Origin of the sequence: Lactobacillus delbrueckii subsp. bulgaricus, from assembly GCF_046938665.1 — a bacterium.
In the GTDB taxonomy this organism is placed as follows: domain Bacteria; phylum Bacillota; class Bacilli; order Lactobacillales; family Lactobacillaceae; genus Lactobacillus; species Lactobacillus delbrueckii_C.
The window spans coordinates 56,629-167,193 of sequence record NZ_JBKZCD010000003.1 but is presented as its reverse complement, the minus strand read 5'-3'; the positions used below and the strand labels follow the sequence as shown (position 1 = coordinate 167,193).

At 50.7% G+C, this 110,565-nt stretch carries 122 protein-coding genes, 5 tRNA genes and 1 riboswitch (2 of these 128 cut by a window edge); of the genes, 108 read left to right on the top strand and 19 right to left on the bottom strand.

From position 1 onward, the window contains the following. Positions 1-725: the 3' portion of a nucleoside phosphorylase gene (locus tag ACLUXO_RS03520; RefSeq protein WP_412136331.1), read on the top strand. It extends 40 nt beyond the left edge of the window; the window shows 725 of its 765 coding nt (coding positions 41-765); its start codon lies off the left edge, out of view; its stop codon occupies positions 723-725. 79 nt (positions 726-804) lie between these two features. On the opposite strand, the gene ACLUXO_RS03515 is transcribed toward ACLUXO_RS03520, so the two are convergent. From ACLUXO_RS03515 to ACLUXO_RS03505, 3 genes are all read right to left on the bottom strand, one after another. Continuing rightward, on the bottom strand, positions 805-2,070 hold the full coding sequence (locus ACLUXO_RS03515) for a carboxylate--amine ligase (RefSeq protein ID WP_412136330.1): 1,266 nt from the start codon (positions 2,068-2,070) through the stop codon (positions 805-807). Between the two features lie 93 nt (positions 2,071-2,163). Next, positions 2,164-3,123: an ATP-binding protein gene (locus ACLUXO_RS03510; RefSeq protein ID WP_412136329.1), complete on the bottom strand. Its 960-nt coding sequence runs from the start codon at positions 3,121-3,123 to the stop codon at positions 2,164-2,166. Positions 3,124-3,273: 150 nt separating this feature from the next. Next, complete coding sequence (locus tag ACLUXO_RS03505) at positions 3,274-4,668, bottom strand: amino acid permease (protein WP_412136328.1); 1,395 nt, start codon at positions 4,666-4,668, stop codon at positions 3,274-3,276. Between the two features lie 78 nt (positions 4,669-4,746). Between ACLUXO_RS03505 and mmuM the strand changes: the two genes are divergently transcribed. The 7 genes from mmuM to mscL all read left to right on the top strand — a co-directional run bounded on the left by mmuM (position 4,747) and on the right by mscL (position 9,731). Then, positions 4,747-5,679 (top strand): homocysteine S-methyltransferase, encoded by a 933-nt coding sequence (gene mmuM / locus ACLUXO_RS03500; RefSeq protein WP_412136327.1) that lies wholly within the window; start codon positions 4,747-4,749, stop codon positions 5,677-5,679. 55 nt (positions 5,680-5,734) lie between these two features. Further along, entirely contained in the window at positions 5,735-6,196 is a 462-nt protein-coding gene (locus ACLUXO_RS03495; protein ID WP_412136326.1) for a YbaK/EbsC family protein, read from the top strand. Between the two features lie 242 nt (positions 6,197-6,438). Further along, a complete protein-coding gene (locus ACLUXO_RS03490; RefSeq protein ID WP_412136325.1) occupies positions 6,439-6,702 on the top strand; it encodes a chorismate mutase in 264 nt (87 codons plus the stop codon). Between the two features lie 61 nt (positions 6,703-6,763). After that, positions 6,764-7,216, top strand: a complete 453-nt coding sequence (locus ACLUXO_RS03485; protein WP_050889483.1) for a MarR family winged helix-turn-helix transcriptional regulator — start codon at positions 6,764-6,766, stop codon at positions 7,214-7,216. Further along, on the top strand, positions 7,206-8,213 hold the full coding sequence (locus ACLUXO_RS03480) for an asparaginase (protein ID WP_270447205.1): 1,008 nt from the start codon (positions 7,206-7,208) through the stop codon (positions 8,211-8,213). The genes ACLUXO_RS03485 and ACLUXO_RS03480 overlap by 11 nt, the downstream gene beginning before the upstream one ends. 129 nt (positions 8,214-8,342) lie before the next feature. Then, the gene (locus ACLUXO_RS03475; RefSeq protein ID WP_412136324.1) at positions 8,343-9,170 is read left to right on the top strand and encodes a Cof-type HAD-IIB family hydrolase; all 828 of its coding nucleotides are present in this window, start codon (positions 8,343-8,345) and stop codon (positions 9,168-9,170) included. Between the two features lie 84 nt (positions 9,171-9,254). Continuing rightward, positions 9,255-9,731, top strand: coding sequence for a large conductance mechanosensitive channel protein MscL (gene mscL / locus ACLUXO_RS03470; RefSeq protein WP_270447207.1), 477 nt, complete (start codon positions 9,255-9,257; stop codon positions 9,729-9,731). A gap of 75 nt (positions 9,732-9,806) precedes the next feature. On the opposite strand, the gene ACLUXO_RS03465 is transcribed toward mscL, so the two are convergent. Together ACLUXO_RS03465 and ACLUXO_RS03460 are read right to left on the bottom strand one after the other, a co-directional pair. Next, entirely contained in the window at positions 9,807-11,243 is a 1,437-nt protein-coding gene (locus ACLUXO_RS03465) for a nicotinate phosphoribosyltransferase (protein ID WP_412136323.1), read from the bottom strand. A gap of 68 nt (positions 11,244-11,311) precedes the next feature. Beyond that, positions 11,312-11,866, bottom strand: a complete 555-nt coding sequence (locus ACLUXO_RS03460) for a cysteine hydrolase family protein (protein WP_412136322.1) — start codon at positions 11,864-11,866, stop codon at positions 11,312-11,314. A gap of 250 nt (positions 11,867-12,116) precedes the next feature. On the opposite strand from ACLUXO_RS03460, the gene ACLUXO_RS03455 reads away from it, so the two are divergent. Further along, entirely contained in the window at positions 12,117-12,974 is an 858-nt protein-coding gene (locus ACLUXO_RS03455) for a hypothetical protein (RefSeq protein ID WP_412136321.1), read from the top strand. Here the strand turns inward: ACLUXO_RS03455 and ACLUXO_RS03450 are convergent. Continuing rightward, on the bottom strand, positions 12,967-13,233 hold the full coding sequence (locus ACLUXO_RS03450) for a DUF1294 domain-containing protein (protein ID WP_412136320.1): 267 nt from the start codon (positions 13,231-13,233) through the stop codon (positions 12,967-12,969). The genes ACLUXO_RS03455 and ACLUXO_RS03450 overlap by 8 nt on opposite strands. Before the next feature lie 96 nt (positions 13,234-13,329). Continuing rightward, the gene (locus tag ACLUXO_RS03445; protein ID WP_412136319.1) at positions 13,330-14,100 is read right to left on the bottom strand and encodes an NUDIX hydrolase; all 771 of its coding nucleotides are present in this window, start codon (positions 14,098-14,100) and stop codon (positions 13,330-13,332) included. 181 nt (positions 14,101-14,281) lie between these two features. Between ACLUXO_RS03445 and ACLUXO_RS03440 the strand changes: the two genes are divergently transcribed. The 11 genes from ACLUXO_RS03440 to ACLUXO_RS03390 all read left to right on the top strand — a co-directional run bounded on the left by ACLUXO_RS03440 (position 14,282) and on the right by ACLUXO_RS03390 (position 21,843). Next, positions 14,282-14,455: a ComC/BlpC family leader-containing pheromone/bacteriocin gene (locus ACLUXO_RS03440; protein ID WP_171031053.1), complete on the top strand. Its 174-nt coding sequence runs from the start codon at positions 14,282-14,284 to the stop codon at positions 14,453-14,455. Next, positions 14,442-15,773 (top strand): GHKL domain-containing protein, encoded by a 1,332-nt coding sequence (locus ACLUXO_RS03435; protein ID WP_412136318.1) that lies wholly within the window; start codon positions 14,442-14,444, stop codon positions 15,771-15,773. The genes ACLUXO_RS03440 and ACLUXO_RS03435 overlap by 14 nt, the downstream gene beginning before the upstream one ends. Then, positions 15,766-16,566, top strand: coding sequence for a LytR/AlgR family response regulator transcription factor (locus ACLUXO_RS03430; RefSeq protein ID WP_412136317.1), 801 nt, complete (start codon positions 15,766-15,768; stop codon positions 16,564-16,566). The genes ACLUXO_RS03435 and ACLUXO_RS03430 overlap by 8 nt, the downstream gene beginning before the upstream one ends. Positions 16,567-16,572: 6 nt before the next feature. After that, positions 16,573-18,747 (top strand): peptide cleavage/export ABC transporter, encoded by a 2,175-nt coding sequence (locus tag ACLUXO_RS03425; protein WP_412136381.1) that lies wholly within the window; start codon positions 16,573-16,575, stop codon positions 18,745-18,747. Positions 18,748-18,835: 88 nt separating this feature from the next. Then, positions 18,836-19,045 carry a leucocin A/sakacin P family class II bacteriocin gene (locus ACLUXO_RS03420; protein WP_412136316.1) on the top strand — a complete coding sequence of 70 codons (210 nt, stop codon included), beginning with the start codon at positions 18,836-18,838 and terminating at the stop codon, positions 19,043-19,045. A 56-nt stretch (positions 19,046-19,101) separates the two neighbouring features. Next, entirely contained in the window at positions 19,102-19,593 is a 492-nt protein-coding gene (locus ACLUXO_RS03415; protein WP_412136315.1) for a thioredoxin domain-containing protein, read from the top strand. An 84-nt stretch (positions 19,594-19,677) separates the two neighbouring features. After that, on the top strand, positions 19,678-19,965 hold the full coding sequence (locus tag ACLUXO_RS03410; RefSeq protein ID WP_412136314.1) for a bacteriocin immunity protein: 288 nt from the start codon (positions 19,678-19,680) through the stop codon (positions 19,963-19,965). Positions 19,966-19,972: 7 nt separating this feature from the next. Beyond that, complete coding sequence (locus tag ACLUXO_RS03405) at positions 19,973-20,320, top strand: hypothetical protein (protein ID WP_412136313.1); 348 nt, start codon at positions 19,973-19,975, stop codon at positions 20,318-20,320. 12 nt (positions 20,321-20,332) lie between these two features. Beyond that, the gene (locus ACLUXO_RS03400) at positions 20,333-20,707 is read left to right on the top strand and encodes a hypothetical protein (RefSeq protein WP_412136312.1); all 375 of its coding nucleotides are present in this window, start codon (positions 20,333-20,335) and stop codon (positions 20,705-20,707) included. A gap of 20 nt (positions 20,708-20,727) precedes the next feature. Then, the gene (locus tag ACLUXO_RS03395) at positions 20,728-20,979 is read left to right on the top strand and encodes a hypothetical protein (RefSeq protein ID WP_412136311.1); all 252 of its coding nucleotides are present in this window, start codon (positions 20,728-20,730) and stop codon (positions 20,977-20,979) included. Between the two features lie 195 nt (positions 20,980-21,174). Beyond that, on the top strand, positions 21,175-21,843 hold the full coding sequence (locus ACLUXO_RS03390) for a CPBP family intramembrane glutamic endopeptidase (RefSeq protein ID WP_412136310.1): 669 nt from the start codon (positions 21,175-21,177) through the stop codon (positions 21,841-21,843). A 71-nt stretch (positions 21,844-21,914) separates the two neighbouring features. On the opposite strand, the gene ACLUXO_RS03385 is transcribed toward ACLUXO_RS03390, so the two are convergent. After that, positions 21,915-21,985: transfer RNA gene (locus ACLUXO_RS03385), tRNA-Gly, on the bottom strand. Positions 21,986-22,170: 185 nt separating this feature from the next. Between ACLUXO_RS03385 and trpS the strand changes: the two genes are divergently transcribed. From trpS to ACLUXO_RS03320, 13 genes are all read left to right on the top strand, one after another. Further along, positions 22,171-23,196: a tryptophan--tRNA ligase gene (trpS, locus tag ACLUXO_RS03380; protein WP_002878734.1), complete on the top strand. Its 1,026-nt coding sequence runs from the start codon at positions 22,171-22,173 to the stop codon at positions 23,194-23,196. Between the two features lies 1 nt (position 23,197). Next, on the top strand, positions 23,198-23,680 hold the full coding sequence (locus ACLUXO_RS03375) for a deoxycytidylate deaminase (RefSeq protein ID WP_412136309.1): 483 nt from the start codon (positions 23,198-23,200) through the stop codon (positions 23,678-23,680). Then, on the top strand, positions 23,661-24,275 hold the full coding sequence (locus ACLUXO_RS03370) for a methanol dehydrogenase (RefSeq protein ID WP_412136380.1): 615 nt from the start codon (positions 23,661-23,663) through the stop codon (positions 24,273-24,275). Before ACLUXO_RS03375 ends, ACLUXO_RS03370 begins: the two co-directional genes overlap by 20 nt. Before the next feature lie 104 nt (positions 24,276-24,379). After that, a riboswitch (M-box (ykoK) riboswitch) is annotated at positions 24,380-24,543 on the top strand. Positions 24,544-24,631: 88 nt separating this feature from the next. Then, on the top strand, positions 24,632-27,322 hold the full coding sequence (gene mgtA / locus ACLUXO_RS03365; RefSeq protein WP_412136308.1) for a magnesium-translocating P-type ATPase: 2,691 nt from the start codon (positions 24,632-24,634) through the stop codon (positions 27,320-27,322). Positions 27,323-27,458: 136 nt separating this feature from the next. Then, a complete protein-coding gene (metG, locus tag ACLUXO_RS03360) occupies positions 27,459-29,441 on the top strand; it encodes a methionine--tRNA ligase (RefSeq protein WP_011678008.1) in 1,983 nt (660 codons plus the stop codon). Then, entirely contained in the window at positions 29,441-30,220 is a 780-nt protein-coding gene (locus tag ACLUXO_RS03355; protein ID WP_412136307.1) for a TatD family hydrolase, read from the top strand. The genes metG and ACLUXO_RS03355 overlap by 1 nt, the downstream gene beginning before the upstream one ends. Continuing rightward, positions 30,204-30,776: a ribonuclease M5 gene (gene rnmV / locus ACLUXO_RS03350; protein WP_013439080.1), complete on the top strand. Its 573-nt coding sequence runs from the start codon at positions 30,204-30,206 to the stop codon at positions 30,774-30,776. The genes ACLUXO_RS03355 and rnmV overlap by 17 nt, the downstream gene beginning before the upstream one ends. Next, positions 30,751-31,641 carry a 16S rRNA (adenine(1518)-N(6)/adenine(1519)-N(6))-dimethyltransferase RsmA gene (gene rsmA / locus ACLUXO_RS03345; protein ID WP_412136306.1) on the top strand — a complete coding sequence of 297 codons (891 nt, stop codon included), beginning with the start codon at positions 30,751-30,753 and terminating at the stop codon, positions 31,639-31,641. The genes rnmV and rsmA overlap by 26 nt, the downstream gene beginning before the upstream one ends. A 59-nt stretch (positions 31,642-31,700) precedes the next feature. Further along, complete coding sequence (locus ACLUXO_RS03340) at positions 31,701-31,952, top strand: Veg family protein (RefSeq protein ID WP_270447227.1); 252 nt, start codon at positions 31,701-31,703, stop codon at positions 31,950-31,952. Between the two features lie 106 nt (positions 31,953-32,058). Beyond that, a complete protein-coding gene (purR, locus tag ACLUXO_RS03335; RefSeq protein WP_003612830.1) occupies positions 32,059-32,889 on the top strand; it encodes a pur operon repressor in 831 nt (276 codons plus the stop codon). Between the two features lie 60 nt (positions 32,890-32,949). Continuing rightward, positions 32,950-34,335, top strand: coding sequence for a bifunctional UDP-N-acetylglucosamine diphosphorylase/glucosamine-1-phosphate N-acetyltransferase GlmU (glmU, locus tag ACLUXO_RS03330; RefSeq protein ID WP_412136305.1), 1,386 nt, complete (start codon positions 32,950-32,952; stop codon positions 34,333-34,335). 169 nt (positions 34,336-34,504) lie between these two features. Beyond that, positions 34,505-35,233 (top strand): hypothetical protein, encoded by a 729-nt coding sequence (locus ACLUXO_RS03325; protein WP_412136304.1) that lies wholly within the window; start codon positions 34,505-34,507, stop codon positions 35,231-35,233. Between the two features lie 229 nt (positions 35,234-35,462). Further along, positions 35,463-36,443, top strand: coding sequence for a ribose-phosphate diphosphokinase (locus ACLUXO_RS03320; protein ID WP_270447231.1), 981 nt, complete (start codon positions 35,463-35,465; stop codon positions 36,441-36,443). Positions 36,444-36,499: 56 nt separating this feature from the next. Here the strand turns inward: ACLUXO_RS03320 and ACLUXO_RS03315 are convergent, their stop codons facing one another. Next, positions 36,500-37,813 carry an HD domain-containing protein gene (locus ACLUXO_RS03315; protein ID WP_412136303.1) on the bottom strand — a complete coding sequence of 438 codons (1,314 nt, stop codon included), beginning with the start codon at positions 37,811-37,813 and terminating at the stop codon, positions 36,500-36,502. Between the two features lie 138 nt (positions 37,814-37,951). On the opposite strand from ACLUXO_RS03315, the gene ACLUXO_RS03310 reads away from it, so the two are divergent. From ACLUXO_RS03310 to alr, 9 genes are all read left to right on the top strand, one after another. After that, positions 37,952-38,350 carry a YwiB family protein gene (locus ACLUXO_RS03310; RefSeq protein ID WP_002878700.1) on the top strand — a complete coding sequence of 133 codons (399 nt, stop codon included), beginning with the start codon at positions 37,952-37,954 and terminating at the stop codon, positions 38,348-38,350. A gap of 45 nt (positions 38,351-38,395) precedes the next feature. Next, positions 38,396-38,983, top strand: a complete 588-nt coding sequence (gene rpoE / locus ACLUXO_RS03305; protein WP_412136302.1) for a DNA-directed RNA polymerase subunit delta — start codon at positions 38,396-38,398, stop codon at positions 38,981-38,983. Between the two features lie 116 nt (positions 38,984-39,099). Further along, complete coding sequence (locus ACLUXO_RS03300; protein ID WP_412136301.1) at positions 39,100-40,719, top strand: CTP synthase; 1,620 nt, start codon at positions 39,100-39,102, stop codon at positions 40,717-40,719. 120 nt (positions 40,720-40,839) lie between these two features. Continuing rightward, complete coding sequence (locus ACLUXO_RS03295; protein ID WP_412136300.1) at positions 40,840-42,111, top strand: UDP-N-acetylglucosamine 1-carboxyvinyltransferase; 1,272 nt, start codon at positions 40,840-40,842, stop codon at positions 42,109-42,111. A 99-nt stretch (positions 42,112-42,210) separates the two neighbouring features. Then, a complete protein-coding gene (locus tag ACLUXO_RS03290; RefSeq protein ID WP_003612793.1) occupies positions 42,211-42,462 on the top strand; it encodes a type B 50S ribosomal protein L31 in 252 nt (83 codons plus the stop codon). 113 nt (positions 42,463-42,575) lie between these two features. Further along, positions 42,576-43,943: a UDP-N-acetylmuramoyl-tripeptide--D-alanyl-D-alanine ligase gene (locus tag ACLUXO_RS03285; RefSeq protein ID WP_412136299.1), complete on the top strand. Its 1,368-nt coding sequence runs from the start codon at positions 42,576-42,578 to the stop codon at positions 43,941-43,943. Positions 43,944-43,952: 9 nt separating this feature from the next. Continuing rightward, positions 43,953-45,398, top strand: coding sequence for a DEAD/DEAH box helicase (locus tag ACLUXO_RS03280; protein ID WP_412136298.1), 1,446 nt, complete (start codon positions 43,953-43,955; stop codon positions 45,396-45,398). Between the two features lie 84 nt (positions 45,399-45,482). Then, positions 45,483-45,896, top strand: a complete 414-nt coding sequence (gene acpS / locus ACLUXO_RS03275) for a holo-ACP synthase (protein WP_296225072.1) — start codon at positions 45,483-45,485, stop codon at positions 45,894-45,896. Next, entirely contained in the window at positions 45,893-47,023 is a 1,131-nt protein-coding gene (alr, locus tag ACLUXO_RS03270) for an alanine racemase (RefSeq protein WP_412136297.1), read from the top strand. The genes acpS and alr overlap by 4 nt, the downstream gene beginning before the upstream one ends. A gap of 53 nt (positions 47,024-47,076) precedes the next feature. Here alr and cbpA read toward each other — a convergent pair whose 3' ends face one another. Further along, entirely contained in the window at positions 47,077-47,775 is a 699-nt protein-coding gene (gene cbpA / locus ACLUXO_RS03265) for a cyclic di-AMP binding protein CbpA (RefSeq protein WP_003612788.1), read from the bottom strand. Between the two features lie 169 nt (positions 47,776-47,944). Here cbpA and pth point away from each other — a divergent pair, with 169 nt between their 5' ends. From pth to ACLUXO_RS03195, 14 genes are all read left to right on the top strand, one after another. Continuing rightward, the gene (gene pth / locus ACLUXO_RS03260) at positions 47,945-48,502 is read left to right on the top strand and encodes an aminoacyl-tRNA hydrolase (protein WP_412136296.1); all 558 of its coding nucleotides are present in this window, start codon (positions 47,945-47,947) and stop codon (positions 48,500-48,502) included. 16 nt (positions 48,503-48,518) lie between these two features. Beyond that, on the top strand, positions 48,519-51,995 hold the full coding sequence (gene mfd, locus ACLUXO_RS03255) for a transcription-repair coupling factor (protein ID WP_412136295.1): 3,477 nt from the start codon (positions 48,519-48,521) through the stop codon (positions 51,993-51,995). Positions 51,996-52,071: 76 nt separating this feature from the next. Next, positions 52,072-52,314: an RNA-binding S4 domain-containing protein gene (locus ACLUXO_RS03250; protein WP_002878680.1), complete on the top strand. Its 243-nt coding sequence runs from the start codon at positions 52,072-52,074 to the stop codon at positions 52,312-52,314. Positions 52,315-52,380: 66 nt separating this feature from the next. Continuing rightward, entirely contained in the window at positions 52,381-52,761 is a 381-nt protein-coding gene (locus ACLUXO_RS03245) for an FtsB family cell division protein (RefSeq protein WP_412136294.1), read from the top strand. Further along, the gene (locus ACLUXO_RS03240; protein WP_412136293.1) at positions 52,761-53,114 is read left to right on the top strand and encodes a S1 RNA-binding domain-containing protein; all 354 of its coding nucleotides are present in this window, start codon (positions 52,761-52,763) and stop codon (positions 53,112-53,114) included. The genes ACLUXO_RS03245 and ACLUXO_RS03240 overlap by 1 nt, the downstream gene beginning before the upstream one ends. A gap of 46 nt (positions 53,115-53,160) precedes the next feature. Then, positions 53,161-54,456: a tRNA lysidine(34) synthetase TilS gene (gene tilS / locus ACLUXO_RS03235; protein ID WP_412136292.1), complete on the top strand. Its 1,296-nt coding sequence runs from the start codon at positions 53,161-53,163 to the stop codon at positions 54,454-54,456. A gap of 70 nt (positions 54,457-54,526) precedes the next feature. Further along, entirely contained in the window at positions 54,527-56,752 is a 2,226-nt protein-coding gene (ftsH, locus tag ACLUXO_RS03230; RefSeq protein ID WP_412136291.1) for an ATP-dependent zinc metalloprotease FtsH, read from the top strand. A gap of 44 nt (positions 56,753-56,796) precedes the next feature. Beyond that, on the top strand, positions 56,797-57,678 hold the full coding sequence (gene hslO / locus ACLUXO_RS03225) for an Hsp33 family molecular chaperone HslO (RefSeq protein WP_412136290.1): 882 nt from the start codon (positions 56,797-56,799) through the stop codon (positions 57,676-57,678). Between the two features lie 482 nt (positions 57,679-58,160). Further along, the gene (locus ACLUXO_RS03220) at positions 58,161-59,786 is read left to right on the top strand and encodes a peptide ABC transporter substrate-binding protein (RefSeq protein ID WP_412136289.1); all 1,626 of its coding nucleotides are present in this window, start codon (positions 58,161-58,163) and stop codon (positions 59,784-59,786) included. A 9-nt stretch (positions 59,787-59,795) separates the two neighbouring features. Next, positions 59,796-61,082, top strand: coding sequence for a peptidase T (pepT, locus tag ACLUXO_RS03215; protein WP_412136288.1), 1,287 nt, complete (start codon positions 59,796-59,798; stop codon positions 61,080-61,082). 119 nt (positions 61,083-61,201) lie between these two features. Beyond that, on the top strand, positions 61,202-62,230 hold the full coding sequence (dusB, locus tag ACLUXO_RS03210; RefSeq protein ID WP_412136287.1) for a tRNA dihydrouridine synthase DusB: 1,029 nt from the start codon (positions 61,202-61,204) through the stop codon (positions 62,228-62,230). Between the two features lie 16 nt (positions 62,231-62,246). Next, positions 62,247-63,770: a lysine--tRNA ligase gene (lysS, locus tag ACLUXO_RS03205; protein WP_412136286.1), complete on the top strand. Its 1,524-nt coding sequence runs from the start codon at positions 62,247-62,249 to the stop codon at positions 63,768-63,770. A 151-nt stretch (positions 63,771-63,921) separates the two neighbouring features. Further along, entirely contained in the window at positions 63,922-64,326 is a 405-nt protein-coding gene (locus ACLUXO_RS03200) for a hypothetical protein (RefSeq protein ID WP_412136285.1), read from the top strand. Positions 64,327-65,034: 708 nt separating this feature from the next. Beyond that, a complete protein-coding gene (locus tag ACLUXO_RS03195) occupies positions 65,035-66,327 on the top strand; it encodes an O-acetylhomoserine aminocarboxypropyltransferase/cysteine synthase family protein (protein ID WP_412136284.1) in 1,293 nt (430 codons plus the stop codon). 74 nt (positions 66,328-66,401) lie between these two features. Here the strand turns inward: ACLUXO_RS03195 and ACLUXO_RS03190 are convergent, their stop codons facing one another. Continuing rightward, positions 66,402-67,028, bottom strand: coding sequence for a DUF5052 family protein (locus ACLUXO_RS03190; RefSeq protein ID WP_003616936.1), 627 nt, complete (start codon positions 67,026-67,028; stop codon positions 66,402-66,404). A 117-nt stretch (positions 67,029-67,145) separates the two neighbouring features. On the opposite strand from ACLUXO_RS03190, the gene ACLUXO_RS03185 reads away from it, so the two are divergent. The 8 genes from ACLUXO_RS03185 to rpoC all read left to right on the top strand — a co-directional run bounded on the left by ACLUXO_RS03185 (position 67,146) and on the right by rpoC (position 78,630). Beyond that, positions 67,146-67,217 (top strand) — tRNA-Gly (locus ACLUXO_RS03185). A gap of 4 nt (positions 67,218-67,221) precedes the next feature. Further along, positions 67,222-67,295: transfer RNA gene (locus ACLUXO_RS03180), tRNA-Pro, on the top strand. A 108-nt stretch (positions 67,296-67,403) separates the two neighbouring features. Next, a tRNA-Gly gene (locus ACLUXO_RS03175) sits at positions 67,404-67,475 on the top strand. 158 nt (positions 67,476-67,633) lie between these two features. Further along, entirely contained in the window at positions 67,634-68,095 is a 462-nt protein-coding gene (locus ACLUXO_RS03170; RefSeq protein ID WP_270447267.1) for a GAF domain-containing protein, read from the top strand. A gap of 23 nt (positions 68,096-68,118) precedes the next feature. Then, the gene (locus ACLUXO_RS03165; protein WP_412136283.1) at positions 68,119-70,578 is read left to right on the top strand and encodes an ATP-dependent Clp protease ATP-binding subunit; all 2,460 of its coding nucleotides are present in this window, start codon (positions 68,119-68,121) and stop codon (positions 70,576-70,578) included. 150 nt (positions 70,579-70,728) lie between these two features. Continuing rightward, positions 70,729-71,073, top strand: coding sequence for a bacteriocin immunity protein (locus ACLUXO_RS03160; RefSeq protein WP_412136282.1), 345 nt, complete (start codon positions 70,729-70,731; stop codon positions 71,071-71,073). Positions 71,074-71,283: 210 nt separating this feature from the next. Beyond that, positions 71,284-74,949 (top strand): DNA-directed RNA polymerase subunit beta, encoded by a 3,666-nt coding sequence (gene rpoB / locus ACLUXO_RS03155; protein WP_412136281.1) that lies wholly within the window; start codon positions 71,284-71,286, stop codon positions 74,947-74,949. 15 nt (positions 74,950-74,964) lie between these two features. Further along, positions 74,965-78,630, top strand: a complete 3,666-nt coding sequence (gene rpoC, locus ACLUXO_RS03150) for a DNA-directed RNA polymerase subunit beta' (RefSeq protein ID WP_412136280.1) — start codon at positions 74,965-74,967, stop codon at positions 78,628-78,630. Between the two features lie 67 nt (positions 78,631-78,697). Here the strand turns inward: rpoC and ACLUXO_RS03145 are convergent, their stop codons facing one another. Then, positions 78,698-79,258 (bottom strand): hypothetical protein, encoded by a 561-nt coding sequence (locus tag ACLUXO_RS03145; protein WP_412136279.1) that lies wholly within the window; start codon positions 79,256-79,258, stop codon positions 78,698-78,700. 85 nt (positions 79,259-79,343) lie between these two features. Then, the gene (locus ACLUXO_RS03140; RefSeq protein WP_412136278.1) at positions 79,344-80,153 is read right to left on the bottom strand and encodes a Cof-type HAD-IIB family hydrolase; all 810 of its coding nucleotides are present in this window, start codon (positions 80,151-80,153) and stop codon (positions 79,344-79,346) included. A 261-nt stretch (positions 80,154-80,414) separates the two neighbouring features. Between ACLUXO_RS03140 and rpsL the strand changes: the two genes are divergently transcribed. From rpsL to rpsI, 38 genes are all read left to right on the top strand, one after another. Beyond that, positions 80,415-80,822 (top strand): 30S ribosomal protein S12, encoded by a 408-nt coding sequence (gene rpsL, locus ACLUXO_RS03135; protein ID WP_003613306.1) that lies wholly within the window; start codon positions 80,415-80,417, stop codon positions 80,820-80,822. A 15-nt stretch (positions 80,823-80,837) separates the two neighbouring features. Next, a complete protein-coding gene (gene rpsG, locus ACLUXO_RS03130) occupies positions 80,838-81,308 on the top strand; it encodes a 30S ribosomal protein S7 (protein ID WP_002878218.1) in 471 nt (156 codons plus the stop codon). 33 nt (positions 81,309-81,341) lie between these two features. Beyond that, on the top strand, positions 81,342-83,426 hold the full coding sequence (fusA, locus tag ACLUXO_RS03125; protein WP_412136277.1) for an elongation factor G: 2,085 nt from the start codon (positions 81,342-81,344) through the stop codon (positions 83,424-83,426). A 388-nt stretch (positions 83,427-83,814) separates the two neighbouring features. After that, positions 83,815-84,123, top strand: coding sequence for a 30S ribosomal protein S10 (gene rpsJ / locus ACLUXO_RS03120; RefSeq protein ID WP_008460094.1), 309 nt, complete (start codon positions 83,815-83,817; stop codon positions 84,121-84,123). A gap of 25 nt (positions 84,124-84,148) precedes the next feature. Further along, positions 84,149-84,778, top strand: coding sequence for a 50S ribosomal protein L3 (gene rplC, locus ACLUXO_RS03115; protein ID WP_002878214.1), 630 nt, complete (start codon positions 84,149-84,151; stop codon positions 84,776-84,778). Positions 84,779-84,792: 14 nt separating this feature from the next. Continuing rightward, complete coding sequence (rplD, locus tag ACLUXO_RS03110; RefSeq protein WP_002878213.1) at positions 84,793-85,410, top strand: 50S ribosomal protein L4; 618 nt, start codon at positions 84,793-84,795, stop codon at positions 85,408-85,410. Continuing rightward, on the top strand, positions 85,410-85,706 hold the full coding sequence (rplW, locus tag ACLUXO_RS03105) for a 50S ribosomal protein L23 (RefSeq protein ID WP_002878211.1): 297 nt from the start codon (positions 85,410-85,412) through the stop codon (positions 85,704-85,706). Before rplD ends, rplW begins: the two co-directional genes overlap by 1 nt. A 25-nt stretch (positions 85,707-85,731) precedes the next feature. Next, a complete protein-coding gene (gene rplB / locus ACLUXO_RS03100; protein ID WP_270447281.1) occupies positions 85,732-86,568 on the top strand; it encodes a 50S ribosomal protein L2 in 837 nt (278 codons plus the stop codon). Positions 86,569-86,585: 17 nt separating this feature from the next. Next, positions 86,586-86,861 (top strand): 30S ribosomal protein S19, encoded by a 276-nt coding sequence (rpsS, locus tag ACLUXO_RS03095; protein WP_003620834.1) that lies wholly within the window; start codon positions 86,586-86,588, stop codon positions 86,859-86,861. 21 nt (positions 86,862-86,882) lie between these two features. Then, positions 86,883-87,236 (top strand): 50S ribosomal protein L22, encoded by a 354-nt coding sequence (gene rplV / locus ACLUXO_RS03090; RefSeq protein WP_002878207.1) that lies wholly within the window; start codon positions 86,883-86,885, stop codon positions 87,234-87,236. A gap of 13 nt (positions 87,237-87,249) precedes the next feature. Next, on the top strand, positions 87,250-87,921 hold the full coding sequence (gene rpsC / locus ACLUXO_RS03085; protein WP_260264692.1) for a 30S ribosomal protein S3: 672 nt from the start codon (positions 87,250-87,252) through the stop codon (positions 87,919-87,921). After that, positions 87,921-88,364: a 50S ribosomal protein L16 gene (gene rplP / locus ACLUXO_RS03080; protein ID WP_002878205.1), complete on the top strand. Its 444-nt coding sequence runs from the start codon at positions 87,921-87,923 to the stop codon at positions 88,362-88,364. The genes rpsC and rplP overlap by 1 nt, the downstream gene beginning before the upstream one ends. Then, positions 88,354-88,551, top strand: coding sequence for a 50S ribosomal protein L29 (rpmC, locus tag ACLUXO_RS03075; protein ID WP_002878201.1), 198 nt, complete (start codon positions 88,354-88,356; stop codon positions 88,549-88,551). The genes rplP and rpmC overlap by 11 nt, the downstream gene beginning before the upstream one ends. Before the next feature lie 18 nt (positions 88,552-88,569). Further along, positions 88,570-88,836 carry a 30S ribosomal protein S17 gene (gene rpsQ, locus ACLUXO_RS03070; RefSeq protein WP_002878196.1) on the top strand — a complete coding sequence of 89 codons (267 nt, stop codon included), beginning with the start codon at positions 88,570-88,572 and terminating at the stop codon, positions 88,834-88,836. Between the two features lie 30 nt (positions 88,837-88,866). After that, the gene (rplN, locus tag ACLUXO_RS03065) at positions 88,867-89,235 is read left to right on the top strand and encodes a 50S ribosomal protein L14 (protein ID WP_002878195.1); all 369 of its coding nucleotides are present in this window, start codon (positions 88,867-88,869) and stop codon (positions 89,233-89,235) included. Positions 89,236-89,251: 16 nt separating this feature from the next. Next, entirely contained in the window at positions 89,252-89,491 is a 240-nt protein-coding gene (gene rplX, locus ACLUXO_RS03060; protein WP_050889557.1) for a 50S ribosomal protein L24, read from the top strand. Positions 89,492-89,510: 19 nt separating this feature from the next. After that, complete coding sequence (gene rplE / locus ACLUXO_RS03055; protein ID WP_003620844.1) at positions 89,511-90,053, top strand: 50S ribosomal protein L5; 543 nt, start codon at positions 89,511-89,513, stop codon at positions 90,051-90,053. Between the two features lie 14 nt (positions 90,054-90,067). Next, positions 90,068-90,253, top strand: a complete 186-nt coding sequence (locus ACLUXO_RS03050; RefSeq protein ID WP_412136276.1) for a type Z 30S ribosomal protein S14 — start codon at positions 90,068-90,070, stop codon at positions 90,251-90,253. 22 nt (positions 90,254-90,275) lie between these two features. Further along, complete coding sequence (gene rpsH / locus ACLUXO_RS03045) at positions 90,276-90,674, top strand: 30S ribosomal protein S8 (RefSeq protein ID WP_300615044.1); 399 nt, start codon at positions 90,276-90,278, stop codon at positions 90,672-90,674. A gap of 24 nt (positions 90,675-90,698) precedes the next feature. Continuing rightward, positions 90,699-91,229 carry a 50S ribosomal protein L6 gene (gene rplF / locus ACLUXO_RS03040; protein WP_412136275.1) on the top strand — a complete coding sequence of 177 codons (531 nt, stop codon included), beginning with the start codon at positions 90,699-90,701 and terminating at the stop codon, positions 91,227-91,229. A gap of 25 nt (positions 91,230-91,254) precedes the next feature. Beyond that, the gene (rplR, locus tag ACLUXO_RS03035) at positions 91,255-91,614 is read left to right on the top strand and encodes a 50S ribosomal protein L18 (protein ID WP_270447284.1); all 360 of its coding nucleotides are present in this window, start codon (positions 91,255-91,257) and stop codon (positions 91,612-91,614) included. A gap of 16 nt (positions 91,615-91,630) precedes the next feature. Beyond that, entirely contained in the window at positions 91,631-92,143 is a 513-nt protein-coding gene (gene rpsE / locus ACLUXO_RS03030) for a 30S ribosomal protein S5 (RefSeq protein ID WP_003620849.1), read from the top strand. Between the two features lie 11 nt (positions 92,144-92,154). Next, complete coding sequence (gene rpmD, locus ACLUXO_RS03025; protein WP_002878183.1) at positions 92,155-92,340, top strand: 50S ribosomal protein L30; 186 nt, start codon at positions 92,155-92,157, stop codon at positions 92,338-92,340. Between the two features lie 20 nt (positions 92,341-92,360). Continuing rightward, positions 92,361-92,801, top strand: coding sequence for a 50S ribosomal protein L15 (gene rplO / locus ACLUXO_RS03020; protein WP_296227863.1), 441 nt, complete (start codon positions 92,361-92,363; stop codon positions 92,799-92,801). Next, positions 92,801-94,096: a preprotein translocase subunit SecY gene (secY, locus tag ACLUXO_RS03015; RefSeq protein WP_003620853.1), complete on the top strand. Its 1,296-nt coding sequence runs from the start codon at positions 92,801-92,803 to the stop codon at positions 94,094-94,096. Before rplO ends, secY begins: the two co-directional genes overlap by 1 nt. A gap of 10 nt (positions 94,097-94,106) precedes the next feature. After that, a complete protein-coding gene (locus ACLUXO_RS03010; RefSeq protein WP_002878179.1) occupies positions 94,107-94,760 on the top strand; it encodes an adenylate kinase in 654 nt (217 codons plus the stop codon). Between the two features lie 75 nt (positions 94,761-94,835). Continuing rightward, on the top strand, positions 94,836-95,057 hold the full coding sequence (gene infA / locus ACLUXO_RS03005) for a translation initiation factor IF-1 (protein ID WP_002878178.1): 222 nt from the start codon (positions 94,836-94,838) through the stop codon (positions 95,055-95,057). 14 nt (positions 95,058-95,071) lie between these two features. Beyond that, positions 95,072-95,188: a 50S ribosomal protein L36 gene (rpmJ, locus tag ACLUXO_RS03000; protein WP_002878160.1), complete on the top strand. Its 117-nt coding sequence runs from the start codon at positions 95,072-95,074 to the stop codon at positions 95,186-95,188. Between the two features lie 25 nt (positions 95,189-95,213). Continuing rightward, on the top strand, positions 95,214-95,564 hold the full coding sequence (gene rpsM / locus ACLUXO_RS02995; RefSeq protein ID WP_003613363.1) for a 30S ribosomal protein S13: 351 nt from the start codon (positions 95,214-95,216) through the stop codon (positions 95,562-95,564). Between the two features lie 28 nt (positions 95,565-95,592). Then, positions 95,593-95,982 carry a 30S ribosomal protein S11 gene (gene rpsK / locus ACLUXO_RS02990; RefSeq protein WP_201330222.1) on the top strand — a complete coding sequence of 130 codons (390 nt, stop codon included), beginning with the start codon at positions 95,593-95,595 and terminating at the stop codon, positions 95,980-95,982. 43 nt (positions 95,983-96,025) lie between these two features. Then, on the top strand, positions 96,026-96,964 hold the full coding sequence (locus ACLUXO_RS02985; RefSeq protein ID WP_270447288.1) for a DNA-directed RNA polymerase subunit alpha: 939 nt from the start codon (positions 96,026-96,028) through the stop codon (positions 96,962-96,964). Between the two features lie 23 nt (positions 96,965-96,987). Beyond that, entirely contained in the window at positions 96,988-97,371 is a 384-nt protein-coding gene (gene rplQ, locus ACLUXO_RS02980) for a 50S ribosomal protein L17 (protein ID WP_002878136.1), read from the top strand. Positions 97,372-97,560: 189 nt separating this feature from the next. Further along, positions 97,561-98,409 (top strand): energy-coupling factor ABC transporter ATP-binding protein, encoded by an 849-nt coding sequence (locus ACLUXO_RS02975; protein WP_412136274.1) that lies wholly within the window; start codon positions 97,561-97,563, stop codon positions 98,407-98,409. After that, positions 98,385-99,248 (top strand): energy-coupling factor transporter ATPase, encoded by an 864-nt coding sequence (locus ACLUXO_RS02970; RefSeq protein ID WP_412136273.1) that lies wholly within the window; start codon positions 98,385-98,387, stop codon positions 99,246-99,248. The genes ACLUXO_RS02975 and ACLUXO_RS02970 overlap by 25 nt, the downstream gene beginning before the upstream one ends. Further along, positions 99,241-100,038 carry an energy-coupling factor transporter transmembrane component T family protein gene (locus ACLUXO_RS02965; RefSeq protein WP_412136272.1) on the top strand — a complete coding sequence of 266 codons (798 nt, stop codon included), beginning with the start codon at positions 99,241-99,243 and terminating at the stop codon, positions 100,036-100,038. The genes ACLUXO_RS02970 and ACLUXO_RS02965 overlap by 8 nt, the downstream gene beginning before the upstream one ends. Continuing rightward, positions 100,038-100,826 carry a tRNA pseudouridine(38-40) synthase TruA gene (truA, locus tag ACLUXO_RS02960; protein ID WP_412136271.1) on the top strand — a complete coding sequence of 263 codons (789 nt, stop codon included), beginning with the start codon at positions 100,038-100,040 and terminating at the stop codon, positions 100,824-100,826. The genes ACLUXO_RS02965 and truA overlap by 1 nt, the downstream gene beginning before the upstream one ends. Before the next feature lie 105 nt (positions 100,827-100,931). Further along, positions 100,932-101,375 (top strand): 50S ribosomal protein L13, encoded by a 444-nt coding sequence (gene rplM, locus ACLUXO_RS02955; protein ID WP_003613334.1) that lies wholly within the window; start codon positions 100,932-100,934, stop codon positions 101,373-101,375. A 12-nt stretch (positions 101,376-101,387) separates the two neighbouring features. After that, complete coding sequence (gene rpsI / locus ACLUXO_RS02950) at positions 101,388-101,783, top strand: 30S ribosomal protein S9 (protein ID WP_154546862.1); 396 nt, start codon at positions 101,388-101,390, stop codon at positions 101,781-101,783. A 111-nt stretch (positions 101,784-101,894) separates the two neighbouring features. On the opposite strand, the gene ACLUXO_RS02945 is transcribed toward rpsI, so the two are convergent. The 5 genes from ACLUXO_RS02945 to ACLUXO_RS02925 all read right to left on the bottom strand — a co-directional run bounded on the left by ACLUXO_RS02945 (position 101,895) and on the right by ACLUXO_RS02925 (position 104,346). Beyond that, a complete protein-coding gene (locus ACLUXO_RS02945) occupies positions 101,895-102,398 on the bottom strand; it encodes a diacylglycerol/lipid kinase family protein (RefSeq protein WP_412136270.1) in 504 nt (167 codons plus the stop codon). Continuing rightward, positions 102,370-102,795 (bottom strand): diacylglycerol/lipid kinase family protein, encoded by a 426-nt coding sequence (locus ACLUXO_RS02940; protein WP_412136269.1) that lies wholly within the window; start codon positions 102,793-102,795, stop codon positions 102,370-102,372. Before ACLUXO_RS02940 ends, ACLUXO_RS02945 begins: the two co-directional genes overlap by 29 nt. Before the next feature lie 68 nt (positions 102,796-102,863). Then, entirely contained in the window at positions 102,864-103,286 is a 423-nt protein-coding gene (locus ACLUXO_RS02935; RefSeq protein ID WP_412136268.1) for a hypothetical protein, read from the bottom strand. 74 nt (positions 103,287-103,360) lie between these two features. Further along, positions 103,361-103,804: a hypothetical protein gene (locus ACLUXO_RS02930; protein WP_412136267.1), complete on the bottom strand. Its 444-nt coding sequence runs from the start codon at positions 103,802-103,804 to the stop codon at positions 103,361-103,363. Then, positions 103,804-104,346 (bottom strand): RNA polymerase sigma factor, encoded by a 543-nt coding sequence (locus tag ACLUXO_RS02925; RefSeq protein WP_412136266.1) that lies wholly within the window; start codon positions 104,344-104,346, stop codon positions 103,804-103,806. The genes ACLUXO_RS02930 and ACLUXO_RS02925 overlap by 1 nt, the downstream gene beginning before the upstream one ends. A gap of 259 nt (positions 104,347-104,605) precedes the next feature. On the opposite strand from ACLUXO_RS02925, the gene ACLUXO_RS02920 reads away from it, so the two are divergent. Next, positions 104,606-106,234 carry a peptide ABC transporter substrate-binding protein gene (locus ACLUXO_RS02920; protein WP_412136265.1) on the top strand — a complete coding sequence of 543 codons (1,629 nt, stop codon included), beginning with the start codon at positions 104,606-104,608 and terminating at the stop codon, positions 106,232-106,234. A gap of 114 nt (positions 106,235-106,348) precedes the next feature. After that, positions 106,349-106,972, top strand: a complete 624-nt coding sequence (locus tag ACLUXO_RS02915) for an NUDIX hydrolase N-terminal domain-containing protein (RefSeq protein ID WP_412136264.1) — start codon at positions 106,349-106,351, stop codon at positions 106,970-106,972. Between the two features lie 59 nt (positions 106,973-107,031). On the opposite strand, the gene ACLUXO_RS02910 is transcribed toward ACLUXO_RS02915, so the two are convergent. Continuing rightward, complete coding sequence (locus ACLUXO_RS02910) at positions 107,032-108,201, bottom strand: MFS transporter (protein WP_412136263.1); 1,170 nt, start codon at positions 108,199-108,201, stop codon at positions 107,032-107,034. Positions 108,202-108,303: 102 nt separating this feature from the next. Here ACLUXO_RS02910 and ACLUXO_RS02905 point away from each other — a divergent pair, with 102 nt between their 5' ends. The 4 genes from ACLUXO_RS02905 to ACLUXO_RS02890 all read left to right on the top strand — a co-directional run. After that, a complete protein-coding gene (locus tag ACLUXO_RS02905; protein ID WP_412136262.1) occupies positions 108,304-108,795 on the top strand; it encodes a YbhB/YbcL family Raf kinase inhibitor-like protein in 492 nt (163 codons plus the stop codon). Positions 108,796-108,893: 98 nt separating this feature from the next. Then, positions 108,894-108,965, top strand: a tRNA-Gln gene (locus ACLUXO_RS02900). Positions 108,966-109,085: 120 nt separating this feature from the next. Beyond that, positions 109,086-109,256, top strand: coding sequence for a hypothetical protein (locus tag ACLUXO_RS02895; protein ID WP_412136261.1), 171 nt, complete (start codon positions 109,086-109,088; stop codon positions 109,254-109,256). 327 nt (positions 109,257-109,583) lie between these two features. Beyond that, positions 109,584-110,565, top strand: the 5' portion of a protein-coding gene (locus ACLUXO_RS02890; RefSeq protein WP_412136260.1) for an aminotransferase class I/II-fold pyridoxal phosphate-dependent enzyme. 200 nt of this gene lie beyond the right edge of the window; 982 of the gene's 1,182 nt are visible here — the first part of the coding sequence; it begins with the start codon at positions 109,584-109,586; its stop codon lies off the right edge, out of view.

Here is a 110,565-nt window from a genome sequence, read left to right as displayed (position 1 = left end):
CGGTTTCCCAGGAAGTTCTGAAGCCGGGCCATGATAATGAAGGCGTAAGGCTGCCGGAAAAATGCCTCTTTGCCTTCTTAGGGGACGAAGTCGATAAGTATGCCGAGCAGGTTAAGGCAACTGTGGCCGACCACTTTATCACGATTGACCGCCTGCGGCCGATCTATATTATTGAGAACCAAGGTGAGCAGCTGTGCTTATGCCGGGCACCATTAGGCGGTCCCGCTGCCGCCCAGTTCATGGATGCCTTGATCGCCCTTGGCTGCCGGAAGTTTCTGGCCGTTGGCTCCTGCGGGACCTTGGTGGACATCAAGGAAAACGACTTCTTGATCCCGACCCGGGCTTTAAGAGATGAAGGCACTTCCTACAAGTACCTGCCGGCCAGCCGCTATGTGGACCTTGATCCGGTAGCTGCTCAAAAAATTGGCCAAGGCTTAAAAGAGCAGGGACTGCCCTTTGAGCCCTGCACGACCTGGACGACTGACGGCTTTTTCCGGGAAACCCAGGACATGGTCGAATACCGGCGCGGGGAAGGTTGCCAGGTGGTAGAGATGGAGTGCGCCTCAATGGCCGCTGTTGCCGCTAAACGGGGTGCTGAATTCGGCCAGCTCCTCTACACGGCTGATTCCCTGGCTAACGTGGAGGCGCATGATGACCGCGACTGGGGTCAGGCCTCCCAGGCCAAAGCCCTGCACATCTGCCTGCCGATTATCCACAACTTTTAAACAGGGCAGAAAAATAGTACGCAAAAAAGAGGAAACTCCCGTGAGCTTCCTCTTTTTGCTGTGCATAAGTTTATGTCTCTTACTTCTGCTTTTCGAAGTACTGCTCCTTATTAACCTTGAAGTACTTCTGGTAATCCTTGTAGTAGTTGTGGTACATGTGCTTCATCAAGAGCCAGCGCTTGACGTTCATGTCCGGCTTATAGAAGACCGTGGTGCCTACCTTGCCGGCCCGGAGAAGCGCCAAGGCTTCCTTTTTGGCCAGGGAGTCGACCGCGTATTGTTCAAAAATCTTGGCCGGCACGCCTAACCAGAGCTTGTGCTTGGCCGGATCCTGGTTGCCGTAAACAACCGGCTGGTCCTTAAGCGAGTCTTCCACATAGTCTTCCACATACCACTTGGCCAGGTTATAGCCGTTCAAAGTGACGTAGAAGCTGGACCGGCCTTGGCGGAGATTGATCTCAAAGAACTTGTACTGGCCGTCGCGGACGTCGTACTTGATGTCAAAGTTGGCCATGCCCGTGTAGTTGATCTTTTCCAAAAAGGCCTGGACGGTCTGGTAGAGCTTTTCGTCATAGTCCGGCGCGATCACCATGTAGTTGCCAATAGCGATCGGGTCCGGGTCTTCCAAGAGGGGGTGGCCCAGGCACATCATCTTAACCTTGTGATTCTTATCCACATAAGCGTTCAAGACCCGCATGTTGGAGTCATCGCCCGGGATGAAGTCTTGCAAAATCAAGTCCGCTTTATAGCCGTTCGTGTAGATCTTGCCCACAATATCCTTGAATTCAGCCAGGTCTTTAATGACAAAAGCCTTCTTCCGCCCTTCAAACTGCACGTCCAGCCAGGAAACCGGGTCCTCCGGCTTTAAAGCGACTGGGAAGGGGAAAGGCACGTCGGCGTAAGAACCATCCTTGTAAGCGGCCATAGTGATGATCTTGGTCTTTGGGTAAGGCAGGCCGTATTCTTCACAGACCTCGTAGAAGCCCTCCTTAGAGATCAGCTTCTCCAAAAGGTCATAGTCGATATAAGGAACGATGAAGGCCTCCTCCAGCTCCTGCTTGTGCTTGGCCAAAAGTTCTGAGTAGCCGTCCCCGCAAGAGATCAAGATCACCGGTTCTGGGTGCTTCTTGTATTCCTTGATCTTCTCGCGCATGACCTTGATGAATTCCGGGTCTTCAGTAAAGCCCGGGTGAACCTCGATGTCAACGATCTTTGAATACCGGGTCGGGGCTAAAGTGGACGCGCCCCAGGCCTGGACCTTGATCCCGTAAGCCTCATGGAAGGACCGGGCCATCCCGTAAACGTTGATGTCGCTGCCTAAAAGAATCGGAGTAAATTGTTGCATGATTGTTGCCAGATTTCTATTGGATTGTAATTTTTTGGATGAAAAAAGTCCCTACCTATGTTAGCACGTTTAGGCAGAAACTGAACTGTTTGCTTATGAATTTTCGCTGATCCGGTAGCGGATGGCCTTTGCCTTGCCCCGCTTGAGAACCAAGCCGCTGTTTTCCATCTGCCGCAAGAGCCGGGTCGCCGTAGCTGGGCTGACTCCTAAGAGCTCCTCAATATCGCTTCTGATAAATTCCCCATGCTCTTTGCCAAAAGCCAAAACGGCTTCTTCATTGCCAGTTGCCCGAGCCTTTGGGTTGGGAGCCGGGCTAGGAGCAAGCGCAAGCGCCTTTTTGACTGGCTTAGGGGCCGCTTTGACAGCCGCCTGGTAATGGGGCAGGACCACCTTAAAAGAGCTGGGAGCGGCTAAAATCTGGGGCTCTAAGCGGCTGCCCTTGTAGGCACTCTTGATTCTGGCTAACCCCGTTCCGTAGGATTCCACCAGCTTCAGCTGGTAAAAGAGGTCGGCCAAGCGCTTGTTCCGGCAAACTGACAGGCCCAGCTGGATGTCTTCCAGGGTAATCCCGGGCATGAGGCCGCCAAAAGAAATGAATTCCACCCGGTCTGTGTATAAGTTGATCAAGCTGCTGGCTGGATTGCTGTAGTCCCTGTGGATAATTGCGTTCATTAGTGCTTCCCTTAAGGCCTGCTTGGGATAGGCCGGCCGGTCTTCCCGGTAAAGGCCCTTGATCTGGCTTTCTACTGGGTTGTGCTTTTCTAAAAAAGCGTAGACCTGCTGGAATTGGGCCGCCAGGGACCCGGTAAACTCCTGCCGGTCCAGGAATTCGTCCTGGTCCGTCCCCTTAAAAACAGCGCACTTGATCGTGTAAGGGCACTGGTCAGAGACCAGGAGGTCGAAATTGCTGAACTGGAGGATGCCGAACTGGCTGGACGGCGGGGTAAAGGGGAGACCCTGCTGGTCAAAAAGGGCCTGCAGGGAGTTAAAGGTCAAGTCCTGGCGGGGAGAAAGCTGGTTTTCAAAGCTGCTGGAATCATTTGGCGTAAGCATGGCGCGCCTCCTTTTTACTGCTTGCAATCTAATCATATTTTAGCGAATCTCGTCAATCTCGTCAATGATGTGATTGGATTTGATTTGATTAGATTGACTTGATTTGATTCGATTCCCAGGCCAAAAGAAAAGCGCCCGAAGGCGCTCTTGTTAAAGGTTGGTCTGCTTTTTCTCCTGGTGTTTAGCATAGAAATGGTGGGCGACGTAGCAGAAGATCACGAATGGAATCGTCGCGTACAAGGCCACCCTCTGGGAAGGGTCAAACCAGATCAAAAGGCAGGAGGCCAGGCTGGCGATAAAGGCAAACCAAGGCGTGAAAGGATAGAGGGGAGTCTTGAACTTGAGCTCGCCTTCCGTATGCCCTTCTTTCAGCCACTTCTGCCGGAATTTGAGCTGGCACAGGGCGATCGCCATCCAGACGAAGACCACCGCCAAGCCGGAGATGGAAACCAGGACCAGGTAGATTGTGTCAGCCGCGTAGACACTGGTCAGAAGAGAGAAGACCCCGCCCAGCATACTTATCAGCAAGGCAATAGCTGGGATCCCTCTTTTGTTGGTTTTGGCAAAAACAACCGGGATAGTGCCCTCATTGCCCAGGGACCAGAGCATTCTGGTTGAGGCATAGAGGCCGGAATTGCCGGCAGAGATGATGGCCGTCAAAACGACGAAGTTCATCAAGTCGCTGGCGAAAGGAATCCCCATCATGTTAAAGACATGGACGAAGGGACTTTCGGTAACGCCGGCTTGCTTGTAGGGAATGAGACAGGCCATGATGAAGATGGACCCGATAAAGAAGATGATCAGCCGCCATAAGGTGGTGTGGATGGCCTTAGGCAGGGTCTTTTCCGGCTCCTTGGCTTCCCCGGCCGTGATCCCGATCAGCTCCGTCCCCGAGAAGGCAAAGTTGACCGTGAGCATAGTGGTAAAAACTCCGCCAAAACCAGTCGGGAACCAGCCATCTTTAGTCAGGTTGGTCAAACCTGGCGCCCCCTGGCTGCCCTTTAAAGGAATAACTCCGACCACCGCCAGTCCCCCTAAGATGATGAAGGCGACGATCGCCGCTACCTTGACAGCCGCGAACCAAAACTCGCTTTCCGCGAAAATCTTGACCGAGAAGAAGTTGGAGAGGAAAATCAAAATCATGAAGACCAGGCTCCAGATCCAGACGGGGACAGAGGGGAACCAGTGCTGCATGATAATCCCCGCCGCGGTGAACTCGCTGCCCAGGGCAATAGTCCAGGTCAGCCAGTAGAGAATGGCGACCGTAAAGCCGGTGGCTGGATTAAGCAGGTTCTTAGCGTAAACGTGGAAGGAACCCGTGTAGGGCATGGCCACCGACAATTCGCCCAGGCAGAGCATGACGGCGTAAACCAGGATCGCCCCGAAGAAATAGGCGATAATCGTGCCGATGGGTCCGGCCTGGCTGATGGTATAGCCCGAGCTTAAGAAGAGACCGGTCCCGATGACCCCGCCCAGGGAGATCATCTGAATATGCCGGGCTTCCATCTTCCGCTCGAGGTGGTCGACTTTTTCTTGTTGAGCCATAAAAATACCTCTTCAAAACAGATTAGTTTTTTATTAAAATAAACAGTAACATGATAGCACACAATGGAGGAAAAAACGATGGCAGATTTAGCAACTCTTTTGGCCCAAGGCCCGGTGACTCTAGACGGGTCCATGTCCACTCCCCTGGAAGCCTGGGGCGAAGACACCAATTCCGACCTCTGGACGGCCAAGGCCCTCGCGGATAACCCAGACCTGGTCTACCGGGTCCACCAGGAGTACTTCAAGGCCGGCGCCCGGGTCACGATCACCGACAGCTACCAGGCCAGCCTGCCGGCCTTCATGAAGCACGGATTAAGTGAGGACGCGGCTCGCGCCCTAATCAGAGAGTCAGCTGCCGTGGCCATTAAGGCCAGAGACGACTTTGAAAAAGCGACCGGCATTCACAACTTCGTGGCTGGTTCAGTTGGCCCTTACGGGGCCTACCTGGCTGACGGCAGTGAATACCGGGGCGACTATGCTTTAAGCCATGAAGAATACGTGGACTTTCACGCCCCGCGGATTGAAGAATTAGTTGCCGGCGGGGTGGACTGCCTGGCGGTTGAGACTCAGCCTAAGCTGAGCGAAGTCAGAGCCATTCTGGACTATCTGGCGGCCAAGTACCCGGACCTGCCGGTCTACGTCAGCTTTTCCTTAAAGGATCCGGCTACGATCAGCGAGGGCCTGCCTTTAGCTGAAGCGGCCCAGGAAGTCAGTGCCTATTCCCAGGTCTTCGCGGCCGGGGCCAACTGCTTCAAGCTGGCCTGGACTGTTGATGTGGTGAAAAATCTCCGCGCTTCTAAATTGCCAATCGTCGTTTACCCTAATTCCGGAGCTGAGTACGATCCCTCTGTTAAACAGTGGGTCTACCCGCCGGAAGCCGCGGACTTTGGCCAGGCGGGGAGTGACTGGCTGGCGGCCGGGGCAAAACTGGTCGGGGGCTGCTGCACGACGATGCCGGAAGATATCGCTGGGCTTGCCGCCGCGGTCAAAAAGGTTTATACTGCTTTTTAAAATATTTCTAATCTTAGCTTAATAAGCTTCTTGAACAGAGAAAGCAGGTTAAAAAATGGCAGTTGAACGAGTAAAAGATTTTTTCAAAGATACTGATGTCAATGTAATTGAACTTCCCGCGTCTTCAGCCACCGTGGCCTTGGCCGCCCAAGCTCTGGACACCGAACCGGATCAGATCGCCAAGACCCTGTCCTTTTTGGTCGACGATGCCCCGATCTTAGTCGTTATGGCGGGGGAAGCCAGGACTGACAACCACAAGTACAAGGCTACCTTCCACAAGAAGGCCAAGATGATTCCTTTTGACCAGGTGGAAGACTATATCGGCCATGCCCCAGGCGGGGTTTGCCCCTTTGCCGTTAAGCCGGGCGTCAAGGTCTACTTAGACGAGTCCCTCAAGCGTCACACTGAGGTCTACCCGGCAGCTGGCTCAAGCAACAGCGCTGTCCGCTTGACCATCCCGGCTCTGGAAAAATACTCCGCCTACACGGCCTGGGTGGACGTGACCAAGATAGCTTAAGCAAAATAAAAAATAGAGAGAAACAAAAAACGCGAACCGGCTGGTTCGCGTTCTCTGTGATGTGAAAAATTACACTGATAACAATAACAATTTACCACAGATAAAGTTCAGCGTTTGGTGTTACGCTCAACCTAATCGTAATTTTTTCATCTTAATGATAATACTTTCATTTTATCTCGTAAAGTACTAAGGGTGCTTTTTTTAAAAATCTTGGAAAATTGAAAAAATTTGAGGAAAAAACAATGGCAGATTTAAGCAAGTTGCGGGAGCAAATCGACCAGGCCGACCAAGACCTGGTCAAGGCCCTGGTTAAAAGATACGACCTGGTCATGGAAGTTGGCCGGGTTAAGCGGGCAAGCGGGCAGGCGGTCTTTGACCCGAAAAGGGAAGAGCAGGTGTTAGACAAGGTAACGAATTTAGCTCAACGGCCGGAATATGAGGTGGCCTTGCGGGCGGTCTACCAGGAGATCATGGACCAGGCCAAGCGGCTGGAAGAGGACTTTTAACCGGCAAAAATGGTAAAATAGGCTCTTAGGTATTGTTGGTAGATTAGGAGCCGAGGAAACGATGGATTTAGGGTTAAGAGTCAAGAAGATCAATGATTTGATGGCCAAAAGGGGCAACTATGAGCTCAAGAAACTGGGCCTGACCTTTTCACAGTTTCACTGCCTGGTTTATCTGGAGAAATGCGCGGGCCAGCAGGCGCCTTTAAAGCAGCTGGAAAACCACTTTGAAGTGGCCCAGGCCACCATGGCCGGGATTGTCGGCCGCCTGGAAGGCAAGGGCTATGTCAGAAGCCACCTGGCGGAAAGTGACAAGCGGGTGAAGATCGTCTGCCTGACGGATGAGGGCCGGCAGATTTGCGCCAGCGCTAAAAAGGGGATGCACAAGCTGCAGGAAAAGGTGGAGCAGCTCTACAGCCGGCAAGAACTAAGCCAGCTGGAAAAGTACCTGGACCGTTTGTATGAGCTTTTGGCTGAGGAAAATCGGGAAGCATGCGAGGAAAAAGATGACCAATAAGAAAATATTGCTGCTGTCGACTGGGGGGACGATCGCGTCCGTGGCTTCAGAAGAAGGCTTGATCCCGGGCCAGTCCGGGGCGGAATTGCTCCATACCCTGGGCGGCCTGCCTTATGAAGTCGAGGTCAAGGACATTTTGTCTTTGGACTCTTCCAACATCCAGCCGGAAGAGTGGGCTTTTATCGCCGAACAGATTTATAAATTGCGCCGGGGCTTTGACGGTATCGTCGTCTCCCATGGGACTGACACCATGGCTTACACGGCGTCTATGCTCACCTTTATGCTGCAGGGGATTGACCTGCCCGTTGTTTTAACCGGGAGCCAGGTACCCATGCAGGCCATCTTAAGCGATGCACCAGATAACCTCCGGGTTGCCTTCGCCGCGGCCGCAACCTGCAAGCCGGGGATCTATATCGCCTTTAACCGGCAGATCATGCGGGGCTGCCGCTGCGTTAAGATCCGGACGACTGGTTTTGACGCCTTCAAGAGCATCAACGTTGACCCGGTGGCTATGGTGACTTCAGACGGCATTGACATCAAGCACAAGGACTTTGAGTACGTGCCAAGCGAGCACGCTATCTGCACTTTGAACACCAAGGTGGAGACCCAGGTGGCCATGATCAAGCTTTTCCCAGGCTTTGACCCGGCGGTCTTGTCCGCCATGGTCGACAGCGGGGTCAAGGGGATCGTCATCGAAGCCTATGGCCTCGGCGGCATGAACTACATGCGGCGGAACATGGTCAAGGCGATCGGGGAGATCATCAAGCGGGGAGTCCCCGTGGTGGCCTGCAGTCAGTGTTTGTATGAACGGACTGACTTGACCAAGTATGAGGTTGGCCGGGCGGCTATGCTGGAAGGGGCGATCAGCGGCCGGGACATGACCAGTGAAAGTGCTGTAACCAAGCTGATGTGGGCCTTGGGCCAGGGGATGGACCTGGAGGACGTCCGGGCCTTTTTCAATAAGGATATTGCCGGTGAGGTAACTATCACTGATTAAGCTGCGGTAAGGCAGCTTTTTTATTTTTCTTTCCATTTTCTTTTTCTTTTTCATTTTTGTTTTCTTTTCTTTTTGCTCCTAAAAACGCTATCATAGTGATAGAAAAATGATGAGCAAGGAGGAAAAATAATGATCAAACTGATTGCCAGCGACTTAGATGAGACCTTGCTGGGGCCGGGCAGCCGGGTAGTAGAGGAAAATCTGCGGGCTATTAAAAAATGCCAGGAACTGGGCATCAAATTCGTGCCCGCTACAGGGCGCGGCTTTTACTCTTTAAGGCAGACGCTAGAAGAACTGGGCCAGGCGGACCAGACCGGCCAGTACACGATTTGTTACAACGGCGGGGCGGTTTTTGAAAACAAGGGGCCGCGCCTGATCTCCTTTACCGGGATGGACGGGGACCTGGTTGAGGAAATCTTCAAGCGGGGGCAGGAATTAGGTCTGGGGATGCATATCTACACTGAGGACCAGGTTTACGGCTACCAGCTTACGCAAGAAGAGATCGATTTTTGCCAAGGCCGGGCCGACTTCGCGGCTTTGCCAGGTGGGGACTTGACGGCCTTGCGGGCCAGCGGAGCCCGTTTTGCCAAGATTCTTTACGTCGACACTGATTTTCCCCGCTTGAAAAAATTGCGGGCAGACCTGGCGGATTTTGAAAAAGTCAGTGAGATGAGCTTTTCATCCAACCGCTACCTGGAGTTTAACCCGCCCGAGGTGAACAAGGGGACAGGCCTGAAGAAACTGTGCCAGGAGCTGGGCTATCAGCTGGATGAGACCATGGCGATCGGGGACAGCTTCAACGACCTGGCCATGATCAAGGCGGCCGGCACCGGTGTCGGGGTAGCCAATGTCAGCCCGGAAATGCGGGCTGACTGCGATAAGATTACGGAGAAGACCTTTGACCAGGGGGCGGTAGCGGAAGCGATCGGCCGCTGGGTTTTGCCAGATTATGAGTAAGAAAAAACTTGTTAATTTTTCCTTAAAATGATATAATTGATTCGCTAATTCATATAAGTACTAAATTATGTTTGGGAGTATCCTATGCCAAAGCGAATTAATCTGCCAGACGGCCAGCAGGCTGTCGAATCCACTAAGGGCTTCTTCGGGGAGTTCAAGGCCTTCATCTCTAAGGGCAACGTGATGGACATGGCCGTCGGTATCATCATCGGCGGTGCCTTCACCACCATCGTCAAGTCCCTGGTCAGCGACATCATCAGTCCGCTTTTAGGTCTGGTCGGTGGGATGAATTTTGACCAGTTCTCACTGAAATTTGCCGGGGTGACTCTGGCTTATGGGAAGTTCTTGACCGCGGTCATCAACTTCTTGATGATGGCCTTTGTCCTGTTCTTGATCGTCAAGGCCTTCAACCGGGCCGGGTCCTTGATCAAGAAGGAAGAAGAGGTTGAAGAAGAAGCAACGACCAAGGTCTGCCCTTACTGCAAGAGCGAGATCGATATCGAAGCCAGCCGCTGCCCGATGTGTACGTCACAATTGGAAGAAAAACTGGCTGAACAATAAAATAGCCGGCAAAAGAAAACGAAGCTGCTCTACTTGAGCAACTTCGTTTTTTGCTTATGCAATTAAAGCGGTGACTTACTTAAGCTTGTGGTCCTTGATCATCTTGGCCTGCAGGTCAGCCAGGGCAGGGGTCAGGTAGACCGGGTAGCGGTCCGGGTTAAGTAGTCTTTGGGTTTCTTCTGGCAGTTCAGCCAGCTTTTCGTACATATGCTTTTGGATCTTGAAGGTGTCGGTTTCGATGGACTTGGCCTTTGGGCCGACAACGACCTGGGTCAAGAGGACGGCATCGAAGTCCTTCAAGTTGGCTTCAGTTTCAAGCATCATCGGGTCCATGTTAATGCCAACGAATTCTTCTGGCAAGCTTTCATCAGCCAGGGCGATGACGTCCGCGAAGGCGTTCTTGGTCCCCTTGTGGTAGAGGCGGTAAGCCTTCTTTTCACCAGGCAGGGTGACCTTTTCCTTGGAGTTGGACAGCTTGATCTTTGGCTGCCATTCCCCGTCGCCAATCTTCAAAGCGGCCAGCTTGAAGACCCCGCTCAGAACCGGTGAGCTGGAGCTGGTGATCAATTGTTCACCAACGCCGAAGCTATCAAGCGGCGCGCCTTCTTGGAGAAGGGAGTGGATGACGTTTTCGTTCAAGGCGTTGGATGCAGTGATGGTTGCTTCCGGGAAGCCGGCGTCGTCCATCATCTTGCGGGCCTTGCGGGACAATTTGGCGATGTCGCCGGAGTCGATCCGGATGCCGAACTTCTTGTGGCCCTTGGCGCGGAGCTCCTTGAAGACCTTGATGGCGTTAGGTACGCCGCTAGTTAAGACGTCGTAAGTGTCGACCAAAAGCAGGGCGTTGTCCGGGTAGACTTCCGCCCACCTTTCAAAGGCTTCAAGTTCGGTTGGGTAGCTTTGAACCCAGGCGTGGGCCATGGTGCCGGCAACCGGGATGTTGTACTTAGCTGCTGACAAGACGTTACTGGTTGACCCGCAGCCGCCGATAACGGCAGCTCTGGCGCCCAGAACGGAAGCGTCCGGACCTTGGGCCCGGCGGGCACCGAATTCCATGACTGGCCGGCCAGCCGCGGCCAGGTTGATCCGGCGGGACTTGGTAGCGATCAGGGACTGGTGGTTGATCAGGTTAAGGACGAAGGTTTCCAGCAATTGACATTGAATCAAAGGCCCCTTGACCGTCAGGATTGGCACCCGCGGGAAGACCGGGGTGCCTTCTGGAATCGCGTATACGACGCAGTCGAAGGTCATGGTTTCCAGGTAGGAAATGAATTCAGCGCTGAAGAGCTTGAGGGACTTCAGGTAGTCGATGTCTTCCTTGGTGTAGTGGAAGCCCCGCAGTTGTTCAACGACTTGTTCCAGGCCGGCGGAGACGACGAAGCTGCCGTTGTCTGGAACAGTCCGGTAAAAGACGTCGAAGACGGCTTCGGTATCTCTTGGCAGGGTTTCAAAGTAGCCGTTAGCCATTGAGAATTCGTACAGGTCAGTAATTAACGCGTGTGATAAAGACATAGTGTAAAAATCTGCTTTCTCAAAAATATAACTGTTAAAAGTAAAAATAAAAACTTAAACGGTAAAGGTTAGTCGACGACTTCAGCGCCCAGGCAGGACTTGAAGTGGTTCAGTGCCCATTCCTGTCCCGCGTCGTTTAAAGCGGCAACTGCCTTTTCGTGCACCGTGATGTTATAGCCATGGTTGTAGGCGTCCATGGCGGTGTGCAGGACGCAGATGTCCGTGCAGACCCCGGCCAGGTGAACCCGGCTGACCTTGCGTTCACGCAAGAAGAGGTCCAGGCCGGTAGCGCAGAAGGCAGAGTAGCGTGACTTGTCCAAGACAAGGACGTGCTCGTCGTCTTGATGTTTATTATACCAAGTTTGCAGGGGTCCGTAGAACTCCCGGCCCCAAGTATTTGGCAGGTTGTGGGGCGGGAAGAGCTTGGTTTCCGGGTGGTAGGGGTTGCCCTTAAAGTGCTTGTCGGTTGGCAGGATAACCCACTTGCCGGCGGCCAAAAACTGGTCGGCCAAGCTGACGATCTGGCCAGCCAAGGCCTGGGCCGGTGCCCCGCAGGTCAAGGCGCCTTTGTCATCTACGAAGTCATTGGTATAGTCAATGATCAAGAGTGCTTCTTTTTCCATCTTTTCTCTCTTTTTGTTAAAAGTATAACTTACCTAAAACGGGATAAAAATAAAAAGTAAAATAAACTTTTACTCGCTTGACGTAAACTTTACTCCAGAAAGGATTATTTTGCAAGTTTTTTCAGACAAAGAAGGTAAATTAAGCGATTTTTTACCAACAAAAACGGAACTTTCTTTATAAAAGATCTGGCAAGATCTATAATTAGGGGTGGAAAGCAGGATAATTATTGATAAAGAAAGAGTGTAAAAAATGAAGAAGAACAGGAAAAATTTGGCCCTGCTTCTGCTGGCGGCCAGCTTGCTTGCCGGTTGCGCGGGTCAAAGCAATAGTCAGTCCAGTCAATCCAGCCAGGCTAAGAGCGAGAAGAAGGCGGAAAGTAAGGCCAGCTCTAAGTCGGCGGCTAAATCCGCGGCCAGTTCTGCCGTTAGTTCGGCAAAATCCTCCTCAAGCCAGGCCAGCTCTAAGTCCGCGGCTTCCAGCAGCCAAAGGGCAGATGCAAACCGGATAGGGACCTTAACTAGTCAATTAAGGGCCAAGCTGCCGGGGATGCTTTTGCCCGCGGCTGACGGCCTAGGCCAGGGCAGCAGCAACTTGAATATCCGCTACACCAGCTCAAGCAGCCAGAATGTTGTTTATTACAGCGTCGGAAATAGCCCGCTGGCCTTAAATGACAGCCGGATTGCCAGTGAAAAGCCATATGCTGTTTTAACGGAAAACAAGAATGTGGCTGACGCCAGAAGCTTGATTAATTACCAAGAGCCCAAGACCGGCCTGCCGGCGATTAAGATTGCCGGCAATGTGACTGGGACAGAAGAAGGGGCGGCTGGGTCGACTTATCTGCAGTTCAACCAGGGCCAGTGGTCCTTTGTCGTCCGGGCAAGCAATGTCCAGGGGCAAAAGCCGCTGCCAACGGCGCAAAAGCTGCTGGCGCTCTACCAGCAATATGGTCTGCCGGATACGGCGGCGAAGTCCAGCGTGCAGGTTGATGTTGGCGAAAGCCTGGGTTCTTTGAACACGGTGATCACCTGGGTCAAAGGATCCAGCGTTTACCAGCTCAAGGCCCACAGCACGGAGACCGCCTTTAAGATGCTCAAGAGCCTTAACTAAAGCTGAGAATAAGGTAAGCAATCGCGGCCCAGAGGATAAAGCCGGTAAAGACTGCCAAATAGAAGTAGGACTTGCGGACCTTGTGGTGAAAGACAAGCATGCCCAGGATAGACCCGGCAGGGGCCAGCAGGCCGCAGGTAAGCAGCAGCCGTTCGGGGATGCGCCAGGCGTGCATCCGGGCTTTAGCCTTGTCGATGCCGTAGAGGGCAAAGGCGATTAAGTTGATAAGCAGCAGGCTGCTTTGCCAAAAGTTGATCATGTCATCTCCTGGTTATTTCCTAGTTAGTTTTTAATAGAATTACAGGCCACCCTGCTTGAGCAGGGTGGTTTTTTGCAAAAGAAAAGCAAGGCAGTTTTAGCCTTGCTTGTCGTTAGCCTTGCTCCAGAGGATATTGCTTTGCGTTTCCTTAAGGCAATAGAGCTTTGGCGGCCGTCCGCTCTTGTGGTAATTCTTCTGCACGCCCAGCTCGGTAAAGAGGGAGCCATGGGTCTTGCGGAAGTTGGAGTTATCGATCTCATCGACTGTGGTCTGGAAGAAGGGGGCGTAAACCTCGCGGGCTTCGCGGAGGGTGAATTCGGGGCCAAGGATCTGCAGGATGCTGGGCTGGTAGTCCAGTTTGTTGCGGATGCGCTGGATGGCCACGGCGATGATTTCGTCATGGTCAAAGGCCAGGGCGTGGGAATTTTCCGCCAATTCAAAGGTCAGGTCCTTGTCAGCGGAAAAAAGCTCATACTTGTGGCCGAAGTTTTCAAAGGCAAACCAGGCAACATCGCTGGCTCCGTAGCCGGGCCGCAGGTTTGGCATGGCGGGCAGGTAGGTCATGTAGGTTAGGGCCAGGGCCCGCTCGCCGGGCGTCCGGTGGGGGGAGGTAAAGGTGGCCAGCTGCTCGGTGGAAGATTCCGGCAGGTCAAGGCCGATTTTTTCTTTGATCAAGCGCACGGCAGCTTGGTCAGCACTTTCATTTTCCCGAAGGAGGGTTTCCGGCAGGGCCCAGCGGTCCGCGAAAGGCTCATCCTTGCGCTTGACTAAAAGCAGCTGAACCCGGTGGGTTTCCTTGTTAAAGCTCCAGATCAGGTTGGTGATGGTGATCAAGGGGCGTTCGACTATCTTTTCTAATTCAGGCATCAAAACGGCTCCTTTCAGTTTTATTACTATTATAATTATATCATTGCCGGGAGGATTAGCTGGATGTGGAAGAGGAATGAAAAATCAGTCTGAATTTTGACATAATCCGTCTCTTTTTCACGTTTGAGTTAAAATTTGTTAGGATAAAAATGATTGATTTTTCATGAAAGGAAAGAAAATTATGGATAATAACTTGCATAAAGTTGAAACACTGACAGATGAAGAATTGGAACAGATTGTTGGGGGAAGTATTGCAGGATTTGGCATTTATATTGGCGGTGCTACTCAAGTGAAAAATAGTGAAGCTTCCTTGATTTTCCGTTTATTGCATCACAAGCGCCATGGAAGAAATTAAGCTATATGTTGAATTGATCGCTGGTGTTTTGTCAGCTGCTATTTCGGTTGTGTTTGATATATATGTTGGTTACCATTTAGCAGAAATTAAGCTGACTGGTTATCGCGATCGAATATTTTCTTTCGGACTATGTATACTAGCAATCTTAATGGCCATGCAAGGGAGATGGGAAACAAACGCAGCTAGTGTAGTGGAATTGATACTATTCACTTGGTACTATCGAAAATATGGCTTAGTCAAGGTTTCAGGCGCCTTTATGGTGGGGTTGCTAATAGATTTTTTGTATGATTTGATTATTGTCTTCTTACAAAGAATTCCAAATATCAGCGAATTAATGCTTAGTCTCTGCACATTGGGGCTGTCTATTGTTTACTATCCTCTATGTATTTTGTTGATTAAGCATTTTCGACAATGGCTACTGCAAAGATTGGAAGACCAGTGCCGAAAAATATTTTGGAGTTTATTAGCGTATTCATTCTGCTCATTGATGGTAGTTAATTTGATCAATATTTTTCTTGATGAGGCCAAACCCTCTGTTATTGTTTATTCTTACCTGTCAATTGGGCAAGCAGCTTTTAGCTGGATCGTTTATTATGCTTTGCGAAGGGCAGAGGATGCACGTTTTAAAGCCCAATTACAGCAGCAAAAGCAAAAAGAGCTGGAGGAATATGCCAATTACCTTGAACAAAGTGAAGATAATCTTCGGGCATTTAGGCATGATTACCGGAATCTGCTGAATTCGCTGAAAGTCAGTGCAGCTGAAGGGAATGTTCACGAGCTATTAGATAAATTGGAACGCTATTCTGCTGAAAATCTCGATTCCCAGGCTCTTCTTAAGTACAAAGATACAAACCATATTCAAGTTAAAACTCTTAAGAGCCTCATTATCACGAAGCTGAATGCCGTATATCAAGCGGGCATTCCTTATGATTTTGAATGTCGACAGACAATTGCGTCAATACCAGGCAATGTTGATGAACTCGATTTAGTTAGAGTAATTGGGATTGCCTTTGACAATGCATTAGAGGAGAGTCAATCTCTTTCAGAAAGAAATGGTCATCCAGAGATACAGGCGATGCTTTACCAAGAAACAACAGATAGTCTAGAGTTTGAAATCCGAAACAAGGTCGTTCAGGGTAAAAGACAGCATACAAATCTAGCGACTAAAGGTTTTACAACGAAAACAGGACATCAAGGGCTGGGGTTGGCAAATTTGCAAGATATCGAGCAAAAGTATTCAGAATTAGATATCTCATACAATGTTTCGGATGGTTGGTTTGACCTTTACTTAACGATTGATCAAGAAGAGGATGAGTAAGTTGGAATATAAGGTTATTGTGTGTGATGACGATGCGTCTTTGGCTGAAAGCCTTGCTCAAAGGATAGTTTATGCCAGCGAGAATTTGTCAGATGACAACGAAAATTACCGGCAGAGCAAGGTGGAATTAGCATTGGTTGCCAACAGTTTTGAAGAGGTAGCTGGCTATTTGGTAGCTAACGAAGCGACTAATGTACTTTATTTTTTAGACATTGAATTGAACAAGGGGATTAAGACAGGCGTTGACTTGGCTGAGTTTGTTCGAAGTCGTGATCCCAACGCGCAGATAATCTTTGTGACAGCGTATGATAAATACGCCCCATTGACCTATCGTCGGCGAATTGGCGCAATTGATTACATCAACAAGGAACTGCCCTCAGCCGCCTTTATGCAACGGCTAAAGGAAACTCTACAAGCAGCCTTTGATAATCTGGACCTTTTAAGTCACGTAAACCATCAGTATTTTAGTTACAAGTGCGGCCGGCATTTACAAAGAGTCAGCGCTTCTGAAATTTACTATATCGAAAACAGCACGATGCAACACAAAGTTCATTTAGTAGCGGCAAATGGTGACAGCGAATTTAAGAACAACATTTCTAAGCTGGATGAAGAAAATGATTTTTTGCTAAAAGTTTCACAGTCATGCGTAATCAATCCGGATAATGTTGTTAGCGTAGATTTGGCTAAAAGATACGTAACTTTTCCAAACGGAGATATAGTTTACTTCTCGAGAGATAAGAAGAAGCAGATCGCAGCACTTGGAGAAAAGTTTCTTGAGGAAAAGAATAACTGATTTATGATGTACATGAAATATAATCGTATCTATGTTCCGCAAATTGATGAAAAAGATTGTGGAATTGCGTGTCTCGCTATGGTGTTAAAGAAATATGGAGCTGTAGTTTCTTTAGCTAAATTACGATATCTAGCAAAAACGACTTTGGAAGGAACATCAGCTTTAGGGATAGTCAGAGCCGCTGAACAGTTAGGATTACTGACACATGCGGTTAAGGCTGATGAAACTATGTTCGATACTGACGAATTACATTTTCCTTTTATCGTTCATATGGTGAAGAATAATTCCCTTTTACATTACTGCATTGTCTTGAAGAATTTACCGAATTATATTGTTATTGCTGATCCAGATCCTAAGGTTGGGATTCAGAGAATTTCAAAGGAGATATTTTTCAATGAGTGGACAGGCATAGCAATTTTTCTCTCAAAGTCTCGAAATTTTAAAGCAATTCATGAGAAGCGGACCAATATCTTTTCAACTTTCAAGCTCGTACTCAGACAAAAGCGGCTGGTATTATCGATTACACTAGCTGCTTTTCTATTGACCATAATAAATATTGGTAGTTCGTATTTTTTTCAAGGCCTAATAGATAGCTACATACCGCAACAAGACTATCATTTGATTCAATTGATAGCTGTAGGACTTTGCATAGCATACGCTGTTAACTCTGTTTTAGGCTATTTTCAAGATATTTTGGTGAATATATTAGGACAGCACCTTATTAAAAAGATTAGTTTGCAATATCTCAATCATGTGTTTGAATTACCTGTCAACTTTTTTGAAACTCGAAAGATCGGTGAGATAACCTCTAGATTTTCGGATGTTAACCATATAACAGATGCGCTAGCAAATGTTGCAGTATCTTTGTGCATAGATGTTGCGACTGTAATAACAATGGGGGTAACTTTAAGCATACAAAGCCCGTCTTTATACAAGATAGTTTTATTACTTACGCCGTTATTCGCAATCACAATTTTGGCGTTTACAGCGAAGTTTAGAACACTTGATAATGAACAGATGGAGAGTAATTCAAAGCTCAATTCAATGATTATTGAGGCGCTACGAGGGATAGTTACGATCAAGTCGGTGACAGGCGAGGGGATGCAGTATAAGAGAATAGAAGCACAATTTCAAGATTATCTTAGTAAGTCTTTGGATTATGTTAAAGCAGAAGCCGTGCAAAGTGCAATAAAGAGCTTCCTTCGCCTATTTTTAAGTATTGTAGTATTGGTTGTTGGGTCGAAAATGATTATTGACAAAGAAATGACGATAGGGCAATTGATAACATATAATTCACTTCTTTCATATTTCGTAGACCCTTTACAAAACATAGTCAATTTGCAGCCTTCTTTGCAAGCCGCTGGAGTGTCTCAGAAACGTTTAAATGAGGTTATGGTTATTCCAAGTGAGTTTGCTCTTAGTGAGGAGAAATATGTCGATACAGCTGTGCTTCAAGGAGAATTCACTTTAAAAAATGTCGATTACCAGTATGATTTTAGCCACAAAATATTGGAAGACATCAGTTTGAAGATTAATACGGGCGAGAAGATAGCGCTAGTCGGCAGAAGCGGGTCAGGAAAATCTACTTTGGCAAAATTACTGGTTAACTTTATTTCACCTACTGAAGGAAAAATTCTACTAGGGAAAGCCGATCTTGCAAGAATCAGCAAGCGAACACTTCGTTCTTTTGTTAGATATATTCCACAAGATCCATATATTTTTTCTGGCACCATAAAAGAGAATTTGCTTTTGGGCGTTAATCGGGATGTTTCAGAACAAGAGATTAGGGATGCTTGTAAGAAAGCCGAGATTTTGGGTGATGTAGAAAAATTACCAGCAAAATTTGATGAAGTGTTAGATGAAGGTGCGACGATTCTCTCGGGAGGACAAAAGCAAAGACTTTCTATAGCACGGGCGCTACTTTCACGTGCTGAGGTTCTTATTTTAGATGAGGTAACAAGTGGATTGGATCCTATCACTGAAGAAAAAGTTGTAGAGAATCTCATAAAAGGTGATCAAACAATAATCTTTATCGCACATCAGATGAAAATAGCTCAAAAAGTTGACAGAATTTTTGTGTTAGATCACGGCAAAATTGTTGAAAGTGGATCTAGCAAAGAGCTATTTGACAAGAAAGGAAGTTACCATAGCCTTGTAGAGGCCTCTACGGAATTAGTCTGATAGTTAGCAAGATTGGTTCGGTAGCAACATTTACGTGATAAAACAGTTAATCTATGGACTGTAAGCTAATTGCTAGGAGGTAAAAAATATGGAAAAATTTGAAACGTTGACCGAAATAGATTTAAAAGATGTGATCGGCGGCAGTAAGAGCGGTGGCAAGTACCACTACTATGGAAATGGTGTTTCATGCAACAGATACCACTGCAGAACTGATTGGAGCAAGGCTTGGTATTGTATCGCAAATCGTATGGGTGCAGCATATGCCACTGGTGGTAAGGCAACTATTGGGCGTTGCTAATTAACGAAAGGAAAGGCATTAGCCTTTCCTTTTAAATTGAAAATGAGGATGATATTTTGAAATTAAGAAAATTATTTTTAGGTATTATAGCAGTACTTAGCACATTGATTTTTACATCAAGTCCTATCTACGCTGCGACTAATTATAGTGATTCTACTTCGGATGCTCCTTTGGTTGAACAAACTATCAGCGTTAATGAGTATCTATTGAACGTCAAACACTTCAAGAAGATTAATGCGAAGAAAGTAGATCATTTATTTACTAAGAAAGATGGAAAAGACAGATACTTATATATCGGCAGACCAACGTGCTATTATTGCAGACAATACTCACCAGTGTTGAAGGATTTCAGTAAGCTCATAAAGCATAAGCTGTATTATCTTGATGTAAGTGCTAGTTCAAAGAACGACTCTTATGCTTTTGATGTGTTGCAGATTCCCGGAACGCCAACAGTTATGCGTATTAATGATGGTGACGTTGCTAATGCTTGGGTTGGTGGTGGAAAGAGTGCTAGTGAATTATATAGCTTTTTAAAAAATAACCAGTAATTTTCCTTTTCCACTAATTACAAACAGTGCTAGAATGTAAGCGAAAAAACATTGTTTGATTTTTCATTTATAGGAGGCTGTACGATGTTTTTTAACAAGAAAGAAAACGAAGCAGAAGAAGCATTTAAGAAGCAATTGGAAACTGTCGCAAATGACCCGGCAGTCAAGGCAAACGCGGCTTTAAGCAAGCTGATTGAAGCGGCTGTTAAAAAGGCTGAAAAGTCAGAATCAATCCGCTCAATCGCGTCTAACTTGGACACCCAATTGCGGTCCAACTTCGCTGAAAACGAACTGCCAAAGGCCGTTACTAACTTGCAACTGGACTTGGCCCGCTACTCTGCAGTTGGTGCTAATGGCGTAGTGCTGAAGTAGTCAATCCATGAACAAAAATCTCGAAGAATTGACCATGTTGAGGAAATCAGCTTTTGAGATAGCTGATTTCCTTAAGGACAATCCTGAAAATCCAGTTTCCCTAAGCTTGTTTCTACTCAGATTAGGAATTAGGGATGCCAGCGTGGAAGACAAGTTGATAAAAAAGACGGCTGAAATTGCCCTTGGAGCAGATGATCCAATGGAACTGACTGTTGAGGACTTTCAACATGAATTTCACAAGATTGCCAGTCAAATTAGTGATGCACCGGATGAAGCAGAACAGACGATTTATATAGTAACTTGGATTGGTCAGCATCTTTTTCCAAGAGTCTACCCAATAGCCATGAACTTCTAGCAGGAGATTCCAATGGATGAAAATGTTGAAGAAATGAAAATGCTGAAAAAGGCAATGGAAGAAATTGCCTTGTATTGTGATGATGGCCTAGATACTCCGATTTCACTAAGTCTGTACTTACAGATCTTTGATATTATGGATCCGGCGGTTAAAGATGAGCTCATTAAAAAGAGCAAGGAACTAATATCTACGGCAGATGATCCGCGAAAACTGACTGTCAATGATTTTCAACATGGATTCCACAAGATTGCTAGTCAGATTAGCATAGAACCAGATGAAACCGCACCAACGGTTTATATCGTAAATTGGATTGGCATGTATGCTGTTCCTGAAGTCTATCCGCTTGGTGTACGCTTTAAACGTGAATTAGAAGCACTAGATATTTGATTGAAACTAGGTGAACTACAATGTACCAAGCTTCACGCCTTCCATTTTTGGAACGAGTTTTCCATATTGTCGGTGACAGCACGATTATCTGGCTGTGGCACCACCTCTTAATCGTGGCTCTAGGCCTTTTAACCTTGCTTGGCTTGGTGATCTATCTAGTTGTCAGCGGCATCCGGCAAAAAAACGTCGCTAAAGCTGTCTGGCCAGTCGTCATTTTCTGTTCCTGCCTGGGCCTGGTCTACTTTGCCATGAGCTGCGCGATTATGGACTAAAATAGAAAAAGCAAAGTGCTGCTTGAGCCAGATATTCCGGCTTTGGCGGCACTTTTTTCATCCCTCCAGGTAAAAAGCATGAAACATTGTAAGGCAAAAGTAACCAAAAATATTCATACAAAGGCCAAAAAGGGCCTGATTTCTTTGGTATAATAAGATATTACAAATGTTTCACGGAGGAGTGAGTGGAATAAGATGAATACGCCACGATCACGCGAAGGTAACCTTGTCCGTTACCTCGTCTATTTTGTAGTTTTTGTTTTCACGGCCCTGGCCGACAATCTGGCCATCAAGAGCCCGTCCATCAGCATCTGGAACGTGATCCTGTTCCTGGTTCTGGCGGCCATGTGCCTGCTTTTTTACATTTACCGCTACAACCGTGAACAGCGCTTCTTCGATTCACGCTTCAATGTCCCCTGGCTGAGCAGCTTCAACTTCACCTTGCTCTTAAGCTTCGTGGTTGCCGCCGGCCGGATCGGGATCTCCTACCTGCAGCTCTACAAAGGCATGTCTGCCTCGGGCCTGCAGCTGGCCTATGCCTCTCATTCCACCAGCGCCTTATACTGGTTCATGATGCTGGCCAATGGGTTAGTCCTGCCGATCCTGGAAGAGTACCTCTGCACCGGTTTCTTGTTCAACTACTGGTTCAGAACTGAGAAAAAGGGCGTGGCCTACGTCGGCATAATCTGCTCGGGTCTCTTTTACGCCATCTTGACCTTCCAGTTCACTCCGGCAATCTTTGCCTTCAACTTTGCCTTTGGCATGCTTTTCGCCTGGAGCTACCTTAGCACCCAGACCATCTGGCTGCCTCTTTACCTGGCAGCCTTAAACGGGGTCTTGACGGTTGTGACCATCGCCGTTTAACTGAAGCGAGTAAAAAATAAGCGAGGCCGTTTGGCCTCGCTTATTTCTTTGTTAATTTATGGTATAAAAAAAGCGGATAGAGTGAATCGAACCCTCATCTCCAGCTTGGGAAGCTAGCGTTCTACCATTAAACTATACCCGCAAGATGTTTTAAGTATAGCATGGAAAAAAACTTTCGCCAAGTCTTTTGGGCAACTTTTTTCAAAAAGATTCTTCTGGCCCGGCGGGAGTGGTTTAATCTATTTGTTATTTTTGCTAGAATGATAATAATAACGCTGAAATAAATCGAATTAACAAGAAACTAGTACTAGCAAAGGAAAGCGAAAAATGACGAAAGAAATTATTTTGACTGGCGACCGGCCAACCGGCAAGCTGCACATCGGCCACTACATCGGCTCCTTGAAGAACCGGGTCATGCTCCAAAACACCGGCAAGTATGATTCCTACATTATGATTGCTGACACCCAGGCCTTGACTGACAATGCCCGCAACCCGGAAAAGATCCGCAACTCCTTGATCGAAGTTGCCCTGGACTACCTGGCTGTTGGCCTGGACCCGGAAAAGTCCACCATCTTTGTTCAGTCCCAAATCCCGGCCTTGTTTGAATTGACCACTGACTACATGGACCTGGTAACCCTGTCCCGGCTGGAAAGAAACCCTACTGTTAAGACGGAAATCAAGCAAAAGGGCTTCGGTGACTCCCTGCCAGTCGGCTTCTTGACCTACCCGGTTGCCCAAGCCGCTGACATCACTGCCTTCAAGGCGACCTTAGTCCCAGTCGGCGATGACCAGGAACCAATGCTGGAACAAACCCGGGAAATCGTCCGCAGCTTTAACCGGACCTACAATGTCGACGTCCTGGTTGAACCAAAGGGCTACTTCCCGCCTAAGGGCCAGGGCCGTCTGCCAGGCCTGGACGGCAACGCCAAGATGTCCAAATCCCTGGGCAACGCCATCTACCTGTCTGATGACGCGGAAACGGTTAAGAAGAAGGTTATGTCCATGTACACCGACCCTAACCACATCCACGTGGAAGACCCAGGCCAGGTTGAAGGCAACACCGTCTTCACTTACCTGGACGTCTTTGACCCGGACAAGGACACTGTTGCCCAACTTAAGGAAGACTACCAAAAGGGCGGGTTAGGTGACGTCAAGATCAAGCGCTACTTAAACAAGGTCCTGGAAGCTGAACTGGCCCCAATCAGAGAACGCCGGCAAAAGTACGCTGAAAACCTGGATGCCGTTTATGACATGCTCTACCAAGGGTCACAAAAGGCCAACCAGGTGGCTGACCAGACCCTGCAGGAAGTCCGTGACGCGATCGGCTTCAACTACTTCAAGAACCGAGGCTAATATGACGCGCAAGCGAATTCCCTGGAAACAGTACTTTATGATGCAGGCCCTGGTGATCGCCCAGCGGTCCACCTGTGACCGGGCCCTGGTCGGCAGCGTCCTGGTCAAGGACAAGCGGATCCTCAGCACCGGCTACAACGGGTCAGTTTCCGGCCAGGACCACTGCGATGACGTGGGCCACCAGCTGGTCGACGGCCACTGCGTGCGGACGATTCACTCCGAAATGAACAGTCTGATTTCCTGCGCGAAAAATGGGGTCTCAACCGACAACACGGAAATCTACGTGACTCACTTCCCATGCTACAACTGCACCAAGCACCTGTTGCAGGCCGGGGTGACCAAGATCAACTATTACTATGATTATCACGACAGTCCTTTGGCCATTCATCTGCTGCGTGATAGTGGAGTACCTTATGAACAAATTAAGCTTGACCGCCAATTCGTCGAAGAACTGGCACACAAACTTGAAGACGGCAGCGACTAGGCTGGCCTGGCTCCTGGCCTTAGTCTGCCTTTTTCCCCTGGTGACCGGGGCCAGCAGCTTTTTCGTCCAGGACAATGCCGGCATCATCAATTCCGATACCCGGAAAATGGTTGACCAAAAGAATGCCAAGTACCAGAAGTCTGACCAGCACCCGATCGTGATCGTCGAGACCCTGCAAAATGCCAAAAAGACCCAGCCGGCCGGCCTGAGTAAGGCAAGCAGGACCCTCTATATCGTGATCAACGTGCAAAAGGACGGGACTAAGAAGGCCTATCTTTACAGCAGCAGCGACCTGCACAGCCAGTTTACCGCCCAGGTCCGGGCCAATATCCTCAGCCACACGGCTTCCAAAATCACGGCTGATGACCCGATCGCCTTCAATGAAGGGGTGCAGGAGCTGTTCAAGATTTCCGTGACCTTGATCGACCAAAGCCTCGGCTTTAAAAAGGACTCCCTTGACCTGTCCAGCGAGGAAGTGAACCGGGTGATCAAGCCGGCCGACCTCAGAATTCCGATCATGCTGGCCTTGCTGGTCTTGATCGCGGCCGTGATCATCTTCCTGCGCTTTACGATAAGACGGCAGGCTAGAAGGTAGCTTTTTCACAGAAAAAACTAAATTAAAACGCTGACTTTACATAAAAGTGGTTTACAAGCCTGCTTTAAGCGTGTATAGTCTTCTATGTAAAGTTGAAAAGAGAGCAAATGAACTGTTAGGTGAGACTCCTACGTGAACACACGCTATCGCCCAGAAACATCCAGAGATGCCAACGGGTTAAATAGAAATTGTCGAAATAAGGCACTTTCCAGGTAGCTAGCATGTGCTTACGTCACGTAGTGTTAAAGCTGAGCGATTAGTCAATAGCGTGGCCTTATTTGGCAAGGTCCCCCTTACGGTTTGTAAGGGGGATTTTTTTGTTCGTTTGCGAAGTTGTCATAGAGGGGAGAACTATTATGCTCAACAAGACAATGAACAAAGCTGCCAGCGATGACGCAAAGCGGGTTGCAAGAATTGCCCTGGAAAAGCGGAGCGTGACTTTGGCCCAATTGCATACCAACAGCAACGGCCTCAGCACTGAAGAAGCAGCCGATGTCCGGGAAAAGACCGGGACCAACGAGATCGCGAGCAACAACCAAGCTAGCAAGCTCCACTTCCTGGCCGAAGCTTTCCTGACCCCGTTTACCCTGGTCCTGCTCATTTTGGCGACGATGTCCTTGTTCACTAACTACATCTTCGTCCCGCAAAGTGAAAAAGACCTCAGCACCGTCATCATCATGGTGGTCATGGTCCTGGTTTCCGGGATTACGTCCTTCATCCAGAACGTCCGCACTTCCAACGCTGTCCAGTCCCTTTTGAAGATGGTCTCTGTCACGACCAACGTGCGCCGGGACGGCAAGGACCAGGAAATCCCGACCAAGGACGTGGTGGTCGGCGACATCATCAACGTCTCAGCCGGGGACATGGTTCCAGCTGACATGAAGCTTTTGTCCAGCACTGACCTGTTCTGCTCAGCCAGTTCCTTGAACGGGGAATCAACGCCGGCGGAAAAGAATGCCAACTTCGTCCCAACCCCGGACAAGATGGAAAACTACCTGGACTACCCAAACATCCTTTTTGAAGGCACGACTATCGTCTCCGGCTCCGGCCGCGGGGTGGTCTTCGCCACTGGCGGGCACACCATGTTCGGCAAGATGGCGGCCCAGATCGCCGACACCGAAATGAAGGAGACGACTTTTGACACCGGGATCAAGAACATCTCCAAGCTGCTCTTGACCATGACAGCCATCATCGCGCCTCTGGTTCTCGTGGTCAATGGCTTGACCAAGGGCAACTGGACTGACGCCTTGATCTTCGCCATCGCTACGGCGGTGGGCCTGACGCCGGAAATGCTGCCAGTCATCGTGACCACCAACCTGGTCCGGGGCAGCGTGGAAATGAGCAAGCACCAGACCATTGTCAAGAAGATGAACTCCATTCAGAACTTCGGCTCAGCCGACATCCTCTGCACCGACAAGACCGGGACCTTGACCCAGGGCCAGGTCATCCTGGAAAAGCACTACAACCTGGAAATGCGGGAAACTGACCGGGTTTTGAAGATGGCCTACCTGAACTCTTACTACCAGACCGGGATGAAGGACCTGATCGACCAGGCAGTCATTGACGTGGCTGATGACGACCTGGATACCAGCGAAATCCAGCGGGACTACCACAAGATCGACGAAATTCCTTTTGACTTCCAGCGCCGGCGAATGAGCGTGGTGGTTGCCAACTCTGACCAAAAGCACGGCGAGCACCTCCTGGTTACCAAGGGGGCAGCCGAAGAAATGCTGGCCGTCTCCAGCCAGGTGGAAATCGGCGGCCAGACCCTGCCTTTGACTGAAGAAAGAAAAAAGCAGATTTTTAAAGATATCGACGACTTGAACAGTGACGGGATGCGGGTTATCGTCTTGGCCTACAAGGTTGACCCGTCTCCAGTCGGTGAATTTACGGTTGATGATGAAAGCGACTTGATCGTAATCGGCTTCCTGACCTTCCTGGATCCGCCGAAGGAAAGCGCCAAAAATGCCCTGGCCAGCCTCAACCGGGACGGCATTACCGTTAAGATTTTAACCGGGGACAATGAAGCCGTTACCCGGGCCGTGGCCTTGAAGGTCGGCTTGAACATCGATACGGTTTACGGGCAAAAGGACCTGATCGGCAAGAGCGATGAGGAACTGGCCAAGATTGTTGAAGAATGCGACATCTTCGTCAAGCTGTCACCGGAATGGAAGACCAAGATCATCGATGCCCTGCAGAAAAACGGCCACACGGTCGGCTACATGGGTGACGGGATCAACGATGCCCCGGCCATGAAGCAGGCGGACGTCTCTATCTCAGTTGACTCAGCTGTCGACGTGGCCAAGGAATCAGCGGACATCATCCTTTTGCAAAAGGACTTGAGCGTCCTGGAACACGCGGTCCGGATCGGCCGCAAGACCTTGACCAACACCATGAAGTACATCAAGATCACCCTGTCTTCCAACTTTGGGAACATCTTGTCCATCATGGTCGCCTCAGTCTTCCTGCCATTCCTGCCAATGCTGCCGCTGCAGCTTTTGATTTTGGACCTGCTCTACGGGACCAGCTGCCTGGCTTTGCCTTTTGACAGCGTGTCTGAAGACTACCTGCACGTGCCGCGGGAATGGTCAACCAAGAACATGCCGAAGTTCATGTTCTACTTTGGGCCGACGTCATCAATTTTTGACGTCATCACCTTTGCCGTCCTCTTCTTTGTAATCTGCCCGGCCCTTACTGGCGGCAGCTATGCTTCCTTAGGACCGGCAGGGCAGCTGGCCTTCATGACCATTTTCCACACCGGCTGGTTCGTGGAATCCCTCTGGACCCAGGAAATGGTCATCCACGCCTTGCGCGACGAACGCCTGCCATTTATCCAGCAGCGGGCATCAAGCCCAGTCATGCTGGCTACTTTCGGGGCTGCTATCTTCGGGACCTTCCTGCCATTTTCAAAATTGGCGGGGGCCATGAAGTTCGGCCACTTGAACGAAGAATTCCTGTGGATCGTGGCTGGCCTCCTGGTCTGCTACCTGCTTTTGACGACAGTCGTCAAGCACTTCTACATGAAGAAGGAAAAATTCTTGATTTAACTGAAAAAAGAACGGTCTTTAGTAAAAAGGCCGTTCTTTTTTGCCCGAAAGCCCGTTAAATCGCTGATCGGCTTTATAAGGTAAGGCTTTTTGTTGTATGATAGAGAGTATAGAATTTTTGAGGAGATCAAGCACTATGGCAGATAACAAGAAAACTTTTTACATTACCACGCCAATCTACTATCCGTCTGGCCGTTTGACCATCGGCAACGCCTACACGACGGTGGCAGCGGACACCATGACCCGCTACAAGAAGGCCCGCGGCTATGACACCTTCTTCTTGACCGGGACCGACGAACACGGCTTGAAGATCGAACAAAAGGCCGAAAAGCTGGGCATGAAGCCAAAGGCTTACCTGGACGGCATGGTCAAGGACATCAAGGAACTGTGGAAGAAGCTGGACATCAACTACGACAAGTTCATCCGGACCACTGATGAAGAACACGTCAAGGCTGTCCAGAAGATTTTTGAAAAGCTGAAGGCCTCAGGTGACATCTACCTGGGTGAATACACCGGCTGGTACTCAGTTGAAGACGAAGAATACTTCACTGAATCCCAGCTGAAGGAAGTCTTCAAGGACGACCAGGGCAACGTTGTCGGCGGGATTGCCCCATCTGGCCACGAAGTTCAATTGGTCAAGGAGCCATCCTACTTCTTCAAGATGAGCAAGTACGCTGACCGGCTTCTCCAGTACTACAAGGACCACCCGGAATTCATCCAGCCAAACTCCCGGGAAAAGGAAATGGTGAACAACTTCATCAAGCCGGGCCTGGAAGACTTGTCAGTTACCCGGACCACGGTTGACTGGGGGATCCCGGTGCCAAGCGACCCGAAGCACGTCGTTTACGTTTGGATCGACGCCTTGGCCAACTATATCACTGCCTTGGGCTATGGGTCAGAAGATGACTCCCTCTTCAAGAAGTACTGGCCAGCTGACGTCCACCTGGTCGGCAAGGAAATCGTCCGTTTCCACACTATTTACTGGCCTATCATGCTGATGGCTTTGGACTTGCCGCTGCCTAAGCAGGTCTTTGGCCACGGCTGGGTCTTGATCTACAAGGACAAGATGTCCAAGTCCAAGGGTAACGCCGTTTACCCGGAATCCTTGATTTCCCGCTACGGCCTGGACCCGGTCCGCTACTACCTGATGCGGGCCATCCCATTTGGGGCTGACGGTTCCTTTACCCCGGAAGACTTCGTTGAACGGACCAACTTTGACCTGGCCAACGACCTGGGCAACCTTTTGAACCGGACTGTTTCCATGATCAACCAGTACCAAAAGGGCCTGGTTGCCCCGGTTGACCAGGAACAGGACAAGTACGGCCAAGACCTGGCTGCCGTTGCTGCCAAGGCCATCAGCGACTACTACGGCAACATGGACAAGATGCACTTCTCCAACGCTTTGGAAAACGTCTGGCAGCTGATTTCCCGGGCCAACAAGTACATCGATGAAACTACCCCATGGGTTTTGAACAAGGAAGGCAAGACTGAAGAACTTTCCAGAGTCATGAGCAACCTGGCTGAAAGCCTGCGCCTGGTAGCCATCATGATCGCTCCGGTTATGACCGAAACTCCAGGCAAGATGTTTGCCCAGCTGGGCCTGGACTGGGAAGACGAAAGCCAGAAGGACTTGCAGTTCGGCGGCTTTGCCTGGGACGTGAACGTCGTTGCCAAGCCAACCCCAATCTTCCCACGCTTAAAGAATGATGAAGAAGTGGCCTACATCAAGGAAGAAATGAAGAAGGCCAAGCCAAAGAAGCAGTCAAGAAGAGAACAAAAGCAGGAAGAAAAGCAGATCACGATCGACGACTTTGCCAAGGTCAAGATCCAGGTCGGCAAGATCCTGTCCGTTGAACCAGTCAAGGGATCAAGCAAGCTTTTGATGTTCAAGCTGGACTTCGGCAAGACCGGCGAGCGGCAGATCTTGAGCGGGATCCGCAAGTTCTACCCAGATGAAAGCATCCTTTTGGGCAAGAAGGTTCTGGCGGTAACCAACTTGAAGCCGCGCAAGATGCTGGGCCACGAAAGCCAGGGCATGCTTTTGTCCAGTGAAGCTGACGGCGATGTCAAGCTGGCCCTGGTCGGCGATGAACACCCGGTAGGGGCTGAACTGGGCTAATGAAGATCTACGACAACCATACCCACTTAAACGACAAGCCTTTTGCCGGCAAAGAAGCCGATTATATCCAAAAAGCCAGGGACTTGGACGTGGTTGGGATGAACTGCGTGGGCCAGGACCCGGAAATGAATCTGGGCGCCCTGGAATTAGCTAACCGCTTTGCCAATGTCAAGGCCATCATCGGCTACTGCCCGGACGTGGCTAAAGACTATGACCAGGCAGCTGAAGACTTGCTGGTTGAGCAAGTTAAAGGCGGCCAGGTAGTCGCTATCGGGGAAATCGGCCTGGACTACTACTGGGATGAGTCTCCCCGGGATGTGCAAAGGGAAGTTTTTGCCCGGCAGATTGAAGTTGCCCGCGATTTGCAATTGCCGGTAAATATCCACACCAGGGATGCCTTCGCGGACTGCTTGCAGATCTTGAAAGAAGCAGACCTGGAATACGGGGCGGTTTTGCACAGCTACAACGGGGGCCCGGAATGGACGGAAAAGTTCCTGGACTTGAACGTGAACTTTTCTTTCTCCGGGGTCGTTTCCTTCAAGAAGGCCGCGGAAGTGCATGAGTCAGCCAAGCTGGTTCCTTTGGACCGGCTTTTGGTTGAAACTGACGCGCCGTTTTTGACCCCGGTGCCTTACCGGGGCCGGCAAAACGAGCCTGGCTATGTCCGCTATGTCGCCCAGGCGGTCGCGGACTTGAAAGGGCTGGACCTGGCCGAAGTCGCGGAAGCAACTTATGCTAATACAATGAGGATTTACGGATTAAATGCAGAAGAATTTTAACGCCGTCGTTGTCGTGGAAGGCAAGGACGATACGATTCGCTTAAAGCAGTTTTTTCCAGGAATTGAGACGGTCGAGACGAATGGCTCGGCCGTTTCTGATGCGGTCCTGGCCAAGCTGAAGAAGCTGGCCCAAAGCCGCGAGATTATCGTTTTTACCGATCCTGACGTCAACGGCGAGCGGATCCGCCGGATAGTGACCGAAGCCGTGCCAACGGCCAAGCAGGCCTTTATTACCCGCAAAGAAGGCGAACCGCAAAAAAAGGGGAGCCTGGGGGTAGAGCACGCTTCAAAGGAAGCTTTAGAGCGGGCCTTGAGCGACTTACGCGAGGTCCAAGCCCAAAAGGCGGACTTTGACTACGGGGACTATGTCGACTTGGGCCTGGCCATGGGCCGCCAGTCCCGGCAATTACGGGAGGCAGTCGGGATCAAGCTGGGGATCGGCTATGCCAATTCCAAGCGTTTTTACCAGCGCCTGCAGACTTTTGGCATCAGTTTGGCTGAACTCAAGCAGGCAGTAGAGGAGGCGGAAAATGACCAACAGAATTCCAATCGCTAGTCCGGTAAGGACGGCGGCCATCGTCAACCGTTACTTTGTGCACGCTAAGAAGAACCTGGGCCAGAACTTCCTGGTTGACCTGGATGCCGTCCAGGGGATCGTCCGGGCAGCCGGGATTGAGCCCGGCGACCAGGTAGTGGAAGTCGGCCCGGGGATCGGCTCTTTGACTGAACAGCTGCTTTTAGCTGGAGGCAAGGTGGCGGCTTATGAAGTCGACCAGAGCCTGCCGGAAATTCTGGCCAACGAACTGCCGGAAAAGGTAGATGGCCAAGACCTGGACCAGCGCTTCAAGCTGATCATGAAGGACGTTTTGCAGGCGGACTTTGCAACTGATCTGGCGGGCTTTTTTGACTTAAGCAAGCCCGTCAAGGTTGTGGCCAACCTGCCTTACTACATCACCACGCCGATTATTTTCAACCTGCTGGAATCCAGCCTGGACTTCACCAGCCTGACCTTGATGATGCAAAAGGAAGTGGCTGAGCGCCTGGCTGCCCAGCCGGGCTCTAAGGCCTATGGCCCCTTGTCCATTGCCGTGCAGACGCAAATGAGCGTGGACCTGGCCTTGGAAGTAGGGCACGCTTCCTTCATGCCCCAGCCAAAGGTTGACTCAGCCGTGGTGGTTTTAACGCCGCTGGAAAAGCCAGCTGACGTTGGCGACCGCAAGCAGTTCAACCGGGTGGTTAAGCTCTGCTTTGCCCAGCGGCGCAAGACCCTGGCCAACAACTTGAAGACCTTGCTTCCAGATAAGGAAGACCGGGAAAAGCTGCTGGCCGACCTGGACCTGGACCCGCGCCAGCGGCCGGAGCAACTGGCTATCAGCGATTTCATCAGAATCAGCCAGGCTATAGCGGAAATGAATAAATAATTCAATCTTGATTTGAATAGGAAATTATGTTACAATATTCTGATAAAGGAGTGTCATAATTGCCAATCAATATTCAAGACATTAAGCAGAAGTTAGATGCCCACCTAGGCGAAGAGCTGACGATCGTTGCTCAAGCGGGCCGCAAGAAGGTAACCAGACGCCGCGGCATTTTGAAGAACACGTTTCCTGCCGTGTTTGTAGTGGCTCTGGACCAGGACAGTAATAATTTTGAACACGCATCATACAGCTACACTGATGTTTTGACCAAGAACATCCTGCTGGAATTTGATGATGAAAGCGATGCAGAGTAAAAATACGAATTTTTGCACTAACATTTCTTAAAAATGTTAGTGATTTTTTTTGCCCTTTAGAGTATATTAGTATAAGTACAAAAACAGACATTAGGAAGGAAAGAGAATGAAACGTTCTGAAAGATTAGTAGATATGACCAAGTTTTTGATGGAGCGCCCGCATACTTTGATTGCTCTGCCTTTTTTTGCCAAGCGCTACGGGGCAGCGAAGTCATCAATCTCTGAAGACTTGGCCATTTTGAAGCACACCCTGGCCAGCAACGAGGATGGGATCCTGGAGACCGTTGCCGGGGCAGCCGGCGGGGTCCGCTATATCCCGTTCTTAGGCCAGAAGCCGGCTGAGAAGTACCTCAAGGACCTGGCAGGCCGCATCCAGGATTCCAGCCGGATTCTGCCGGGTGGCTTTGTCTACCTGTCAGACATTTTGGGCGGGCCATATGACCTGGAGATGATCGGCAAGCTGATCGCCACCCGCTATGCTTACGCCAATATCGAAGCCGTCATGACGGTGGAAACCAAGGGGATTTCTTTGGCCAATGCCGTGGCCAGCTACTTGAACGTCCCAGCGGTAACCGCCCGCAAGCGGTCCAAGGTGACGGAAGGGGCTACTGTGTCCGTTAACTACATGTCCTCTTCAACTTCCCGGGTAGCCAAGATGGAGTTGCCGACCCGGGCCCTGGACAAGGATACGAACGTTCTGATTGTGGACGACTTCATGAAGGGCGGAGGCACTCTGGACGGGATGCGGCAACTGGTCAAGGAATTTGACTGCCAGGTGGCCGGCGTCTGTGTTCTTTGCGAAACTGAATATGAAGAGGAACGCAAGATCAAGGACTACGTTTCCCTAGTCAACATTGACCAGATCGACAGCGAAAAGGAAATCATCCTGGCTCAGCCGGGCAACTTTTTGACTAGAACTAACTTCGACCGTTTCTAAATGTTACAATATAAGCTAGCCATGAAGGCTAGCTTATTTTGATTTAGAAGGTTACAACAGATGGAAAAATATGTCGTAGTTTTGGCTGCCGGCAAGGGCACCAGAATGAAATCCAAGCTTTACAAGGTTTTGCACCAAGTTTGCGGCAAGGCCATGGTTGAACATGTCGTTGATGCCGCCAGAGCGGTCAAGCCAAGCAAGATCGTGACCATTGTCGGCCACGGGGCAGAAGACGTGGAGAAAGTCTTGGCGGGCAAGTCTGAATTTGCCATGCAGGAAAAGCAACTGGGCACCGGCCACGCGGTTATGCAGGCGGAAGGCCAGCTGGCTGCTTTGGAAGGGGCAACGCTGGTCGTAACCGGGGATACCCCGCTTTTTACCAGTGAAACTTTCGAAAAGCTCTTCGCCTACCATGAAGAAGAAGGCAACGCGGCCACGGTTTTGACGGCTGAAGCTCCGGATCCTTTTGGCTACGGGCGGATCATCAGAGATGACCAGGGCAATGTTTTGCGGATCGTGGAACAAAAGGACGGCAAGCCGGAAGAGCTGAAGGTCAAGGAAATCAACACCGGGGTCTTCTGCTTTGACAACCAGGACTTGTGGGCTGCTTTGAAGCAAGTCGGCAACGACAACTCTCAAGGCGAGTACTACTTGACTGACGTTTTGGAAATTTTGCGCAAGGCCGGCAAGAAGGTCGGGGCTTACAAGATGCCAGATTTCAGCGAAAGCCTGGGGGTAAATGACCGGATCGCCCTGGCTGAAGCCACCCGGATCATGCAAAGAAGAATCAATGAAGGGCACATGCGGGACGGGGTTACCTTTATCGACCCCGCCACGGCTTACATTGACGCTGACGTGGAAATCGGCAATGACACGGTGATTGAAGGCGGCGTGACAATTAAAGGCCACACCGTGATCGGGTCAGACTGCTTGATCACTTCGGGATCAAGAATCGTTGACAGCCAGATCGGCAACGGCGTGACGGTAACTTCTTCCACGATTGAAGAATCAATCATGGAAGACAACACGGACATCGGGCCAAACTCCCACTTGCGGCCAAAGGCTTTGATCAAGCGGGGAGCTCACCTGGGCAATTTCGTGGAAGTCAAGAAGGCGGAAATTGGCGAAAACACCAAGGTCGGGCACCTGACTTACGTTGGGGATGCTACTTTGGGCAAGGACATCAATGTCGGCTGCGGGGTCATCTTCTCCAACTTTGACGGGGTCAAGAAGTTCCACACGACGGTTGGTGACAAGTCCTTCATCGGGGCCGGGTCAACCCTGGTTTCTCCGATCAATGTGGCCGACCACGCCTTTATCGCGGCTGACTCAACCATTACCAAGGACGTTGGCAAGTATGAAATGGCCATCGCCCGGGGCCGGCAGGTCAACAAGGAAGACTACTGGCACAAGCTGCCTTTGTCTGAAGACGAAGAATGGAAATAATTTCGAAAAGGAGCTCCGGCTCCTTTTTTAATATAGGTAAAATGCATCCGTTTACAGTAGCTTTTAAGAAAAAATGCCTTTCTTTTGAGAACTTTAATCAGCAATTTTTAAACAGAGGGTGTATAATCTAGGCAATGTACAAAAAGAAGCAAGAAAGGTTTGCATATCGATGAAGTTTACTAAGAAAATTGCTTTTGCATCAGCATCATTGGCTTTGACTCTGGCTACTCCAGCCGCCCTGCTTACTCAAAACGCGGCTTTTGCCAAGACCACCACGGTTAAGCAAGCAACCAAGGTTAAGGTAACTAAGAAGACCACTCCTTTTTACCACAAGGACGGTTCTAAGTTCACCAAGAAGAAGCCTTACGTTTACGGCAGCTGGAAGAGCACTGTAGCTTACAAGAACACCAGCTACAACGTCGTTAAGACTGTAACCATCAAGGGTGCTAAGTACTACTACATCGGCAACGATGCTTACCTGAAGGCCAGCGACGTCAAGGTAACCGCAACTAAGACGGTTAAGTCCAGCTCAACTTCAAGCGCAAAGAAGGCAAGCACTAGTTCAAGCAAGACTACTTCCAAGAAGACTAGTTCAAGTTCTAGCTCCAAGAAGACTAGCTCAACTTCAAGCAGCTCTTCTTCCAAGAAGACCAGCTCAGAGAAGACTGTAACTGAAATTCAAGTAACTAAGAAGACCACTCCTTTCTACCACAAGGACGGTTCAAAGTTCACCAAGAAGAGCCCATACGTTTACCAAGGCTGGAAGAGTACTGTAGCTTACAAGGGGACTAAGTACAAGGTTTCCAAGACTATCACCATCAAGAACAAGAAGTACTACTACGTCGGCAACAGCGCCTACTTGAAGGCCAGCGCCGTTAAGGTAATCGCAGCTAAGTAATCCAGAAGAAGCTTTGACAATTGTCAGAGCTTTTTTCTTTGCCCGAAAACAGACGATTTTTTCTATCCGCTTGAAAAATAAAAGGCTTTCTTGCTCTTTTTTCAGGTCAAAACAGGAGTAAGAGGAATTTTTTGCTTAAAAACTGAACACAAATCCCTTTTTTCCAACAAAAGAATGCCGGATTTTGTTAGAATAGAACTGGTAAATGCTGTTTTTTTCGGAGGGAATTATGTCTTACAAGGACAACATCAAGCTTTTTGCGCTTAACTCAAACAAACCGTTGGCAGAAAAGATCGCTAAGCGGATGGGGTTAAAGCTTTCAACCTCAAGCGTCGTTCGCTTCAGCGACGGTGAAATTCAAGTCAACATCGACGATTCTGTCCGTGGCAAGGACGTCTTCTTGATCCAATCCACCAGCGCGCCGGTCAACGACAACCTTATGGAACTTTTGATCATGATCGACGCTGTCCGCCGGGCCAGTGCCGCTTCCGTAAACATCGTCCTGCCTTACTACGGCTACGCTCGTCAAGACCGGAAGACCCGGGCCAGAGAACCAATCACTGCTAAACTGGTCGCAGACATGATTCAAGCTGCCGGGGCTGACCGCGTCCTCTCACTGGACCTGCACGCTCCGCAAATCCAAGGTTTCTTCGACATCCCTGTCGACAACCTGATGGGCGCTCCTTTATTGGCTGACTACTTCCTGAGCAACCACCTGGAAGAAGACGCTGTTGTCGTTTCTCCAGACCACGGTGGCGTTACCCGGGCAAGAAAATTAGCTGAATTCCTGGGCACTTCAATCGCCATCGTCGACAAGCGCCGGCCAAAGGCCAACGTTGCCGAAGTCATGAACATCATCGGTGACGTCAAGGGCAAGCGGGCCATCTTGATCGACGACATGATCGACACTGCCGGCACTATCACCCTGGCTGCTCAAGCCTTGAAGGACGCCGGTGCTACCGAAGTTTACGCCTGCGCGACCCACGCTGTTTTGTCCGGCCCAGCCGTAGACCGCTTGAACAATTCCGTAATCAAGAGCCTGGTCTTGACCGACTCAATCCAACAGCCAGCCGAAAAGAACCTCGATAAGATGATTCTCGTTTCCGTTGGGCCTTTGATGGGTGACGCTATCAAGCTGATCATGGAACACAAGCCAATGAGTCCGCTCTTTGACACTCGTTACGACGCTAACAAGTACAAGGACAAGTAAGGACCTGTATGCAAAAACAACCGCTGCAAATTCTGCAACGGTTGTTTTCTTTTGCCTTATTTTTTTGTAAGCAATTCCCCGTTTTTCAGGTACTGCTGAAAATCTGCCTGCTTGAGCATGGCAACCGGGAAAAAGAAGCGTTCATCGCCCTGCAGGGTCCCGTTTAAGGCCTTGACCAGGGGGCTGAGCTGGGACAGCTCAATCAAGCTGCCATCTTCCTGCATGATCTCAATCTGGCTGTTGGCGTTCTTGCCGCTTGGCTTATAAGCGTCATATGGCTCGTCAAAAGCTGACCCTACTCCGGTATAGTAGTCCGGGTCAAAGCCGGCATCTTTAATCAAGTCCTTTAATTGCGGCAAAAGCTGCTTGCTTTCTTCGTTGATCTTTACGCTGGCTAAAGGCCGCCGGAAAAGGTAGCGCTTGGTCAAGTCCGCTAAAACCGGGTCGCTGGACTCAGTCCACATGCTGAAGTTGGTCTCCATGACCCCGTCATCCATCTTCAAGTAGTCCTGCAAGTCCCAGGTCCCGGCCAAAAATCTGGCTAAACTTGGCGTAACCGGCAGTTCTTTTTCCTGGTAGAGGTACTGGGCCCGCTTCAAAAGGTGGTGAAGGATGACCTCCATGGACCGGTTGACCCGGTGGTAGTAGATCTGCTGGTACATCTGGTAGCGGGAGACGATATAGTCTTCAACGGCGTGCATCCCGTTAGCCGTAAAGCAAACCCCTTTTTCATAAGGGCGGATGACCCGCAAGATCCGGGAGAGGTCGAACTCCCCATAAGAAGCCCCCGTGAAGTAGGCATCCCGCAAAAGGTAGTCCATCCGGTCGGCGTCCGCCTGGCTGGAGATGAGCTTGACCACCTGGGGATTAGGGTAGGTCTTGGCGATCACGCTGGCTACTGCCTTTGGGAAGTCCGGGTCGACCTTGCTCAAAGCCTGGTTGACCTCAGTGGAAGGATCCAGAATGATCTGCTGGCCGATCTGCTCATGGTTGGTGCCGAAAAGGTGCTCAAAGGTGTGCGAGTATGGGCCATGGCCGATGTCATGCAAAAGGCCGGCCATCTGCACCAGCAGGTTTTCGCTGGGATCCCAGAGTCCGTCGCCGGTACTTTGACTAGAGTATTTGTCAGTAAAAAGGTTGCTGATCCGTCGGGCCAGTTCGTAGACGCCCAGGTTGTGCTCAAAGCGGGTGTGGGTGGCGCCGGGGAAGACGAAGGCCGTCGGGCCCAGCTGCTTGATCCGCCGCATCCGCTGGAATTCTTGCGAGCGGACGACTTCCAGGGCCACTTGGGTGTCCAGGTGGATATAGCCGTGAACCGGGTCACGGACGACGACTTCGCGGGCCAGTTTAGGACTGTCAAATTGTGTCAAAAGTAAATCCTCCATTCTTATTGTTTTATATTTTTGCCAAAACATAGTAAGATATGCTTGACTAGCTATAGAAATTATAGCAAAAGTTGCCAGAGGCCGCTGCTTGCGGCTGTTAAAGGAGAAGAATTTTTTATAAAGATGAGCAAGATTAAGATCGATTTGACGAGCAAGATTACCCAGGGCGAGCAAACGGAAACCATTCGCCAGCAGGCAGAAGGCGAATTGCGGGAAGACGGCGCGGTGAAAAGAATTTTTTACGAGGCGGAAAAGGTGCCGGTCAAGATGCTCGTAAAAGAACAGGAGCTCTTGATCCGGCGGGGGACTGACCACAGCAACTTCTCCCAAATGCATTTTATTTTAGGCGAGAAGGGACAGTGCAAGTACGTGGTTGAGGGCCGGCAGCTGGATCTCTTGTCGGAAACCAAGCGCCTGGAATTGAAAGAAAATGCCGCTGGTCAGCAACTTGAAGTTGAATATGACCTCTTTAGTGGTGTAGACTTAATTGGTAGTTATGCCGTCTCGTTGATTTTTGCTTAAATGACGTGTAAAATAGACAAGATTGAATAGAGAGGACGTTCAACTGTGGGATTAGCTGATTTTAAAGACGTGGATCGCAACGAATTGTCAATGATTGAAGTTGCACACGCAATTTTGGAAGACCGTGGCGAAAGAATGGCTTTTGCCGATATCGTTAACGAAGTGCAAAAGTACTTGAACAAGAGCGACGAAGAAATTCGCCAGCGCCTGCCGCAATTTTACACGGACATGAACACCGATGGCCGCTTCATTTCCATGGGTGAAAATGTCTGGGCCCTGCGGACCTGGTTCAAGTTCGAAGCTGTCGATGAAGAAGTCGACCACCCAGAAGACGACGGCGACGAAGCATCAACTCGCAAGCACCACAAGAAGGTCAACGCCTTCCTGGCCACGACTGAAGGCGACGACGTGATCGACTACGAAAACGACGACCCAGAAGACGAAGACTTGTCCGACGACAGTGACGCTGACGAAGATGACGATGACGACAACTCCGGCGACGATTACGACTACGATGACGATTACGACGACAATGAAGACGACGAAGATGACGACTCATTGCCAGACGGGATCGAAGGTCAGCTGTCACAAATGGAAGACGAAGACCTTGATGACGATGAAGACGAAGAATAGGATTTTGTCCTTGACTTGCGGCTGAAAAGTCGTTATTATTTTGCTTGGGCACCCTATGTGCGTTTAGCTCCCTAATTGCTAGGGAGCTTTTTTATTATTTTTCAAAGGAGAGCTCAATGACCAAATATATCTTTGTGACTGGCGGCGTTGTTTCATCATTGGGGAAAGGGATTACTGCATCAAGCATTGGTCGCTTGCTGAAGAACCGCGGCTTAAAAGTTACCATGCAGAAGTTCGACCCATACATCAACATCGACCCCGGCACGATGAACCCTTACCAACACGGTGAAGTTTTCGTGACTGACGACGGTACGGAAGCTGACCTTGACTTGGGCCACTATGAAAGATTGGTCGACGTTAGAACCAGCAAGTACTCTAACGTGACGACTGGCAAGATCTACCAGGAAGTCCTGCAGCGCGAACGGCGCGGCGACTACCACGGCGGCACTGTACAGGTGATCCCGCACGTAACTAACATGATCAAGGAAAAGGTCATGCGGGCAGCGCAAATGACCGACACTGACGTGGTTATTTCCGAAATCGGCGGTACGGTCGGTGACATGGAATCAACTCCGTTCATGGAAGCCATCCGGCAAATGCGGCGGGAAGTCGGCTCAGAAAACGTTATGTACGTGCACGTTACCTTCGTTCCTTACCTGCGGGCAGCCAAGGAACTGAAGAGCAAGCCGACCCAGCAGTCAGTTTCCATGCTGCGGTCAATCGGGATCCAGCCAAACATGCTGGTTCTGCGCTCAGAAATGCCAGTTCCGCAGGAAATGAAGGACAAGATCTCCACTTTCACCGACGTTCCAGTCGACTACATCGTGGAATCTTTGGACGCGCCATCTCTGTTTGACGTGCCGCTGTCCTACCAGGAACAAGGCGTTGACCAGAAGGTCGTTGACTTCCTCCACATCGACAGCCCGAAGCCGGTTGCCGACATGGACGAATGGCGCCGGATGGACGAACGGGCCAAGAACTTGAAGTACAAGACCAAGATCACCCTGGTCGGCAAGTACGTCGAACTGGAAGATGCCTACATCTCCGTAACTGACGCTTTGCAGCACGCCGGCTACCTGTACAACAGCAAGATCGAAGTTGAAAAGATCCAGGCTGAAGACATCACTGAAGACAATGTAGCCGAACTTTTGAAGGACACCCAGGGATTGATCGTGCCAGGCGGTTTCGGCACCCGGGGCCTGGAAGGGATGATCACTTCCATCAAGTACGCCCGCGAACACGACATTCCATTCCTGGGGATCTGCCTGGGGATGCAGATGGCCAGCGTGGAATTCGCCCGCAACGTTTTGCACCTGGAAGACGCCAACTCAGCTGAAGCAGAACCAAACTGCAAGAACAACATCATTGACTTGATGGCTGACCAGCGCGACCAGGAAAAGATCGGCGGCACCTTGCGTCTGGGCCTGTACCCAGCCATGCTGAAGGCCGGCACTAAGACCCGGGAATGCTACGACGGCCAGGAAGTCATCCAGGAACGTCACCGTCACCGCTACGAATTCAACAACAAGTACCGGGCAGACTTTGAAAAGGCCGGCATGACCTTCTCAGGCGTTTCTCCAGACAACCACCTGGTGGAAATCGTTGAAATCACGGACAAGAAGTTCTTTGTTGCCGCTCAATACCACCCGGAATTCCTGAGCCGGCCAAACCGGCCAGAAGGGCTCTTCAAGGGCTTTATTGGGGCAGCCAGCGGTTTGCAGGTCGACAAGTTCTAAATTTTGTACGATAATAATAGATAGTGACAAGAGAAGAGAAACCTCTTCTCTTGTTTTTTTGACGAAGATCTATTAACATTATTATGATAATTTGACAAAAGAAAAGGACTACTTTCCCAAATGAAGCAAATGATAATTCACGGAGGGAAACCCCTGCAAGGCGACATCTGGATTGGCGGCGCGAAGAACTCAACGGTAGCGCTGATTCCGGCCTCAATCCTGTCGAGAACGCCGGTGACCCTGGAATCAGTTCCGCGGATTGCCGACGTTGACAATTTGATGGACTTGTTGAGCGAAATGGACGTGCACTGCGACTTCCGCGAAACGACCCTGCAAATTGACCCGACTGAAATCAAGATGAGTCCTCTGCCAGCTGGGAAGATTAAGAGCTTGCGCGCGTCTTACTACTTTATGGGCGCTTTGCTCGGTCGTTTTGGCAAGGCGGTTGTAGGTTTTCCTGGTGGCGATGACATTGGCCCGCGGCCGATTGACCAGCACATTATGGGCTTCCAATCCCTCGGCGCCGACGTTAGATATGAAAATGAGCAGATTGTAATTACCGCGCCTGATGAAGGGTTGAAGGGGGCCCAGATTCACCTGAAGATGGCTTCTGTTGGGGCAACGATGAACATCATCATGGCCTCAGTCACGGCCAGCGGCCGGACGGTGATCGAGAACGCGGCCAAGGAGCCGGAAATCATCGACCTGGCAACTTTCTTGAACAACATGGGGGCCAAGATCCGCGGGGCGGGGACTGACACTATCAGAATCGACGGGGTTGACCGCCTGGAGGCCAAGGTGCCGCACACGATCATCCCTGACCGGATCGAAGCCGGGACTTACATTTCCATGGCAGCCTGCATCGGTAACGGGATCCGGATCCACAACATTATCGCTGAACACCTTGACGCCTTTTTGGCCAAGGTGGAAGAAATGGGCGTGGTGATCGACACTGATGAAGACTCCCTCTTCGTTTACCCGGCCGGGGACCTGCGCATGGTTCAGGTCAAGACCGGGACCTACCCGGGCTTCGCGACTGATTTGCAGCAGCCAATTACGCCGCTCTTGCTGACGGCGAAGACCGGGGAAGGGGTCATCATCGACCCGATCTACCCGAAGCGGACCCGGCACGTACCGGAACTGCAGAAGATGGGGGCTTCCATCACGGTTGTTAACAACATCATTCTGGTTCACCCAGGCAGCCGCCTGCACGGGGCAGTGGTTCACGCTGACGAAATCCGGGCCGGGGCCTGCTTGATGCTTACTGGCCTGATGGTTGACGGCGAAACGGTGATCAACAATGCCGGCAACATCTTGCGCGGCTATGACCGGGTGGAAGAAAAGCTGCGCCAGCTGGGCGCTGACGTGGTCATCCGGGACGTGGAAGATTAACTTGGGCCCTTGTCAAACGGGCTGGATAGTGGTACTATATTAGAGTTAATCGATTAATCTATGGCCTGCAGAAGGCTATGGCAAAGGAGTTTTAGAATTATGAAACAAGGTATTCACCCAGATTATCAAGAAGTTTGCTTCATGGACTCAGCAACTGGTTTTAAGTTTGTTGCCGGCTCAACTTTGAAGTCATCAGAAACTGTTGAATTCGAAGGCAACACTTACCCATTGATCCGTGTTGAAATTTCATCAGATTCCCACCCATTCTACACTGGCAAGCAAAAGTTTGCCGCAGCCGATGGTCGAATCGAACGTTTCAACAAGAAGTACGGCTTCAACAAGAAGAACTAATCGTTCTCTTTACTTTAAAAGCAGCCCGCTTGGGTTGCTTTTTTTATTGCGAAGAGCGCTAAACAACGTATAATATACTAAGTGTTAATTTATTCTCAAGGAGCAGTATTGGAATGAAAATGCAGTTGGCAGAAATCGCCCAAGCCTTAAATACCAGTTGTGAAGGGGACGCGGAAACGGTCATTACCTCAGTGGCCTTTGACTCAAGAAAGATCAGCCAGGGCGCCCTCTTTGTCCCGATCAAGGGGGAAAGAGACGGCCACGACTTTGTGGGTTCAGCCATTGAAGCCGGCGCCAGCGCCACTTTGTGGGAAGCTGGCCACCCAAACAAGCCGGAAGGCATTGCGGTTTTAGAAGTTGCCGACACCTTGAAGGCCATGCAGGATCTGGCCCGCTACTACCTGCAGAAGGTCAACCCAACTGTGGTCGGCATCACCGGCTCAAACGGCAAGACCACGACCAAGGATATGGTGGCGGCGGTTTTGGCCAAGCGTTTCAACGTTTACAAGACCCAGGCCAACTTCAACAATGAAATCGGCGTGCCGATGACCATTTTGGAAATGAAGCCGATCACTGAGATCCTGGTTTTGGAAATGGGGATGGACCGGGCCGGCCAACTGCATGAACTGAGCCAGCTGGCCCGGCCGGACGTGGCGGTCATCACCATGATTGGGGAAGCCCATATCGAATTCTTCGGCAGTCGGGACAAGATCGCCGACGCCAAGATGGAAATCACGGACTTTTTGCAAGAAGACGGCGAATTCATCTACAACGGTGATGAACCCCTCCTGGCGGAAAGAGCCGCCAAGCTTTCCCAGGACAAGTCCACCTTCGGTTTCGCGGACTCTGACAGCATTCATGCCAGTGACCTCCGCAGCACCATGCACCATTCCTTCTTCAAGATTAACGGGACTGACCGGGAATTCTCAATTCCAATGATCGGCCGCCACAATGTGGCTAACGCCATGGCCGCTATTCTGGTTGGCCGCCACTTCGGGGAAAGCGACGAGGAAATCGCCGCTGGCCTGGCCAACTTCGTGCCAACGGCCAACCGGATGGAATGGGAAAAGGGCGACTGCGGCGAAGACATCATGAGCGATATCTACAACTCCAACCCAACGGCCGTTAAGGCCGTGACTGCCTCCTTTGGCCAGGTTCCAGTCAGTGAAGGCGGCCGCCGGATCGCGGTTTTGGCCGACATGCTGGAACTGGGCAGCCGGTCATCTGACCTGCACAAGGGCCTGGCTGCCTGCCTGGACCCGGACAAGATCAACGTCCTTTACCTTTACGGGCCGGAGATGAACCACCTTTACCAGGCCCTGCTGGACAAGTACAGCCAGCAGAATCTGCACTACTACCCAGAAGACGAGATGAGCCATTTAATCGATGATTTAAAGAGCGACATCCACAGCCAGGACATCGTTTTGCTGAAGGGGTCCCACGGGATGCACTTGGAACGAGTCCTCGACAGACTGAAATAGGAGAACAATTTGAAATTTACTGAACTAGGATTGAACGACAATATCTTAAAGGCAATTAAGCGGTCAGGCTTTGAAGAAGCCACCCCGATCCAGGCCCAGACCATTCCTTTGGCCTTGGCTGGCCAGGACGTGATCGGCCAGGCCCAAACCGGGACGGGGAAGACAGCTGCCTTTGGTCTGCCAATCCTGCAAAAGCTGGACAAGCAGGAGCAAGCTATCCAGGCCATCGTAATTGAACCAACCAGAGAACTGGCCATCCAGACCCAGGAAGAACTTTTCCGCCTGGGCAGAGACGAAAAGGCCAAGGTCCAGGTCGTTTACGGCGGGGCGGACATTGGCCGGCAGATCCGGGCCTTGAAGAAGGTGCCGGAAATCCTGGTCGGGACTCCTGGCCGGCTTTTGGACCACTTGAAGCGCAAGACCATCAAGCTGGACGGCGTCAAGACAGTTGTTTTGGACGAAGCCGACGAAATGCTGGACATGGGCTTCATCCAGGATATCGAAAGCATCTTAACCTATGCTGAAAACCGGGACCAGACCCTCTTGTTCAGCGCGACCATGCCAAAGCCAATCCAGGCTTTGGGCGAAAAGTTCATGCATGACCCGCAAGTCGTGAAGATCAAGGCCAAGGAACTGACGGCTGATTTGATCGACCAGTACTTCGTCCGCGTCCGGGAAAACGAAAAGTTCGACACCATGTGCCGGCTGATCGACGTGGAAAATCCGGACCTGGCCGTGGTCTTTGGCCGGACCAAGCGCCGGGTTGACGAACTGACCCGGGGCCTGGTTGCCCGGGGCTACAACGCGGCCGGCATCCACGGCGACCTGACCCAGGCCCGGCGGATGCAGGTGCTCAAGCGCTTCAAGGAAGGGGAGCTTGACATTCTGGTGGCTACTGACGTGGCTGCCCGGGGCCTGGACATTTCCGGGGTTACCCATGTTTACAACTACGATATTCCGCAAGACCCGGACTCCTACGTCCACAGAATCGGCCGGACCGGCCGGGCCGGCAAGAGCGGGATGAGCGTGACCTTCGTGACGCCAAACGAGATCGGCTACATGCGGACTATCGAGGACTTGACCAAGAAGAAGATGTCTCCTCTGCGTCCGCCGACAGACGCCCAGGCCTTTGCCGGGCAGATGAAGCAGGCGGTCTTGAAGGTGGATGACCTGTTGAGCGGGGATTTGAGCAAGTATGACGACGCGGCGGAAAAGCTGCTGGAAAACTACTCAGCTGAAGACATCGCGGCTGCTTTGCTGAAGGAACTCTCTAACGACAGCGAAGTCAAGGTTACCATCACCCCTGAAAAGCCTCTCCCTTACCGGGGCAAGCACTCAGGCGGCCGCGGCCGCGGTAGCCGCAGCCGGAGCGGAAACAAGAACTTCAAGGGCAAGCGCAATTTTGACAGAAAGAAGCGCAAGCCAGGTTTTAAGATCCACGGCCGGAAGGGCTAAATTTTTAAAAAAGTAAAAAGGACCGGGCTTTTGTCCCGGCCTTTTTCTCTTTGTGCTATTATTTAAACAGCGTGAGGTGGAAAGATGATCAAAAATATCGGTGTGGACCAGATTGAGGTGGACCGGATCGCCAAGGTCGTTGACCGGGGAGACGGCTTTGCCCGAAAGGTTCTGACCGACCGGGAATTTGCCCAGTACCAGGATTTGACTCATAAGCGGAAGATTGAGTACCTGGGCGGCCGCTTCGCCGTCAAGGAGGCCTTCTCCAAGGCCTGGGGAACCGGGATTGGCCAGGCAGTTTCCTTTGAAGACGTGGAAACCTTGAGGACCGAGTCCGGCGCGCCTGTAACGACATCGCGGATTTTTACGGGGCGGATTTTTTCCAGCATCGCGCATGATGATCACGAGATCGTCGCCGTGGTCGTGCTTGAAGAGCCGGCCGGCTGGCGCCGCGCGATCGGCAAACTATCGCACCTGTTATCTGGGAGGAAAAAATGATCACAGCAGTTAATCGACCAGCAGCCCTGCATATCAACCTGGCTGCTATCAAGGAAAACACCCGGCAGGCCAAGGCCCACTTGAAGCCGGGCCAGAAGCTCTTTTGCGTGGTTAAGGCCAATGCCTACGGGCATGGGGCAGCGCGCCTGGCGCCGGTGATGGAAGAAGCCGGAGCGGACGGCTTCTGCGTGGCCATGTTGGATGAAGGGCTGGAACTGCGCCGGGCTCAGATCGTCAAGCCAATCCTGGTCTTGGGCCTGCAACCGGCTGAAGAAGCCGCCCTGGCTGCCGCCAACGACATTTCTTTGCCGGTGTCCAGCCTGGACTGGCTCAAGGAAGCGGAAAAGGTCCTCCGCAAGGAAGGCCTGCAGCTGAAGATCCACCTGGCCATCGATTCCGGTATGGGCCGGATCGGCTTTAGTGAAGACGAAGACTTCAAGGCAGTCAACGAATATCTGCAAGGCAATGACGCCTTCTTCGTGGAAGGGATGTTCACCCACTTTGCTTCTGCTGACTCTGCTGATGCCAGCTACTTTGACTACCAGGTCAAGCGCTTCAAGCATATGGAAAGCCTGCTGACGGTCAAGCCAAAGTGGATCCACGTGGACAATACCGCGGCCAGCCTCTTTGACAAGGACGTAGCCAGCGACATCGTCCGCTTCGGGATTGGCCTCTACGGGCTCAACCCTTCATCAGCCCCAGGCAGCCAGGACTTAGAGCCTGCTTTTGCCCTTAAGCCGGCCATGTCCTTTGTCAGTGAACTGACCTATGTCAAGCAGATCCACAAGGGCTACGGGGTCGGTTACGGGTCAACCCACATCGCAGAAGAAGACGAATGGATCGGGACCGTGCCGGTTGGCTACGCTGACGGCTGGATCCGGAAGTTCCAGGGCTTCAAGGTCAAGGTCGGGGACACTTACTGCCCGATCGTCGGCCGGGTCTGCATGGACCAGTTCATGGTTCTTTTGCCCAAGGAAGTGCCGGCTGGCACGCCAGTTGAACTGATTTCAGCTGATCCGGCAGCGCCAAACAGCCTGCGCCGGGCAGCTGACTGGCTAGATACCATCCACTATGAAGTGGCCTGCCAGTTCAACGACCGCTTGGACCGGATTTACGATAACGAATAAGAGCAAGAAAAAACCTCCGAATTTTACTTCGGAGGTTTTTAATCTGCTTTTGCTTATTCTTCGTTCAAGAAGACGCCTGGCTTTTCTTCGCTCATGATGTTCATGCCGGCAGCCAGGTCTTCAACGGCAACGACTGGGAAGCCCTTGGCCTTGAGCTTCTTGCAGATGGCCTTCAGTTCAGTTTCCGTGGTCCCTTGCGGCAGGGTGAAGAGGGTCCGGCGGACGTACTTGCCGTCAAATTCGCTGGCTGGCGCGTCCAGAGTCATGGCCCCGGCCAGGTTGACGAACTTGGCGATGATCTTGGTCATCTTGGTCAAGTTGCCGCTGTCGTTGGTTGACAAGACAGTCAAGACGTAAGCCCCGGTCTTGACGTTCCAGGCTGAGGACAGCATGTCCAGCAGGCGGGCGTGGGTCAAGATGCCGTAGAAGGTGTTGTCAGTGTCCAAAACAGCAATGTAAGGCAAGTCCTTGATGGTAAAGAAGACTTGGAAGAAAGGCGCGTTGATCTTGATGGTCTTGGTGGCGTTCTTCAAGAGGTAGGTTACCGGCAAGCTCATGTCCCCGCCTTGGGACTTGTGGCGGTAAATGTGCATCTTGTAGATGTTGCCGCGGAAGATCTTGCCGCTGTCATCCAGGATCGGCACGCAGCGGTAGCCGGAGCTTTCCAGTACCTTCAAGGCTTCTTCCAGGGTAGCGTGTTCGTTGACAGTCGTCAGGTAGTCTTTTTTGATGACCAGTGATTTGATTAACATAGGAGAACCTCCGTTATGTGGATTTACATGTAAATGTTTTCTTATCTCATACTTTCACATTATAGCATGCAGGAAATAGAAATTAAAGTTGGCTTAAAAGACAGGAAAGCGTAAGATTTTTGCCAGTTGTGCTAAAATTATTAAGATACAGCAAGTGAGGAGACTTTTGATGAAATTAATCGTTGCTTTGGGCAATCCTGGCCTTAAATATGAAAAAACCAAGCACAATACCGGCTTCATGGCCCTGGACCACTATTTAGATGAAAAGGGCCTGCGCCTGGACCGCGACAAGTTCACGGCCCTCTACGCCAAGGAGAAAGTGGCGGGCGAGGACGTGATCTTCATGGAGCCGCAGACCTACATGAACGAATCCGGCAGAGCCGTGGGCGCGGCGGCCAAATTCTTCAAGATCGACCCCAGCGACATCCTGGTTATCCACGACGACATGGACATGCCAATCGCCAAGCTGCGGATCCGGGCCGGCGGCAAGTCGGGCGGCCACAACGGGATCAAGAGCATCATTGCCTGCCTGGGGACTGAGAAATTCAACCGCCTGAAGATTGGCATCCGGCACCCGGACAAGCAGAGCGTGGTTTCCTGGGTCCTGACTCCGTTTAATCCCGACCAGCAAAAGGAGCTGGAAGCCAGCTTTGCCAAGGTCGACCAGATCATTGACGACTTTATCGCCGGCAAAGACGCCCAGTACTTAATGAACTGTTACAATTAAAGACAAGCACACGAACATGCAAGTAATTGATTTTTTGAAAAAAGATCAAGCAGTGACTGCTTTTATCGCGAAAACGTCCCGGATCAAGAACTCCCTGCTTACAGGAGTCGAACGGGGCGCTTTTGCTGTCCTCATCCAGGCTTATTTAACCCAGGTGGGCCAGCCCCTGCTCTTGATCGAAGAGAATGAATACAAGGCCCAGGAGCGCTACAACGACTTGAGCCGGCTTTTAGCCGATGATGACTTGGAGCTTTTTGCCCTGGACGGGAACCTGGCCACGCAAACGGCGGTCAGTTCACCGGATGAACTCAGCAGCCGGATTCAGTGCTTGAACCTGCTCTTAAGCGGCCGGCCTGGCGTTGTGATCGCGACCCCGCAGGGCCTGCAGTATCCGTTAAGTGACCCGGCCTTGTTTGAACAGGGACAGAAGCATTTTGCAGTTGGGGATGAAATTGCCCTGCCCGACCTGGCCCAGTGGCTGAACCAGGCTGGCTACCACCGGGAAAACCTGGTCGTTAAGCCGGGCGAGTTCGCCATGCGGGGGGACATCGTTGACCTTTATCCTTTGGACCGGGAAAGCCCCCTGCGCTTGGAATTTTTCGGCGACGAAATCGACACGATCAAGACTTTTGACCTAACCAGCCAGCGCAGCCTGGAGGAATTGCCGGAAGTGACCGTGCCAGCGGCCAGCGACCACGTCTTTACGGCAGAGGACTTGGACCGGGCGGGCCGGGAACTGGCTAGCGACCTGCCAAAGGAAGCAGCCGCCAGCCTGGAAATCGCCCAAGAGGCCTTGGCTAACGGGCAATTGCCGGATGACTATGACCGCTACCTGGACTACCTTTTGCCTGAGTCTTTCAGTCTGCTGGACTACCTGCCGGCTAAAGGATTGCTTTTGTTTAACGACTGGCAGCTGATCGCCGAAAGCGTCAAGAATATGGGGGCCATCAACGATGACTACCTGGCCAGCCAGATCGCCAGCAAGATGATGACCAGCCGGCAGAAGCTGCGCCTGGATTTTGCCGCGGTGCTAAAGGCAGATGGCCACCACCGCCTCTATGTCAGTCTGATGGCCCACTCTATGGGCCGGCTCCGTTTTGGCCAGCATTTGGCCTGGGACAGCCGGGAGCCGCAGCAGTTTTTTAGCCAGATGGAGCTTTTGAAAACAGAGCTGGACTCTTATGCCAAAAAGGGGCAGACGGTGGTCTTGCAGCTGTCCAGCCGCCGGCAGGCGGAAGAATTCAACCGGAGCTGCCATGACTATGACATCTACCTGCCTTTGGCAGAAGCAGACGGCTTAAAAGAAGGCCGGGCCCAGCTGGTTATCAGCGGCTATGCCAGCGGCTTTGTCCTGCCGGACAGCGACCTGGTCTATTTGACGGAAAAGGAGCTTTTTAACCAAAACAAGCGGCCGAAGAAGCGGATCAAGACCCTGGAAAATGCCCAGCGCCTGCGCAGCTATACAGAGCTCAAGCCTGGCGACTATGTGGTCCACGTCAACCATGGTATCGGCCGCTTTGAAGGCATCCAGACCTTGGAGACCGACGGGAAAAAGCGGGACTACATCACCATCACCTACCAAAAGGGTGACCAGCTGTTTGTCCCGGCTGACCAATTGAGCCTGGTGCAAAAGTACGTGGCTTCAGAAGGCAAGCAGCCCCACGTCAACAAGCTGGGCGGCAGCGAGTGGGCCAAGACCAAGAAGCGGGTTGCGGCCAGAGTTGAGGACATCGCTGACGACTTGATCGACCTGTACGCAAAAAGAGAGGCGGAGAAGGGCTTTGCCTTTTCCCCGGATGGATCAGACCAGGCGGCCTTTGAAGCTGCCTTTCCTTATGAGCCAACCCCTGACCAATTGCGGGCTACTGCGGAAATCAAGGCTGACATGGAAAAGGCCAAGCCGATGGACCGGCTTTTGGTCGGGGATGTCGGCTTCGGGAAAACCGAAGTAGCCATGCGGGCGGCTTTTAAGGCCATCTGTGACGGCAAGCAGGTCGCCTTCTTGGTGCCCACGACCATCCTGGCCCAGCAGCACTACCAGACCATCAAGGACCGCTTTAAGGGCTTCCCGGTGGAAATTGCCAGCCTCTCCCGCTTCCAGGGCCAGGCCGAAAGCAAGAAGATCGTGGCCGGCCTGAAAGACGGCAGTATTGACTTGGTAGTCGGCACCCACCGGATTTTGTCCAAGGACGTCCAGTTCAAGGACCTGGGCCTGCTCATTATCGATGAAGAGCAGCGCTTTGGGGTGGCCCACAAGGAAAAGCTCAAGCAGCTGAAGACCAATATTGATGTTTTGACCCTGACGGCCACTCCGATCCCGCGGACTCTGCACATGTCCATGATCGGGATCAGAGACCTGTCAGTCATGGAAACGCCGCCGCAAAACCGGTATCCAATCCAGACTTATGTCCTGGAACAGTTGCCAGGCACGGTCAAGGAAGCCTGCCAAAGGGAAATGCAGCGAGGCGGCCAGGTCTTTTACCTGCACAACCGGGTCGGGGACATCGAAGAAACGGTTGCCCGCTTGGAGCAGCTTTTGCCAGAGGCCCGGATCGCCTATGCCCATGGGCAGATGAGTGAAAACCAATTGGAAGACATCTTGAGCCGCTTTTTGGATCGGGAATTCGACATTTTGGTCACCACGACCATCATTGAAACTGGGATCGACATGCCTAACGTCAACACCATGATCATTGAAGATGCCGACCACTACGGCCTCAGCCAGCTCTACCAATTGCGGGGCCGGATCGGCCGGTCAGCCCGCCTGGCCTATGCCTACTTCCTCTACCAGCCAAACAAGGTTCTGACGGAAGTGGGGGAAAAGCGCCTGGACGCCATCCGGGACTTTACCGAGCTGGGGGCAGGCTTCAAGATCGCTATGCGGGACTTGTCCATCCGCGGGGCCGGCAACATGCTGGGGGCCCAGCAGCACGGCTTTATCGACAGCGTCGGCTACGACCTCTACTCCCAAATGCTGGCTGACGCCATCAAGGAGCGGCAGGGGAAGAAGCCGGTCAAAAAGAGCAATGCCGAGGTCGACCTGGGCCTGGAAGCCTATATTCCAGAAGACTACATCGCCGACCAGGAGCAGAAGATCGAATTTTACAAGAAGATCAAGGGAATCGGCAGCCTGCAGGACCGGGAAGACATCGAAGATGAGCTCCTGGACCGTTTTGGCGACTATCCAGCAGCTGTTGAGAACCTGCTCAACGTGGCCAGCCTGAAGGCCAGCTGTGACTTGGCCCAGATTTTGACTCTGGTCAAGGAAAAGAAGCAGATCCGGGTCATTTTCAGCGATTCCGGCAGCCGGGAAATGGAAGGGCCGAACATCTTCAAGGCCCTGGAACATGTTTCCTGGAAGGCCCGGATCGCCCTTGGCGCCCAAAAGCGCCTGGTGGTTACCCTGCTTTTGCCAGACAAGCTGACCCGGCGGGCCATGTTCACGGAACTGGGCACTTTTGCCAAGGACGCGGCAGAGATCATCCAGCGGTAATTTATTAAGAGTAAAAAGCTAAAATAGGAAAAGTTAAAAAAGCAAAAAAGCCAAAATTTACAGACAGGAGACCTATATGAGAATCGACAAGTTTTTGAAAATTTCCCGCCTGGTCAAGCGGAGAACGGTGGCCAAGGAAATGGCTGACCAAGGCCGGGTAAGCGTGAACGGCAAGACCGTCAAGTCCAGCTACAATGTGGTTGTCGGCGACGTGATCGCTGTAGCTTACGGGACCAGGGTGATCAAGGCCCGGGTCTTAGACTTGCGGGAAACGACCAAAAAAGCGGAAGCCGGGGACTTATACGAATTAGTTGATTAATGACTTTTTCCACTGAAGCTGATATACTAAATCTATTATATGATTTTAGGATAAGGGTAGACAGTGATGGGGAACAACAGAGGAAATCATCAAAAGGTAACGCCGCTGCGGCCGGACCAGGATGTCCGCCGCCTTAAGAAGCGGCAAATCAAGTTCAGAGAAGTGCACCGGGTCCGGCGCAACCGGATCGTGGCCCTGATCTTGCTGGTCTTTGCCATTTTAGGCTTCCAGCTGGCCATGACCAAGGCCCGGACGGCCAAGATCCAGAAGCAGGTCAGCCAGAACCAGGCAAGCTTGACCAAGATCAAGAAGAATAAGGAAAAGCTGACCAACGAGCGCGACGACATGAAGGACAGCGACTACGTGGCCAAGGTGATCCGCTACAAGTACAAGTACACTAAAGACGGCGAGCGGGTCTACAACATCAAGGAAAAGGGCGATAACTGATGAATTACAAAGTTGGCCAGCGCCTTGACGGAGTAATCAACAACGTGACAGACCTGGGCATCTTCGTGACCCTGCCCAAGCATAAGAGCGGCCTTGTTCACCGCAATGACTTTGGCAGCGACTGGCCAAGAGAGCGGCAGCACTGGCAGGCAGGCGACCAGGTCAGAGTAGTGATCCAGAACCTGCGCAAGGGCCGGCTGGACTTGTCCATCCGCCGGGTCAACGATCCGGAGTTGATCGACCCGACCAACCAGTTCAGCCAGTTGAAGGCCGGCGACTTTGCCCGGGTCCTCAACCAGGTTGACCAGGAGGCGCGAGCAGAAATAGCGCAGCTGGAAGCTGCCTTGAAATAAAAACGGCCCGAGGGGGCCGTTTTTTGTATGGACGAGGGAGTAAAGCATGGACATTGAAAAAAGACTATTGGCCTTTTTCGCCGAAGAAGGCCTGCCTTTGCAAGGAAATTTCCTGGTCGCGGCCAGCGGCGGTCCGGATTCCATGGCGCTTTTGGATTTAATGCGGCGCTTGCCAGGCGACTTTCAGCTCTACGCGGCCCACTTAGACCACCAGCTGCGGGCTGACAGCCAAAAAGAGAGCCAGGTGCTGCGGGCCTACTGCCATAAGTACCAGCTTCCTCTTTATGAAAGCGTCTGGCCCAAGTCCCTTCACCCGGCAAACGGCCTGGAAGCAGCGGCCCGGGACTACCGCTACGACTTCTTGTTTGAAGTAGCCCGGCAGGTCAAGGCAGACTATTTGCTGACGGCCCACCACGGGGACGACTTGCTGGAAAATATCCTGCTCAAGCTGATCCGGTCAGGTATTCCCCGGGAAATGAACAGCCTCAAACCCGTCAGCCAGCGGGGGCAGGTCAAGCTGGTCCGGCCGCTTCTGGCGGTTGGCAAGGCGGACCTTTTGGCTTACACGAAAAAGCAAGGGCTGGAATATGTCGAAGACGAGACCAACTTTGCAGGTATCACGGCCCGCAACCGCCTGCGCCAAGAGGTCGTCCCGCTTTTGAAAAAGGAGAGTCCGGACCTCTTGGAAAATGCCTGGCGCTTCAGCCGGGAAATGACGGCGGAAGAAGACTACTTTGCCCAGGCGGCCGGCAAGTTGCCCGACCCGGAGTTCTTCTTTGGCGGCTGGCGGATTCCTAAAGTGGCCGGGCAGACGGAAAGCGAGCTGGTCAAGGCCTACCTGGAGAATTTTATCCAAAAAAAGTACAATAAAAGAGTCCAGCTGGACCGGATTCTGTTAGCCAACCGGCAAAGCCAGGAAAAAGGGGGGCTCCATCTCAGCTTTTACCAGGGCCACTACTGGCTTTATCCGGTCAAGCAGTCGGCTCCCAGCCCCCTGGAAGAAGTTGTGGCCGGGCAGCCCTTCTTTTTCAGAGGAAATTGTTATCTGTTAAGTGCGGAAAAGCGAGAGGAAAGTCCCCTGGCGGAAATATCATTTCCCGGGAAATTATCTGCCGGGAGCCTGCCAAGCGGCCAGCGCCTGCTTTTAAAAGACGGCCGCCGGACTAAGAGCAAGAAGCTTTTCGCGGCGGCTGGAATTCCGCTGGCCTTGCGGGGCAACTGCCTCAGCCTTTTTGCTGGCCAAGAAGCAGTTTATATTGCAGGCTGCTACCAGCAGGCAGTTAAAGAAGGAAAAAGGCTGCTGTATTTGTACCAAGTGAAAACATGCAAGAAAGGCAGGTAAAAACTTCGATAGTTGCCGGCTTTTATGTTAAAATTTGGGGAGTAATTCTTCGATCTGACGGAGGTCATTTATGAAAAATAATCGGAATCGACTATTTAGCAATGGTCTATTCTACATAGTCGTATTTTTGCTTCTCCTCTGGGGAATCAATTGGGCCCTTGGCGGCAGCAGCAATTCCGGTGCAACTGAAACCATCAGTTACTCAGAATTCGTGAAGAAGCTGCGCAATGGCGAAATCAAGGACTTTAACGTACAGCCGTCCAACGGGGTCTACTCCGTAACCGGTAGCTACAAGTCAAGTCAAACCAAGTCATCCTCAAGCTCAGATATCTTTGGCGGAAACACTTCTTCCAAGGTGACTGGCTTCTCAACCACGATGCTGGAAAACGACTCCAGCGTCAAGAAGGTCCAGGACCTGGCCCAGTCTGAGAACGTCAAGATGAGCACCCAGGGTGAATCACAATCCAGCAACTGGATCTCAACGATCATCATGCTGGTGCCAACTGTCCTCTTCATCGTCTTGATGGTCATGATGATGAACCAAGGCGGCAGCCGCGGCCAGGGCGGCGGCATCATGAACTTCGGCCGCTCCAACGTCAAGCCGCAGGACCCGAAGAAGAACAAGGTCCGCTTTGACGACGTGGCCGGTGAAGAAGAAGAAAAGCAGGAACTGGTGGAAGTTGTCGAATTCCTGAAGAACCCGGCAAGATACACCAAGCTGGGGGCAAGAATCCCGTCTGGTGTCCTGCTTGAGGGGCCTCCGGGTACTGGTAAGACCTTGCTGGCCAAGGCCGTAGCCGGTGAAGCAGGCGTACCGTTCTTCTCCATCTCTGGTTCAGACTTCGTTGAAATGTTCGTCGGGGTCGGGGCCAGCCGTGTCCGTGACCTGTTCACCAACGCCAAGAAGAACGCGCCAAGCATCATCTTCATCGACGAAATCGACGCCATCGGCCGCCAGCGTGGCAATGGCCAGGGCGGCGGCAACGATGAACGTGAACAAACCTTGAATCAGCTGCTGGTTGAAATGGATGGTTTCGAAGGCGACGAAGGCGTTATCGTCATGGCCGCGACCAACCGGTCTGACGTGCTTGACCCGGCCTTGACCCGGCCAGGCCGTTTTGACCGGAAGGTCCTGGTTGGCCGTCCGGACGTCAAGGGCCGGGAAGCCATCCTGCGCGTTCACGCCAAGAACAAGCCGCTGGCTGACGACGTCGACTTGAAGGAAGTTGCCCGTCAGACTCCTGGCTTTGTCGGAGCTGACCTGGAAAACGTCCTTAACGAAGCTGCCTTAGTCGCAGCCCGCCGGAACGGGACCAAGATCACCGCGGCCGACATCGATGAAGCTGAAGACCGGGTAATCGCTGGTCCAGCCAAGAAGGACCGGATGATTTCCAAGAAGGAACGCGAACGCGTGGCCTTCCACGAAGCTGGTCACTCAATCTGTGGTCTGGTTCTGAGCGACTCAAGAACTGTCCGCAAGGTGACCATCGTGCCTCGTGGCCGGGCAGGCGGCTACAACATCATGCTGCCGAAGGACGACCAGTTCATCTTGACCAAGAAGCAGCTCTTTGAGCAAATCGTTGGTTTGATGGGTGGCCGGGCCGGCGAAGAAGTCGTGGTCGGCGACCAGTCAACTGGGGCTTCAAACGACTTTGAACAAGCCACGGCAATTGCCCACAGCATGGTGGTCAACTACGGGATGACCGATGAACTGGGCATGGTTGAACTGGAAAAGGAAGGCGAAGGCACTCCTTACGGCTTCAAGCCTTACAGTGAAGCAACCGCGGCCAAGATCGACGAAGCAGTCAAGAAGATCCTGGACGAAGCCCACGCCAAGGCGGTTGAAATTGTTGAAAACAACCGGGAAAAGCACCGGATCATTGCTGAAGCCCTGCTGAAGTACGAAACTCTGGATGAAAAGCAAATCTACTCACTCTACAAGACCGGGAAGATGCCTGAAAAGTCCAGCGAAGAGTTCCCATCTGAAGCCAAGGCCTTGAGCTATGAAGAAGCCAAGGAAGCTGCTCAGAAGCGGGCAGAAGAAAAGGCTGAGGAAAAGGCGGAAGAAGATACTGCTGAAAAGCAAGCTCTGGCAACGCCAAGCGAAGACGCGGTCAAGCCGGAAACCGACGCCGCCAAGCTCGCTGAACCAGATGCTTCAGCAAGTCAAGAAGACTCTGCTGATTCTCTGCCGACGCCAAGCGAAAGCGACCTGTCAAAGGATCCTGAAAAGGACAACAATGACGCTCCTAGTCAGAAGACTGAACAAACAGACGATTCAGACAAGGATGAATAGAAGAAATAGAGCCGGCAACGGCTCTATTTTTATGGAGGAAAATCATGAACGACTACTTAATCAAAGCAATCAATGCCAGCAAGGACCTGCGCCTTTTGACCATTAACGGCAAGGACCTGGTCGCTGAAGCGCAAAAGCGGCACGACACCTGGTCAGCTTCTTCAGCTGTATTGGGCCGGAGCCTCTTGGGCACGCTTCTCTTGGCCGGGGCAGAATTAAAGGGCGACCAGGAACTGACTTTGCGCCTCTTGGGCGATGGCCCGGTTGGGGCAGCCGTGGTTACGGCCAAGTCAGATTTGACTGTTAAGGGTTATGTCCAAAACAACCACGTGGCCTTGCCGGCCAGAGAAGACGGTCACATCGACGTTAAGAAGGCTGTCGGCAAGGGCTGGCTGCAGGTAACCAAGGACCTGGGCTTAAAGCAGCCTTACACTGGTGAAGTACCGATCGTGTCCGGGGAAATCGCTGAAGACTTGACCTACTACCTGGCCAAGTCAGAACAGATCCCGTCAGCTGTCGGCCTGTCAGTTTTCGTCAACCCGAACGACACCATCGGGGCCGCGGGTGGCTTTTTGCTCCAGGCACTGCCAGGGGCCAGCGAAGAACTGCTGCAGGAAACTGAAGACCGGATCAAGGCCCTGCCGCAGCTCTCATCCGCCTTTTTGGACGGGATGACGCCGGAAGATTTGGCCAAGAAGATTTTGGGTGATGACTGCAAGATCCTGGAAAAGGACGAGGTCTCCTACCACTGCGACTGCTCCAAGGAGAAGTACGCCGGTATGCTGGAGACCTTGAAGGGCAGCCAGCTCAAGGAAATGATCGACGAAGACCACGGGGCTGAACTGGTCTGCAACTTCTGCGGGGACAAGTACAACTTCACGGAAGCAGAACTGCAAGCCATTTTGGACAAAAAGCTGGAAAAATAACTTTTTCTCCCTTGACGAAAATTGAAAATTACTTTATGCTCTAATTATAGTTAAATTAAGTAAAGCTTAAGAAGATGAGTAGTCAGGGGAAGCCTCTACAGAGAACTGTTGGTGCTGAGAAACAGGAGGCGGAAGCTGGCGAAGATGGTCTTGTGTTGGCATGGTCCCGGCGAGTCGCTGATAAGCCGGACCCGCTTAACGCCCGTTAGCGCGTTCAGATCTTCTGACTGGAAGACTTCAAGGGCCCTGGCCGTGAGGCGGGGCTGAATAAAGGGTGGTAACGCGCGAAGACGTCCCTTGGCCTCTGGGCCAAGAGGCGTCTTTTTTTCTGGCAGAGCATCTGTTGAGGAAGCTTTTTTGCTTTGAATGATGGGTGGTAACACGCTACTAGCGTCCCTGGGTTAATCTCAGGGGCGCTTTTCTTTTTAAGCTGCGATGTGTTTGTTAATAGTTGTTATTTCTAGTAAAAAACGGAGGAAATCATGACCTTGAAGAAAATTACCGCTGCCGGTCTTTTGACCGCCTCAGCCCTCGTTTTAGCCGCTTGCGGCCAGCAAAAGAGCTCCCAGTCCCAAACCAAGCAAGTCCTCAACTGGACCGAAAGTGCCCAGATCTCAACCCAGGACCCGTCACTGACGACTGACTCCACTTCCTTCCAAGCTCTTTTGAACACCCAGGAAGGGCTCTACCGCCTGGACAAAAAGCAAAAGCCCCAGCTGGCCCTGGCCAAGAGCGCCAAGGTTACTGACGGGGGCAAGACCTATACTTTTGTCTTGCGAGACGCCAAGTGGTCCAACGGCCAGGCGATCACGGCCAATGACTTTGTCTACTCCTACCGGAGAAGCTTGAACCCGAAGACCAAGTCTTCCATGGCCTTCTACCTCTACCAGATCGTAAACGCCGAAGCCATCAATGCCGGCAAGAAGCCTGTCAGCAGCCTGGGCGTCAAGGCCTTGAGCAAAAACAAGCTGCAGATCAAGCTGGTTCGGCCGGTTTCTTACTTTAAGCTCCTGCTGGCCTTCCCGCTTTTCTTCCCGGAAAACCAGCAGTTTATTGAAAAAGCCGGCAGCAAGTACGGGACGGCGGCCAAGTATACCATTTCCTCCGGCCCTTTCAAGCTGACCAAGTGGACCGGGTCCAACAAGCAGTTTACTCTGGTTAAAAACCAAAACTACTGGGACAAGAAGAACGTGAAGCTGGACAAGGTCAACGAAACCATCAGCGAAACTTCTTCAACTGCCTACAACCTTTACCAGGCTGGCAAGCTGGATGAAACTTACCTGACCGGGGAACAAGTCAAGGCCAACAAGGGCAAGTCCACCTTCTACGACCGGCCGGCTTCCGCTATCCAGCGCCTGGAACTGAACCGCAAGAAGGTCAAGGCCTTTAACAACTTCAACATCCGCCGGGCCCTGTCCTTGGCTATCGACAGAGAGAGCTTGGCCAAGGTCTTGAGCGACGGGTCAGTGGCGGCCAAGGGCTTCGTCCCATCTGGCATGGGGAACAACCCGACGACCGGGGAAGCTTTTTACAAGGAAGCCTATGTCAAGGAAGCAGTCAGCTACAACTTGAAGGAAGCCAAGAAGTACCTGGCCAAGGGCTACAAGGAACTGGGCATCAAGTCCCTTAACCTCAATCTGACGGTCAGCGATACTGACTCCGCCAAGCAGGTGGGTGAATTCCTGCAAAGCAAGCTGGACGAACTGCCAGGGGTGAAGATCACCGTGACGACCCTGCCATACACGACCTTGATCTCCCGGCAAAGCGCCGGCAACTACCAGCTGACCATCAAGAACTGGCAGGCTATCTTAGGTGACCCGATCAACTTCCTGGACGTCTTTGAAAAGGACTCCAGCTACAACACCAGCGGTTTTGCCAGCAGCAAGTACGACCAGCTGCTCAATGAAGCCGAAAACGTCTACGGCAACAAGCCGGTTCAGCGCTGGAAGCGGCTGGTGGCAGCTGAAAAGCTGTTGATGAATGAACAGGGGACTATCCCGCTGATCCAGACGGCTAAGCCGCAGCTGGTGCAAAGCTACGTCAAGAACGTGTCCTACAACCCGCTGGGCATCCCTTACGACTTCAAGCTTGTTTATATCAAGAAATAGGAGGCAGGCATGGCTTTTTCTAACCTTGATTTTTTAGAAAAAAACTTCATCCACTACGCCAAGGAAGACACCCAGTCCAAATACGCCAATAAAGACCAGCTTCCGACCACGCCTAATCAGGTCAAGATGATGAAGGAACTGGCTGACCAGGTCAAAGACTATGGCCTTGACTCTTATTACAATGAAAAAACTGCCTTTGCGATCGGCCACCTGGCCGCTAATACGGCAGGCGTTGCCCCAATCGGCTTTTTCGCCCATGTGGACACGGTTGAATATGACGACCGCTTCCCCATCCGCCCCCAAGTCCACCGGGACTACCAGGGGCAAAAGCTGGCCCTGGACGAGGCAAACGGCATTTTCCTGGACCCGGAAGAATTTCCTGACCTGCTGACCTTAAAGGGGCAGACCCTGATCACCAGCGACGGGAAAACGCTTCTGGGGACTGACGACAAGGCCGGGGTGGCTGGCCTGCTGGCGGCTCTCAAGTATCTCCATGAGCACCCGGAAGTTGAACATGGCGACATCTATGTGGCTTTTGGCCCGGATGAAGAAATCGGCCTGGGCGGGCAGCGCTTTGACCCGGCTGATTTTCCGGGAGTGGAATTTGCCTATACCTTGGACAATGGCCGGCCAGGCGACTTTGAATACGAGACCTTCAATGCCTCAGCCGCTGATTTGACGATCAAGGGAACCGTGGTCCACCCGGGTGAAGCTTACGGGCTGCTGGTCAATGCCACGACGATCATGACAGAATTTTTGGCGGCCTTGCCTAAAGACCAGGTGCCGGAAAAGTCCCGGGGCCACGAGGGCTTTATCATGGTCACGGACGCCCAGAGCAGTGTCGATTCAGCCCATGTCGGCTTGATCATCCGCGACTTTGACTGGGATGAATTTTTGGCTAAAGAAGATTTGGTCAAAAAGCTCGTCGCTTCCTTAGGGGAAAAATACGGGCCAGACCGCTTCCAGCTGGACCTGCGCCGGCAGTACGAGAATATCTACAACGGGGTCAAGGACCGGCCTTATGTGGTCAACCTGGCCTTAGACAGCTATGAAAAAGCCGGCCTGGCGCCAAATGTGCAGACCTTTAGAGGGGGAACCGACGGGAACTTCATCACCAAAAAGGGAATCCCGACCCCCAACCTCTTCAATGGTGGGGGCAACTACCACGGCCGCTACGAATACGTGACGGTCGAGCAGATGGACAAACTGGCCGAGGTCTTGGTGACGATCGCGGCTGAGCATGCCCGCCAGAGCAAGGAGGGGCAGGACGACCGGCCTCTGGAAAAATACTGGTAAAGATAAGAAGAGCATCCTCTTTTAACAGGGGATGCTCTTTTAGCGGGCTTTTGATTTGTCCTTCAGGCCTATTCTTGTTATGATATAAAGTTGTAGTTATTGAAAGGAAAAAGGTGGCAATGGACACTACTTGGAAGATACGTGAAATCGAAATCCCCAACCGGGTAATGGTAGCGCCGATGGCTGGCGTTTCCAACATGGCTTTTAGAAAAGTCTGCAAGGAATTCGGCGCCGGCATGGTTGTCTGCGAAATGATTTCCGACCACGGGATCATCTACGGCAACAAGAAAACCTTGAGCATGCTGGACGTCGACCCGGGCGAGCACCCGATGAGCATCCAGATCTTCGGGGGGACGGAAGACAGCCTTTTGCAGGCGGCCCAGTACATCGACCAGCACACCGATGCCGACATCATCGACATCAACATGGGCTGCCCGGTGCCGAAGGTAACCAAGACTGACGCGGGTTCCAAGTGGCTTTTGGACTCAAACAAGATCTACCAGATGGTCCACAAGGTTGTCCAGAACGTGGAAAAGCCGGTGTCCGTCAAGATGCGGATCGGCTGGGACCGCAAGCACATTTTTGCCGTGGAAAACGCCCTGGCCGCCCAGGAAGCCGGCGCTTCCATGCTGGCCATGCACGGCCGGACCAGAAAGCAGATGTACCAAGGCGAAGCTGACTGGGAAACCCTGCATGAAGTAGCCCAGGTCATGGACATTCCTTTCGTGGCCAACGGGGACATCACGACCCCGCAGCTGGCCAAGAAGGCCCTGGACGAGATCGGCTGCACGGCTGTCATGGTTGGCCGGGCCGCCTTGGGCAATCCTTGGATCTTAAAGGAAATGACCCACTACCTGGCAACGGGCGAAGAACTGCCGAAGCAGTCCGTCCGGGAAAAGGTGGAAACCGCCAAGCACCAGCTCGACGGCCTGGTCCAGCTGCATGGGGAAAAGCGGGCCGTGCCGGAATTTCGCCAGCAGGCAGCATATTATTTGAAGGGAATTCCCCGTTCAGCCCGGACTCGTGCTAAAATAAATGAAGTCTGGACGCGTCAAGAGGTTTTTGACCTGCTTGACGAATTCGTCGAAACTTACGAAAAAAGGGCGCGGCAGAAGCAAGACCGCGCCGCTGATACCCAATCTATGTAAATGGAGGAAAAACACGTTGGCAAAGAACGAAATTAACGACCAATTGCTTGTTCGTCGGCAAAAGCTTGAAGAACTCAAGGAGATGGGGATTGAACCCTTCGGCCGCAAATATGACCGGGAAGCCCTGGCCCGCGACCTGGACGAAAAGTACTTGGGCCTTGACAAGGACGAACTGAACGCAAATATGCCGAAGACCAAGATCGCTGGCCGGATGCTGGCCAAGCGGGGCAAGGGCAAGGTCGGCTTTGCGGACCTCTATGACCGTAGCGGCAAGATCCAGATCTACGTCCGCAAGGACATGGTCGGTGAAGAAAACTACCAGATCTTCAAGAAGGCGGACCTCGGTGACTTCCTGGGCGTTGAAGGCGAAGTCTTCAAGACTGACTCAGGCGAATTGTCTGTCCGGGCCCAGCACGTGACCTTCCTGTCCAAGGCTTTGCGGCCACTGCCTGACAAGTACCACGGTCTTAAGGACGTTGAATCCATTTACCGCCAACGCTACCTGGACTTGATCACCAACCAGGAAAGCTACCAGCGCTTCGTTAACCGGACCAAGATCATCCAGGCCATCCGTGACTACTTGAACGGGCAGGACTTCCTGGAAGTTGAAACGCCAGTTTTGCACAACATCCCAGGCGGGGCGGAAGCACGTCCGTTCATCACCCACCACAACGCTTTGGACATCAACCTCTACATGCGGATTGCCCTGGAATTGCCACTGAAGCGTCTGATCGTCGGTGACATGGAACGGGTTTACGAAATCGGCCGGGTCTTCAGAAATGAAGGGATGGACCTCAAGCACAACCCTGAATTTACTGAACTGGAAACCTACGCTGCTTACTACGACTTCCACGATGTCATGGATGAAGCTGAAGGCATCATCCGGGCAGCGGCCAAGGTTGTTTCAGAAGACGGCAAGATCAACTACCAGGGCACTGACCTGGACTTGGGCAAGCCATTCCGCCGGGTGCACATGGTTGACCTGATCAAGGAACTGACTGGCGTTGACTTCTGGCAGCCAATGACTCTGGAAGAAGCCCGGAAGGTTGCCGCTGAACACCATGTTGAAGTTGAACCTTACTGGCAAGTTGGCCACATCATCAATGCCTTCTTTGAAGAATTTGGTGAAAAGACCATCGTTGACCCAACCTTCGTTTACGGCCACCCAGTTGAAGTTTCACCGCTGGCCAAGAAGAACGCGGATGACCCGCGCTTCACTGACCGTTTCGAAATCTTCATCATGGGCAATGAATACGGCAACGCCTTCTCAGAACTGAACGACCCGCTTGATCAGCGGGAACGGTTCGAAGCCCAAATGGCTGAACGTGACGCCGGCAACGACGAAGCCGACATCATCGACGAAGACTACCTGCGGGCCATGGAATACGGTATGCCACCTACGGGTGGTCTGGGCATTGGGATCGACCGTCTGGTCATGCTTTTGACCAACGCGGCTTCAATCCGTGACGTCCTCCTCTTCCCAACCATGCGGCCGGAAAAAATCGTCGACGACGAAAAGAACATTAAGCTGGACAAGTAGTCCAGACCGCTAAATTTAACTCTCCAGCTTTGCCTGGAGAGTTTTTTGTTTAAAAAAATAAAACGAATCGTTTTCAAGATATGAATATTAGAGCTTTTTTGCTAGAATATAGGCAATCAAATTGCGAGCTGTTTTTAGAAAAGGTGAATTTTTGCCAATCTACAAATACTTATTGTCGATTTTAACCACTATCTCCGCCTTGGCCGGGTCCTTTTTGGCTGCCAGCAGCGGCTTGCCGGCTTATTTGGCCGGTCAGCCAGTCAAGGCGGGGATTTTTGCCGTCCTCTGCCTTTTAGAAGGACTTAGCGCCTACCTTCTCTGGCAGCCGGGGAAGCGGGCATTAGCCATCTTGAATGGCGGCCTGCTGGCGGCAGCTTTGCTTTTGTTTTGGCAGGGAGAAGGCCTGGCAGCTGGAAGTGCCCTGGCTTTATTGGCAATCAACTATTTGCTGAAAAGGGAAGAGACCTGGGCCTGGACTCTGGCTTTAGTCTTGAACCTGGTCTTTGCTGCTTTGACCATGCTGCCCCACCAGTTCATGTCCTTCCCGGCTGCTTAGTTTTTTCACGAAAGAAAAAAGAAGAAGGCCGACCAATTGATGTACGAGGTGAAAAAGCAGGGCGGGGGCAATGTTTTGCTAGCCCGGTCTTGATTTTTTCCGGAAAAAAGATTGACTTTGGACAAAAAGCTCGTATACTTTAAATACAGATTAAGTTTAGCTGGGAAAGTGCTTTCAGCGGCTTGATTTGGTGAATAGGACGATCAACCAGGAAATCACTGCCATGATTTCCTGGTTTTTGTTTGCCGCTTTTTTCTAAAAAACGGATTGACATTTTCCCTAAGGCTAGTATACTTAAAACTAAATTAAGAACTGATGAAGAAAGGAGAACCAAGATGGAATTCGCAGCTAAGAATTGTCAAATGCAAGTCATGCCAATGAACATGCTGATGTCCAGCATGCCTTTTAGCGTAGAAGCGAATACCTGTGGTTCACCATCCTAAGATCGTTACTGTATTGAAGATAGTAAAGGCCGCCTGAACTACTGGTTAGTTGGGCGGCTTTTTTTACGAGGTAAGGTTCATGTGCAGGAAACGGTATCAACAGACGAAACGCTGGCTGATCCTCTGGCGGGGAGAAGCGATTGGGGCCAGCTACATGTGTCGCTTGTGTTTGTAACAGCAATATTTCAGCAATCTAATCATTTCCAACAACTAACAACTAAAAAATAAATATTACACAGCAACAACACAAGCGAGGTAAAAAAACATGAGTAAAGAAGCTATCAGCAACGAAGGTTTGTCATTTGAAACTTTGCAGGTTCACGCCGGCCAGCCAATCGACGAAACTGGCGCCCGGGCAGTGCCGATCTACCAGACCACGTCCTATGTCTTTGCCGACGCTGACCAGGCAGCTGGCCGCTTTGCCTTGACCGACGCCGGCAACATCTACAGCCGTTTGACCAACCCAACCACGGCTGTTTTTGAAAGCCGGGTAGCTGCCCTGGAAGGCGGCACTGGCGGTGTTTCCCTGGCAACTGGGGCGGCAGCGATCACCGCGGCTATCTTGAACGTAGCCGGGGCGGGCGACGAAATCGTGGCTGCTTCCACCATTTACGGCGGGACCTACGACCTGTTTGCCCAGACCTTGCCGCCTTTGGGCATCACGACCCACTTTGTTGACCCAAGCGACCCGGCCAATTTTGAAAAAGAAATCAACGACCATACCAAGGTGGTTTACGCTGAAACCATCGGCAACCCGAATGCCAACTTGATCGACATTGACGCGGTAGCAGCAGTGGCCCATAAGCACGGGGTTTTGGTCATCATCGACAACACCTTTGCTACTCCTTACCTCTACCGGCCATTTGAACATGGGGCTGACGTGGTTGTTCACTCAGCGACCAAGTTCTTCGGCGGCCACGGGACGACCATGGGCGGGGTAGTCGTGGAAAGCGGCAAGTTTGACTATGAAAAGTCCGGCCGCTACCCGACTTTCACTAACCCTGACCCGTCCTACAAGGACGTGACTTGGGCCAAGCTGGGGGCTGGGGCCTTTACGACCAAGATCCGGGCAACGGTTCTGCGCGACACCGGGGCCAGCCTCAGTCCTTTCAACGCCTTCCTTCTTTTGCAAGGTTTGGAAAGCTTGTCCTTGCGGGTTGAACGCCACGTCTACAATGCGCAAAGAGTAGCTGAATACCTCAGCAAGCACCCGAAGGTTGCCTGGGTCCGCTACCCGGGCCTGGCCGACAGTCCGGACCATGCCCTGGCTGAACGGGACTTCCCGAAGGGGGTCGGCTCAATCTTCACCTTTGGCCTAAAGGGCGGGGAAGAAGCCGGCAAGCAGCTGATTGACAACTTGAAGCTTTTCTCCCTTTTGGCCAACGTAGCCGACGCCAAGTCCTTGATCATCCAGCCAGCTTCAACCACCCACGCCCAGCTGAACGACGAAGAACTGGCCAGCGTCGGGATTACTCCGGACTTGATCAGAATTTCCGTTGGGGTGGAAAATATCGACGACCTTTTGGCCGACCTGGACCATGCCCTGGCCAAGCTGTAATTTTTGAAAAATTCTCCTTAATACTAAAAAGCATGCTAAAAAACGTTTCCTGCTTGAGGAAACGTTTTTTGTGTCTACATCTTCTTGATAGTCTCCATGTCATAGATGGAGTAGTCGCAGCGGTAGATAAAGAGCCGGTGGCCGTCGACATTGATCTGGGTGGTTGACGGCATGTCAGTGGCACTGACCCGGACCTTGTTGCCGGCATAAACGGCGATCGGCTTGCCGGCTTGGGACCGGATCATGATGACCTTGCCCTTGGAGAGCCAGTCGTTTCTGAAATTGTTGTACATTATTGACAGAACCGGGATGGACCGCTGCTTGTCGGTAATGGTGACCTTTTTGGAAAAAGTATCCTCGTAATTGCGCAGGCCTTCGTTAGCGATCAAGCTGGAGCCGACATGGATCATCTGCTGGCCGCCGAATTCCACGTCGATGACCTTGGACTGCTCGTCGCCGCTGGAATTTTTCTTGCTCATTGGCTTGTAGGTCTCAATGTGGACTGACTTGCCCTTGATCTGGTCGATCTTCTGCCCGTCGTAGTCATAGGTGGAGACGGTAAAGGGGATGCCGACCAGCTTGGACTTGAGGTCTAAGGTGTAGTCGCTGATCATGGAGCAGGAGGACAGGAGAGGCAGGAGGGCCAGGGCCAGGCAGGCCGCCAGGAGTCTTTTCTTTTTCATTTTTTCTCTTCCTTTCATTTAGACAAACGCTTTCTTACTCTTAGTTTAATCGAACTTGCCCCCGAGAAAAATACTATTTTTTATAAAAAAGCCCTTGCCAAGACCCGGTTTTTAGATTATCCTAATAGATGTGTTGCGGAAGTAGTTCAGTGGTAGAACATCACCTTGCCATGGTGGGGGTCGCGGGTTCGAATCCCGTCTTCCGCTTCTTCGGGAATTAGCTCAGTTTGGTAGAGCGCTACGTTCGGGACGTAGAGGTCACAGGTTCAAATCCTGCATTCCCGATTAGCCAATGTGTGATCAAAGCGTTGCTTTCTAGCGGCGCTTTTTTCTCATTTATGGGCAAAAAAGACTTGCAAAAGAGAAAATTTTTGGTAAACTAATAAATGTATCGCGGAAGTAGTTCAGTGGTAGAACATCACCTTGCCATGGTGGGGGTCGCGGGTTCGAATCCCGTCTTCCGCTTCATCAAAGACTCGCTAATTTAGCGGGTCTTTTCTTTTTGCCTTATAATAGATCTGCAGGGCACCTGGCTTGTCGAAAAGATCGGGAAATGTTATGCTTGCAAGCATAGCAATTTTTGCCTTTTTACCTATTTATTGGCAGACATGAAGGAGGAAATCATGGCAGCAGCAAGTCAGGCAGAGTACGAGTTATTGCTTGAGCAGGCCAAGGCCTTGACGGCCGGGGAGAGCGACTGGATCGCCAATACCGGCAATGTTTCGGCCCTTTTGAAGGCGGGGATGAAAAACGTTAATTTTGCCGGGGTCTACCGCTTTGAAAAGGGGGAATTGATCCTGGGACCCTTCCAGGGGATGCCAGCCTGCGTGCACATCCAGCTGGGCAAGGGGGTCTGCGGGAAAGCAGCCCTGGAAAAGAAGACGCAGATCGTGGCCAATGTCCATGACTTCCCGGGCCACATCGCCTGCGACAGTGCCTCCAATTCCGAAATCGTCGTGCCGGTTTTTAACCGGGATGGCAGCCTTTGGGGCGTGTACGACTTTGACTCGACTAATTTAAACAATTTTGATGATTTGGACCAGAAGTACTTAGAGCAGATCGCGGCAGTCGCTTTAGGCAACTAGGTCCGGTGTGAGGCGATTTTTATATGCAAAATTCATACAGTAAGAGCAGCAGACAGGTCTTGGAAATTGCCCAGGAACAAGCCAAGGAGTTTCACCACCGCCTGGTCGGGACTGAGCACGTCCTTTTGGCCCTGGTAATCGAAGCTGACGGCAAGGCCGGCAAGATCCTGCGGACCATGAACGTGACGCCGACCGGAGTCAGGGAAGAAATCGAGCGCTACACGGGCTACGGCTCAGCGGCCCCGACCAGCTACATGGAATTTTCTCCCCGCCTGACTTTGGCGCTGGATTATGCCAAGCGGAATTCTGAACTCCGGTCCAGTAAGGAAATCGAAACGACTGACATTCTCCAGGCTTTGGTCTCTAGTGAGCAGATCCTGTCAGCCATGATCCTGCGCAACCTGGACGTGGACCTGGAAAACTTGAAAGACGAACTGGACGACGCCAACCAGGTGACCGGGGAAAGCAGCCAGGCCAGCCGGCCAGCCGCGGCAGGCAGCAGCCAGTCGCAGACGCCGATTTTGGACCGTTTTGGGATCGACTTGAACCGGCGGGCTAAAGAAGGCGACATTGACCCGGTGATCGGCCGCCAGCGGGAACTGGACCGGGTGATTCAGATCCTGTCCCGGCGGACCAAGAACAACCCTCTTTTGGTTGGTGAGCCTGGGGTCGGCAAGACCGCGGTCGCTGAAGCTTTGGCCAGCGCGATCGTTGCTAAAAAGATTCCCCGGGACCTGGCTGACAAGCGGGTGGTTTCACTGGATGTCAACAGCATGGTGGCCGGTACCCGCTACCGGGGTGAATTTGAAGAGCGGATGGACCGCTTGATCAAGGAAGTCACCGCCAGCAAGAATGTCATTCTTTTTGTCGACGAAATCCACTCTTTGGTCAAGGCCGGGGACGCGGAAGGGGCGATGAGCGCCTCCAACACCTTGAAGCCGGCCTTGGCCCGCGGGGACATTCAATTGATCGGGGCCACGACTTTTGAAGAATACCGCAAGCACATGGAAAAAGACTCGGCCTTTGTCCGCCGCTTCCAGCTGGTCCGCCTGGCTGAGCCAAATGAAGAGGAAACCCTGCAAATTTTGCATGGGATCAAGGACAAGTATGAAGACTACCACCGGGTAGCCTTATCAGAAGAAGCCTTACAGGCAGCAGTTGACTTGTCCAGCCGCTACATTGCCGACCGCTACCAGCCGGACAAGGCCATCGACTTGATCGATGAAGCCAGCGCGGCGGTTAAGCTGGCTAATGACACTGGCGAAGACAAGGACCTGGCTGAAATCGATTTGGAAATCAGCCGGACTCTCAAGCAGAAGAACGATGAAGCTGCCAAGCAGAACTTTGCCCAAGCGGCCAAGCTGCGCGACCAGGAAATCGCCTTGCGGCAAAAGCGGAATGAGATTGCCAAGAAGCTGGCCGGCAAGGATGAGAAGCGGTCAGTCGTTGGGGCTGAAGACGTGGCCAAGGTGGTCTCCATCTGGACCGGGGTTCCGGTAACCCAGCTTAAGACCAGCGAAAACAAGCGCCTGGCCCGCCTGGAAGGGATCCTGCATGAAAGAGTCATCGGCCAAGACGATGCCGTCAAGGCCGTGGCTAATGCCATCCGCCGGTCAAGAAGCGGCTTGAAGGACGAGAACCGGCCGATCGGTTCCTTCCTCTTCCTGGGCCCAACCGGGGTCGGCAAGACTGAACTGGCCAAGGCCGTGGCTGAGGCAGTTTTTGGCTCAGAAGACAACATTATCAGAGTCGACATGTCAGAGTACATGGACCGGGAATCTTCCTCCAAGCTGATCGGGTCAGCGCCTGGCTACGTTGGCTACGAAGAAGGGGGCCAGCTCTCTAACAAGGTCCGGGAACATCCTTACTCAGTCGTTCTTTTTGATGAAGTGGAAAAGGCCAACCCGGAAATTTTCAACGTCTTGCTGCGGGTTCTGGATGAAGGCTTCATGACTGATTCTCTGGGCCGGAAGGTCGACTTCAGAAACACGATTATCATCATGACTTCCAACCTGGGTTCCAGAAGCCTGGAAGCTGACAGCCACGTGGGTTTCTCTGCCAGCCAGGAGGACCAGGGCAAGCTGATCGCGGAAAAGGTAACCAAGGCCACCAAGGATTTCTTCCGGCCGGAATTTTTGAACCGGATCGATGAAAAGATCGTCTTCAAGCCGCTGGAAGCCAAGCAGCTGCGGGAAATCGTGACGCTTCTGACCCGGAAGCTGGTCAAGCGGCTGGCGGAAAAGGACATTACTTTGCGCCTGTCGCCAGCTGCCTTGGACCAATTGGCCAAGGACGGCTACAATCCGGAAATGGGGGCCCGGCCATTGCGGCGGACTATCCAGGATGAAGTTGAAGACGAATTGGCCCAGGACCTGGTCAGCGAAAAGCTGCAGGCCGGCGACACGGTCAAGATTGGCGCCCGGGGCGGCAAGCTGCGCTTTGAAATCGTCAAGGCCCAGACTGGTGAAAAGATCAAGGGATAAGCTGAACTGCTAACTTGTTTTTTGTGCTTTAGCTAATATTGCACATTTGTTAAGCTTTTATAAAGCATGAATTCTTTTCTTGAACAAGGTGCATATCGGCCTATAATCTGAATTATGAAATGATATACAGATAATTTTTGGAGGCAGATTATGTTTGGCAAGAAGAAAAAAGCTGAAGCTGCTAAGGCAGAAGAAGAAGCAAGCAAGAAGACTGACGGGCGGATCCTGCTATACAGTGACATTATCGACGCGCTTTACGACGAAATGCCGAGAGAAGAGCGGGAGGCCCTGCTGGAAGCTAAGCAGCAGCTGGAACAGAAGGTCTACCAGGGCAAGGTGATGCGGGACTTGCGGATCGCTTTAGAGCCGGTTGCGATCAAATCCCAGCTCAGCCCGCAAGGCAAGCAGATTTTCTGGAATATTACGGCTGGCGGCTACCAGCTCACCGGGGTTGGTCTGGCCACCCAGGCAGCCATGCTTTTTAGCGGCCGCTAGGGCTTGCTTTCCTTTAAAAATAGTGGTACAATATTGGGCGATTTAAAAGGCTGAAGTTCAGGATTTTACTGAAATATTGTCCAGTAAAATGATACAGACAAAAACGACTGGTTCGTTTTTGTCTTTTTTATGCCCAAAATCCCGGCCTTTTTAAAATGTAACACAAATGTAATATTTGCTTTCTTCAACAGGATAGAAAGGATGTTTTCCTTGCTAAACGGACACGTAGTAAATTACGGACAACACCGGACAAGACGCAGCTTCTCACGGATTAAGGAAATCCTGCCGCTGCCAAACTTGACCGACGTACAGACTGAATCATACAAGTGGTTCCTTGACGAAGGCGTTAAGGAAGTTTTCGACGACATTCTGCCAATCAGCGACACTTCTGGCCGCCTGACTCTGGAATACGTCGACTACAAGCTGCAAGAACCTAAGTATACTGTCGATGAATCACGCAAGCACGACGCGACTTACTCCGCTCCAATGCACGTGACTCTGAAGCTGACCAACCACGAAACTGGCGAAATCAAGACCCAAGACGTCTTCTTCGGCGACTTGCCGCTGATGACCAAGTCCGGCTCCTTCATCGTTAACGGGGCGGAAAGAGTTATCGTTTCCCAGCTGGTTAGATCACCTGGTGTCTACTACAGTGGCGAATTCGACAAGAACGGCCGGCAAATCTTCGGCACGACTGTCATCCCTAACCGCGGGGCTTGGCTGGAATTCGAAACTGACGCCAAGAACATTTCCTACGTCCGGGTTGACCGGACCCGGAAGCTTCCTTTATCTGTCCTGGTCCGGGCCCTGGGCTTTGGCTCTGACAGCGAAATCAAGGAAATCTTCGGCGACAGCGACACTTTGGACCTGACTTTGGACAAGGATGTTCATAAGAACCCAGCAGACAGCCGGGTAGCAGAAGCCTTGAAGGACATCTACGACCGCCTGCGTCCAGGTGAACCAAAGACTACCGACTCATCCCGGAGCCTCCTGGTTTCCCGCTTCTTTGACCCACGCCGCTACGACCTGGCTGCTGTTGGCCGCTACAAGGTCAACAAGAAGCTGAGCTTGAAGAACCGGCTTTTGGGTTACACTTTGGCTGAAACCCTGGCTGACCCTGACACTGGGGAAGTTCTGGCTGCCAAGGGGACGGTTGTCAACAACGAAGTCATGGACGTTCTGAAGGACTACCTGGACCGCGACGACTTCAAGACTGTTACCTACACCCCATCTGAAGAAGGCGCGATTCCAGAACCTGTAACTGTTCAGGAAATCAAGGTCTTCTCCCGTGAAATTCCTGACCGGGAAATCAAGCTGATCTCCAACGGCCACATTGCTGAAGACGTTAAGTGCATCACTCCAGCCGACATCATCGCTTCTGTCAACTACTTCCTGGAACTCCAAGAAGGCGTCGGCAACATCGACGACATCGACCACTTGGGTAACCGTCGTATCCGCCGGGTTGGCGAATTGCTGCAAAACCAGATGCGGATCGGTTTGGCCCGGATGGAACGGGTTGTCCGCGAACGTATGTCAATTCAAGACGCCGCTACGGTTACTCCGCAGCAATTGATCAACATCCGGCCAATCGTTGGTTCAATCAAGGAATTCTTCGGTTCATCCCAGCTTTCCCAATTCATGGACCAAAACAACCCGCTGGGTGAATTGACCCACAAGCGGCGTATGTCCGCCTTGGGGCCTGGTGGTCTGTCCCGTGACCGGGCCGGTTACGAAGTCCGGGACGTTCACTACACCCACTACGGCCGTCTGTGCCCAATCGAAACGCCAGAAGGTCCTAACATCGGTTTGATCAACTCCATGGCCACTTACGCCATTATCAACAAGTACGGCTTCCTGGAAACCCCATACCGGCGCGTTTCCTGGGCAACCCACAAGGTTACCGACAAGATCGACTACTTGACTGCCGATGTAGAAGACAACTACATCATCGCCGGGGCCAACACTCCTCTGAACGAAGACGGCTCCTTCGTTGATGACGTGATCCTTTGCCGGCACCGGGAAGACAACGTCGAAGTAAGTCCAGACCGGATCGACTACATGGACGTTATTCCAAAGCAGGTTGTTTCCGTAACTTCCGCATGTATTCCATTCCTGGAAAACGACGACTCCAACCGGGCCTTGATGGGGGCCAACCACCAACGTCAGGCTGTTCCTTTGATCAACCCGCACGGCCCGCTTGTGGCTACTGGTATGGAATACCGGGCAGGTCACGACTCCGGTGACGCCTTGCTGGCTGAAGCAGACGGTGAAGTTGAATACGTGGACGCAAACGAAATCCGCGTCCGCCGCGAAGACCAGACTTTGGACACTTACACCCTTGAAAAGTACCGCCGGTCAAACGCGACTAAGAACTACAACCAGACGCCAAACGTCAAGCGCGGCGACAAGGTTGTTGACGGCCAGGTAATTGCCAACGGTCCGTCAATGGCTGACGGCGAACTTGCCCTGGGGCAAAACCCGGTTATCGCCTTCACCACTTGGAACATGTACAACTTCGAAGACGCCATCATGCTGAGCGAACGCCTGGTTAAGGAAGACGTCTACACTTCAATCCACATTGAAGACTACGACTCAGAAGCCCGTGACACCAAGCTGGGGCCGGAAGAAATCACCCGGGAAATCCCTAACGTTGGTGAAGACGCCTTGAAGGACCTGGACGAAAACGGGATCATCCGGATCGGTGCCGAAGTTCACGACGGCGACATCCTGGTCGGTAAGGTTACTCCTAAGGGGATCACTGAACTGAGCGCTGAAGAAAGACTGCTGCACGCCATCTTTGGTGAAAAGGCTCGTGAAGTCCGTGATACTTCATTGAAGGTACCTCACGGCGGTGGCGGTGTGGTTCAAGACGTTCAAGTCTTCACCCGTGAAGCTGGCGACGAACTGGCACCAGGCGTTAACACCCTGGTCCGGGTTTACATCGTACAGAAGAGAAAGATCCAAGTCGGGGACAAGATGTCCGGTCGTCACGGTAACAAGGGTACGGTTGCCCTGGTTGCGCCAGTTGAAGACATGCCTTACCTGCCAGACGGTACTCCAGTCGACATCTGCTTGAACCCAATGGGTGTGCCATCACGTATGAACATCGGGCAGCTGCTTGAAATCCACTTGGGCCGGGCAGCCCGGGCCTTGGGTATCCACGTGGCTACTCCAGTATTCGACGGGGCTAGCGAAGACGACGTTTGGGACTTTGTCCGCGAAGCCGGCGTTGACTCAGACGGTAAGACTGTCCTTTACGACGGCCGGACCGGTGAACCATTCCACAACCGGGTTTCAGTCGGGGTTATGTACTACCTGAAGCTGACTCACATGGTTGACGACAAGATCCACGCGCGGTCAATCGGGCCTTACTCACTTGTTACCCAACAGCCTTTGGGTGGTAAGGCGCAATTCGGTGGCCAGCGTTTCGGTGAAATGGAAGTCTGGGCTTTGGAAGCCTACGGTGCAGCCTACACCCTGCAAGAAATCCTGACCTACAAGTCTGACGACGTTGTCGGCCGTGTCAAGGCCTACGAAGCAATCGTCAAGGGCGAAAGAATTCCTAAGCCAGGCGTGCCTGAATCATTCCGCGTTTTGGTCAAGGAACTGCAATCATTGGGTCTGGACCTGCGCGTTTTGGACAGCGACGAAAACGAAGTTGAACTGCGCGACATGGACGAAGACTCAAATGAACACGTAAACATCGATACTTTATCTCGCCTTGCGGAAGCGCAAGAAAAGAAGAAGTTGGCCGAAGAAGAGGCCGAAATCGCCGCGGAAGCTGAAGCAGAAGGCAGCGCGGAAGAAGACGCAGCTGAAGCAGATGCTGAGGCAACCGAAGCTGAAACTGCTGACGACGACAAGGCTTCAAAGTAATTGGGAGGTTAAACTTTGATCGACGTAAATAAGTTTGAAAGCATGCAGATTGGTTTGGCTTCACCAAACAAGATCAGAAGCTGGTCTTACGGGGAAGTTAAGAAGCCGGAAACCATCAACTACCGGACTTTGAAGCCAGAAAAAGACGGTCTGTTCGATGAACGGATCTTCGGGCCGACCAAGGACTATGCTTGTGCCTGTGGCAAGTACAAGGGCGTTCGCTACAAGGGGATTGTCTGTGACCGGTGCGGGGTTGAAGTAACGACCTCTCACGTGCGCCGGGAACGGATGGGCCACATCGAACTGGCTGCTCCTGTAACCCACATCTGGTACTTCAAGGGTATCCCATCAAGAATGGGTCTGGTTTTGGACGTATCTCCAAAGCAATTGGAAGAAGTTATCTACTTTGCTGCCTACATTGTCATCGATCCAGGTGACACTGGCCTGGAAGCCAAGCAGCTCTTGACTGAAGCTGAATACCGGGAAGAAAAGGCCAAGTACGGCAACCGCTTCGTAGCTAAGATGGGTGCCGAAGCCATCCGCGACCTGCTTAAGCAGGTTGACCTGGACAAGGAAGTTACTGCCCTTAAGGCAGAACTGCAAACCTTGAAGGGGCAAAAGCGGACCCGGGCTATCCGCCGGCTGGACATCCTTGATGCCTTTAGAAACAGCGGCAACAAGCCTGAATGGATGGTTATGGAAACCGTTCCGGTTATTCCGCCGGACTTGCGGCCAATGGTTCAGCTGGAAGGTGGCCGTTTCGCCACTTCCGACTTGAACGACCTTTACCGCCGGGTTATCAACCGTAACAACCGGTTGAAGAAGCTGCTGGACATGCACGCTCCTGGCTTGATCGTGCAAAACGAAGAGCGGATGCTGCAAGAAGCAGTTGACGCCTTGATCGACAACGGCCGCCGGGGCCGCCCAGTTGTTGGGCCAGGCAACCGGCCACTGAAGTCTATCTCACACATGCTGAAGGGTAAGCAAGGGCGTTTCCGTCAAAACTTGCTTGGTAAGCGTGTTGACTACTCCGGCCGTTCAGTTATCGACGTTTCTCCAAAGCTGAAGCTTTACCAATGTGGTGTTCCGCGTCCAATGGCTCTGGAATTGTTCAAGCCATTCGTTATGCGGGAACTTGTCCGCCGGGGCATTGCTTCCAACATCAAGAACGCCAAGCGCAAGATCGACCGGGAAGACGACGACATCTGGGACGTATTGGAATACGTCATTAAGGAACGTCCAGTTCTTTTGAACCGGGCACCTACCCTGCACCGTCTGTCAATCCAGGCCTTTGAACCAGTTTTGGTTCCAGGCAAGGCCCTGCGTTTGCACCCACTGGCTTGTGAAGCCTACAACGCCGACTTCGACGGTGACCAGATGGCCATCCACGTGCCATTGTCAGACGAAGCTGTAGCTGAATCCCGCCTCTTGATGCTGGCTGCCCACCACATCCTGACTCCTAAGGACGGTACGCCAATTGTTACTCCGTCCCAGGACATCGTTTTGGGTAACTACTGGCTGACCCAGGCTGAAATCGGCCGGGAAGGCGAAGGCATGATCTTTGCTACTCCAGAAGAAGCAACCATTGCCTACAACAACGGCGACATTCACTACCACACCATCATCGGTGTGTCAGCCGCTTCAATGCCAAAGAAGGACTGGGGCGCGGGCCACGAAGACAGCATTTTCGTAACTACTTACGGCCGCTTGGTCTTCAACTCCCTCTTCCCAGACGACTTCTTCTACATCAACGAACCAAATCAAGACAACTTGAAGCAGCCAATGGCTGACAAGTACTTCTTGGAAGACGGCCAGGACATCCAGGACAAGATCGCTGAAGTTGGCCAGGACCTGGTGGCTACGCCATTCAAGAAGGGCTTCCTGGGTGACACTATTTCTGAAATCTACAAGCGCTACCGGGTACAAAGAACTTCTGAATACCTGGACGACTTGAAGGAAATGGGCTACTCAGCTTCAACTATTTCCGGCTTGACCATCGGTATGGCTGACGTTCCGGAAACCAAGACCAAGGATGCCTTGGTTGCTGAAGCCCGCAAGCAGGTTAAGGAAGTATCCAAGATGTTCCGCCGGGGCAAGCTGTCCGACAAGGAACGTCACGACAATATCATCAAGATCTGGACTGACTGTAAGGATGCCGTTCAACAGGAAATTGCCGAATTCAAGGACCAAAAGAACCCAATCTCCGTCATGCAGCAGTCCGGTGCCCGTGGTAACATCTCCAACTTTACCCAGCTGGCTGGTATGCGTGGTTTGATGGCCACTCCAAGTGGTGAATTGTTCGAAATCCCGGTTATCTCCAACTTCAAGGAAGGTCTGACTGTTCTGGAACTGTTCATGTCCACTCACGGCGCCCGGAAGGGGATGACCGACACGGCCTTGAAGACTGCCCAGTCTGGTTACCTGACCCGTCGTTTGGTCGACGTTGCCCAGGACGTTATCATTCGTGAAGACGACTGTGGCACTGACCGCGGCATTACTGCCAAGGCCATCGTTGACAAGGATGCCGGCTTGATTGAATCACTTTACGACCGTCTGGTAGGCCGCTTTACCAACCGGACTGTCCGTGACCCGCAAACTGGTGAAGTCATCTGCCCTAAGGGTGTCCTGATGGACGAACAAATGGCGCAGAAGATTGTTGACGCTGGCGTGCAGGAAGTCCAAATCCGGTCAATCCTGACTTGCAACACTTCCCACGGTATCTGCCGGAAGTGCTACGGCCGGAACCTGGCTACTGCCGAAGAAGTTGAAATCGGTGAAGCAGTTGGTACGGTTGCCGCTCAGTCAATCGGTGAACCAGGTACCCAGCTGACCCTGCGTACTTTCCACACCGGTGGTGTTGCCGGCGCAGAAGACATCACTCAAGGTCTGCCTCGTGTGCAAGAATTGTTCGAAGCCCGCAACCCTAAGGGTCGCGCGGTTATCTCTGAAGTTGACGGGGTTGTTGACAAGATCGAAAGCAACGCGGCTGAACACTTGCAGGAAATCACCGTTAAGGGCAAGATCGACACCAGAGTCTACACCATTCCTTACACTGCTAAGCCAGCAGTTCAGGAAGGCGATGAAATCCACCGTGGTGACAAGCTGATTCCTGGTTCTATCGACCCTAAGGAATTGATCAAGGTAACTGACACCTTGACAACTGAAGAATACATCCTGGCTGAAGTCCAGAAGTCATACCGGACTCAGGGTGTTGACCTGGCCGACAAGCACGCCGAAGTCTTGACCAGACAGATGCTGCAGAAGGTCCGGGTTCTTGACCCAGGTGAAACCGACATCTTGCCAGGTGAAGTCATGGACATCGCTGAATTCCGCGACAGAAACCGTGACGTCATCATCAGCGGCGGGATCCCGGCTACTGCCCAGGCTGACATTCTGGGTATCACCAAGGCTGCCTTGGAAACCAACAGTTTCCTGTCAGCTGCTTCCTTCCAGGAAACTACCCGGGTTCTTACCGACGCGTCAATCCGCGGCAAGAACGACCCGCTTCTTGGTTTGAAGGAAAACGTCATCATCGGGAAGATCATCCCAGCTGGTACTGGTATGCCAATTTACCGCGACCAAGTACCAAAGGCCGATGTTCAACAACCAGACTCAGTTTACTCAATTGCTGACCTGGAAAAGAAGATGGAAGACGAAAACAAGGAAACTGAAAGCAAGTAATTCAGTTTAATTAACAAGAAAAAACGTTCGAATGGCTCAAAGTCATCCGAACGTTTTTTCTTTTACCCTAAAGGAAAAATTGGAGGTTGAGGCCCCAGAATAAGTAGGGCAGGAAGGCAAAGGGCTCTTTACCCGGCCGCTTATGCCAAAGCGCGTGGGTGATGGCGAGCAGGGAGGCCAGCAGGAAACTCTTCACAGCAACAGGACATGAAAAATTTAAAGACAGGAGTAAAAAATGCCAAACGTCCCCGCTGCCCATTTTCCCTGTAAAAGCGAGCCAGACCAGGACCGCCAGAAAAATGGCAGCCTGCCCCAGGCCTTCCGTGTTTGGTGCCTGGAAAAAATGCATCAGCCCGGTGGCCAGCGGTACGACGAGCAGGCAAGTATCAAAAGACTGTTCATGCAGGTCGCTGACAACCATTGAAAAGATGTTGATTATAAAGAGCAAGGAAATAGCACTGCTCCTAGAATTGGAGATTAAATAAACTAACAAATTTCCGGCCAGGATGATGTAAGGGATATCATCCGCCAGCCGGCTTTTACACTCAAGAAAGGTATTATAACGATAACGGTCGGCGATGAGAGCTGCCAAAAGACCGCAGAGTAAAGAAATCATTTCGCTGAGCATTTTTTCCCTCCACTTACTATTACACCTTTTTTGCCAATATTTTTTAAAAAGGCAAAAAATTGTCAGTTTAGGGAAAAATTACCTGCTAAAAAACAAACTTCTCCAGAGCTTGGGCGATCCCGTCTTCATCATTGCTGCTAGTGACATAGTCAGCGGCTTGCTTAACCAGGTCATTGCCGTTGCCCATGGCCACGCTGGTGCCGGCAAAAGCAAACATGTCTAAGTCGTTTCTCTCGTCGCCGATCGCCATGACTTCTTCTGGCGCGATTTCCAGCCGGCTGCAGAGTTCTTTGAGCCCCTGGCCCTTGTTGACCTTGGGATTGAGCAGTTCAAGGAAGCGGGCGTCAGTCCGCAGAACGTTGAAGTCCTGCCCCCAGTCTTCCTTGACCCGGTCTTCTACTCTGTCCAAAAGCTCCTGGCTGCCGACAAAGCAGGCCTTGGCAATGGCCTGGCCCTTCTCCGGAAATTCTTCAACGCTTCTGACAAAGAGGACGGCCTGGTTTTCGTAAGCCTGCTGGTAAACTATCGGGTCGATGTCATGGTTCGGCGTAATGATCCGGGATTCAAAGTCCACGATGTTGAAGGGGAGCTTTAAAGAGAGGGCGTAGGCGGTCAGCTGCCGGTAAACGGAGTTGGCTATTAAGTCGCTGGTCATGATTTGCCCGCTGGCCTTACGGCTAATTGCCCCGTTTAAAGTCACGGCGTACTGGTCTTCGCCTGTAATGCCCAGTTCATCCATGTAAGGGGCCAGGCCCGCGATTGGCCGGCCGGAGCAAAGGACGACCTTGACGCCGCGCTCAAGTGCCTTAGAAATGGCTTCTTTTGTGCTGGCCTGGATTTTTCCCTGGGAGTTGAGCAGGGTGCCGTCAGTGTCGATTGCGATTAATTTGATCATTTTTTACCTCATTTTTTCTTTTCTACTAACAACAAATTAATATTTTTCGCCTAAAATCAATCTTAGCATAGATGGAAAACGCTGTCATTGAGTGGAAAAGCGCAGCTTTTTTCAGGCAAGAAATTCTTGAAAAAAGCTTTGCATTGGCTGGTAAATGGAGTATACTAACAGATGTATGTTTTGAAGATTACTCCGCGAGGCAAAAAAGAAACTCCCGGATATGTGAACAAAATGATATATAAATTTAGGAGGAACTAGTTAATGCCAACCATTAATCAATTGGTTAGAAAAGGCCGTCACTCAAAGACTACTAAGTCAAAGTCACCAGCCTTGAACTACAGCTACAACAGCATGAAGAAGGAACAAGTCTTCAACCCAGCACCACAAATGCGTGGGGTTGCGACTCGTGTCGGTACTATGACGCCAAAGAAGCCTAACTCAGCTTTGCGTAAGTACGCCCGTGTACGTCTTTCAAACTTGACTGAAGTTACTGCCTACATCCCAGGTGAAGGCCACAACCTGCAAGAACACTCAGTTGTCCTGATCCGTGGGGGCCGTGTAAAGGACCTTCCTGGTGTACGTTACCACATCGTTCGTGGTGCCCTTGACACTGCTGGTGTTGACGGCAGAAAGCAAGCTCGTTCCAAGTACGGCGCTAAGAAGGGTTAAAGGAGGACTTAAATAATGCCAAGAAAAGGTCATGTTTCAAAGAGAGACGTTTTAGCAGACCCAGTTTACAACTCAAAGCTGGTTACTAAGCTGATCAACCACTTGATGAAGGATGGTAAGAGAGCTCAAGCTTCATCAATCTTGTACGATGCTTTTGACATCATCAAGGACAAGACTGGCAAGGAACCAATGGACGTCTTTGAAGAAGCCATGAACAACGTTAAGCCAGTTTTGGAAGTTAAGGCTCGCCGTATCGGTGGTTCTAACTACCAAGTTCCTGTAGAAGTTCGTCCAGAAAGACAAACTACTTTGGCATTGCGTTGGCTGGTTTCATACTCCCGCCTGCGTAACGAACACACTATGGATGAACGTTTGGCAAACGAATTGATCGATGCCTCAAACAACACTGGTTCAGCCGTTAAGAAGCGTGAAGACGTGCACCGTATGGCAGAAGCCAACCGTGCCTTCGCTCACTACCGTTTCTAATCTAGTGCTCGTTATCTAAGGAGATAGAAAATTATGGCTAACAAACGTGAATTCTCATTAGAGAAGACTCGCAACATCGGTATCATGGCCCACATCGACGCCGGTAAGACTACTACTACTGAACGTATCCTTTACTACACTGGTAAGATCCACAAGATTGGTGAAACTCACGAAGGTGACTCCCAAATGGACTGGATGGAAGAAGAAAAGGAACGTGGGATCACGATCACTTCCGCAGCCACTACTGCGCAATGGAAGGACCACCGGATCAACATCATCGACACCCCAGGACACGTCGACTTCACTATCGAAGTTGAACGTTCCCTGCGTGTCCTTGACGGTGCCGTAACTGTTCTGGACGCTCAATCAGGTGTTGAACCACAAACTGAAAACGTTTGGCGTCAAGCTGAAAACTACGGTGTTCCGCGGATCGTCTTCGTTAACAAGATGGACAAGATCGGTGCCAACTTCGACTTCTCAGTTAAGAGTCTGCACGAACGTTTGAACGCTAACGCTATCGCCGTTCAAATGCCTATCGGTGCTGAAGACCAATTCGAAGGCGTTATCGACTTGTTCGACATGGTCGCTGACGTTTACGACGAAGACAAGCTGGGCGCAAACTGGGAAACTATTCCAGTTCCAGACGAATACAAGGAAGAAGCCGAAAGCCGTCGTGAAGAAATGATCGAAGAGATCGCTGAAGTTGACGACGACATCATGGAAAAGTTCCTTGGCGGTGAAGAAATCTCCAACGAAGAACTTAAGGCTGCCTTGCGCCGGGCAACTTTGGACTTGAAGGCCTTCCCAGTATTTGCTGGTTCAGCCTTCAAGAACAAGGGTGTGCAAATGATGCTTGACGGTGTTGTTGACTACCTGCCATCACCACTTGACGTTAAGCCTTACATCGCCCACGACAAGGAAGGCAACGAAGTTGAATTGCTGGCTGACGACAACAAGCCATTCGCAGCTTTGGCCTTCAAGATCGCCACTGACCCATTCGTTGGCCGTTTGACTTTCATCCGTGTTTACACTGGTTCATTGGAATCAGGTTCTTACGTTTTGAACGCTTCAAAGAACCAACGTGAACGTGTTGGTCGTTTGCTGCAAATGCACGCCAACTCACGTACTGAAATCCCAGAAGTCTTCTCAGGTGACATCGCTGGTGCCATCGGTTTGAAGAACACCACTACTGGTGACTCTTTGACTGACCCAGCTCACCCATTGATTCTGGAAAGCCTGGACATCCCAGCTCCAGTTATCCAAGTTTCTGTTGAACCTAAGTCAAAGGCTGACCGGGACAAGATGGACGTCGCTTTGCAAAAGCTGACTGAAGAAGACCCAACTTTCCGGGCTGAAACTAACCCAGAAACTGGTGAAACTTTGATCTCCGGGATGGGTGAACTTCACCTGGACATCATGGTTGAACGTATGAAGCGTGAATTCAACGTTGAAGCAACCATCGGTGAACCACAAGTTGCCTACCGTGAAACCTTCACTGTACCGACTCAAGCTCAAGGTAAGTTTGTTCGTCAGTCCGGTGGTAAGGGTCAATACGGTGACGTTTGGATCGAATTTACTCCAAACGAAGGCAAGGGCTACGAATTCGAAGACGCCATTGTCGGTGGTGTAGTTCCTCGTGAATACATCCCATCAGTTGACGCTGGTTTGCAAGAAGCCATGAAGAACGGTGTTCTGGCTGGCTACCCATTGATCGACGTTAAGGCTAAGCTGTACGACGGTTCATACCACGAAGTCGACTCAAGTGAAGCTGCCTTCAAGGTTGCCGCATCATTGGCTTTGAAGAACGCTGCTTCAAAGGCCGGCGCTGTTATCCTTGAACCAATCATGAAGGTTCAAGTCATCGCTCCAGAAGAATACCTTGGTGACGTTATGGGCTCAATCACTGCTCGTCGTGGCCAAATGGAAGGTATGGAAGACCGGGCAGGTGCCAAGGTCATCAACGCGATGGTTCCATTGTCAGAAATGTTTGGTTACGCAACTACCCTGCGTTCATCCACTCAAGGCCGTGGTACCTTCACGATGGTTATGGACCACTACTCACCATGTCCTAAGTCAATCCAAGCTGACATCATCAAGAAGCGCGGCGGCAACGCTTAATGCTTCCCAGCATGATCTAAGCCTTGATTTAGACCAAAATAGAAATCCTAGCAAAGACATTACGTGTCCTTGCTAGGATTTTTTGTTTTTTCAAGAAAAAATTCTCTTCTGGAAATATTTTAAAAAGGAAAGAAAAATTTCTCCACCAAGGGAAAGCAATTCCAGGAAACTTTTTCGAAAAAAATCGGGCTAAACCCTTGCTATTTAAGGCTTAAGGCCTTATACTAGATAAAGTGCTTTTGAGAGGGAAAATGCCCTCTGAGTACAAATTGTAGTTAGCTTCGACGCGGAAGGTTGCGGCACACCAGGCTGCATTGCCACAGTGGTTGTGCAGGGAATTTTCGCCGAGCTAGTCATCTTTTAAAGAAGACGTATAGGAGGTAATTAGATGGCAAATGAAAAGATTCGTATTAGATTAAAGTCTTACGAACACAGCATTCTCGATGAATCAGCTGCTAAGATTGTGGACACTGCGAAGAGAACTGGCGCTGAAATCTCAGGTCCAGTTCCGCTTCCAACTGAAAGAACTTTGTTCACTGTTCTGCGTTCACCACACAAGAACAAGGACTCACGTGAACAATTCGAAATGCGGACCCACAAGCGCCTGATCGACATCTTGAACCCAACCCCTAAGACGGTTGACTCATTGATGAAGCTCGATCTGCCAAGCGGCGTAGACATCGAAATCAAGCTTTAATTTTTAGATAGAAAGAGGTGTAATCATGACCAAAGGAATCTTAGGAAGAAAAGTTGGCATGACTCAAATCTTCACTAAAGATGGTGTTCTTGTACCAGTAACTGTTATTGAAGCAACTCCAAACGTTGTTATGCAAGTTAAGACTGTAGAAAACGACGGTTACGAAGCTGTACAATTGGGCTACCAAGACAAGCGTGAAGTTTTGAGCAACAAGCCAGAAAAAGGTCATGCTGATAAGGCAAAGACTTCACCTAAGCGCTTCATTCGTGAACTCCGCGGAGTAGAGCTTAGTGACTACGAAGTCGGCTCAGAAGTTACTGTGGAGACGTTCAAGGAAGGTGACGTTGTCAACGTTACTGGTACTTCAAGAGGTCATGGCTACCAAGGTAACATCAAGCGCCACCACCAATCACGTGGTCCTGAAACTCACGGTTCCCGTTACCACAGAATTCCGGGTTCAATGGGTTCAATCATCAACCGCGTGCCAAAGGGCAAGAAGTTGCCAGGTCACATGGGTGTGAAGACTGTTACTATTGAAAACTTAGTAGTAGAAAAAGTTGTTGCAGACAAGAACGTCTTGATGATCAAGGGTAACGTGCCAGGTGCCAAGAACTCATTGATCGTTGTTAAGTCATCTGCAAAGGCTAGCAAGTAGGAAGGAGGACTCAAATGGCTAATTTCAAACTTATGGATCAAAACGGCAACAACGCTGGTGAAGTAACTTTAAACGACAACGTGTTTAGCGTTGAACCAAACGAAGCTGTTGTCTTTGATGCAATCATCAGACAAAGAGCTGGCAAGCGTCAGGGTACCTCTAAGGTGAAGAACAGATCTGCCGTTCGCGGTGGTGGTAAGAAGCCTTGGAGACAAAAGGGTACTGGTCGTGCTCGTCAAGGTTCAATCCGTGCTCCACAATGGCGCGGCGGTGGTGTTGTCTTTGGGCCTACTCCACGTTCCTACGCTTACAGCATGCCAAGAAAGCAACGCCGTCTGGCTATCAAGTCTGTCTTGTCACAAAAGCTCCTTGACCAAAACTTGGTAGTTCTGGACAAGCTGACTCTGGACGCTCCTAAGACTAAGGACTTCGTTGCAATCTTGAACGGCTTGAAGCTTGAAGGCAAGGTTCTGGTTGTTTCAGACGACAAGAACGTACAACTTTCAGCCAAGAACCTGCCAAAGGTTAAGGTTGTTCCAGTTAACGGCTTGAACGTTGAAGACGCCGTTAACTACGACAAGCTCGTTTTGACTCAAGACGACGTTAAGAAGATTGAGGAGGTATTGGCTTAATGGACGCACGCGACATTATCTTAAGACCTGTTATCACTGAAAAGTCAGCCGACTTGATGGACAGCAAGAAGTACACTTTCGACGTGGCCTTAACTGCTACCAAGCTTCAAGTTCGCGACGCTATTGAAGAAATCTTCGATGTTAAGGTTAAGAGCGTGAACATCATGAATGTTCGCGGCAAGGAAAAGCGCGTAGGCCGCTACACTGGCAAGACTGCCCGTCGCAGAAAGGCTATCGTTGCTTTAACTGAAGATTCAAACGACATCAAGATTTTCAAAGACGAAAACAACGAATAAATCAAGTAATTAGGAGGTCAGTCAATTGGCTATTAAAGTTTACAAGCCAACATCAAACGGTCGTCGTAATATGACTTCTTCTGACTTTGCAGAAATCACTAAGTCAAAGCCTGAAAAGACTTTGCTTGCTTCTAAGTCAAAGACTGCAGGTCGTAACTCATACGGTCACATTACTGTAAGACACCGTGGCGGCGGTCACAAGCAACAATACCGTATCATCGATTTCAAGCGTACTAAGGACAACGTTAAGGCTAAGGTTGTCGCAATCGAATACGATCCAAACCGTTCAGCAAACATCGCCTTGTTGCACTACACTGATGGTACTAAGGCTTACATCTTGGCTCCTAAGGGCTTGACTGTAGGTTCATGGGTAGAATCAGGCGCAGATGCCGACATCAAGGTTGGTAACGCATTGCCACTGAAGAACATCCCAACTGGTACTGAAGTTCACAACATCGAACTTAAGCCAGGCAAGGGTGGCCAAATCGCACGTAGTGCTGGTACTTCAGCTCAAGTTTTGGGTGTTGACGGCAAGTACACTCAAGTTCGTCTGCAATCCGGCGAAGTTCGTGAAATCCTTTCAGAATGCCGCGCTACTATCGGTGCTGTCGGCAACGAACAACACTCACTGATCAACATCGGTAAGGCTGGTCGTTCACGCTGGATGGGCAAGCGTCCACAATCCCGTGGTTCTGTAATGAACCCTAACGATCACCCACACGGTGGTGGTGAAGGTAAGGCACCTGTCGGCCGTCCACAGCCAATGACTCCATGGGGCAAGAAGTCACGTGGTGTTAAGACTAGAGACAGCAAGAAGGCTAGTGAAAAGTTAATCATCCGTCACCGTAAGGGTCGTAAGTAAGAGAAGGGGGTAATTAAATGAGCCGTAGTATTAAAAAGGGTCCTTTTGCAGACGCCCACCTTTTGAAGAAGGTTGACGAGCAACAAGCTGCAGAAAAGAAGCAAGTTATCAAGACTTGGTCACGTCGTTCAACTATTTTCCCTTCTTTCGTAGGGTTGACTATCGCTGTTTACGACGGTAGAAAGCACGTTCCAGTTTTCGTAACTGAAGACATGGTTGGTCACAAGCTGGGCGAATTCGTACCTACTAGAACCTTCCGCGGCCACAAGGCTGACGACAAGGCATCCAAGTAATAAGGAAGGAGAAACAATTAAATGGCAGAACAAATTAGTTCAGCTAGAGCTGAAGCAAGAACTGTTCGTATCGCCCCAAGAAAAGCTCGTCTCGTTGTAGACTTGATCCGGGGTAAGAGCGTTGCTGAAGCATTGGCAATTTTGAAGTTTACGCCAAAAGCTGCTTCCCCAATCGTTGAAAAGGTTTTGCGTTCAGCAGTTGCTAACGCAGAACACAACTACGATCTTGAAAGTGCAAACCTTTACGTATCAGAAGCATACGTTAACGAAGGTGCTACTTTGAAGAGATTCCGTCCACGTGCCAAGGGTTCAGCTTCTCCAATCATGAAGAGAACCAGCCACGTAGTTGTTGTTGTTTCAGAATTGAACGATTAAGGGAGGTATTTGAATGGGTTCAAAGATTAACCCAATTGGTTTCCGTCTTGGTGTTAACCGCGACTGGGAAGCTAAATGGTACGCTGCTAGAGGCTACAAGGAAACTTTAAACGAAGACCTTCGGATCAGAAAGTTCCTCGATGAAAAGTTGAAGGATGCCTCCGTATCCACTGTTGAAATTGAACGTGCTGCTAACCGTGTAAACATCGCTATCCACACTGCTCGTCCAGGTATGGTTATCGGTAAGGGCGGCGCTGAAGTTGAAGCCTTGAACAAGGAAATCAACGCTTTGACTAACAAGCAAGTTCACATTAACATTGTTGAAATCAAGAAGCCTGATCTCGACGCCAAGCTTGTTGCTGACGGCATCGCTCGTCAACTTGAAGCTCGTATCGCTTTCCGTCGTGCCAGCCGTCAAGCTGCACAACGTTCAATGCGTGCCGGCGCCAAGGGTATCAAGGTACAAACTGCAGGCCGTTTGAACGGTGCTGACATGGCTCGCCGTGAATGGCACACTGAAGGCAGTGTTCCACTTCATACTTTAAGAGCTGACATCGACTACGCATGGGTAAACGCATTTACTACCTACGGCGAAATCGGTGTTAAGGTTTGGATCAACCGTGGCGAAATTTTGCCAGGTCGCAAGAATCAACCTGCAAAGCGTTCAAAGGGAGGTAAGAAGTAATGCCTTTAGTACCAAAGCGTGTAAAACACCGTCGTGAATTCCGTGGTAAGATGCGTGGTGCTGCCAAGGGTGGCAAGACTGTTGCATTTGGTGAATACGGTCTTGAAGCACTTGAATCCCACTGGATTACTAACCGTCAAATCGAAGCTGCCCGTGTTGCGATGACTCGTTACATGAAGCGTGGTGGTAAGGTTTGGATCAGAATCTTCCCTCAAAAGTCCTACACTGCTAAGGGTGTTGGTGTACGTATGGGTTCCGGTAAGGGTGCACCAGCAGGTTGGGTAGCTGTAGTTAAGAGAGAAAAGATCATGTTCGAAATTGGTGGCGTTTCAGAAGAAACTGCTCGTGAAGCAATGCGCCTCGCAGCAAGCAAGCTTCCAATTAAGTGCAAGTTCGTGAAGAGAGAAGACCAGGAAGCAGGTGGCGCAACTAATGAAGACTAAGGAAATCAGATCATTATCAACTGATGAATTGTTGGCAAAGGAAAAGCAATACAAGGAAGAATTGTTCAACTTGCGTTTCCAACAAGCTACCGGTCAATTAGAAAACACCGCTCGCTTGAGCCAAGTCCGTAAGAACATCGCTCGGATCAAGACTATCTTGAGCGAAAAAGAATTAGAACAAAACTAGTGGAAGGGAGATACTAACTTGAGCGAATCAATCGAAAGAAACCGCCGCCACGTTTACCAAGGCCGTGTCGTTTCCGACAAGATGGACAAGACTATCGTTGTTGTTGTTGATACTTACAAGAACCACCCAGTTTACAGCAAGCGTACTCGCTACTCAAAGAAGTACTACGCTATGGATGAAAATAACGAAGCCAAGGTAGGCGACATCGTTCGTATCATGGAAACCCGTCCATTATCACGTACTAAGCGTTTCCGTTTAGTTGACATTGTTAAGAAATCTGTTTAATTTACGGATTAGCTAAGGGAGGATTTAATAGTGATTCAAACTGAAACTCGTTTGAAGGTAGCTGACAACTCCGGTGCACGTGAATTGCTTGTTATCCGCGTTATGGGCGGGTCAAAGCGCAAGACCGGTAACATCGGTGACATCGTTGTCGCAGCTGTTAAACAAGCAACGCCAGGTGGTGTTGTAAAGAAGGGTGACGTCGTTAAGGCTGTTATCGTAAGAACCAAGTCAGGCGCTCGTCGTGAAGACGGTTCATACATCAAGTTTGACGAAAACGCAGCAGTTATTATCAACGCTGACAAGAGCCCTCGTGGTACTCGTATTTTCGGGCCAGTTGCACGTGAACTCCGTGAAGGGGACTTCATGAAGATCGTTTCACTTGCCCCTGAAGTATTGTAAAAGGAGAGTTGCGCGAATGTTCGTTAAAACTGGTGACAAGGTAAAAGTTATTGCCGGCTCAGAAAAAGGCAAGGAAGGCACTGTCCTTTCCGTAAACGTTAAGAAGAACCGCGTGGTTGTTAAGGGCGTTAACATGATCAAGAAGGCTACCAAGGCTTCAGCTGCTAACGCTAACGGCGGTGTGGTTGAAACTGAAGGTTCAATCCACGCTTCTAACGTTAAGGTTATTGCTAAAGCTGAAAGCAACAAAGATTAATTAGGGAAGGAGGACACTAATGGCTAATAGTTTTGCAACTAAGTACAACGAAGAAATCGTTCCTGCATTGACTAAGAAGTTTAACTACACTTCAAGCATGCAAGTACCAAAGATCGACAAGATCGTTTTGAACATGGGTGTTGGTGACGCCGTTGCCAACGCAAAGAACCTGGACGAAGCTGTTGAAGAATTGACCCTGATCTCTGGCCAAAAGCCAATGATTACCAAGGCCAAGAAGTCAATCGCCAACTTCCGTTTGCGTGAAGGTATGTCTATCGGTGCTAAGGTTACCCTTAGAGGCGACAGAATGTATGACTTCCTGAGCAAGCTGATCAACGTATCTCTTCCACGTGTTCGTGACTTCCGTGGTGTTTCAACTCGTTCATTTGACGGCCGGGGCAACTACACTCTGGGTGTTAAGGAACAATTGATCTTCCCAGAAATCGACTTCGATAAGGTTAACCGCACTAGAGGTTTGGATATCGTTATCGTAACTACTGCTCAAACTGATGAAGAAGCTCGTGAACTTTTGACTCAATTTGGCATGCCATTTGCTAAGTAATTTGGAGGACATACATGGCTAAGACATCACAAAAGGTAAGAAATCACCGTCCTGCAAAGTTTTCTTCACGTGAATACACTCGCTGCGAACGTTGTGGGCGTCCACACTCTGTTTACCGCAAGTTTGGTTTGTGCCGCATTTGCCTGAAGGATTTGGGACACAAAGGTCAAATTCCTGGTCTTAAGAAGGCCAGCTGGTAAATCGGTAAGGAGGATAGCATAGATGGTATTGACTGACCCAATCGCAGACTTTTTGACTAGAATCAGAAACGCCAACATGGCTAAGCACGATTCAGTAGAAATTCCTGCATCAAACATTAAGAAGTCACTTGCAGAAATCTTGAAGCAAGAAGGTTTCATCCGTGACTACGAAGTAACTGAAGACGGTAAGCAAGGCGTAATCAAGATTACCTTGAAGTACGGTCCAAACGGTGAACGTGTTATCTCCGGTTTGAAGCGTATCTCCAAGCCAGGCTTGAGAAACTACGTTTCAGCTGACAACCTGCCAAAGGTTCTGAACGGCTTAGGTATCGCTATTGTTTCTACTTCAGCTGGTATCCTTACCGACAAGGAAGCTAGAGAAAAGAACGTCGGCGGCGAAGTTATCGCTTACGTTTGGTAATTCTGACAGGAAGGAGAACAATTAATGAGCCGTATTGGTTTAAAGGTAATTAACGTCCCTGAAAGTGTCACTGTTACCAAGAATGGTAATGAAATTACTGTTAAGGGCCCAAAGGGTGAATTGACTAGAGAATTCGACCCACGCATCAAGTTCGAACAAGAAGACGGTGTAATCCGCTTCAGCCGTTCAAACGAAAATGACAAGGCTATCCACGGCACTATGAGAGCCAACCTGGCTAACATGATCGAAGGTGTCGTAAATGGCTACAAGAAGGAATTGAAGCTGATCGGTGTTGGTTACCGTGCAGTTGCTAAGAACAATGTCTTGACTCTGAACGTTGGCTACTCACACCCAGTTGAAATGAAGGCCCCAGAAGGCATTACTGTGACTACCTCATCAGCAACTGACGTTACTGTTGAAGGTATCTCAAAGCAAGTAGTCGGCCAATTTGCTGCGGAAATTCGCGCCGTACGTTCACCTGAACCTTACAAGGGCAAGGGTATCCGTTACGTTGACGAATTCGTTCGCCGCAAGGAAGGTAAGACTGGTAAGTAATAGAAAATAATTTTGAGGTGAAATTGTGATTTCAAAACCAGATAAAAACAAGTTGCGCTTAAAGCGCCACAGACGTGTTCGCGGTAAGATTTCTGGTACTGCTGAGCGCCCACGCTTGAGTGTTTTCCGTTCAAACACTAACATCTACGCTCAATTGATTGATGACGTAGCGGGTGTCACGCTTGCAAGTGCCTCAAGTTTAGACAAGTCCGTTTCAAAGGATGCTACCAAGGTAGAACAAGCTCAAGCTGTTGGCAAGGCCATCGCTGAAGCTGGTAAGGCCAAGGGCATCACTGAAGTTGTCTTCGACAGAGGTGGTTACATCTACCACGGTCGTGTAGAAGCTTTGGCTGACGCAGCTCGTGAAAACGGCTTAGAATTCTAGGAAAGGAGATTAACACATGGCAAACCGCAACGATTCAAAAAATCGTAGAAACAAGGACGACATCGAAGATCAATTGGTCGCTATCAACCGGATTACCAAGGTTGTTAAGGGTGGTCGCCGTCAAAGATTTGCTGCCTTAGTTGTCGTTGGTGACAAGAAGGGTCACGTTGGCTTTGGTACTGGTAAGGCAACTGAAGTTCCAGAAGCTATCCGCAAAGCAGTCGAAGCCGGCAAGAAGAACATGATCTCAGTTCCAACTGTTGGTACTACTATTCCTCACGAAGTACTTGGCCACTATGGCTCAGGTAACGTTCTGCTTAAGCCAGCTGAAGCCGGTTCAGGTATTGCAGCTGGTGGTGCCGTACGTATCGTTATGGACATGGCTGGTATCGGCGACGTTACTTCCAAGTCTTTGGGTTCAAACACTCCAATCAACGTTATCCGGGCCACTATCGATGGTCTGCAAAAGTTGAAGACTCGCGAAGACGTTCTGAAGCTTCGTGAATCAGCTAAGAGCTTGCAAGATTAGGGAGATTATAGATGACAGATTTAAAGATTACTTTAATTAGAAGTGTTGCCCACCGTCTGCCTGAACAAAGAAAAGTTGTTAAAGCTCTCGGCTTAGGCAAGATCAACAGTACTGTTGTCCAACCAGACAACGCTGCAACTCGTGGCGCGCTGATGAAAATCGCTCACTTAATTTCTGTTGAAGAAGTTAACAAATAAATCAAGGAGGGTCCAATTTAATGAAACTTAATGAATTACACCCATCCGAAGGTTCACGCCACGCTAGAAAGCGTGTCGGCCGTGGTACTTCAAGTGGCTTCGGTAAGACTTCAGGTCGTGGTCAAAAGGGTCAACACGCACGTTCCGGCGGTAACACCCGTTTAGGTTTTGAAGGTGGTCAAATGCCATTGTTCAGAACTATGCCTAAGCGTGGTTTCAAGAACATCAACCGCAAGGAATACGCAATCGTTAACCTTGCAGATTTGAACAAGTTCGAAGAAGGCAGCGTAGTTGACTTCGAAGCTTTGAAGGCTAAGGGCTTGGTTAAGAAGCAATTGTCAGGTGTCAAGGTACTTGGCAACGGCGAATTGAACGTTAAGTTGACTGTAAAGGTTAACAAGGTTTCTGAAGCTGCTAAGAGCGCGATCGAAGCAGCTGGTGGCACTGTAGAGGTGATCTAATGTTTTCAACCTTGAAGAACGCCTTCAAGGATAAGGAAATTAGAAATAAGCTTTTCTATACTTTGTTTATCCTTGTAATTTACCGACTCGGTGCAAATATTACAGTTCCGGGGATAAATGCGAAGGCTCTGACGACAGTTGCTAATACGGGACTTGTTTCCGTATTAGATACGGTTTCCGGTGGTGGCTTGGACAACTACTCTATCTTCTCATTGGGGGTATCACCATACATCACTGCGCAAATCGTTATCCAACTGTTGCAGATGGACATCGTACCAACGCTTGTCGAATGGGGCAAGCAAGGGGAAGTTGGCCGGCGCAAAACCAACCAGGTTACCCGGTATTTAACGCTGTTTGTTGCTTTTGTCCAGAGTGTGGGGATTACATTAGGTTTTAACGCCTTGTCTTCCTTCGGTCTGGTTAAGACTCAAACTTGGCAAACCTACTTCGAAATCGGTATGATCATGACAGCTGGTACCTTCCTGTTAACTTGGCTGGGTGATGAAATTACCGATAAGGGTTTAGGCAATGGGGTTTCAGTAATTATCTTTGCTGGGATCATTGCCCGCCTGCCAGGCGGACTTTACCAAGTCTTCCAAGATCAGGTGATCAACAACAGTGCAAGTGATCGCTGGCAAGGAGTTGCGTTCTTCGTTGCGCTTATTGTCGCAATTTTATTGGTAACGAAATTCGTTACCTGGGTTGAACAAGCTGATCGTCGTATTCCGATCCAATATACGAGAAGAGCGACGACCAGTGGATCAGAAAGTTTTCTACCATTAAAGGTTAACGTCTCCGGCGTTATTCCAGTTATCTTCGCCAGTTCGTTCATCGTTACGCCAGCCACGATTTTGATGGCTTTCCAAGGCAAGTACGGCGACACGACTTGGTATCAGGTCTTATCGAATATCTTTAGCTTGCAGACGACCCCTGGTGCAATTATCTACACCCTTTTGATCATTCTATTTACTTTCTTCTATGCCTTCGTTCAGGTAAATCCTGAGAAGCTGGCGGAAAACTTACAAAAGCAGGGTGCATATATTCCTAGCGTGTGGCCAGGTAAGGACACTGAGAAATATATGAGTTCAATGTTGCTGAAGCTTTCAACGGTCGGGTCCGTATATCTGGGTTTGGTTGCTTTGCTTCCACAGCTTGCAACCAACATCTGGGACCTGCCAAGTTCAATTGGCTTGGGTGGGACCAGCTTGTTGATCGTTATCGGGGTTGTTCTGGAATTGTCACGGCAAATCAACGGTTTGTTGATGAAGCGTGAATATGCCGGATTTATTAGATAGGTGAAAAAATATGATTAATTTGATTCTTCTTGGTCTGCCAGGCGCAGGCAAGGGTACTGCATCTGAACAAATCGTTGACAAGTATCACTTGGCTCACATTTCAACCGGTGATATGTTTAGAGAAGCTATGGCTAACAAGACTCCAGTAGGCTTGGAAGCCAAGTCTTACATCGACAAGGGCGATTTGGTTCCAGACGAAGTAACTGCTAAGTTGGTTGAAGAACGTCTCGGTCAAGACGACGTTAAGAATGGTTTCATTCTTGACGGTTTCCCGAGAACGACTAACCAGGCAGAATTGCTCGACGAAATCACTACCCGCTTGAACAAGCAGCTGACCAACGTCATCGCAATCGATGTCAAGGAAGAGACTTTAATCGATCGTTTATCTGCACGGTTCATGTGCAAGAATTGCGGCGCAACTTACAACAAGTTCTCAAAGAAGCCTAAGGTCGAAGGGACTTGCGACCGCTGCGGCGGCCACGAGTTCTATCAACGTGAAGACGACAAGCCTGAAGTTGTCAAGAACCGGCTGGAAGTTAACGAAAAGATGAACGCTCCATTGAAGGAGTACTATGACAAGAAGGGCTTGCTCGCTACTGTAAACGGCGAACAAGCACCTGAAAAAGTTTTTGCAGATATCGACGCTATCCTGAGCAAGGATTAGCCAAAAGAATTTGCAAATTTTTTCGAACGTGTTATAATTTCGAAGTATGACTGTTTTGATTGCGGAGGGGCAACTTTGGCAAAAGATGATGTCATTGAAGTAGAAGGTAAGGTAGTTGATACCTTACCTAATGCTATGTTTAAAGTCGAATTGGAAAACGGTGCCACTATTTTGGCTCACGTTTCCGGCAAGATCAGAATGCACTACATTCGGATCCTGCCTGGCGACCGGGTCACTGTGGAGCTGTCTCCATATGACTTGACTAAAGGTAGAATTACGTATCGGTTTATTAAATAAAAACGGAGGCAAACATGAAGGTTAGACCATCTGTTAAGCCAATGTGCGAACATTGCAAGGTCATTAAGAGACATGGTCGTGTTATGGTTATTTGCCCTGCAAATCCAAAGCACAAGCAACGTCAAGGTTAATTTTAGAAAGTAGGAGGTGCATTCTATGGCACGTATCGCTGGTGTTGACTTACCAAGAGATAAAAGAGTTGTTATCGCTTTAACTTACATTTACGGTATCGGTGAACACACTGCACAAGAAATCTGTGCAGCAGCCGGTGTATCTGAAGACGTTCGTTCAAAGGACTTGACCCCAGAACAACAAGAAAAGCTTCGTGCAGAAGTCGACAAGTACCGTGTTGAAGGTGACTTGCGTCGTGAAGTAAGCATGAACATTAAGCGTCTTGTTGATATCGGTTCATACCGTGGTATCCGTCACCGTCGCGGTCTTCCAGTTCGTGGTCAAAACACCAAGAACAACGCACGTACTCGTAAGGGTGCTAAGAGAAGCCGTTAATCCAAAAATAATATAAGGAGGTTTATTGATGCCTGCAAAGAAAACTGCTCGTAAGCGTCGTGTGAAGAAGCACGTTGAAAGTGGCGTGGCTCACATTCACTCAACGTTTAACAACACTTTAGTTATGATTACTGACGTTCAAGGTAACGCCGTTGCCTGGTCTTCAGCTGGTGCTTTGGGTTTCAAGGGTAGCCGTAAGTCTACTCCATTTGCTGCGCAAATGGCTGCTGAAGCTGCTGCTAAGAGCGCAATTGACCAAGGTATGAACCACATCGAAGTATCAGTTAAGGGCCCAGGTTCTGGTCGTGAATCAGCAATCCGTGCTCTGCAAGCTGCTGGTCTGGAAATCACTTCAATCCGTGACGTTACTCCAGTACCTCACAACGGTTCTAGACCACCAAAGCGTCGTCGTGTTTAATAAAATCTTACTTTGAGACGTGCGTTTTGAAAGGGGCCCAGTAATGATTGAATTTAAAAAACCAAATATTACCGTCGTGGATCAAGAAGACAGTTACGGTAAGTTTGTCGTTGAACCGCTGGAGCGTGGGTTTGGTACTACCTTAGGTAATTCACTGCGTCGGGTTTTGCTGACTTCTGTTCCAGGGACCGGTTTGGTGAAGGTGAAGATCGATGGTGTCTTGCACGAATTCACTACTGTTCCCGGTGTTAAAGAAGACGTAACCAAGATCATCTTGAACCTGAAGAAGCTTGAACTCAGAGCCTACACTGAAGAAGTAAAGACGATCGAACTCGACGTTGAAGGTCCAGCTACGGTAACTGCTGAAGATTTGAAGGCTGATGCTGATGTTGAAGTCTTGAATCCTGACCAATACATTTGTACCATCGCTCAAGGTGGCCACCTGCACATGTGGATTGATGTCTGCAACGGCCGGGGCTACGTACCAGCCAGCGAAAACAAGACTGCTGAAATGTCCATCGGCGACATTCCAGTTGACTCACTTTTCTCACCAATCGAAAAGGTCAACTACCAAGTTGAATCAACCCGGGTTGGTAAGAGAGAAGACTTTGACAAGCTTACCCTGGAAATTTGGACAAATGGTTCAATCGCTCCGAATGACGCCCTCAACTTTGCCGCCCGTGTTCTGGTCGAACACTTCAAGGCCTTCGAATCAGCTGACGCTGCTGCCGAAATCGGTGAAGTTATGGTAGAACAGGAGAACGACCAAAAGGAAAAGAAGCTCGAAATGACTATCGAGGACTTGGACCTTTCAGTTCGTTCATACAACTGCTTGAAGCGGGCTGGCATCAACACCCTGCAAGACTTGACTGTTAAGTCAGAAGCAGAAATGATGCGGGTACGCAACCTGGGACGTAAATCATTGGAAGAAGTTAAGAATAAATTGGCAGACCTGGGTCTTTCACTTCGTCAAGAAGACTAGTCTGTAATAAAGGAGGCACATTAATGTCATACCGTAAATTAGGTTGGGACAGTAGTCAAAGAAAAGCTATGCTCCGTGAAATGACTACCCAATTGATCATTAACGAACGCATCGTCACTACTGAAGCTCGCGCTAAGGAAGTACGTCGTACTGCTGAAAAGATGATCACTTTGGGCAAGCGCGGTGACTTGGCTGCAAGAAGAAAGGCTGCTGCTTTTGTACGTAACGAAATCGCTGATATCCACGAAGAAGGCGACGAAGTAGTTGTTAAGTCAGCACTTCAAAAGCTCTTCAGCGACGTAGCTCCTCGTTACAAGGACCGTAACGGTGGTTACACCCGGATCATGAAGCTGGCAGTTCCTCGTAAGGGTGACGCAGCTCCTATGGTAGTTTTGGAATTGGTTTAATTCTCAAGCTGCAAATTTAATACTTTTTGAAATTATTCATGAAAGCGAGAATAAGCGCGATGATGATGGGGAAACCTTAGTCTAGCTTAGATGGTTCGATATCATCCCTCTTCATGGATGATTTTTTTTTGCGCTTTTTTACCCTGGCTTGATACAATAGAAGGAAATGAGCAAATAGGTGGTGACGCGATGAGCGACAATATTATTTCTTTTGACCATGTGACTTTTACTTACCCGGACAGCCCGCGGCCAGCTGTGTCTGACCTCTCTTTTGCGATTGAGCGGGGAAGCTGGACGGCCCTGATCGGGCATAACGGCAGCGGCAAGTCAACGGTCTCTAAATTGATCAATGGCCTGCTGGCCCCAGATGATTTGGATAAGTCCTCTATTACAGTTGACGGGGTCAAGCTGGGGGCTGACTCGGTTTGGGAAGTCAGAGAGAAGGTCGGCATTGTCTTCCAGAATCCTGACAACCAGTTTGTCGGGGCCACGGTCAGTGACGATGTTGCTTTTGGCTTGGAGAACCGGGCAGTGCCCCGGCCGGAAATGCTGAAAATCGTCGCTCAGGCGGTCGCTGACGTTGGTATGGCTGATTATGCTGACAGCGAGCCCAGCAACCTCTCAGGGGGGCAGAAACAGCGCGTAGCGATCGCCGGCATCCTGGCGGTCAAGCCCCAGGTCATCATCCTGGATGAATCGACCTCCATGTTGGACCCGGAAGGCAAGGAGCAGATCTTGGACCTGGTCCGGAAGATCAAGGAAGACAATAACTTGACGGTTATTTCCATCACCCACGACCTGGAAGAAGCTGCAGGGGCTGACCAGGTTTTGGTTTTAGACGACGGCCAGCTGCTAGACCAGGGCAAGCCGGAGGAAATTTTTTCCAAGGTGGAGATGCTGGAGCGGATCGGCCTGGATATTCCCTTTGTCTACCGGCTCAAGCAGCTCTTGAAGGAACGGGGGATTGTGCTCCCGGATGAAATTGATGATGAGGAAAAGTTGGTTCAGAGCTTATGGCAATTAAATTCGAAAATGTAAGTTATGTCTACAGCCCTGGCTCACCGCTGGAGGCGATCGGCCTGGACCAGCTGAATTTCAGCCTGGAAGAGGGGAAGTTTATCGCTCTGGTTGGCCATACGGGCAGCGGCAAGTCGACCTTGATGCAGCACTTTAACGCGCTGTTAAAGCCCAACAGCGGCAAGATCGAAATCGCGGGCTACACTATTACCCCGGAGACTGGCAATAAGGGCTTGAAGGACCTGCGCCGCAAGGTGAGCCTGGCCTTTCAGTTTCCAGAGGCCCAGCTCTTTGAAAACACGGTTTTAAAGGACGTTGAGTATGGGCCAAGGAACTTTGGCTTCAGTGAAGATGAGGCCCGAGAGGCGGCTTTAAAATGGCTTAAAAAGGTGGGTCTGAAAGATGACTTGATTGAGCATTCGCCGTTTGACCTGTCCGGCGGGCAGATGCGGCGGGTGGCCCTGGCTGGGGTTTTGGCCTATGAGCCGGAGATCATCTGTTTAGATGAGCCGGCAGCTGGCCTGGACCCAATGGGGCGGCTGGAAATGATGCAGCTGTTTAAGGACTACCAGGCAGCCGGGCATACGGTGATTTTGGTAACCCACAACATGGATGACGTGGCAGATTACGCCGACGACGTCCTGGTTTTGGAGCATGGCCGCTTGATCAAGCATGCCAGCCCTAAGGAAGTCTTCAAAGACAGTGAATGGCTGCAAAAGCACCATCTGGCTGAACCCCGTAGCGCCCGTTTTGCCGCAAAACTTGCGGCAGCCGGCTTAAAGCTGCCGGGCCAGCCTTTGACCATGCCGGAACTGGCGGACGCGATTAGCCAAAGCTTGAAGGGGGGAGAGCATGAGTAAGATTATTATCGGCCGCTACCTGCCGGGGACGACCTTTGTCTACCGGGTAGACCCCCGGGCCAAGCTGCTGACGACTTTTTACTTTATCATCATGATCTTCCTGGCCAACAACTGGGTCAGCTATCTGGTGATCAGCGTCTTTGGCCTGGCCTGCGTTTTCGCGACGGGACTGAAGGCCAGAGTCTTTTGGGACGGGGTCAAGCCAATGATCTGGCTGATTGTTTTTACCTCACTTCTGCAGACCTTCTTCATGGCCGGTGGAAAAGTCTACTGGCACTGGTGGATATTTACCCTGTCCAGTGAGGGCTTGATCAATGGTTTGTACGTCTTCATCCGTTTTGCCATGATTATTCTGGTATCAACGGTGATGACGGTGACGACCAAGCCCCTGGAAATCGCGGATGCCATGGAATGGATGCTGACGCCGCTCAAGCTCTTCAAGGTCAACGTGGGCATGATCAGTCTGGTGATTTCGATCGCCCTGCGCTTCGTGCCGACCTTGTTTGATCAGACGGTCAAGATCATGAATGCCCAGCGGTCCCGGGGCGCCGACTTTAACGACGGTGGCCTGGTTAAGCGGGCCAAGTCAGTGGTCCCGATGCTGGTGCCGCTTTTTATCGATTCTCTGGAAGTGGCCCTGGACTTGTCCACGGCCATGGAATCCCGGGGCTACAAGGGCAGTGAAGGCCGGACCCGCTACCGGATCCTGGAATGGAGCAAGGTGGACTTGATTCCGGCTGTTTACTGCCTGCTGTTGACAATTTTGATGATCACGACAAGGATGCATTGATGACGAGCAGATACAAATTGACATTGTCCTATGACGGCCATGAATTTCATGGCTTCCAGTCCCAGCCGGGGCAAAGAACGATTCAAGGGACGGTAGAGGAGATCCTCAAGCGGATGACTAAGGGCCAGGAGGTCCGGGTCTTCGGGTCAGGCCGGACGGATGCCGGAGTCCACTCAGTCGGGCAGGTAATCCACTTTGACTATCCAGGCCGGGAAATTCCGGCAGGCAACATGATCAAGGCCCTAAATTCCCAGCTGCCGATGGATATGGTTTTTACTGACTGTGAAATTGTGGATAAAGATTTCCACTCCCGCTTTTCCGTCAAGGGGAAGTGGTACCGCTACCGGGTCAGCCTGGATGGCTTCGTAAACCCCTTTAAGCGTTTTTACACAGGACATTATCCATATCCGGTAGATGTGGAAAAGATGCAAGAAGCCGCCAAGGACCTCCTGGGCCGGCATGATTTTACCAGTTTCGCGGCCAGCGGCGGGCAGATTGAGGATAAAGTCCGGGACATGTACTATGTCAACGTGGCCTTGGATGAAGAAAACAACGAAGTGATCATGGACTTTATCGCGACCGGCTTTTTGTATAACATGGTCCGGATCCTGGTGGCCACCTTGCTGGAGATCGGCAATGGCCGCCGGCCGGTGCACGACTTAAAGCGGGTGATCGCGGCCAAGAACCGGCTGGAGGTCCAGCAGACCGCCCAGGCCAGCGGCTTGTACCTCTACCATGTCTTTTACGAGGAAGTGCCAAGAAAATATCGGCTCGACCTTGATTTATAATTGACATTTTGGTATTTAGGACATATGATATAAGAGTATGTTTGTCCACGATAGGCCCCGGAAACTTATTGTATTCAAACTACGAATTAAACGGAGGAATTTACATTGCGTACTACACCATTAGCAAAGACTAGTGAAATTGAACGTAAGTGGTACTTGATTGACGCTACTGATGTTTCATTGGGTCGTCTTTCAACTGCTGTTGCTACTATCCTTAGAGGTAAGAACAAGCCTCAATTTACCCCAAACGTTGACACTGGTGACAACGTCATCATCGTTAACGCTTCTAAGTTGAAGCTGACTGGTAAGAAGGCAACTGACAAGATCTACTACCACCACTCAGAATACCGTGGCGGCTTGAAGTCTGTATCAGCTGGCGAATTGCTTGCCAAGAACCCTGTTAAATTGGTTGAATTGTCAGTTAAGGGTATGCTTCCAAAGAACACTCTTGGCCACCAAGAATTCTTGAAGATGCACGTTTATGCTGGTGAAGAACACAAGCACGAAGCGCAAAAGCCTGAAAAGTTAGACATTAACAATTTGATCTAGGAGGTAGTTTAGATGGCACAACAAGCTGCATATGCAGGTACTGGTCGTCGTAAGGACGCCGTAGCTCGCGTTCGTTTAGTACCAGGCGATGGTAAGATCACTGTTAACAACAAGGATGTTGCTGACTACATTCCATTGCCAATCTTGGTTAAGGACCTTAAGCAACCTTTGACTTTGACTGAAACTGAAGGCCAATACGACGTTATCGTTAACGTTAACGGTGGTGGTTTCTCAGGTCAAGCCGGTGCGATCCGTCATGGTATCGCCCGTGCCCTTCTTGAAGTAGACCCAGACTTCCGTGGTCCACTGAAGAAGGCTGGCTTCTTGACTCGTGACCCAAGAATGAAGGAAAGAAAGAAGCCAGGTCTGAAGAAGGCCCGCAAGGCTTCACAATTCTCAAAGCGTTAATCTTTCGATTGCGTTTTGCCTTCCAAAAGCGTTGTCCCGCAAGGGATGGCGCTTTTTTGATGCCAAAAATTGAATAGCAAGAAAAAGACTATTTCCTAGGAAATAGTCTTTTTACATGATCAAATTTAAGCAGTGGGGAAGGCAGCTAATCGTTACCGCCTGGCTCTTCCGTGTTACCTCGCCGTCGGTATGGACCCAGAGCGGCTGACTCAGTTCAATATGAATCTGCTGGCCCTGGCCATGGTGGACGCCCTTAAAGTGGTAGTATTTCCCGACATAAGCAGCCGGAAATTTGGGCAAAATTTGCGCGAGGTTCAAGTCGCTAATCGCTGCCAGGCTGAGCTTGTCGCTGTTGCCGTCGGCATCAGGCGCAAAGCGGAAGCCGCCGCCTTCATAGGCGGTGTTCATGCAGGCGGCGAAGATCATCTTGATGCTTTCGCCATTGTCCAAGGTTACCTTTGCCTGGACTTTGGGGATGGTGGCGAGTTCTCTTAAAGCAATGGTCCCGTAGCTCAGCCGGCCCTGGTTGAAGGAGTTAAAAAAGTTCTTGAACTTGGACCGGTTAACTTCATAGCAAACCGCCGCATCAAAGCCAACCCCGGCAGGTATCATCATAGGTTAATTCGCCCAGGTCCATCTGCCTGAGAATCTTGCCTTCAGTGATCTTTTGAATGTTGTCGTCTTGGCTAGGATCTTTTTGGATATTCTTGATGCCTAGGCCACGGGCCAAGTCGTTGCTGGACCCAATCGGCAAGAAGGCGAATTTTACTTTGCTAAAATCCTCAATTGCGTTGACCACGCCGTTGATGGTGCCGTCTCCCCCAACGGCCACCAGGGTGACTTCTTCTTTTTGTCCAAATTGCTTGATGAAGTTGCGGATATAGCTGGTCCTAGCCGAAAAACAGGTAAAGTAGGGCTTGTGGGCTGCTTCTAAGGCTGCTTCCAGCTTTTTAATAATGTGGTTGTCGTTTTGCCCGGACTGGGCGGCCGGATTGGCAATAATAAAATACATCTTCTTAACCTCACGCGAAATTAATCCAATGTATTTATTATAACGTATTTTGTTTTCTTGTTTTTTGATTATTTTTCGACGTGCTTTTTCGCTTGACGGATCAAGTAGACGCCGAGGATGATGACCATGATGGCACCCAAAATATTGGTGGCGGTGTCGTTGTAGTAGTCCCCAAAGTAGCCGCCGTCGCCAGCAGAATTAAGGATGGCGTCAAGGCCCACCAGGATGAAGAAGGCCCCGCTCCAGGTCAAGACGTGCTTGTTGAGAGTCAGGGTTGGGAAAAGCTCTTCCCAAATGAACTTGTCTTCTTGCTTGTCAAATTCCTCGTCCGGGCAGGAAATCAGGTTGCGGGCGTGGAAGAAGGAAAAGAACCAAACCAAGAGGGAAAAGCTCATGAAGAGGGTGGGCAGGCTGATCAAGGTTGGGATGATCAAGACCGTGAAGAAGACCAGCATTAAGCTGAAGCCGCTCTTCATGAAGCCCATGTACATCTCAGTGGCTCCGGGGATGAATGAGGTAAAAAATTCTAAAACTTCGCTTTTTTTACGATGACTAAAGTGCATTGTTACTTACTTCTTTCTGTTTTTACTTTTTCATCTGGCAGATTGATGCGGGTGCTGTTCAGCTTTTTAGTGAACTGATTTTGCTTGGCAATCTGCGAGATCTTGTCTGACTCCAAAAATTCAAGGCTATTTTGCCAGTTCTTTGGCAGGAACTGCCCAGCTAAGAGCAAGAGGCAGGCGGCCGCACAGGCGGCGATGATCTGGACCTTGATCCGCTGATAGTGGGCTAAGCTGATAGTCTTCTTGGCTGTTTTTTCTTTTATCTTTTCAGTTTCGCTTTCTTTAGCCTGGGCCAGGACCTGGTCAGCCAGGTCAGGGGGCGGCGTGACTAAATCCCTTTCGGCTGCGTTAATTAACTCGGCCAATTCGCTATCAGTCAGATAGGCGAATTCTGCTTGTTTTTCATTCTCTTTCTCTTCCTGTTTTTCTAGTTGACTCTCTTTCATCAGGGCTGCCTCCTTTCCAGCTGATTTTTTAATAGTTCTCTTGCCCGGTAAATATGAGTCTGGACGGTTTTAAGCGGTTTTCCATGCTCTTTGGCAATTTCCTTGGTCTTTTTCCCCATTAAAAAGTAGAGCTCAGCATCGCCTTTAAGCGAGTCTGGCAACTTTTTAACCGCCTCCTGGAGCTCCTCCATTAGCTCCTGGTTCAAGACCTGGTCTAGGGGCGTTTGCCTGTCTGCTGGCTCAGCCACTTGGTCAAGATCCGCGGCAGGCTTTTGCTTTCTGAGATAGTCAATTGCCTTATTGCTGGCGATCCGGCAGAGCCAGGCCTTTTCGTTTTGCCCGTCAAATTGACTCCATTTTTGATAGGCAGTTAAAAAGGTTTCCTGGGTCAGACCGTCAGCCGCAAAGTAGTCATGCGTGATTTTTAAGCAAAGAGAAAACACCAGCTTTTGGTAAAGCTTTAAAAGCCGTGCCAGGTTTTCTTGATCGTTAATTTTCTTTCGCCTCCTCCTGCTACTGAATATAACGGAAAAAGTTGCCAAATGTCTTCAACTTTTTCAAAAAAATAGACCAAATTTTTTGCTGAATTTCCCATGTTAAAAAGATTAAGTCAAAAAGCTACTTTACTTTTGATTATTAACTGGTGAAAAGGCTGACGTTAAGATTATAACAATTTTGGCCTATACCGTTACTTTAACTTGTAAAACCGAAAAAATGAAAATATAATTAATTAAATCTTAGAAACGAACAAGCATAAAAAGAACAGCACAAGCAAGAAAAAATGGAAAGCAGGGATTTTTAATGAAAATATCTAAGATCGTCATAGGCGCCGGGGTCGTCCTAGCAGCGGCAAGCTTGTCAGCCTGCGGGAGCTCAAAGGCTAGCTCAAGTACTAAGCAGGTTTTAAACTGGACGACTAGCGCGGAAATTCCAACCATGGACTTGTCCAAGGCGACCGACTCAGTATCCTTTACCCAGATTTCCAATACCTTTGAAGGCTTGTACCGCCTGGGCAAGGACTCAAAGATTACTCCCGGCCTGGCAACCTCTGAAAAAGTTTCCAAAGACGGTAAAACTTACACCTTTACCTTGAGAAAGAACGATAAGTGGTCCAACGGGGATCCGGTGACGGCCCAGGACTTTGTCTACTCCTGGCGGCGGACAGTCAACCCGAAGACTGAATCAGAATACTCATACCTCTTCTCAGGCATCAAGAATGCTGACAAGATCGTAGCTGGCAAGAAGCCGGCAACAAGCCTGGGGATCAAAGCGGTTGGCAAGTACAAGCTGGTCGTGACCCTGGAACGGCGGATCCCTTACTTCAACAAGCTGATGGGCTTCGCGGTCTTCTTCCCGCAAAATGAAAAAGCCGTTAAGAAGTATGGCTCCAAGTACGGGACAGCTTCCAAGTACCTGGTCTACAACGGTCCTTACATCCAAAAGGGCTGGACCGGGTCCAACCTGTCTTGGAAGATGGTCAAGAACAAGTACTACTGGGACAAGAGCAAGGTCAAGCTGAACCAGATCAACTGGAGCGTACAAAAGTCAACCACGACCTCCTACAACCTCTACCAGGCTAAGAAGCTGGACGCTACTTCCCTTGACTCTTCCCAAATCAAGCAGCTAAAGAGCGATAAGGCCTTCACCTTGCTGCCGCAAGGCGGGACCTACTACATGGAATTCGGCCAGGGCAAGAGTGGCAACGAATACGTCAAGAACGCCAACATCCGCAAGGCCCTGTCACTGGCAATTGACCGCGGGGGCCTGGTTTCCACCATCGACGGCGGGGCCAGCCAGCCGGCCAACACCTTGACCTCCAAGGACTTGACCAAGGTCAACGGCAAAGACTACACCAGCTTGATCTCCAGCAGCGCCAAGAGCCTCTACCCGAAGGACGGCAACAAGAAGCTGGCCAAGCAGTACCTGGCTAAGGGCCTGGCTGAACTGGGCAAGAGCAAGATTAAGCTGACCTTGGTCTCCAGTGACACGGACAGCGCCAAGAAGACGGCAGAATCAATCCAGTCCAACATTGAAGCGACCCTGCCGCAGGTTAAGGTGGAAGTCAACAGCGTGCCATTCAAGACTCTGCTGAACCGCCTGGCCAGCCACAACTTCCAGCTGGGCTTGATCGACTGGATCGCCGACTTCGCTGACCCAATCTCCTTCCTGGACCTGTTCACGACTGGCAACAGCCAAAACGACGGGCAATGGTCAAACAGCGAATACGACAAGCTGATTGCTGACTCCAAGATCACCACGTCTGCCAGCCAGCGCTGGAGCGACATGAGCAAGGCTGAAGACATCCTCTTAAACGATGCCGGTATCTGCCCGCTCTACTACTCAACTAGCGTCATGCTGGTCCGGACCAGTGTCAAGAACGCGGTCTACAACCGGGGCAACTGGGACTTCAAGGAAGCCTACGTTAAATAATCGGGATTAAAGATAGTCAAGAAAGCAGATCTCCGGATCTGCTTTTTTGCGCAAAAATTTTCTCCTTTGACTATAATTAAGGCAGGAACAATTACAGCAAAAGGAAAAGAGGGCATGATGAAAAAAGGCGACAAATTGATTGACTGGGCCATGGAAATCCAAGCGATCGGGCAGACCGGACTGGCCTACAGCAAGGATGTTTTTGACACGGAGCGCTACAGCCGCCTGCGGGAAATAGCCGCGGAAATGCTGGCGGAAAAAAGCGCGGTCAACTATGACAAGGTCAAAGAGCTCTTTTGCAATGAAATTGGCTACCAGACTCCGAAAATCGCGACCAGGGCGGCAATCTTCAAAGATGACCAGATTCTCCTGGTCCAGGAAAAAGAAGGGCACTGGTCCCTGCCTGGCGGTTGGTGTGACGTCGACCAGTCTCCAGCTGACAACTGCGTCAAGGAGTGCCAGGAAGAGTCAGGTTTAACTGTTAAACCGGTCAAAATTATCGCTGTCCAAGACCACTTCAAGCACCATGGCTCCATCCACCCTTACGGGATTACCGACATTTATTATCTCTGCCAGTCTTTAGGCGGGGAATTCCAGGCCAACTCCGAAACCAGCCAGGCAGCCTGGTTTAAGGAAGATGACCTGCCGCCTTTGGCAGAAAACAAGAACTCAACTGAGCAGGTGAAGATGTGCTTTGCCGCGCACCGGGATGCCAACTGGCAAACTTTATTCGACTAAAAAACTCGCCTCACGGCGAGTTTTTGCTATCTATTCATTTTTTCAGCTTTTGCCTGTTTTTACTTCTTAGCAGCTAATTGCCGGCAGACCAGGACCATCAAGAGGCAGCTAAGCAAACTGTAGACCCCGCCAAAGTAGGGGGTGCTGGCGATCCCGGTCAAGCCGGCCGCTTGCGCTGCCGTAAAGGAGCCCAGGGAGATGCCAACATTGGCAAAAATTGAGTTGAAGCTGGAAGCAAGGTCAAGTGAGTCCGGATATTCCGCCGCGGCCAGGTCCAGGAAATATACCTGGGTGGAAGACCCGTACATGCTGTTGCTGCAGCAGATGCCGACGATGCACAGGAAGGCCAGCCAGGACAGAGGCAAAAGCGGGGCCAAGAGGAAGAGCAGGACGGTCTGGATGCCAAAGACCAAAGGCAGACGCTTAATCCCGCCATGGTCAGCCAGAAAGCCCCCGGTCTTGTTGCCGGCAATAAAGGCCAAGCCCAGCAGCAAGAGCAGGACATTCAGCCAGCTCTTTGGGAAATGCATGTAGTCGGTGATCAAGGTCCGGATGTAGGTATAGTAGGTATACTGAGCCGCGCAGACCAGGATGATCGCCAGGAGGGTCAGCTGGATCTGCCGGTTGCCCAGGATGGCAAACTGCTTATTCCCCTTGCTGGACTGGCTCTGCGGGGTGTCCCGGGGCACGAAGACCAGTAAAAGGATAAAGGCTACGAGTGTCAGAAGCGAGATCATCCAGAAACTGGCATGCCAGGAAAAAGTGGTTGAGATAAAGGTCCCGATGGGCAGGCCGATGATGGAAGCAATCGAGAAGCCGGCAAAAATCCAGGACAGAAGCGAGGCTCTTTTTTCCAAGGGGGCAACGAAGTTGGCAATAACCAGGATTAGGGAAATAATCGCCCCGGCTGTCGTGGCAGACAGGATTCTGGACAAAAGCAGGCTGACATAGCTGTAAGACAAGGCCGTCCAGGTATTGCCGATAAAGAAGATCCCCATCAAAAAGAAGAGGAGCTGGTGGCGCTTGAAATACTTGGTCAGGGAAGTGACCAGGGGAGTGGCGACAGCGTAAACCAGGGCAAAAACGGTAACCAGGTAGCCCAAGCTGCTGAGGGAGGCATTTATTTCCCGGGAAATATCCGGCAAAACGCCGACGATCATATATTCATTGCAGCCCAACATGAAGGCTACGAAAACGAAGAGAAAGGCTTGAATTTTGTAACGTGACATGCGAAAACTCCTATAAAATACACCGTTAATTAGTTTAACAGAAAAAATGTTAAAATGAAGATGATGTATAGTAAGTCTTGAGTAAAGAAAGCAGGTTTAACCATGCAGATTCAAGTTAAATTGGACAAGGGCTATTTGCCCGACGAATATGCCAAGTATGCTAGCGTTAAAGAAGCCGGCAACCCGGTAGTGTCTTTCCCATTTACCCTGACGGACCTGCCGGAAGGGACCAAGTACCTGGCCTGGTCCTTGGTCGACTATGATTCCATTCCGGTCTGCGGCTTTGCCTGGATCCACTGGCTGGCCAGCGACGTGCCAGCAGTCAGCGAAATTCCAGCTGACTTCAGCCGGACGACGGATACTCCCCAGGGTTACAACAGTACCGTCTCCCGCTTTTTAACCGATCCAGAAGAAGTGCATACGGGCTATATCGGGCCGACTCCGCCGGACAAGGATCACGACTACCGCTTCCGGGTCTACGCTTTAAGCGAGAAACTGGACCTGGAGCAGCCTTATTACTACAATGAATTCTTGCGTGCCTTGGACGGCAAGGTTTTAGCTGAAAGCCAGGTCGACCTGCCGGCCCGGGTTTAAGGGAAAAGATTTTTAGAAAAAGTTGCCGAAAACTGTTGACCAAAGCTAGGAAATTAGGTAATATATTATTTGTTGAGCGATCAGCTCACAAGTAAGATTGCGTTATAGCCAAGTGGTAAGGCAACGGTTTTTGGTACCGTCATGCGCTGGTTCGAATCCAGCTAACGCAATAAGCAAGGCCAGGCCGGAAGGCTTGGCCTTTTTTTCGCGCCAAAAAAGCAGGCCAAAAATCTGGTAAAATGAAGAAGAACTTCTGTCATAAAATTGGATTTTAAGAAAAGAGGCAGCAGATGGCTGGAAAAGAACAAGAAGCGGAGAAAATGCAAAAGCTGCTGGGCCAGCTGGAAGAAGAAATTTCCTTGAGCTACTTCCTTAAGCCCGGAACAATCACGGTCGGCCGTGACCTCCTGCAGGCCATGCAGGACCTGTTGGCTAATCCTGAAAATTGGGAAGAAAATTAACATATCGCGCTTGACTTTAATTTATCTTTAAGATATAGTTAGAGCATCAAATGTTGAGAGAGGACAAGAATCATGAACGCTTTAATCAGCAAGAACGCGAAATTCTTTAGCTTTTATTACTGGAACTAGCTTGCATCTGCGGGTGCAAGTCTTCAAGCAAGAACATGCATCTGCAGTTTCAATAATAAGAGTTTTCTCAGCATTTTTTGAAACGGCAGGAATCAGGATCCGGCGGTTTCAAGAACACGCGCATTAGCAGACTTTGGTAATCGTGGATCATCTGATCCGCGATTTTTTGTTTTTTTTACGGTAGCCAAGGAGGACACCATGGTTGATTTAACTAAGCACTTTAAGCAGGGGGTAGCGGAAGTAAAGTCTTCAGCTATTCTGAATTTTGCCAAGTATACGAGCCAGTACCCGGACATCGTCAAGTTCACGGTTGGCGAGCCGGACTTCAATACCCCGGACCATATCAAGACGGCTGCCATCAAGGGGATCGTGGACAACCACTCCCACTACGCTCCTTCAAACGGGACGCCAGGCCTCAGAAAAGCCGCGGCAGACTTCCTGGCCCGGCATTACGACATGCACTATGAACCCAGCGAAATCATCGCCACTAACGGGGCAACGGAAGCTATCTACACGGTCATGTCTGCCATCATCAACCCAGGCGACGTGATGGTCCTGCCAACCCCGATCTTTCCTTTATATATTGCTGACGCGGCCTTGGAAAAAGCTGAAGTTGTCCAGATCGACACTTCCCAGACCGGCTTCAAATTAACGCCAGACCAGCTGCAGGCAGCCGTTGACGAATACGGCGACCGCCTCCGGATTCTGGTCATGAACTACCCGACCAACCCGACCGGGGTCATGTACAACCAGGAAGAGCTGGATGCTTTGGCGGCAGTGATCAAGGACCGGCCAACTTTTGTCCTCTGCGACGAAATCTACAGTGAACTGAACTACGAGCAAGAGCACGCCTCAATGGCTAAGTCCCTTAGAAGCCAGGCCATCGTTTTAAACGGGGTCTCCAAGTCCTGGGCCATGACCGGCTACCGGATCGGGATCATGGCGGCTCCTCAGGAAATCACTGACCAGCTGGCCAAGGTCCACCAGTTCATCACCACGACTGAACCGACCCCAATGCAGGACGCGGCCGAGGAAGCTTTTAAAAACGGGGACAGGGATGCCCGGGAAATGAAGGCCGCCTTCAAGGAGCGCCGGGACTACCTCTACCAGGCTTTGACGGAAACCGGCTTTGAAGTGATCAAGCCGCAGGGGGCCTTCTATATCTGGGCCAAGATTCCAG

What these genes read in the sequence shown, in the direction of transcription:
- ACLUXO_RS03515 (WP_412136330.1), bottom strand. Translation starts at nt 2,070, where the DNA reads ATGCAACAATTTACTCCGATTCTTTTAGGCAGCGACATCAACGTTTAC.
- ACLUXO_RS03510 (WP_412136329.1), bottom strand. Translation starts at nt 3,123, where the DNA reads ATGCTTACGCCAAATGATTCCAGCAGCTTTGAAAACCAGCTTTCTCCC.
- ACLUXO_RS03505 (WP_412136328.1), bottom strand. Translation starts at nt 4,668, where the DNA reads ATGGCTCAACAAGAAAAAGTCGACCACCTCGAGCGGAAGATGGAAGCC.
- mmuM (WP_412136327.1), top strand. Translation starts at nt 4,747, where the DNA reads ATGGCAGATTTAGCAACTCTTTTGGCCCAAGGCCCGGTGACTCTAGAC.
- ACLUXO_RS03495 (WP_412136326.1), top strand. Translation starts at nt 5,735, where the DNA reads ATGGCAGTTGAACGAGTAAAAGATTTTTTCAAAGATACTGATGTCAAT.
- ACLUXO_RS03490 (WP_412136325.1), top strand. Translation starts at nt 6,439, where the DNA reads ATGGCAGATTTAAGCAAGTTGCGGGAGCAAATCGACCAGGCCGACCAA.
- ACLUXO_RS03485 (WP_050889483.1), top strand. Translation starts at nt 6,764, where the DNA reads ATGGATTTAGGGTTAAGAGTCAAGAAGATCAATGATTTGATGGCCAAA.
- ACLUXO_RS03480 (WP_270447205.1), top strand. Translation starts at nt 7,206, where the DNA reads ATGACCAATAAGAAAATATTGCTGCTGTCGACTGGGGGGACGATCGCG.
- ACLUXO_RS03475 (WP_412136324.1), top strand. Translation starts at nt 8,343, where the DNA reads ATGATCAAACTGATTGCCAGCGACTTAGATGAGACCTTGCTGGGGCCG.
- mscL (WP_270447207.1), top strand. Translation starts at nt 9,255, where the DNA reads ATGCCAAAGCGAATTAATCTGCCAGACGGCCAGCAGGCTGTCGAATCC.
- ACLUXO_RS03465 (WP_412136323.1), bottom strand. Translation starts at nt 11,243, where the DNA reads ATGTCTTTATCACACGCGTTAATTACTGACCTGTACGAATTCTCAATG.
- ACLUXO_RS03460 (WP_412136322.1), bottom strand. Translation starts at nt 11,866, where the DNA reads ATGGAAAAAGAAGCACTCTTGATCATTGACTATACCAATGACTTCGTA.
- ACLUXO_RS03455 (WP_412136321.1), top strand. Translation starts at nt 12,117, where the DNA reads ATGAAGAAGAACAGGAAAAATTTGGCCCTGCTTCTGCTGGCGGCCAGC.
- ACLUXO_RS03450 (WP_412136320.1), bottom strand. Translation starts at nt 13,233, where the DNA reads ATGATCAACTTTTGGCAAAGCAGCCTGCTGCTTATCAACTTAATCGCC.
- ACLUXO_RS03445 (WP_412136319.1), bottom strand. Translation starts at nt 14,100, where the DNA reads ATGCCTGAATTAGAAAAGATAGTCGAACGCCCCTTGATCACCATCACC.
- ACLUXO_RS03440 (WP_171031053.1), top strand. Translation starts at nt 14,282, where the DNA reads ATGGATAATAACTTGCATAAAGTTGAAACACTGACAGATGAAGAATTG.
- ACLUXO_RS03435 (WP_412136318.1), top strand. Translation starts at nt 14,442, where the DNA reads ATGGAAGAAATTAAGCTATATGTTGAATTGATCGCTGGTGTTTTGTCA.
- ACLUXO_RS03430 (WP_412136317.1), top strand. Translation starts at nt 15,766, where the DNA reads ATGAGTAAGTTGGAATATAAGGTTATTGTGTGTGATGACGATGCGTCT.
- ACLUXO_RS03425 (WP_412136381.1), top strand. Translation starts at nt 16,573, where the DNA reads ATGTACATGAAATATAATCGTATCTATGTTCCGCAAATTGATGAAAAA.
- ACLUXO_RS03420 (WP_412136316.1), top strand. Translation starts at nt 18,836, where the DNA reads ATGGAAAAATTTGAAACGTTGACCGAAATAGATTTAAAAGATGTGATC.
- ACLUXO_RS03410 (WP_412136314.1), top strand. Translation starts at nt 19,678, where the DNA reads ATGTTTTTTAACAAGAAAGAAAACGAAGCAGAAGAAGCATTTAAGAAG.
- ACLUXO_RS03405 (WP_412136313.1), top strand. Translation starts at nt 19,973, where the DNA reads ATGAACAAAAATCTCGAAGAATTGACCATGTTGAGGAAATCAGCTTTT.
- ACLUXO_RS03400 (WP_412136312.1), top strand. Translation starts at nt 20,333, where the DNA reads ATGGATGAAAATGTTGAAGAAATGAAAATGCTGAAAAAGGCAATGGAA.
- ACLUXO_RS03395 (WP_412136311.1), top strand. Translation starts at nt 20,728, where the DNA reads ATGTACCAAGCTTCACGCCTTCCATTTTTGGAACGAGTTTTCCATATT.
- ACLUXO_RS03390 (WP_412136310.1), top strand. Translation starts at nt 21,175, where the DNA reads ATGAATACGCCACGATCACGCGAAGGTAACCTTGTCCGTTACCTCGTC.
- trpS (WP_002878734.1), top strand. Translation starts at nt 22,171, where the DNA reads ATGACGAAAGAAATTATTTTGACTGGCGACCGGCCAACCGGCAAGCTG.
- ACLUXO_RS03375 (WP_412136309.1), top strand. Translation starts at nt 23,198, where the DNA reads ATGACGCGCAAGCGAATTCCCTGGAAACAGTACTTTATGATGCAGGCC.
- mgtA (WP_412136308.1), top strand. Translation starts at nt 24,632, where the DNA reads ATGCTCAACAAGACAATGAACAAAGCTGCCAGCGATGACGCAAAGCGG.
- metG (WP_011678008.1), top strand. Translation starts at nt 27,459, where the DNA reads ATGGCAGATAACAAGAAAACTTTTTACATTACCACGCCAATCTACTAT.
- ACLUXO_RS03355 (WP_412136307.1), top strand. Translation starts at nt 29,441, where the DNA reads ATGAAGATCTACGACAACCATACCCACTTAAACGACAAGCCTTTTGCC.
- rnmV (WP_013439080.1), top strand. Translation starts at nt 30,204, where the DNA reads ATGCAGAAGAATTTTAACGCCGTCGTTGTCGTGGAAGGCAAGGACGAT.
- rsmA (WP_412136306.1), top strand. Translation starts at nt 30,751, where the DNA reads ATGACCAACAGAATTCCAATCGCTAGTCCGGTAAGGACGGCGGCCATC.
- purR (WP_003612830.1), top strand. Translation starts at nt 32,059, where the DNA reads ATGAAACGTTCTGAAAGATTAGTAGATATGACCAAGTTTTTGATGGAG.
- glmU (WP_412136305.1), top strand. Translation starts at nt 32,950, where the DNA reads ATGGAAAAATATGTCGTAGTTTTGGCTGCCGGCAAGGGCACCAGAATG.
- ACLUXO_RS03325 (WP_412136304.1), top strand. Translation starts at nt 34,505, where the DNA reads ATGAAGTTTACTAAGAAAATTGCTTTTGCATCAGCATCATTGGCTTTG.
- ACLUXO_RS03320 (WP_270447231.1), top strand. Translation starts at nt 35,463, where the DNA reads ATGTCTTACAAGGACAACATCAAGCTTTTTGCGCTTAACTCAAACAAA.
- ACLUXO_RS03310 (WP_002878700.1), top strand. Translation starts at nt 37,952, where the DNA reads ATGAGCAAGATTAAGATCGATTTGACGAGCAAGATTACCCAGGGCGAG.
- ACLUXO_RS03300 (WP_412136301.1), top strand. Translation starts at nt 39,100, where the DNA reads ATGACCAAATATATCTTTGTGACTGGCGGCGTTGTTTCATCATTGGGG.
- ACLUXO_RS03295 (WP_412136300.1), top strand. Translation starts at nt 40,840, where the DNA reads ATGAAGCAAATGATAATTCACGGAGGGAAACCCCTGCAAGGCGACATC.
- ACLUXO_RS03290 (WP_003612793.1), top strand. Translation starts at nt 42,211, where the DNA reads ATGAAACAAGGTATTCACCCAGATTATCAAGAAGTTTGCTTCATGGAC.
- ACLUXO_RS03285 (WP_412136299.1), top strand. Translation starts at nt 42,576, where the DNA reads ATGAAAATGCAGTTGGCAGAAATCGCCCAAGCCTTAAATACCAGTTGT.
- acpS (WP_296225072.1), top strand. Translation starts at nt 45,483, where the DNA reads ATGATCAAAAATATCGGTGTGGACCAGATTGAGGTGGACCGGATCGCC.
- alr (WP_412136297.1), top strand. Translation starts at nt 45,893, where the DNA reads ATGATCACAGCAGTTAATCGACCAGCAGCCCTGCATATCAACCTGGCT.
- cbpA (WP_003612788.1), bottom strand. Translation starts at nt 47,775, where the DNA reads ATGTTAATCAAATCACTGGTCATCAAAAAAGACTACCTGACGACTGTC.
- pth (WP_412136296.1), top strand. Translation starts at nt 47,945, where the DNA reads ATGAAATTAATCGTTGCTTTGGGCAATCCTGGCCTTAAATATGAAAAA.
- mfd (WP_412136295.1), top strand. Translation starts at nt 48,519, where the DNA reads ATGCAAGTAATTGATTTTTTGAAAAAAGATCAAGCAGTGACTGCTTTT.
- ACLUXO_RS03250 (WP_002878680.1), top strand. Translation starts at nt 52,072, where the DNA reads ATGAGAATCGACAAGTTTTTGAAAATTTCCCGCCTGGTCAAGCGGAGA.
- ACLUXO_RS03245 (WP_412136294.1), top strand. Translation starts at nt 52,381, where the DNA reads ATGGGGAACAACAGAGGAAATCATCAAAAGGTAACGCCGCTGCGGCCG.
- ACLUXO_RS03240 (WP_412136293.1), top strand. Translation starts at nt 52,761, where the DNA reads ATGAATTACAAAGTTGGCCAGCGCCTTGACGGAGTAATCAACAACGTG.
- tilS (WP_412136292.1), top strand. Translation starts at nt 53,161, where the DNA reads ATGGACATTGAAAAAAGACTATTGGCCTTTTTCGCCGAAGAAGGCCTG.
- ftsH (WP_412136291.1), top strand. Translation starts at nt 54,527, where the DNA reads ATGAAAAATAATCGGAATCGACTATTTAGCAATGGTCTATTCTACATA.
- hslO (WP_412136290.1), top strand. Translation starts at nt 56,797, where the DNA reads ATGAACGACTACTTAATCAAAGCAATCAATGCCAGCAAGGACCTGCGC.
- ACLUXO_RS03220 (WP_412136289.1), top strand. Translation starts at nt 58,161, where the DNA reads ATGACCTTGAAGAAAATTACCGCTGCCGGTCTTTTGACCGCCTCAGCC.
- pepT (WP_412136288.1), top strand. Translation starts at nt 59,796, where the DNA reads ATGGCTTTTTCTAACCTTGATTTTTTAGAAAAAAACTTCATCCACTAC.
- dusB (WP_412136287.1), top strand. Translation starts at nt 61,202, where the DNA reads ATGGACACTACTTGGAAGATACGTGAAATCGAAATCCCCAACCGGGTA.
- ACLUXO_RS03195 (WP_412136284.1), top strand. Translation starts at nt 65,035, where the DNA reads ATGAGTAAAGAAGCTATCAGCAACGAAGGTTTGTCATTTGAAACTTTG.
- ACLUXO_RS03190 (WP_003616936.1), bottom strand. Translation starts at nt 67,028, where the DNA reads ATGAAAGGAAGAGAAAAAATGAAAAAGAAAAGACTCCTGGCGGCCTGC.
- ACLUXO_RS03170 (WP_270447267.1), top strand. Translation starts at nt 67,634, where the DNA reads ATGGCAGCAGCAAGTCAGGCAGAGTACGAGTTATTGCTTGAGCAGGCC.
- ACLUXO_RS03165 (WP_412136283.1), top strand. Translation starts at nt 68,119, where the DNA reads ATGCAAAATTCATACAGTAAGAGCAGCAGACAGGTCTTGGAAATTGCC.
- ACLUXO_RS03160 (WP_412136282.1), top strand. Translation starts at nt 70,729, where the DNA reads ATGTTTGGCAAGAAGAAAAAAGCTGAAGCTGCTAAGGCAGAAGAAGAA.
- ACLUXO_RS03145 (WP_412136279.1), bottom strand. Translation starts at nt 79,258, where the DNA reads ATGCTCAGCGAAATGATTTCTTTACTCTGCGGTCTTTTGGCAGCTCTC.
- ACLUXO_RS03140 (WP_412136278.1), bottom strand. Translation starts at nt 80,153, where the DNA reads ATGATCAAATTAATCGCAATCGACACTGACGGCACCCTGCTCAACTCC.
- rpsL (WP_003613306.1), top strand. Translation starts at nt 80,415, where the DNA reads ATGCCAACCATTAATCAATTGGTTAGAAAAGGCCGTCACTCAAAGACT.
- rpsG (WP_002878218.1), top strand. Translation starts at nt 80,838, where the DNA reads ATGCCAAGAAAAGGTCATGTTTCAAAGAGAGACGTTTTAGCAGACCCA.
- fusA (WP_412136277.1), top strand. Translation starts at nt 81,342, where the DNA reads ATGGCTAACAAACGTGAATTCTCATTAGAGAAGACTCGCAACATCGGT.
- rpsJ (WP_008460094.1), top strand. Translation starts at nt 83,815, where the DNA reads ATGGCAAATGAAAAGATTCGTATTAGATTAAAGTCTTACGAACACAGC.
- rplC (WP_002878214.1), top strand. Translation starts at nt 84,149, where the DNA reads ATGACCAAAGGAATCTTAGGAAGAAAAGTTGGCATGACTCAAATCTTC.
- rplD (WP_002878213.1), top strand. Translation starts at nt 84,793, where the DNA reads ATGGCTAATTTCAAACTTATGGATCAAAACGGCAACAACGCTGGTGAA.
- rplW (WP_002878211.1), top strand. Translation starts at nt 85,410, where the DNA reads ATGGACGCACGCGACATTATCTTAAGACCTGTTATCACTGAAAAGTCA.
- rpsS (WP_003620834.1), top strand. Translation starts at nt 86,586, where the DNA reads ATGAGCCGTAGTATTAAAAAGGGTCCTTTTGCAGACGCCCACCTTTTG.
- rplV (WP_002878207.1), top strand. Translation starts at nt 86,883, where the DNA reads ATGGCAGAACAAATTAGTTCAGCTAGAGCTGAAGCAAGAACTGTTCGT.
- rpsC (WP_260264692.1), top strand. Translation starts at nt 87,250, where the DNA reads ATGGGTTCAAAGATTAACCCAATTGGTTTCCGTCTTGGTGTTAACCGC.
- rplP (WP_002878205.1), top strand. Translation starts at nt 87,921, where the DNA reads ATGCCTTTAGTACCAAAGCGTGTAAAACACCGTCGTGAATTCCGTGGT.
- rpmC (WP_002878201.1), top strand. Translation starts at nt 88,354, where the DNA reads ATGAAGACTAAGGAAATCAGATCATTATCAACTGATGAATTGTTGGCA.
- rplX (WP_050889557.1), top strand. Translation starts at nt 89,252, where the DNA reads ATGTTCGTTAAAACTGGTGACAAGGTAAAAGTTATTGCCGGCTCAGAA.
- rplE (WP_003620844.1), top strand. Translation starts at nt 89,511, where the DNA reads ATGGCTAATAGTTTTGCAACTAAGTACAACGAAGAAATCGTTCCTGCA.
- ACLUXO_RS03050 (WP_412136276.1), top strand. Translation starts at nt 90,068, where the DNA reads ATGGCTAAGACATCACAAAAGGTAAGAAATCACCGTCCTGCAAAGTTT.
- rpsH (WP_300615044.1), top strand. Translation starts at nt 90,276, where the DNA reads ATGGTATTGACTGACCCAATCGCAGACTTTTTGACTAGAATCAGAAAC.
- rplF (WP_412136275.1), top strand. Translation starts at nt 90,699, where the DNA reads ATGAGCCGTATTGGTTTAAAGGTAATTAACGTCCCTGAAAGTGTCACT.
- rpsE (WP_003620849.1), top strand. Translation starts at nt 91,631, where the DNA reads ATGGCAAACCGCAACGATTCAAAAAATCGTAGAAACAAGGACGACATC.
- rpmD (WP_002878183.1), top strand. Translation starts at nt 92,155, where the DNA reads ATGACAGATTTAAAGATTACTTTAATTAGAAGTGTTGCCCACCGTCTG.
- rplO (WP_296227863.1), top strand. Translation starts at nt 92,361, where the DNA reads ATGAAACTTAATGAATTACACCCATCCGAAGGTTCACGCCACGCTAGA.
- secY (WP_003620853.1), top strand. Translation starts at nt 92,801, where the DNA reads ATGTTTTCAACCTTGAAGAACGCCTTCAAGGATAAGGAAATTAGAAAT.
- ACLUXO_RS03010 (WP_002878179.1), top strand. Translation starts at nt 94,107, where the DNA reads ATGATTAATTTGATTCTTCTTGGTCTGCCAGGCGCAGGCAAGGGTACT.
- rpmJ (WP_002878160.1), top strand. Translation starts at nt 95,072, where the DNA reads ATGAAGGTTAGACCATCTGTTAAGCCAATGTGCGAACATTGCAAGGTC.
- rpsM (WP_003613363.1), top strand. Translation starts at nt 95,214, where the DNA reads ATGGCACGTATCGCTGGTGTTGACTTACCAAGAGATAAAAGAGTTGTT.
- rpsK (WP_201330222.1), top strand. Translation starts at nt 95,593, where the DNA reads ATGCCTGCAAAGAAAACTGCTCGTAAGCGTCGTGTGAAGAAGCACGTT.
- ACLUXO_RS02985 (WP_270447288.1), top strand. Translation starts at nt 96,026, where the DNA reads ATGATTGAATTTAAAAAACCAAATATTACCGTCGTGGATCAAGAAGAC.
- rplQ (WP_002878136.1), top strand. Translation starts at nt 96,988, where the DNA reads ATGTCATACCGTAAATTAGGTTGGGACAGTAGTCAAAGAAAAGCTATG.
- ACLUXO_RS02975 (WP_412136274.1), top strand. Translation starts at nt 97,561, where the DNA reads ATGAGCGACAATATTATTTCTTTTGACCATGTGACTTTTACTTACCCG.
- ACLUXO_RS02970 (WP_412136273.1), top strand. Translation starts at nt 98,385, where the DNA reads ATGGCAATTAAATTCGAAAATGTAAGTTATGTCTACAGCCCTGGCTCA.
- ACLUXO_RS02965 (WP_412136272.1), top strand. Translation starts at nt 99,241, where the DNA reads ATGAGTAAGATTATTATCGGCCGCTACCTGCCGGGGACGACCTTTGTC.
- truA (WP_412136271.1), top strand. Translation starts at nt 100,038, where the DNA reads ATGACGAGCAGATACAAATTGACATTGTCCTATGACGGCCATGAATTT.
- rpsI (WP_154546862.1), top strand. Translation starts at nt 101,388, where the DNA reads ATGGCACAACAAGCTGCATATGCAGGTACTGGTCGTCGTAAGGACGCC.
- ACLUXO_RS02945 (WP_412136270.1), bottom strand. Translation starts at nt 102,398, where the DNA reads ATGATGATACCTGCCGGGGTTGGCTTTGATGCGGCGGTTTGCTATGAA.
- ACLUXO_RS02940 (WP_412136269.1), bottom strand. Translation starts at nt 102,795, where the DNA reads ATGTATTTTATTATTGCCAATCCGGCCGCCCAGTCCGGGCAAAACGAC.
- ACLUXO_RS02935 (WP_412136268.1), bottom strand. Translation starts at nt 103,286, where the DNA reads ATGTACATGGGCTTCATGAAGAGCGGCTTCAGCTTAATGCTGGTCTTC.
- ACLUXO_RS02930 (WP_412136267.1), bottom strand. Translation starts at nt 103,804, where the DNA reads ATGAAAGAGAGTCAACTAGAAAAACAGGAAGAGAAAGAGAATGAAAAA.
- ACLUXO_RS02920 (WP_412136265.1), top strand. Translation starts at nt 104,606, where the DNA reads ATGAAAATATCTAAGATCGTCATAGGCGCCGGGGTCGTCCTAGCAGCG.
- ACLUXO_RS02915 (WP_412136264.1), top strand. Translation starts at nt 106,349, where the DNA reads ATGATGAAAAAAGGCGACAAATTGATTGACTGGGCCATGGAAATCCAA.
- ACLUXO_RS02910 (WP_412136263.1), bottom strand. Translation starts at nt 108,201, where the DNA reads ATGTCACGTTACAAAATTCAAGCCTTTCTCTTCGTTTTCGTAGCCTTC.
- ACLUXO_RS02905 (WP_412136262.1), top strand. Translation starts at nt 108,304, where the DNA reads ATGCAGATTCAAGTTAAATTGGACAAGGGCTATTTGCCCGACGAATAT.
- ACLUXO_RS02895 (WP_412136261.1), top strand. Translation starts at nt 109,086, where the DNA reads ATGGCTGGAAAAGAACAAGAAGCGGAGAAAATGCAAAAGCTGCTGGGC.